Here is a 115,343-nt window from a genome sequence, read left to right as displayed (position 1 = left end):
GTACCTTGGGCAATGCCATGAATTTCCAGTGGTTCAGCGATTATATCTCCCACAGTCATGCGTGGGTTTAAGGAAGCGTATGGGTCCTGGAAAATCATTTGTACCCGCCGCCGGAAAGCCTGCAGCTTATTCCCGCGGTATTTTAAAACATTTTCGCCCTGAAATTTGAACTCCCCTGCTGTGGCTTGATAAAGACCTATTAGGGTTCGGCCCACAGTAGTTTTGCCGCAGCCGCTTTCACCAACTAACCCTAGAGTTTCACCCCGCCCAATGCTGAAGCTAACCCCGTCTACCGCCTTTAAAAATGTTTTTCCGCCCCAGAAGCCTGTCCGGACGGGAAAGTATTTTTTTAAATTTGTTACCTCTACCAGCGGCTCAATTACTGACATCTTACCTCACCCCTCTCAGCAAAACTTTGGGAGCGTGAGTATGAATCAACCAGCAGGATACACGACGCTTATCGCCGGTAATCACTTCCTGGGGAGGCTGCTCCAGGCAAATCTGCATAGCATACTCGCACCGGGGAGCAAAGCTACAGCCCTTGGGTGGTTGAATTAAGTCCGGAGGTTGTCCCGGGATAGAAACAAGTCTGGTTTTTTCTTTCGCATCAAGGCGGGGCACCGCTTTAAGCAAACTCCACGTATAGGGGTGTTGAGGCTGGTAGAAAATATCCCTTACATCTCCTGCTTCAACTATCTGGCCCGCATACATGACCAAAATCCGGGTGCACAAGCCCGCAACAACACCTAAATCATGAGTAATCAATATAATGGAAGTTCTGATCTTTTCTTTCAAGCTCTTCATTAACTCTATAATTTGGGCCTGAATAGTAACGTCAAGGGCCGTTGTAGGCTCATCGGCAATTAAAAGGCGCGGCTCACAGGCTAACGCCATGGCAATCATTACCCTTTGCCGCATCCCGCCGCTGAACTCATGAGGATATTGTTTAACCCTGCGGTCAGGTTGCGGTATCCCTACGAGCCTTAGCATTTCAACAGCTTTCAGCATGGCTTCGGTAGCTGATAAACGCTGGTGTTTAATGATGCCTTCAATCAGTTGGCGTCCTACGGTCATGGTAGGGTTCAGCGAAGTCATGGGGTCCTGAAAAATCATGCCAATCTGCTTACCACGAATATTTTCCATATCCCGTTGACTTTTCAATACCAAATTCTCGTTGTTAAAGATAATAGAACCGCTGACCACTTTTCCGGGAGGGTTGGGAATCAATCCCATAATAGCTTGTGCCGTCACACTTTTGCCGCAACCCGATTCTCCCACTAGGGCTACTGCTTCCCCTTCTTCCACAGCAAAAGTGGCACCTCGGACAGCCTTCACTTCCCCAGCGTGGGTAAAAAATGATACTTCCAAATTTCTTACTTCCAATAGCGTATTCACCGTCACACCTCCTATTTCCGGGTGCGCGGGTCCAGAGCATCTCTTAGACCATCACCAAATAAGTTAAATGCTAGAATCGTCAAACTAATAAAAACTGCTGGAAAAAGGAGCTGCCAAGGATAAGAGCGCAAGCCCTTTACGCCGTCACTGGCCAAAGTTCCCCAGCTGGCAAAAGGAGCTGAAACACCCAGCCCTAAAAAGCTTAACCAAGCTTCCGTAAAAATAGCCTCCGGAATAGCCATAGTCATATAGACGAGAATTGGCCCCATCGTGTTTGGGATAAGGTGTTTCAGGAGAATTCTTAAAGGACTGGCACCTAAAGTGCGAGCCGCCAGTACATACTCCTGCTCTTTCAACCATAAAATCTGTCCCCGTACCAGCCTGGCCATAGGAATCCAATAAATAATACTCAAAGCAAAAAGGATAGTAAAAAAATTATTATCATTTAGAATTACCATAATCAAAATTACATACAGCACAAAGGGGATACCTGAGAGGATTTCTACAATCCGCATCATAATCTCGTCAACCCAACCGCCTGCCAGTCCGGAAATCCCCCCGTAGATCACACCGATAATCAACACCACAAAAGCGATGGTAAAACCTACGGCTAAAGACATACGGGCACCAAACCAAACCCGTGTAAAAAGGTCCCTGCCAAGGGAGTCACTGCCAAACCAATATTGACTATTAGGGGGCAAATTCTTAAGTTCCAGAGCTTGGTCTGAATAAGAAAAGCCGTTTAAGTATGGTCCAACAAGAGCCATAATCACCAAAAAGCCAATCAAACACAAACTGCCCATAGCTACTTTGTTTGCTTTTAAACGTCTCCACACATCCTGCCAGTAGGTAGTGCTGGGGCGAGCAATTATTTCCGCATCTCTTCTGTCTTGATCAACTGGCTTAAACATTTCAGAGGATAAATTCAAATTTATACTCATTCATCGCTCACTCCTTTCCACCCGTTAATTTCACCCTTGGGTCGATTATGGCGTAGCTAAGGTCAACAATCAAGTTCATGGCCATCAGAAAAACACTATAAAATATCGTTAAGCCCATTATTAAAGTATAGTCGCGGTTGAATACACTGGTAACAAAGTACCTGCCTAACCCTGGTATAGCAAAAATAAATTCAACTACAAAACTGCCGGTAAAGGTCGCTGCAATTAAAGGACCGAGATAAGTAATAATCGGCATTACAGCATTTCTGACAGCATGACGATAGATAATTACCCTATCTTTTAATCCTTTGGCTTTGGCAGTACGGATATAGTCCTGCTGCAATACCTCCAACATGCTGGACCGCATTAAACGGGCAATAGTTGCCGAAGGAAGTGCTGCCAAGGAAATAGACGGCAAAATAGTTTGCTGCCATGTGCCCCACATGGCAGGAACAACCCAATTAAGTTTGTAAGAAAAAACAAATTGCAATAAAGCAGCCAACACAAAACTTGGGACCGAAAAACCAATTGTAGCGAGAATCATAGCTACGTGGTCCTGCCAGTGATTTTGTTTCAAAGCGGAAATTATTCCTGCCGAAAGACCAACTGACAAAGCCAATAAAACTGATATGGCTCCCAGAATAGCCGATACCGGAAAACCGTCTTTGATAATATCGTTAACTGTACGGTCGGGATATTTGAAAGAAGGCCCCAGATCTCCTTTAGCCAAACCAAACATATAGTCTTTATACTGTTTTAGCAGCGGATCATTTAAATGATATTTCTTATTTAAATTTTCTTCCACTTTGGGCGGTAGCTTTTTTTCTGAAGCAAAAGGGCCGCCGGGAATGGCTTTCATCCCAAAAAAAGTAAAGGTACTAATAAACACCAAAGCTAAAAATATGGCTACAAATCTTCGCAGCAAGTATCGTACCAGTTTAATAGCCTCCTTTCTGTAAAATATTTCATGTTAAGGCTTCAAGCAGCAAGAGGTATACATGGCCGATCTCGCCATATATACCTCTTTTAAGATTATAAACTAAGGCTTCTAAGCATATAGCTTATTTTTCAATATAAGCCCAACGAAATTCTTGATAACCGCCAACCATAGGAACTATAACACCTTTTACCCAGGGCTTATACATATTGACGTTGGTATAGAAATAAATCGGCATGATAGGCATTTCATCCATCAGGATTTTTTCAGCATCGTGCATTGCTTTAATCCTTACAGCCGGGTCAGGGTTGGACTTAGCTTCTTTAATCAACCTGTCATACTCCGGGTTGCCCCAGTTAGTCTGGTTGTTGCCGTTACCGGTCATCCACATATCCAGGAAAGTCATGGCGTCAGTATAGTCAGCACCCCAACCGGCACGGGCAACCTGATAATCTCCGGCTGCTCGGGTGTTCAAGTAAACTTGCCACTCCTGGTTAGTTAAAGTTACATTGGCACCCAAGTTCTTCTTCCACATCTCCATGATGGCTTCTGCGATCTTTTGATGACCTTCATTGGTATTATAAAGAATCTTGATTTCAGGTAATCCCTTTCCATCTGGGTATCCCGCTTCAGCTAAGAGCTCTTTTGCCTTGGCAACGTCTTCAGTGAAATAATTATTGCCGCCTTTTTCACGGAAGTCTTCACCGGGTACCGCATCAGGTATGCCGTATGGTACTACTGCAAAGGCCGGCTTTTGGAAAGCCTGGGTCACGTTATCAATAATCGCCTGACGGTTAATAGCCATAGCAAAAGCTTTTCTCACCCGTGGATCATCAAAAGGCTCCTGTTTGACGTTAAACATATAATAGTAAATACCTAAATCTGGATACATAGTGGCTATTTTTTCATCTAACAGACGGCGAACTTCCTGGGTCGGCGGGTTCTCAGCTATATCAATTTGCCCCGACTCAAACATACTTAACTCCGTATCTTCGGATTCTACCATAGTCATGATGATTTTATCTATTTTCACATCATCAGCAGCCCAATAATCCGGGTTTTTAACTAACTCAATTTTTTGCTGGTGTTCCCAGTTTATGATTTTAAAAGGACCGTTCCCGACTAAAGTTTCAACTTTAGTGTTCCAGTCAGGATTAGCTTCTACAACTTTTTTATTAACAGGATAAAGGTTAGGAAAAGCAGTCAAGCTCAGAAAGTAAGGAGTCGGTGTTTCCAGTGTTACTTGCAATGTCTTTGCGTCTAAAGCTTTCACCCCTACCTCGTCAGCGGAAACTTCACCGGCGTTGTATTTTTCGCCATTTTTAATGTAAAATGCCTGGTATGAATATTCAGCCGCAGTATCGGGATTTAATAAACGCTTCCAAGCAAATTCGAAATCCTCTGCAGTTACCGGATCACCGTTTGTCCATTTGGCATCCCGCAAGTGAAAGGTATAAACTAATCCGTCAGGAGAAATATCCCATTTTTCTGCCATGCCTGGTACAGGCTGGTTATTGGCATCCAAGCGGGTCAGACCTTCAAACATGGCCATTTGAACGGTAGCTTCCGGTTTTCCGGTAGCAGTAGCAACGTCTAAGGTTTCAGGTTCGGTACCAAGATTGTAAGTAATGACTTTCTCTTCTGTTTTATTTCCCTCATTGGCTGCTTTATTCCCACCTCCGCAGGCGGTAAGAACAAAGCTGAACATTAAGACTACCGCTAGGACAACAAACATTTTACGGTTTCTCCACATCAAACTTTAACCTCCTTAAATTTTTCTTCTCTACATAATATTTGTTATCAGAATTATTAATTCCCCCAATAGACACCCCCTTTGCCTACTTGTTCAAGCTTGCAGTCATTCGCTTCTGATAAATTTTAGTTTAACGATAAAATAAATTTTATCGTTAAATCATTTAAAAACGAACTTCCCAGCCTGAATCAGCTGTCGTCCGTCCACTGTAACATCGACTTTATCAAGAACCATGGGCCAGTTAAGAGCGGCCTTGTTCCTGCCTCCGAACATGCGGTTTTCACCAAAAGATAGATGCACACGGGCAAAAGCCTTACTGTCGTAAACCGGATACCCTAGAGGCTGCTCGATTATAGGATTTAAACCAATTCCCAATTCCCCTATCCGGTCGCGGTCATCGTTTCCTTCCAAAAGAATTTGCCGCAGCAATTCTTCGTTTTCCTCAGCCTGCAGCTTCACTAAACGGCCTTCGGCAAATTCCATGAGAATGCCTGTAATTCTCTGCCCGTTGTAATATGTAAAATCACAAACTGCTGTTCCTTGGGCTGAAGTCTCTATGGGAGCTATACTAACCTCTCCACAGGGAAAATTTATAAACGGTTTACCCTGGGCAATATCTTCAGCACCTATAATTCCATCTTCTATAAAGCTCTTACGCCCGGCTATATTTAACTTTAAACTTGTACCACTGCTTGATTTTAACTGTACTTCCTGTCCACTTTCCAAAAACCGGGCTACTTTTTGACCTAAGAGGCCTACTTTTTCGTAATTTATATCCATACTTCGCCAAAAAATATCGTGAAAGCGAACAAAATTTACTCCAATTGCTTGGGCCTGCTTTTCAGTGGGGTAACCTACAAAGGCCCATTTGATGCCCCGTTCAGTCCTTTTATTTCTGACTTGAGCCCAGGCTTGCCTGAACAGTTCAACCCGCTTTGGCTCCACCTCTTTAACTTCCAAAGGATCTACTATATGTTCCAGCATGATCATTGTTGTCACTTCGTCCATCCAGTTAGCCAGATAACTCAGGCTATGTGGCAGTTGCTCCAAGGGGGTTTTTTGCAGCAACTGTAATTTCAGTTCAGGAGAAATTAAATGGAGATGAGGGTAGGCACCAGCCTGATAAAGTTGCGAACATAACGCCTCCGCCAAATCCGTTTCATCGGTACTGCCCTGAATATAAACAACTTCTCCTGGCTGGATCCTTAAACAAGTGTTAACTAAGGTATCGGCTACCCGGTTAATATCAACTTTCAAAAATTTAAGCCTTCGCCAGGACAAAATATCCTTGGTTACAACTTCTAAAGCCGCTGCTTCATTATCCTCAAAATATTCACCTAAAGCCTGGTCAATGTAAAAATTACGTGCAACCGCCCTGTAGTATTTTTCTAAAATACCCTTCTTTTCTACAGTTTCAACAAGTTCAATCATGCCATGCTTCAAAAGTTCCCTTACATGATAATGAATTTTTGCCGGCGTCTCTTCTAGCATGGTCGCCACCTGCTGAACCGTAGCCTTTTGGCGAATAAAAATTTCCAAAATTCTGAGTCGTTGTGGATCAGCTATAGCCTTTACTGCTGCCAAATCACTAAGAAAAAAAATGTCCCGCAAAGTTCCTCCTACCACTTTCTTATCAGTGTAATTTAGTTCACCCCATATAAAAACATATCCTTTGCCGATTTAAGCCACGAAGTAGCTTGAGCATAGGCTAATACTATAATTAAATTCGCTTTATTTCTGAAAAATCCTGCTGTACAAAAATGCTAAATAACCCAATCCGTAGCAGTGTGGTTAGACAAGCTTTAATTAAAAGCATTTTTCCGCTATCACCTGCAAGAAGCCTGCTATAATGCCTAGGGCAATATATACGGCGAAATCTTCAGCTAAAGGGATTTGCAAAATAACTCACAAATGGGATAATTAAGATACGATTTATCTACTAATTTGTGTAGGAGGTAGTAACAATGAAAAGGTTATTTTCCGAGCCTAAGCTGGCGGTAGTTTGGACTATCCTGCGCATTTGGCTCGGGGCACAGTGGATCGAAGCAGCCCTGAGCAAAATCGGCAACCCGGTCTGGACCGGAGACAAAGCTGGCGTAGCCATAAGCGGATTTCTAGGCAATGCTGTTAAATTAGCCAGCGGCGAGCACCCTGCTGTTCAAGGTTGGTATGCTGCTTTTATCCAAAATTTTGCTCTACCTAACGCTAAATTATTTAGCTATATCATACCTTTTGGGGAATTAGCCGTAGGGCTTGGTCTTGTCTTAGGCTGCTTAACTACGCTGGCCTTACTGGGCGGGGCTTTAATGAATTTAAACTTTATGCTGGCCGGAACAACCAGCACAAACCCGATTCTTTATACAGCAGCAATTTTGCTCTTGGCTGCAGGGATAAACTCTTATAGAATAGGACTTGATTACTTTATATTTAAAAAACATTTCCGGCAAGGAAAAAATCCGACTTGGGAAGGAAAAGGTTCCACTGCCAGGGTTGCTTAAAATATAAAAATGCCATAGGCAGAAAGTCACTCTGCCTATGGCATTTTACGATCGCTATCATTTATTAATAATTCTCAAGCTCACTTTATCTGTAATATATCTGTTTTTAGTTAAATTCCTTTTTTGGCTGCATATGCAGCTGCCTGCGCTCTGTTGCTAAACCCCATCTTGCTCAAGATATTGCTAACGTAATTACGTACCGTTTTTTCACTTAAAAATATCTGCTGGGCGATCTGCTTATTGGTTAGGCCCTGTCCAAGGCTGCCGTATTTGAATTTGTCGGGAGAGGAAAACCCTTTGCCATTATCACTGATACTGAGTTCCAGGTACTCTGGCCTAAAAATAAACTGTACTTTAACTTGATTTGCATTGGCATGCTTGGCAATATTATTCAGGGCCTCGTTGACGATAAAATAAATATGGCTCAAACTTCCCTGCGGCAGGCGCGCGTCCGTTTGACGAATCACGCTGAAATCGGTAGAAATCCCCGTGTTTCGTTTAAATTCCGTAATTAAACTGATTATCGATTTTTGAAACTCGCTGTCAGTAAGTTGTACAGGGCGCAAATTTAAAATACATTGGCGTAAATCAACAATAATATTATTCAATTTCTCCATAATAGACGTTATTTCCTGTTCTGCCTGAACAGGATTTTCCTGCAAAAGGTAGCGGGTGTTCTCTAAATTTAAACCAACGGCATAAATGGACTGAATTATTCCGTCATGCAAATCTCGGGCTATTCTTTCCCGGTCAAGCAGAACAGCTTGGTTTTTTTCCGCTGCTTCCAAACGGATGCTGTATTCTTGATCAAAAATTTCTAATACCCGAATAATAAAATAAGCTCCTACCAAACCGCATGCCGTACGCAACACAGCAATTGGTATACCTGTTACCTGAAAAAAAAACTCTGAATTGAACTTATTAGCGGGAAAAAAGTTGTATCCCGGCACAAAAAATCCACCAACTATAGAATAAATATAAAACGCCAGAGCCGCCCCCAGCAGGTTATTAACTAACCGACCGTTCATAAACTGTACTTGCTCTTTTTGCTTTATTAAACCAATACCGGTAAGAATTGCTCCCGGCAAAGCCAAAAAGTATCGGGCTAGAGTTTCGCAAAAGAGTAGATGCTCGTTGTTTGAATTATGGCTAGACAGGACATAAAATAAAAACACGCCGAACCAGGCTGTAAATAGCAGCGCAGGTAGCAATTTTAGCCGTTTTAGTGAATCCTTTATCACAAGATTCATACCAAATTGCAGAAGAAAAAAGAAAGAAAGGGCAATGATAAAACGTAGTAGAATAACCGAGCTTTCGTATAACTTTTCATCCTGAATAGGTATAAAGACAAAACCCCATTCTGATAAACCATGTATAATCCCGAACCATGCCAAAAGCCAAAGGTGTTTGGCCAAAGGTATCTTGCTCATTCTTCTGTTTTGCAGAAAAATTGCAAAACCCATCAGAAAAAAAACCAATCCATATATAAAATAAACAACGGACAGATTTGTACTGAAAAATTCATATAAGGCTGACATGCTACCATCCTTAGATTATGGTATTACAATTTTACATTACATTATCCCTGCAATTTGTTCAAGCGTGATAAAAGGAAAAGCCGAACAATGTCGGCTTTTCCTTTTATTGGATATGCTTTTCAAACTCAGCCAGGTTACTGTTTGCTCTATCCAGCAGCTCTTGGGCAAAGGCCGGGTTATGGTAACCGGCTCCCGGATCTTTGTGCAGGTACCAATAGTTTGCACCGGCGCCGTCAAGAAGCTCTTTTGCTTTAGCATAGTGCTCACTATTCTTGTCTAAAGCAGCAAATTTTCCTTCAGCTTCTTTAAGCTTAGCTTCTAACTCATGAACTTTAACCTGAAGTTCCCTATTTTTCTCAACTCCGGCTTGTTCAACATAGACTGCTGTAGCAGGCATACCTAGCTTAGCAGCTTCTTCCTTAGTGATCGGCCTGAACATATGACTGCTTAAGTCACCGTCTACACCGCTCTTTGCCACCTTAGGCATATGGCAGTCTACACAAGTAAGGGTAGTGTCGCTGGGGATGCTGGTAGCCACCACTGACTTGCCTTTCATCTTGGCAGCTACATCGCCCTTGAACATCAGGCCAGACTCAACGTGGCACTGAGTACAGGTTTCCTCCCTGGACTTGCGCAGGTTAGCAGAACCGATTGGCTTGGCAGTCTTGGTAGCGTGGGAAGTGTGGCAAACCACGCAAGTGACGCCGGCCCGGTCATTTTCAAACTTACCGCCGGCTTTGAAGTCGGCCAGAGTGACCTTTTCAGCCTTCTCTGCAGCTATATAAGCTGTTGCAGAGTGGCACTTCAGGCAGGAATCGCCGAAATTAGGCAGCTGGATGTTCCGCTCAAAGATAGTAGCATGTCCCGAACGTCTCCAATCCAGATACTGCTGGTGGTGTTTCTTGGAGGGACCGTTGACCGGCTCATTACCCCAGAAAGCATCCAATTCGTTGCCATTTTCGCCGGCATGGGTATACTTATCGGCTACCTTTGCCGGGTCATCCCAAGGCATAAGGTTGGGAATAAACTCAAACTCCTTGGTTGTGTAATCGTTATAACCTCTGGTATGGCAGGCACCGCAGGAGTAAGCCTGGGCTCCGGAATAGATCTTGGTCTTATCCCCGCCGGAAGCTACGTGCTGTTTGCCGGGGCCGTGACAAGCTTCACAGCCGATGTTAAATTCGGCTACTTGTACCTTGTTGGCTTTCACATCGGCTTTAACCCCAGTGAAATGGCAGCCGGCGCATTCCTTCCAGTTTTTCCATTTCTTAGAACTATAGTCTTGCCATTTGTCTCCTTGGCCGTTGGCAGGGCGAATCCATTCCTGGGGCATAATCTTCAAGTCGTTGACATCGATTACACTGGCGTCACCATCGGCATTGGTGTCAAAAACAAAACGCTGCTTATGGACACTTCCTATTGTAAAGATGGGTTTTGTATTCTGAGCATAACCCAAACCCGAAACCTTAACTCCATTCAAATCAAACTGAGGGATGGTACTCAACTGGGCGTCCCATTTAATTTCTTGGAGTACTGAGCCATCAGCGATTTTCTGCCCCATTTTACTGTGGGCAGTATCCTTCCAGGATTTATAAGCATCGCCGTGACACTTGCCGCATGTATCGGAGCCAACGTAGCCTTCTACACCTAATTTAACGTTTAAACCTTTGACAACAGGTTTAGCAGGCGCGGCTGCTTGTTTTTGTTTGGACATCATTCTCCAAACCAGCGCCTCAGCTGTCTTTTTGTCCACACCGCCTTGCGGGACAAAGGTCTTGTTGCCATAGCCGAAGAGCAACTTTTCATTTACTGCAGCAGCAACATAACCTTTGTAAGTTGAGCCGATTTTACTGCTATCCTTGAAAGCTTTTAAGACAGAAGTATCTGCTGCGGGTTTTAAGCCTAGAGTCTTGACCATAAACTCCGCGGCAGCCTCCCTGGTTAAGACCGCTTCACCATTAACAACGGAAACGGTAAAACCAGCTTTTTTCAGCATCTCCGCAAATTCGCCTGCTTTAATGCCGGATACCTTGACAGGTGCAGGGGCTGTTTTAGCAGGAGCTGGCTTAACTGCGCTTGCTTTAGCAGGTGCCGGCGCCGGTTTAGCGGTAGCAGCAGCTTTAGCTTTTCTGCCGTCCGTGTGGCAAGGAGTACAATTCCCATCTTTACTCAGGTTTTCAAAAGCATTGGCTTCTTGAGGGATGACCAGGAAAAATACGCCAGCCAAAAAAGCAAGCACTATTAGCGCTGAAAATATTTTTTTGACCACACAGTTCTCCTCCTTTTTCACCATATTCAGTTTGCTGTTTAACTGCACCGTCTCACCTCCTTATTTTAAATTCAGCAAATAGTACTTGTTGTCACAAGCACTACATCTCTATTTTGCAATATTTTCCTGACTGGGTCAGGAGATTAAAGTACTAAAAATGTCCGGGACAAATGTCACTTTTCGAGGTAAGTTTGGATATAAAAAACCCTTGCCACAAGAGCAAGGGTACAAAGCCAATATGCTAATTGTTCCTACGAAAAATTAGATGTTCCAGCACTAATGTCAACACAGTCCCGATGAATAAACCGTTACTCAAAACGTTTTGCAAAGCAACAGGCAAAGAGGCATAAGCTGGCTACACCGGACCCTATAATCAATTTAATTTCTTAATTAACACAGCCACATTCTGTGCAAACCTTCTCACCGTATTTATACCTTCTGCATCATTTAGCGCCTCTCCGGGCTGCTTGCCAAAAATGATGTTCCAGTAGGTTGAACCAGGTACAATCATTTCATTGATAAAGAAAAACATTAACATTTCCTGATAGGAACTTGATACCCCGCCTCTTCTTGCCACTGCAACAGGTCCGCCCACTTTCCAGGAGAGAAATTTATCATTGTTATATGAGACCATCCCTATGCGCTGCAGAGCAGACATCAAATCTCCCCTGGCTGTACCGAAATATACAGGGGCTGCCACAATGAGCCCCTCCGCCGGCCTTACTTTGGCAATAATTTCATTAAGGCCGTCATCCAAAGAGCATTTACCGCTTCCTACACACTTATAACATGCTATACAGGATCGAATGCTCTTATCATGTAGTGAAATCAGATCCACTTCCAGCCCCGCTTTTTCCACTTCCTCCTTGCAAACGCCAAGTACCTGCATTGTGTTTCCATTTTTGCGAGGGCTTCCTGAAATTAACACAACCTTTGCCATGCAATCCACCCTTTTTTCGAAACTTAACCGTACTTAAATTTGCAACCTAATTATAACAGATATTCAGCAAATTCCCAATAAAATTTGTTTTCTTAGTTTCCTTTAATTTTTTAGTTTTAATTTTTTATTCCTCTAAAACTGAACAAAATAAAATACCGGCTTTGCTGCCGGCAACTTAAATGGTAGCGGTGGTTGGATTTGAACCAACGACACTACGGGTATGAACCGTATGCTCTGACCAGCTGAGCTACACCGCCATATTTTTCACTCTGGAATCACGATAAGCCTGGTTCTGTCGTGGATGATCATCTTTCTCACGGCTTTTGCCGCGCTTTCCTCCGGTTCAATTCCCATTGGAAAGTTCCCCTCTCAGAGGGTTTCTGGCAAGGCGGGGTTTACGTCGTCTCACTCTACCTGTCGCCAGGTAGCATCGTCACTATAGCACTTTATGGGTAGTCATACCTCAAAGAGATATTTTCCCCGCCGTTAGGTTGCCCTACCTTGACTTGCGTCAAGCACCTTCCCTGCAAGCAGGCTCCACACCTTGCGTAAATCGCATCGCAGCTTGCGCCAGCCAGGACTTTCCTCACAAAGCGTTAGCTTTGCGCGATCATCTTGTGATTCCAAAGCCCTATTGTATTAAAATTGCTTCCGGAATTAGAATTATAAAGCCTGCAATTGAAGTTGTCAACTAGGGTTCCGTGGAAATTTCTGTTGGCTTTTGAAAAAATATTATTGACAAACTCCGGGCATTTTTGCTATTCTCTCAAAGGAATCTAATAAAAATGTACCCTTTAAATTAGTTCGGAGAAACTAATAAGGGAGAAATACAGATTTTTACCGTTATTTACTCCTTGTTAGTCTTCCGCAAGGAGTTTTATTTTTTCTCCGGGGTACACTATTATAAGGAGGAAATCACAATGAGTCACATCGGGATTACTGAAAAACCATCTTTTAGCAGGGCTTTGCCATTAGCTGTTCAACACGTTTTTGCCATGTTCGGCGCAACAGTGTTAGTTCCTTTTTTGACCGGACTAAGTCCTTCCGTCGCTCTTTTGACTTCAGGTATCGGCACCCTACTTTTCCATTTTTTCACCAAAAATAAAGTACCTGCTTACCTAGGCTCCTCGTTCGCCTTTATTGCTCCCTTGGCCTTGTTCGTCAAAGAACAGCACAACTTTTCCGCCGCTATGGGGGGAGCTATCATTGCCGGCTTGGTTTATGTGCTAGTTTATTTCATTATCAAAGCCTTTGGAACTGATTTTATCCATAAATATGTTCCCAACATAGTGGTTGGCCCGGTTGTAATGATTATCGGACTTAGCTTGGCAGGTGTGGCGGTCAATGACATGGCTTCCAAAAACTGGCCAATCGCCATTTTTACATTGATTGCCGCAATTATCTTCACAATTTTTGGACGCGGGTTGATTAAAGTCATCCCAATTTTATTGGGCATTATTGCCGGTTACGTTTTTGCTATCGTCTTGCAATTGCTTGGCTATGTTGAAAACCTCATCGACTTGAACGCAATTGCATCTGCCTCGCTATTGCAAAACCCTACTGCCGTATATGCAAAAGACTTCGCCGGTCAGGTTTGGTCTATCTTTGGGTTTAACCTGCCGGTGCCGATTTTCTCCGTAGCTGCCATTTTAACAATTGCACCTATAGCTTTCGTTACCATTATTGAAGATCTGGGACATATTTTTGTAATTGGAAATGTAACTGAGCAGGATATGATCAAGGATCCCGGTTTTGACAGGGTGCTTCTGGGCAACGGCTTGGCAACAGCCGCAGCCGCTTTGTTCGGCGGTCCTCCCAGCACCACTTACGGTGAAAATATCGGCGTACTGGCTATTACCAAAGTGTATAGCTCGTGGGTCATCAGAATTGCTGCAGTCATTGCCATTCTTTTGAGCTTCAGCGGCGTATTGAATGCACTGCTGCTTTCCATACCAGTGGCAGTGATGGGAGGCATCTCCATCCTGCTCTTCGGGATGATCGCTGCTGCAGGAATGCGTACCATGATCGAAGCCAAGACTGATTTGTCAAAAACCAAAAACCTGATTATTGTAGCCATCATCCTGATTATAGGTATAGGGAGCGGTAAAGTAGGCTACGCTACTTTGGCGGGAATCCTGCTTAACTTAATTTTGCCTAACGAATAACAAAAAGAGAATTTTCAGTTGCCCCCCTCAAAGGGGGTTTTTAATTGTTCAGCTCTTTTGACGGGCCGGAGGGAAAAAGACGCACTTGGAGCGCTGGCATTGTTTATTGCGCTGAAAATGGGTACAATTCCCTTCGGTTGCTGTTTTATCAAAATGCACGCCCCGCTTTTCTTCCAAAAAATTCATAGCCGCTGTCAGCGCCGTCCAGGTACAGCGTTTACAACAACGGGGGCCGCCCTTTTCCCCAATGCTCTTAAGGACGTGGGCTGTCATCAAGTTTGCTTCACCCCAACTGCCTGTGGACAGAGGAGTCGCACCGGCAATAACACTCATTGCCACCCCCGCACCTATTCCGGCACCGCAGGCCCCAAAATTGCCGCACATGCCTCCGGGTATAGTTGCTCCCCGCGCAATAGCTTCTAAAATGTGGGACTCGCCTGTTTCGCCCGTGATATTTCCATAAGCAGTTACCAAAACAGCGGGAACTAAGGCATGATGTTCTGGTCCGTGCATTTTAAAAGAGGGATGGGCCATTAATTTGTTGGCGAGGGCAACAGGGTCCTTGCTGTTTGAGTCCAAGCAGACCCGCTTCAAAACTTCTATTGCCTCCTGGCGGTGGCAATTATCACAAATAAAATGCCCGTTAGGGCAGTAAATTGTGGAATGCTGCGTTCGTCCACAATACAAACAGGTATTTAGGCGCCATGCTGAGCCATAGACCAGTTCTTCGCCGCAAATCAAACAGCCTTCAGTATTATTCATGTTTTCAACTCCTGTCTTTACTCATTTCTTGCATCTGGAAATTCCTGTTCCCGGTAGTATTTACCTCTTACCGTGCTGAAAAACAATCCTGCCAGCGCAAATACTGCCGCAGCCCTGAAAACAGTTGCCTGGCTGCTCATAAAAGCTGCCTGGTAAGGTAACCCGTTGCGCTGGTAAAATCCCAAAAGCGCTACAAACAGTGATACCGAAAAAGCTATACCGGTTACCATCCCCACATTCCTGACCAGGGAATTGACTCCTCCTGCTACGCCCAGCTTTGTTCTTGGGACTGCTCCCATGACACTGCTGTTATTGGGGGATTGAAACAACCCCATACCCACGCCTAGAAGGAACATACGCCAAAAGATCGTAAAATAGCTGGCGTTAGGAGTTAAAAATGATAATAATACTAAACCTAAACTATTAATGCCCATCCCCAAAGTTGTCAATATAACCGGACCAATGCGGTCTGACAAGCGCCCGCTTAATGGGGCTATAACGGCCATGGCCAAGGGAAATGGAGTCATCATCAAACCGATTTCCCGGGGTTCAAAGTGCAAAATCTTATCCATGTAAAAGGGCATCAGTAAAGTAGTGGCAAACATAGAAACAAAAGAAATCAAGCCTGCCAAATTGCCAAAAAGAAAAATTTTATTCTGAAACAACTTGAGGTCCAGCATAGGGTATACCGCCTTTTTTTCGTGATAAAAGAAAACGCTCAAACCCACACCGCCGCAAATCAGGGAAAGCCAGATTACCGGGGATGACCAACCAAATCTTTCCCCACTGGAGAGCCCGAACAAAGTGAGAAACATCCCCAAAGTGAAAAATACTGCGCCCAAATAGTCAAAGGGCTCGCGCTCCTGGCCGGCATAATCCCGCGGCAGTACTGACCTGGACAACAAAAAACCAGCCAACCCTATAGGCAGGTTAACCAGAAATATTGACGGCCAGCCAAAAGCAGCGACAAGGAAACCTCCGATGCTTGGGCCGGTAAGGCTTCCGGCAGCCACTACCGTTCCCGAAATACCCAAAGCCTGTCCCCGTTCCTCAGGCGGAAAAACCGAAGTTATAATTGCCATACCATTGGCCATCAGCATTGCTGCCCCTATGGCTTGCAGCACTCTGGAGACCACCAGTGCCCAAATAGCTGTACTGAAACCGCAGAACACCGACCCTGCCACAAAAACCAGAAAGCCGGCAGCATAAACCCTGCTTCTTCCCAAAATATCCGCCAAACGGCCAAAGACCGGCAGCAAACTGGAAATCGTCAAAAGATAAGCTGTGACAACCCACTGGAGCACATCAATATTTACTTCGAAGCTTTTAGCCATTGCAGGGAGAGCTACATTGACAATACTTCCGTCTAAAGTGGACATAAAAGTTCCTACTGCAACATTGGCAAGCACCAGCCAGTGGGATACATGTTTCGCAGTCATTATCGTCTCCCCTTCACCCTGCCGCAAAATACCATAACATGATTATAACACTAATTTATTTTGGGAGAAAAAGAAATTACGCAGTTGCTTACAATTCCTGGCCATAATGCAAAAAGCTACTCAAACAACATCTGAGTAGCTTTTTTCTCTTCCGGCAATTTTCGCAGCAACTTGATCCAAAAACACCAAGACTTTCGGATGCGCCTTGATTTAAGGAAGTTATATCTACATATTCCTGGGGGTAGAAATTGATAAAGCCATTCTTTTCGTATTGAATTGCTTCAAATTTGTGCACTGATTAAAAATAATATTAGTAATTAAGCTAAATATTAAACCGGAAGTTAATTATGTCCCCGTCCTGGACGATATAATCCTTCCCTTCCAACCGGGCTAATCCTTTCTCTTTAACCTTTGCCATGGAGCCCAGTTCTTTCAGATCATTAAAGGCAACTACCTCTGCCCGGATAAATCCCCTTTCGATGTCGGAATGAATTTTCCCGGCGGCTTGCTTAGCGTTGAGACCCTTTTTAATAGTCCAGGCCCTGACCTCATCTTCTCCGGCGGTGAGGAAGGAGATTAAACCCAGCCGGTCATACACCACTTGGGCCAAACGTTTAATGCCTGGCTCGGTAATTCCCAGTTCTTCCATGAAGACAGCCTGATCCTCCGGGCCCAATTCATTTAACTCAGCTTCCACTTTAGCACAGATAGCAAGCATTGGTATTTCCCGTTCCCGCGCATAGGCTTCTACCTCTCTCTGCTGGGGAAACTCTCGCTCTGCCAGTTGCTCTTCATCCAAATTTACTACAATGATCATGGGCTTTTCCGTCAAAAATGTAATATGGCGAAGCACTTGCCGTTCATCTTCTGATAAATCTACCTGATAGATATGTTTTTCGCTTTCCAAGGTATCCTTGCATTTCAACATGGCTGCCAATTCCAGTTCATGCTCCTTGGTCTTCTTTTTGGCAGTGTTGATTCTTTCAATTCTCTTTTCAATGAGCTGCAGGTCCGCAAACAAAAGTTCCAAATTAACTGTTTCCAAATCCCGCAGGAGATCGATAGACCCATCCACATGGAGCACATTTTCATTTCTGAATGCCCGTACAATGTGAATAAGGGCATCAACCTCTCTGATGGCAGTTAAAAATTCATTGCCTGCCCCCTGCCCCTGACTGGAGCCTCTGACCAGACCCGGAACATCTGTAACTTCCAAAGTAGCATAAGTAGTTTTCTTTGGCTTGTACATGCCAGCTAAAAAATCAATTCGATCATCAGGGATAGTCGCCAGGTGAAAATTGGTACTGGTTTTGCCGCTGAAAAACTGGCTGGTCTCTACTTGTGCATTTGTCAATAAATTAAAAAAAGTTGTCTTGCCTACTACAGGCAGACCGATAATTCCACAGGATAAAGCCATTTCCTTCACCTCTGGTTTAAGATTCAACGTTTCTCATTATACAATAATTTTCTTGTAAAAGGAAAGTTAACCTAAAATTATATGGGGTGCCCTTGGCGGGATACGCAAATAAACAAGATCCCCGGTTTGCAAATTTATGTTAAATAATTTACTTTGGGGCAGGGAAGCAACTAGCTTTAGACCGCAGTCCACCTCCACCTTTAAATGCTCACCATATGGCAGGATGCGCAGGACCCGGCCCCGGAAGATATTATCCGGTTCTTTAAATTCCGATTTGTCTTTAGCCAGGTGGACTTCCCTACCTCGCAGGCAGACGTTAACCTTTTGTCCCACTGCTCCCCTGCCCGCAACTTTCAGCAAGCTTTTCCCCAAGTTTACCACCAGGTCACCGGAATCAATTTCCTGGATGATGCCTGTGAGCAAATTTTCATAACCTAGCAGGGCAGCAATCTCCGTTCGCCTCGGGCGGTCAAAAACTTCCTTAATCCCCCCCGTCTGAACCACCTTGCCCTGCAACATAACTGCCACGTGATCTGCCAAAAAAGGGACCTCATTATAATCATGGGTTACAAATACCACTGATAACCTTTTTTGCCTGATGATTTTACGCAGGTCTTCCATTAAAATTGCTTTACCCGGTGTGTCCAAAGCGGTAAAGGGCTCATCCATAAATAAGATTTCCGGTTCAGTAATTAAAGCCCGGGCCAGGTTTACGCGCTGGGCTTCACCCCCGGAAAGAGTTCTGGCGTTTTGTTTGCGCAAGTGGTTGATCCCAAGTATACCCGACCATTCCTCCACCTTCCTCTTTATTTCCGTTCCTTTCGTACTCCGGTATTTTAAACCTAACGCCAGGTTGTATTCTACAGTAGCATTTACAAGCAAAGGTTGCTGAAAAACAACAGCCATTCTTCTCCGGGCCAGGAGCTGATCTTTACTGCTTACAACCAGGCTACCTCTAAACCTGATGGTTCCCGAGTCCGGCTTAAGCAAAAAGCTCATCACTTGTAACAGGCTGCTTTTACCTGCACCATTCGGGCCAATTAAAGCCAGGGTTTGTCCGGCCTGAATATCCAGAGAGGCCCCTGCTAAAATCCTTTTGTCACCTTTTTGCCAACAGATATTTGAACAACTAAGAATGGTATTCATCTGAGTGTCCCCTTTGTTGCACTGAAGTCAAAAAGAAAGTCACAGCAAACGCCAGCCCCAAAAGAACAAAACCCAAAACCAGGGCCAAATTGAAATCACCCCTGGAAACTGCCAGGGCAATGGTGGTTGTTAAAACTCTGGTCTGTCCTTTGATATTGCCGCCAACCATCATGGCAGCCCCCACTTCGGAAATGGCTGCACCAAAACCGGCGATCACAGCAGCCAAAAGAGACAGGCGGGCTTCCCGCAGCAGTGTCATCACCAATTGCCATGGGGAGGCCCCCAATGCAAGAAGCTGCAGCCGCAATTTGGGATTTACCTGTTGAAGGGCTGTGACCGTCAAAGCTGTGATGAGGGGAAAAGCAATGACTGCCTGTGCAATGATGATAGCCCAAGGGGTATACATCAGATGCAAATAACCTAAAGGACCTGATCTCCAAAGCAGCAGGCTTATTACCAGCCCGATCAGCACAGGCGGCATTCCCATGCCAGTATTGACAATGCTAATGATGATTTTCCGTCCGGGAAAATTTTTAAGGGCCAAAGTAATCCCTAAAGGCAGACCTAATAGTAAACTTAGCAACGTAGCAACCCCGCTGATTTGCAGGCTAAGGGACGTTACCTGCCATACTTCGGAATGTAAAGCTTGTGTTATACCTTGCCAGAATAGCTCCAAGATCTTCACCCATTTCCGGTTTTTTGACTTTATCAATTTACCATTTACGCATATTGTACCAAACTGTTTCAACTGTTAGTAGACCGGAAGTTATGGCGAAACAAGCTATTTAAAAAGAGCAGCACATAGCTGCTCATAATTACAGGTTGAGACTAGTTATATCCAGACGATTGTTACACGTTTAAACGATCCTCAAAGCTTCTTTGCCCTTTGGAAAGTTTTTTTCAGCTTCACTACTATTGCGTCAACCAATTCCTCTGTATTCTTTAAAAGTATCACAATGTCTTCTTTGGTTGCGTCCTCAACATGTATCCCGGCAGTTACAACCACCACTTGGTTGATGTTTTTCGCAATCTTTTCCGCTGCAGGTCTGGCTACCTCATCATCCTTATGCCCTACTAGATTGTAAACAGAAGTAGTGGCGCTTAAAACTTCCGGATCGGCTAAACTTAGGCGTGGAACGGCAATAGCCACCGAACCGATGTGGCTGCGCTCACCTCCGTAAAGTGTCACACTGACACCTTCATCCAGTACATGCACTTTAGCTGTAACAGCATATTTCCCGGAACCGGCGCTAAAAAGATACATCTCAACACCACCACTTAATTATTTAAAGATTTTCTTTCCCCTGTTACCAAATATATTACGCCTTCGCCAAGATTAGTGGCATGGTCTGCAATTCGCTCCAAATAGCGGCTGATAAACAATAAATAAGTTCCCTGCTTAATGTTTTTTGCATCTTTAGTCATTAAAGCCAGCACGTCATCGAACACCCTTTTATGCAGACGGTCCACCTCATCGTCATCTGCACACATCTTGGCAGCCAGTTCCACATCTTCTTTTACATAGGCATCCAACGCATCTTTCACCATGAGCTGGGTTAACTCAGCCATCTTGGGTATGTCGACCAGTGGCTTGATCAAGGGTTCCCCGGCAATAACGGTAGTGATATCAGCTATATCAGAGGCGTAATCAGCCATTCTTTCCAAATCCACAATAATTTTAAATCCTACACCGATACGCCGCAGATCCTTGGCCATGGGCTGCTGGGTGGCAATTAGGCGCATGCATTTAGCTTCAATTTCCAGTTCCAGTTGATCGATTAAATCGTCCTTGGCCTTAACCTGTTCAGCTAAAGTCACATCCTGTTTTGTTAAGGCAAGTATAGCATTTTTAATGGCTTCTTCCACCAGGCTGCCCATACGTAAAATGTCTTGCTGCAGCTCAGCAAGCGCGTTTTCAAAAGAAGTTCTGTTGGAATGCAATTTATTTGCCCCCCTAGCAAATTCTTCTTAACCAAATCTTCCGGTAACATAATCCTCTGTCCTCTGGTCTCGTGGTTTGGTGAAAATCAGCTCCGTATCGTCGTACTCCACCACTTCACCGTTTAAAAAGAAGGCAGTAGCGTCAGATACCCTGGCCGCTTGTTGCATGTTATGGGTTACAATAATTATCGTGTATTTTTCCTTGAGCATCTGGATCAATTCTTCAACCTTCAAGGTGGAAATGGGATCCAGGGCGGAAGTAGGTTCATCCATCAAAAGAACTTCCGGTTCCACAGCCAGCAGCCTGGCAATGCAGAGACGCTGCTGCTGCCCTCCCGATAAGCCCAAAGCCGACTTATGCAGCCTGTCCCGCACTTCTTCCCATAAGGCGGCGTTTTTAAGGCTTTTTTCCACAATCTCATCTAATTGCCACTTGGCTTTGATCCCATGCACCCTGGGACCATAGGCAACATTATCGTACACTGACATAGGAAAAGGGTTTGGCCTTTGAAACACCATGCCCACTTTTTTCCTTAAGCTTACTACGTCCATGGCATCGCTGTAAATGTCTTCGCCATCCAACAGGATCTTACCGGTGATCTGAACGTTTGGAATTAAATCGTTCATCCGGTTTAAGGTCCTTAAAAATGTAGATTTACCACAGCCCGAAGGCCCGATTAAAGCCGTAATGGCATTCTTTTTGATATCTACAGATATATTCTTAAGAGCTTGAAACTCCCCGTAGTATAAATTTAAATTTTCCGTAGTAACTTTACTATCGCCAGGCATTTTTTCTTCCCCCTATGAGAGTTTGGCAATGAAACGGTTCATCAGCCAAGTTGCTGTAAAATTTATGCCTAAAATTATCATAATTAAAATAGCTGCGGTGCCAAAAGCCATGTCAAAGGCTCCAACCTCCATGGCAACTAAATATAAATGCATGGATAATGTCCGGGCCGGATCGAAAATAGTTGTAGGCAAACGCAGTGACCCCCCCAAAGTTAATAACAACGCAGCGGTTTCACCGATGGCCCTGCCCACCCCTAAAATCACACCGGTAATAATACCCGGAATGGCGCTGGGCAAAATAACCCTGGTGATAGTCTGCCACTTAGTTGCCCCCAAAGCCAAACTGCCTTCGCGGTAAGACCTTGGTACAGTTTTTAAAGCTTCTTCCGACGTCCTGATTAAAGTTGGTAGGATCATGGTGGCAGCAGTCAGCGAACCCGATAAAATAGACCACCCACCGGTAAAAGGCTTCAATAAAACAGCAAAAAAAGCGTAGCCAAATAAACCGAACACTATGGAGGGAACTCCGGCCAAAGCCTCAGTACCGAACCTAATCAACCTGGTCACAGCATTATCACGGGTATATTCATTCAAGTAAATAGCGGCTCCCACACCAATTGGAGTTGCTATAGCCAGCGTAACCACAATAAAATAAATAGTGCCCACAATTGTAGGAAAGATTCCACCCTTGCGGCCCATCCTTTTAGGTGAATCCAGCAAGAATTCTAAATTTAGCTTACCTACTCCTTTGTAAAAAACATAGCCAATGATCAGAATTAAAGCCAGCACGGTAAAAATAGCGGCAACCCACAGCAGTGTTTTGGCAATTTTTTCGGCAAGTTTAGGGCTAATCATTGGCATTCACCCCTCTGCGGACAATAAAACTGGCCATTAAATTGATTATCATAATAAAAATGAACAAAATGATGCCGGTGGCGAACAAGGCGTTAGTATGCAGCCCTTGTGAATAACTCATTTCTATAGCGATGTTGCCGGTCAGGGTGCGCACTTTGGAAAAGATGGTAGCGGGAATAACGGCGCTGTTGCCTGCAACCATGATTACTGCCATGGTTTCGCCCACAGCCCGTCCCATACCCAGCACAATTCCGGCAACTATACCGGAGCGGGCAGCAGGTACAATGACCCGGCTGATAGTCTGCCAGTGAGTTGCCCCCAAGGCCAAACTTCCTTCCTTGTACTCTCTTGGCACAGCCCGAATAGCGTCTTCGGCTATATTGATTATAGTAGGCAAAATCATGATTGCCAGAATAATAGAAGCTGCCAAGACGCTAAAGCCCGATTGCACATCAGGGTTAAGATTGCCTCGGTAGTAAAGAGCGGCCAACTTCCGGATAAAAGGGACTACAATAGTCAGGCCGAATAAACCATAAATTACGGAAGGTATGCCAGCCAAAAGTTCGATGGCAGGTCTAATCATTTTCGCAACTTTGGGAGGAGCTACTTCTGCCAGGAAAAGAGCTGTGGCTAACCCAGTGGGTACCCCTAAAATCAAAGAGCCGACAGTTACCACTACAGTACCGACAATCATGGGTAAAACTCCAAACACCCCTTGGGTTCCCAACCACTCCCTGCCGGTAATAAACTGCCAAAAACCTACCTTTTGCAATACAGGAAAACCTTCTTTAAAAACAAAAACACCGATCAACAGGATAACAATGACCGCAATTATGGCATTGAGAAATAAAATTTGTTCGTAAGCCTTCTCTTTTGCTTTATAATGCATCCGGTGTCCTCCTCTAAAAAAGCCTAAACAGAACAGGGTGAAAGAGGGCGGACTCCACCCTCTTTCCTTAAAGACTTATTTTACATGTTTTACAGGAATATATTCTTCACCGACGATCGCTTGTCCTTCGTCACTTAATACCCAGTCGATAAAAGCTTTAACCACCCCGGTAGGCTCTTCTTTCGTCAGGTAAAGGAACGGGCGGCTTATTTTATATTTTCCGGCCAATACGTTTTCTTCAGTAGCCTCTACCCCGTCAATCATAATTGGCTTAACATCCTCACTCAATGCCCCAATAGAAACATAGCCTATGGAATTTGGATCGCTGGCTACTGCGGTTCTGACAGCTCCTGTTGAATTCTGGATTGCCGCCCCGGAAAAGATTTGTTTATCTTTTCCTAAAACAATTTCCTCAAATGCGCCCCTGGTACCGGAACCATCTTCCCGGGTCACCACAGTAATCGGGGCATCCTTCCCTCCTACTTGACTCCAATTGTTGATTTCACCTAAAAAGATCTTGGCTACCTGATCCAAAGTTAAGTTATCCAATTCATTTGCAGGGTTTACAACCACCGCAATCCCGTCTTTAGCTATTTCAAATATTTTAACATTTTTTTCCCCTTCTTCAAGTTCACGGGATGAAGCGCCTATGTCTGCTGTTCCTTCCTGAGCTGCTTTAATCCCGGCGCTGGAACCGCCGCCCACAACGTTAATTTTTACATCAGGATTTTCATCCATAAAAGCCTGCGCCAGCTCATCGGAAAGAGGCTGTACGGAAGTGGATCCGGCAATGTTAATGGAACCGCTAAGACCATCCCCTTGTGAGTCTGACTTGGCTTTGCCGCATCCAACCAATAAACCAAGCATAAGTACCAGAGCTGTTAGGAAAACTATTGCTTTAAAAGTTGTACGTCTTGACACAGTAAAACCTCCTCAAATTATCTTTCGCTTTAATTATATTTTGCTGTTGTTAAGCCCAGATTGTTGTTGTGTTAAGATTGTATTAATTTTTGAATCTTGCTTTAATTATTTTTCAAATTTAAGATTTGCCTTTAAATAACAGTTTATGCCGACTTCCAGCCGCCCTTATGGGGAAATTAGTTTTGCCAGCTATTTATCCTGTTGAAACTGCCAACTCAGCTGCAACTTTAATTCTTCAACTTGGCTTGTGCGTTCAACTCCTTGTTCTTTCAAAAACGCCAAGATCTTTTCCTGCGATAAACCGCTTAAGCTTAGGCCTTCAGATTGGAAGCGACCCTTGGTGATCAAGGAGATTTGCAACTGCTGTTCCTTTTTCTTTTCCGCTTCCTTTTCCTCATCTTTGCTTAAAGGAATTAATTTATTCCACCCGTCCCTGCCAGCTATGAAAAGCTCACGACCATCTTTACGGATGGAAGCATACATCACTTTCTGCAGGTCAGTAATACCGTGGTCAGATAATATGGTCTTAAGCCATTGCTCATCCTTATGCACCAGTTGCAAGTTATTTCTTTGTATCTTTGTATCAATCACAAGGGCTATAGGCAAACCTTCGTAAGTTACAGGGATTTGTAGATCTTTAATTGTTACGGGACTAGCTTCCTGCTTAGGTATAACGCTAATAGCACCTATAGGCTCCAAGATAGCGTAATCTACATCTGCCAGATCAGGATACCCTGCACTGCGGATAGATGCCAGAAGCTGCATCAATGAAATGTGAGACTTTTCCAGCTTCTTGGCGTCTATCTTGCCATGCTTGATCAGAATAGTCGGCTCTCCCAGAAAAAACTTGTTAGCTGCCTGATTTAAGGTTAATTTCGAAAACAAGATGTGGAGGCCCACAACCACTGCCGTACCGTAGACCGCTTTAATAAAATCGGTAGTAACCAGTGGTTCAGCCACTATGGTTCCGACAATAATGATGGATACCAGATCATATGGTGTCAATTGCACAATTGTCGACTTGCCCATCAAGCGCATTGCAGCAATGGTAATAAGCAAAACAAGCAGAATTTTTATGACGTATGGCACGAAACCACCTCAATTGCATAAAGTTATTGCTTAGCTTCTCACCATTGTTTTTTTGCTATTCTTTTCAGCGCTTTAATTGCACTAAAAAGCAAATTACCGGCTGTCCAATCCAGCCGGTAATTTGCTTTTTTATATAGTTTATATAGCACCAATCCTGCGATATCTATTAAACCTTTCCTGTAAAAGCTGCTCCGTTGGTAAATTGACTATCTCTCCCAGGTGTTTGAGGATAGTAGCTTTAACCCTTTGTATAGTGGTTTCCGGGTCGTAATGGGCTCCGCCCGGAGGCTCTGGTACAACTTCATCAGCTATACCAAAACCAACCAGGTCTTTGGCTGTAAGCTTCAATGCTTCAGCAGCCTCTTTAGCCCTTCCGGCATCTTTAAATAAAATACTGGCACACCCCTCTGCGGTAATTACGCTGAACACTGCGTTCTCAAGCATGATAAACCTGTCAGAAACCTGCAATGCCAAGGCTCCACCGCTGCCACCCTCTCCAATTAGCACAGCGATTATGGGCACCTCTAAAGCGGAAATCTCTGCCAGATTGCGAGCTATAGCTTCTCCTTGACCCCGCTCTTCAGCGCCTATGCCGGGATAAGCGCCCGGAGTATCAATGAAAGTAATTATGGGACGTTTAAATTTCTCCGCCTGCTTCATCAGGCGCAATGCTTTGCGGTAACCTTCCGGATGGGGCATTCCGAAATTAAATTTCAAATTGTCCTTGGTATCTCTGCCTTTGCGATGTCCAATCACGGTCACAGGCAGACCTTCCAAACGGGCTAAGCCTCCCACTATGCTGAGGTCATCCCGGAAAGCCCTGTCTCCATGAAGCTCAATAAAGTTTGTAAAGATATGTTTAATATAATCCATTGCATTAGGACGTTCGCTCATCCGTGCCAGCTGGACCCGCTCATAAGGACTGAGATCACTGTATATTTTCCTGCGAATTTCCTGCTCCTTGGCTTTTAAAGCACTGATTTCCTGTTCCAAGTCGATGTTATATTTGGCAGAAAAATCCTCCAGGTCTTTTATTTTAGCCAGTAACGCTTCCAGTTCCTGTTCAAAAGGTAACATCTTTCGCCGCCTTCCTTAATGCATCGCTATAAGTTCTGCCAATTTGGATTTCAACTCTTTTCTGTGTACAATCAGATCAATAAATCCCTTTTCCAAAAGGAATTCAGACTTTTGAAACCCTTCCGGCAGCTTTTGCCCAATAGTCTGTTCAATTACCCGGGGACCCGTAAAACCGATCAAAGCATTGGGCTCAGCAATAATAATATCACCCAGGGAAGCAAAACTGGCCGTAACTCCCCCCGTTGTGGGGTCAGTAAGTACGGCGATATACAGCAACTTTTCCCGGTCCATTTTTTTAATCAAAGCTGAGGTTTTAGCCATCTGCATCAAAGACAAAATTCCTTCCTGCATCCTGGCTCCACCGGAGGCGGTAAAAATGATCAAAGGTATGCGCAGTTCTATGGCACGCTCGACAGCTTGTGAAATTTTTTCTCCCACCACTGTGCCCATACTGCCCATCATAAAATTGCTGTCCATGACACAGATTATAACCTTCTTGCCATAAATACAACCCTCGCCGGTTACAACAGCTTCATTTAACTTGCTGTTTTGCATTGCTTCCGCCAACTTTTCCTCATACATAGGAAAATTGAGGAGATTAGTGGATACCCAGTCCCCATTTAATTCTACAAAAGTATTTTCGTCTACGATTTGTTCGATTCTTTCCCAAGCGCTTAAACGAAAATGATACCCGCATTTCGGGCAAACCTTGGCATTGTTAATCAGTTCTTTTTTAATCAAAATCTCTTTGCATGCCGGACACTTTTCAAAAGGCCTTTCACTTACAGTATTGGCCAAGTTGACTTCTACATATTGTGTTTTCTTAAATGGATTAAACACCTTTTCCTCCTAAAATAACAGTTAGTCTTAGGACCTAGCAGTAATTTTAACATAAATAGGTAAAAATTAAAAGAGCACCCTGAAGAACCTCAGAGTGCAAAAACAAGCAATTACTCTTATAGTCTTTTTGCCCCGGCCATCATTAGGCCAATTTCATTCACATCAGCTTCTTCCTGCCTGATAATGCCCATCATTACACCTTCGTAAATGACACCAATCCGGTCACTTAAAGATAAAATCTCATCTAGCTCTGTGGATACCAACAAAACGGCACATCCTTTATCCCGTTCTGCTATAATCCGCTTATGGATATATTCTGAAGCCCCCACATCCAGTCCTCTGGTAGGATGGACCAGGATAAGTAGGTTGGGAGAACGTTGTAACATCCTGGCCAAGACAACCTTTTGTTGGTTTCCACCCGACAGGTTGCCCACCGGAAGTTCATTGGAGGTAGTGCGAATATCATATTCCTCAATTAAAGAATTACTGAAGTCGGCGATAACATGTTGCTGCAAAATATGGTGCTTGCTGAAAGGCTCCTGGTAAAAAGTCTCCATGATCATATTTTCTTTTATGGACATATTCAGTATAATTCCCCTTAAATGCCGGTCTTCCGGAATATGAGCCATGCCTTTCTCTATCAAATACCGCGGGGGTTTATTAGTTACGTTTTCCCCGGCGTAATACACCTGACCCGAGACAGCCTGTCTTAAACCCGTTAAAGCCTCGATCAGTTCCGATTGCCCATTGCCATCCACTCCGGCGAGGCCAAAAATTTCACCAGCTTTAATCTCAAAGGATACTCCCTTGACAGCTGATATGTTCTTGTCGTTTTTTACTTCCAGATCCTTGACCTCCAAGACCTTGTCACCCGGCTTGGCGGGGGCCTTTTCCGCTTTTAAAAGCACCTCCCTGCCAACCATCATCCGGGCTAATTCCTGCTGATCCGTGTCTTTAGTATTAACGGTTTTAACCACTCTTCCCCGCTGCAAAATGGTTACCCGGTCACTGATCGCTTTAACTTCATTCAGCTTATGGCTAATAAAAATGATTGTTAAACCTTGCTGGGTCAAAGAGCGTAAAATAGCAAACAGCTCATCGGTTTCCTGGGGAGTCAATACTGCGGTAGGTTCATCCAAGATTAAAATTTCTGCTCCCCGGTACAGCGCTTTCAGAATTTCCACCCGCTGCTGTTCCCCCACTGAAAGCTGCCAAACTACTGCCGTGGGATCAACCACCAAACCGAATTTTTTTCCTAATTCCCGGATGCGCTTTTCAGCTTCTTTGAGATTGAGCAGAGGGTTTTTTCCCTCCTGCATGCCTAGAATCATATTTTCGGCAACGGTAAGCGCCGGAATAAGCATAAAGTGCTGGTGTACCATTCCTATACCCATTTCAATTGCTTTCCTTGGGCTGGAAACCTCTACCTGCTGCCCTTTATACAGGATCTGGCCTGCATCAGCCTGATAAAGGCCGTAGAGGATATTCATCAAGGTTGACTTGCCAGCACCGTTTTCTCCGAGCAGGGCATGGATCTCTCCCTTTTTTACCTGCAAATTGACATTGTCATTAGCCACCAAACCAGGGAACTCCTTGCGCACACCTTTCATTTCCAAGATAAACTCAGACACTAGGGGTTCACCTCCCGCTTGAGCAGCTTTAATTTAGACTGTCTCACCTTGGATTTGGAACCGCCTTTAACATAAGCCTGGCCACTGGCGACCGGACCTTTGGAGGGACCCATAAAGAAGACTAGGACAAGCAGTGTCAACACATAAGGAAGCATGAGGAAGAACTGGTAGGGCAGCTTGAATCCCAGGGCCTGTAAACGCAGTTGAAAAGCATCCCCCGCTCCGAATAACAGAGTCGCCAATGCGGTTCCAACCGGATTCCACTTTCCAAAAACAATAGCGGCAAAGGCTATAAAACCCCGGCCAGCGGTAATATTGTCATAAAAGGTGTTTATTCCGGTCAAGGTAACTGCAGCGCCGCCTAGCCCGGCCAGTAACCCGCTAATGATTACAGACCAGTAGCGAACTGTGTAAACACTAGTCCCGACAGTATCCACAGCCTTAGGATGTTCGCCTGTTGCGCGGATTTTTAGTCCCCAGTGGGTGTGAAACAGGATAAAATGTACAACCGGGATTAAAAGGAAAGCAAAATAAACAATAGACATCTGGTTAAAAAGAATGGGACCCACAAAAGGCAATTCACTTAGCGGCCCAAAGTTCACGGTTCTTAATCCGGGGCTTTCAATCTGCTGCAAGTCATTGCCAAAAATCACCCTGAAAGCAGTACTAGTGATGCCTAAAGCCAGCATATTGATGCCCACAGCAGTTACAATTTGGTCTACCTTCACAGTGACGCTCATAATGGCGTGGATTAAAGCCAAAACCATTCCTGCAAGAGCTGCAATTACCAAACCCACTACCACATTCTGGGTGTAAAGCGCCCCAAGATAACCAAAAAAAGCACCCATTAGCATCATGCCTTCTAAGCCAAGATTGAGCACTCCCGATCTTTCGCTGAACAAACCTCCCAAGGCAGCTAGAAGCAGAGGAGTTGTTAAGCGTATAGCCGCAGCCAGGAAATCAGGCTCGATTAACATTTTTAACACTGTGGAGAGCAACTTTATTCCCCCTTTCGAGCAGGAAACCCAGCTTAATTTTACACGTGGAGAAACCTAAAACACTTAAGATAATCACTGCCTGAATTATATAGACAATGGTTACCGGAACTCCCGTCATAATCTGCATGATGTTGGCTCCATTGCGAAGAGCTCCGAAAAAAATTGCAGCCAGGACCACACCCATCGGATTTAACCTGCCCAGTAAAGCGACGGCAATAGCATCGTAACCTGTATTGGGTGAAAAATTCTCCAGCAGTAGATTTTGATAACCAAGAATTTCTGCAGTGCCAGCTAAACCTGCAAAAGCGCCGCTTACCAGCATAGCTATAATCAGCGTTAGTTTAGCATTCATTCCTGAGGTCCGGGCTGCTTCGGGGTTAGAGCCCACACAGCGCAGTTGATACCCAAAATCGGTTTTTTGTAAAAGGATGTAAAGAACCACCGCTCCTACTAACCCGACCAGCAACCCGGCATGAAGTTCAGTATTTGCCACCAATTTGGGCAACCGGGCAGTTTCAACTATCGGAGCCGACTGGGGCAAATACCCGCCCGGTTCTTGTAAAAATCCATGTACGCTGTAGTTGACAAAATAAACTCCAATATAGTTCATTAAAATAGTAGTGATCACTTCATTAAAACCTTTGGCCACTTTTAAATAGCTCGGTATGAACGCCCAAAATGCTCCGGCTGCCATACCTGCTAAAAGGGCTAAGGGAAGATGGACAACTTTTGGTAAACCTAATGGCAAAGTAGCTACCCAGGTAGCCAGCATGGCTCCAAGGTATAGCTGTCCTTCAGCTCCGATATTAAAAATTCCCGCACGGAAAGCAAACGCAATCCCCAGCCCGGCCAGCATGAGAGGAGTAGCGCTGACCAAGCTGGCGCTAAAACCACCTATATCCCCAAAAGCGCCTTGAAATAAATAAGTAAAAGCGCTAATAGGGTCGGTACCCTGTGCTAAAAGCACACCAGCGGAAATCACCAGGGAAACCACTATTGATATAACTGAGGAGATCACGTATCCGAGAACTACTTCAAACTTTTTTATGTCCAACCGCGCTTTCACCCTGCCCCTCCTAACTTCGGCAATTAATCGTCTTGAGCACAGAGCCGTTTATATACTTAGAAGTGAGGAGCAACCTCATGAAGAGGTTACTCCTCATTCAACCGCACATGCCTAATATTTCAAATTTAAGACAAGCTTGCCATCCTTGTAATCCTGAATGGCTTGCTGTACTTGGTCTTGTACCTCTTTGGGAACCTTGCTGCTAAAAGGAGCTAACGACTGGGCATTATTATCCTTCATGCCGAATGTATAAGTTTTACCTGGCTCTAACTTCCCATCTTTGGCCAGCTGGGCCATTTGCAGGTATAAACTGGAGACATCCTGCATTCCGCTGGTGATTACAGTATCAGGAGCCATAGAGCTCTGGTCATCAACCCAGCCTATTGCATAGGCACCGGCATCCTGGGCTGCCTGGAAAACACCAATGCTGAAAGCATTCCCGATTACTAAGACCACATCTACATTTTTGGACAGCTGAGCCCTGGCAGCTTCTTTAGCTTTAGGTATATCCTCCCAACTGCCAACATAAGATACAATTACTTCTGCCTGTTCATTGACTTTTTTAACGCCTTCTTTAAAGGTATCAATGTCAGCATTAACAGTTGGGGCATCCATAGCTGCCACAACGCCAATTTTATTGGATTTAGTCATCAGCCCGGCAGTCATTCCTGTAAAATATCCCAACTCACCAAACTTGAAATTGGTGGAAAATAAGTTGTCACCGTTTACGTAGCCATTAACAGGGATAAATATTACTTCCGGGAATTCTTTAGCTACTGTTTGCATTGGCTCGCTGAACTGGAACCCATGACCAAAAATTACATTAAAACCTTGACGGGCGTAAGTCCGCAGAACTTGTTCCTGCTGCGCCCGGGGAACCTTTTCGGTATAGGCTATTTCTGCACCTAACTGTTCTTCAATCATTTTCAGGCTCTTTAAAGCGCCAGCATTCCAACCGCCATCGTTCACGGCACCTTCCGTTAACAGAGCAACTTTAAATTTAGTTTCCTGACCGGTTGCTGTGCCCTCGTTTTTCTGACCAGTCTCAGCCTTACTTCCACAGCCAACAACCAAGCCCATTGTGAACACCACAACCACCATGACAGCCAACACTTTGTGCCAAGTTCGCATTTTAAGGTCCTCCTTTAAATGGGTTTGTAAAGATACTCTTGGTTTTTAACCGGGATTCCTGTCTGCCATCACCTCCAGATCTTATTTAAGGTTCTCTAACTATTGAACAACCGGCATAATCAACAATACCGCCAATCGCCACCGAGGGTTTTTTAACTGTAACCCTGATCTGCTTAATGGGGTAAGCGGCAATTACTTCATCAGCAATGCGCTGGGCAATTCTTTGCACCAGCTTATGCTCTTCTGTCGTGACAACTTTTTTCACAATTTCATAGACTGTTACGTAACTTAGTCCAGTGGAGAGGTCATCGGTTTCACACATCTTTTGCATATCAACGGAAACTTCTACATCTACCACAAATCTCTGCCCCAACTTGTTTTCCTCAGGCCAATGCCCGTGGGTTCCCCAAAACTGCATATTTTTTATTAACAGCAAATCCTCTTTAATCATGTTTTTCCCTCCATTTATGGTAATGTAATTAACTCTTGCTCTGTTTCAGCCCGCTTAACCAAGCTATCCAGCCCGGTTAGTTTCACTTTGCAGGGCCATAACCCCGGCTTTAACCATAACTGCTGTTTCTGCCACTCTCTTGCCGATAAAGCGCACATTTTTAATGCCCAACAGATCTTCTTCCGCCCCTTGGGCCTTTCTATCCTGACTCCAAACGCAAGCCCCGTGGTATACTCCCATTCCGCCGCTGACCGCCAGTATGCCGTTAGTGTAGTAAAAACCCAAGATGTTGTTTAAGGTGCATTCCTGGCCCCCGTTACGAGTCCCTCCCACAGCAATGGCGCCGCCAACTTTGGAACTAAAATACCTGGGATTTTGTTTTAACAAGGTGTAAACCGGACGAAAGCGATTAAAATACGTTGCTAACTGGCCGGTAATGCCCATGTCGTAAACAGGAGATGCAAAAATATAACCATCCGCGTCATAAAAAGGCTGGTATAAATTGCTCATATCATCCTTATGAATTACGCAAGAGATAGCCCCTTCCTTGATGCAACGGTCACAGTGAATACAAAAGTTAATTTTTTTGCCCCCTAAAGAAATAAATTCCGTAGTTACCCCCGGCACTTCTTCCGCTGCTTCCAGGGCTTGTTTTAAGGCGTATTCTGTAGCGGCTTTTCTGGGGCTGCCGCTTACGCCAAGAATTTTTACCATTGACTGCCCTCCCTAATGCTGCTTGTAAACCTTTACAAATTAAAGAAAAAAATAAAATCAGCTTAGTAAAAGTTCCCGTAGCCTTGCTTTGTCCACGGAGCCTTTAACCAAAGTCTTGGCATCACTTAAACTGTGGATACGAATTTCACCATAAGGTACTGCTTTATCTAACGTTTCCCTAATCCTCCACTCCTCAGCTCTAACCCAAAAACTGGTGACTGCTCCATATTGCAGTGCTGCACTTTTCCGAATTGCCATAACGTTTAAGTCATCGGTGATAGGGGGGAGGGGACTGGTCCCCCAGGCCCACATAATTTCCTCTCTTTTCAGACCGTTGCCCAAGAGCTCTTCCAAAACCAGCGGCACCGCCCGGGCAGCGCTGTAAACAGCAGCTACCAAGCAAGTCGGTTTTGTTATTACTAAAAAGGACTGCTGTCCTCCTGCCTGCGCAAATTCCACCATTTTCTCTAGCAGATCCTTATCCGGCAGCTGATTCACTTCAGCATAACTAAAATTGCTATTTTTAAAGGTAAACAGGACTTGCCCCTCCAACTGGCAGGTCAAGGGCAATCCTGTCAAAGTTGGATTATCATAATATACATCCACCGTTGGTAAGGCAAAACCATTTAAATAAAATTCGCCGTAGTTTACATAGCCTAACCCTTCAATGCCGGCTTCGACTAAAACTTTACCGGCAGACCAACCCCCCTGCGCCTCTACCCCCATATCAAGCACCTTAAAATCTTGCGCAAAATGAATAACGTTAAAACCTTGACAATGAGACTGCTCTAAAGCTTTAAGCAAAATCGTCGACATTCTACCACCTCCTAATTGCCCAAGAAGGATTTTTCCAAAACTTCATAGCCGATTTTACCGGTGCTAAAGGTGTTTCCCGTAACCAAGTTATAGAAATTTACCTTGCATGGTGCATCCCAATCCCTGGGCACTTGCGCCCAGTCCTTGTTACATAAAGCAAATAATTCCTGGAACTGTGTTCCGTAGACATCTTCATTTTTGCTGAAAGGTATATCTTTCAACATCCGGATAATCTCTTCATCGCTGCAGCGCACAAAAACATTGGTCTCCTGGCCATAAATTAAGCAGTCGTTAACGCGACCATATGCAATCTCTTCGTCATCTACAACAGAGACAACCGGAGCTACCGCATTTGCCTGCACCACATATTCCATGGGGAAACCCCGGTCATACAAAGTTGGCAAAGTTTGCTCCACATTGCGGGCACAAACCTGAATGGCCCCAACAATGGTAGCTGTTTTAGCCGCCAAAATGTATAAGTTTTCAGGCAAAATTCCCGCTTCTTTAGCCAAATAATCAGCTAACCCTTCATCCGGGAGTTCTGTAGTCTGCAATAAGGCCACTGCCTCCCCGGCAGCGGTATCCCTGTAGTCTACCGCCCGGGCGAAAATATCAGTCCCCGTAATGGAACGAATTGGCCCTGAAATAACTACGTTTTGCCCTTTGTAGCGTATTTTCCAATAAGCCACATGGGCTGCCATTTCGGCAACAGCAGGATAAGTAACCTGTACCCGCACTGAAGGTACCATATAGTTTTTAAGCTGCATTTTACCAAATGAGAGCTGTCCTAATCCCCCCAGTCCTACCTCGACAAAATACTTGCCTGCCAGCCAACCTCCGGGGAAATTAATCCCCATATCCAAAACAGTAGAACCATTGGCCAGCTTAATTACTCCCACGTCCAACGCCTGAGCATGGGGTATAACTTTCTCTTTAAGCAGCCGTACCGCATTTCTATTCAAACTGAAATTGTAACTGGCGGTTTTCAAGTCCCACTCCCCTTTTGCTAACATGTAAACCTTTTCATTTTGTTTGCTATAGGTATTCTCCGTTATTCAAAAAAAACCTCCTATTCGCCTAAATTTTTTAAAAATATTTATTTTTATGCCTCAATTTAACGCCGTAACGAACTGCGACTATGAAAACGTATTCGCTCCTGGTATAATTTGAACTGAAGACAAGCGACGGGAAGTGATTTTGTGGACATTAAGCAGATAGCGGAAAAGGCAGGGGTATCTATCGCTACGGTCTCCAGGGCTATCAATCAACCCCACCTGGTTCGCCCGTCTACCCGCGAAAAAGTGCTAAAAATAGTACGGGAAATGAATTATGCCCCAAACCCCATTGCCCAAGGCTTACTCACAGGAAGGACAAATACCATCGCTTTGGTAGTTCCTACTCTGCGCAACCCCTATTTCGGCCAATTGGCTGAAGGTGCCGAAAGCGTTTTAGCCGGAAACGGTTACAATCTAACTATTTCCAGCTCTTACGAAAGTATTTCCCGCCAGGAAAGCATTATTGAAAACATACTGAAAAGGCGGGTTGATGGATTGATCCTTGCCGGCTCCGGCGCCTTCCAGGAAGGTTATGAAAAAGCATTAAACAAAATTAAAATACCTATCGCTGCTATAGAATACATTCCGGGGCAGGATACTTTCAACTGTATTTACGTGGACGACATCACCGGAGTCAGGATGGCCATCGAACATCTTATTCATCAAGGTCATAAGCGCATCGGGGTAATTCCGGGAAACCCCAAAATGCTGGTTACAATCAGGCGCTTAAAAGCAATCAAAAATATTTTGGCTGAATATGATTTAGAGCTGGATAAAAAATTGATCTGCCACGGTTCTTACGATTCACTGGAAAGCGGGCGCTTGGCTATGACAGAAATATTAGCTGCAGAAAAAGTGCCTACAGCAGTATTTGCCTTTAATGATATCATGGCCATCGGCGCCATGAAGTGCGCGCAGGACAGGGGCTTGAAGATCCCGGAAGATGTGGCTATTGTCGGCTTCGATGATATTCCTATGAGCGAATATACTACCCCCGGACTAACTACCCTGCGGGCGCCAAATTTCCAGATCGGTAAAACTGCAGCTACCATACTTCTGGAGCAAATCAACAATCCAACTGCACCAATTCGGAAAGTCCTTCTCCCGGTAGAGCTGGTGCTGCGTGGTTCCTGCTAATAAGTCAAAACAAAAGCATTTTATGCCAACAACACCACGCCCAGGATATTTATCTAATATTTAGGCGAGTATAATTTTCTAGACAAGCAGTAAAACATACCTGTTCAGACTACCCTGTCGACAAACTATTAACAGCCAGCATGTATTATGGAGCGGGACTGGTTTCCACAGCAGTCGGCAGCTATGCTGCCGGTTACGGCGTAGGAGCTTATTAATTGGGGACATTCCTCAGCTAACGCGAACAACATGCATAAGAGGTGTGTCCCCTGACCGCTGCTCGAAATAATACATGCTGGCTTTGTCCAAAAGCTGAATAGGTAACAGCAACTACCTGTTTTCCGATCTTTGCTGTATAAATAATCATTTTTATTTAATAATTCCCTAGCTATTCCTCTATATTTTTAGCCAAAAATCTAGCCGCCGTATCAGCTAATTTGATTTCAGTCTCATTAACGGTTGTCCCTTCCTGGGAAATGAGAATTACCGTACCCATTACATCGCCCTGGGCAATAATGGGTGCAATCACTTTTGTCTTATTATCAGCGACGGTAGTGGTTCTCCGGTTGGTGGTGACGTCCTCCACATCGGCTTTAATAGGATCTCCCAAGCTGTATTCTTTGGACGTACCCGCCATGGCAATTACAAAATCCCTGTCTGTAATAATTACTGTGTGTTTAGTGGTTGCATGCAAAACGTCGGCATATTCTTGGGAAAATTGCCTTAACTGCTCAATGGGCGAATATTTTTTTAAAATAACTTCTCCTTGCCGATCCACAAAGATTTCTACCGGCTCTCCTTCCCGGAGGCGCAAATTATTTCTTACTTCCTTGGGAATCACAATTCTTCCTAGATCATCTATTCTTCGCACTATGCCAGCGGCTTTCATCAAAGGTGCCTCCTTTTTTGTCTGTTGTATTTTTTAATATGGCTAGGTTTTATAGTTTTCATGTATTGTCAAAAGGAATATAAAAAGGTAATTATTGGTAACAAGAGAGGTGAAAAAAAACTTCCACATTACATGGAAGCTTTTTTGAGACGCTTTATTTTCTCCTTTTCACTAACTTATTTGCTATGATAGCAATAGCAGTAATTGCCGCTATCGCCAGGGCCCACTGGAAACCAGGCCAAGTCAGGTAAGCAACAAAGGCGAAAAGGAGTATTGCAAAAATTAAATTTACCATATTAGACCAATGCTTTCCTCTGTTCCAACCTTGGTAGGCGTATACTCCCTCTACAGCAGTTGAAATACTGGCCAAAAAACTGCCTATGATCAGCATGGCAGTACCTAAGATTTGATCCAGCCCGTCCCCCATGGTTTCAGCCACAACCCCTAAGGTTGGTTCAGAGGCTAACGGGAATTGGCGATAACCACCGTAGGCCAAAACTAAACCAAATGCAAAACAAATGAATCTTACCCACCTGGTATTAAGCCGAATGAGCCGCATAATTTGACCCCCTTACTGTTTTTACTATTTTATATTGCTAATACTTTGACAATATTCCATCACTTGTTAAATTTTCAAACTGGCGCATAGCACCCGATTAGCGGATTGCAATAAAAAAACCCCGGTTAAACTCGGGGGAATATTAGCTCTTTACATTGACCTAATAAGGTCTTGCCAAAACCCTCCCCAAACTGTTTAAATTAAACTATAGGTTTTTTATGACGTAATATAGAGAATAACACAAGGACAAGGAGAGACTGCAGTGAAAACAGCCAACAACGCCGTCAATTACCGGCAAATTACCACACCGGGTGAATTTGCCAGTTTCATTGCCGACTTTATTCCGGAAGACGATTATTACATTATCAAGCCTAACTGGTTTGATGCCAGACCCGGAAGTTTCACCGATGCCGAAACCCTCGACATAGTCTTATCGTCGCTAAAAGGAAAAAAAATTGTAGTAGAAGGCCATTCCCATTCCCGCAATGACTTATCAATTAAAATTACGCCTGACAATATGGACGCAAAGCGGGACTGGATTCGGGAACATGAAAAGCTGTACTTTGAAAAACTGGGCATCCGTCAAGTTCTGGAGAAGCACGACGCAGAATATTTGAACGTTACCGAAGAATGGTGGGCCGGTCGTACCGTACCCGCAGAAACTATTCAAGGCATTGTGGAAAGCAAATTTACTCCCGTCAATCACCGGGAGTTCTACGGATTCATACCGGAAAAACTGTTTGCGCTGAAAGGGAAGACTTTAATTGATCTGGCTAAAGTAAAAATGTCTTCCCCTTCATGCCGTGATTTCAGCTTGACGATGAAAAACCTTTTCGGACTACTGCCACAGCCTTCCAGAATGAAATACCATGATAACCTGCCGCAAAGCATTGTGGATATTAATAAGGTTTACAGGGCCCTTTTCAACGTAGTTGGCCTCTGCGAAGGCATTAAACAAGCGGTTATTTTCTGGGAAGGCGGGCAGTACTCTACCCCGTGGAGCCGTTTTGATGTGATTGATAATTTAGGCATAGCGGTTTGCGGTAAGGAACTGGTAGACGTGGATGTATTTTTAGGCCGGATGTTCAATGAAGATCTCACCAAGCGCACCTTAGTGAATCTCGCCCAGGAAGCATTTGGAAACGTGGACCAATCCCAGTTAGCCAAAGCGCCGCTGCTTATGGATTTGGCAAACAAATTCCCTTCTCGCAGCTAATTTCAAAGGGAACTGTCTTCAGCTGCCTTTGATCAGTTTGGCTATACCCACAACCAGCACAACAGCAGTGGAAATATGGCCTAAAAATACCTCTACCAGAACTAAAAATCTGGCAAACAAGCCAATGGGCAAAAAGTCCCCGTAGCCTATGGTCAGGTAAGAAATAGTTGAAAAATAGAACATATTGAACATGCGATTTTCTTGTTGTAAATCCATCAAAATTGCCTGACCCTGTTTGTTATTTAGACTTAAAGCAATCTCAGAACTCTGCTTCTCAGAAATGAATCCGTAGCGGTTAAAATATTCAGCTAAAAACTGCTCATCAGCAGCCACGGCAGCCGATAATGCTTGTTGCAAATGCTTTTCAGCGGCTGCATTCAGACTGCTGTAGTTCCAAGCAAAGCAAGTGATTATTACCAGAGTATAAATGATATATTCCAGCGCATATTCTTTTAAACTTCGGGCCAGCATTGACTGATAATAAAAGATAACAAGAGTGCGTAATAACCCCCATACTGTCAAACCCATTAAACTATAGTAGAGTAAATCGTCCCAAAAACTACCCTGGTTTTGCGGGGTCAAAACTTGCAGGTACATGCTGATTAACCAGCAAATGCCAAAACTCAGGGGAATATATAATAACCAATTTTTCTTAATTGTCCTCTCCCCTTGAAAAAGATTTATTATCACATTTCTATGATCATGGGACGAAAAAAATTAATAAGAAAAAAGCCAACCTTTGACGGCTGGCCTGCAAAATTGACCTTTTATTCCTCTTTTTCTGGCATGGGGTTATCCTTCATGCCGCGGGGTTCTACATAGGTTTCAGAATAAGTTAGTTGGTAGTCCCTGGCTTTATGCACCTGTTCCTTAGTAAACTTTTTTTCTTTTTTCATTTTGCCTTTCCTCCTTTTGAATGCTATTGGTAGTATGTCTTTTTAAAACTGTATCAATGTACAGGATGATTCCGGGCGAGCAGCGTAAAAGCCATGAACTCTGTCTATTTTTGATATTAATAAAAATTTTTGACAAAACTCCAACTTCAGTTTAAGCTAAAAATTAGGATTAATCTACATTTACAGACGGGGGGAAAAACTATGCTGGATTTAATTATTCGACAGGCAAAACTACCCGATCGGTCGGAACTAGTGGACATTGCCATTCAAGGGGGCAACATCAGCGAGGTTAAACCCTGTATTAACGCTGAAGCTGCGCAAGTAATCGAAGCCAACGGCAGGTTGGTATCTCCGGGCTTTGTAGATGCCCATACCCACCTGGAAAAGGTTTTGACTCTGGAAGGTACTGAAGTTTGTACTTTGGAAGAAGCCATCATGACTTTTAAAAGCCGTTATTCCCGCATTACGAAAGATGATATTAAAAACAGAGCAAAAAAAGTAGTGGAAATGGCTGTGCAAAATGGAACCACTGCTATTCGCACTCATATTTCCGTGGATGATAAAATTGGCTTGATGGCAATTGAAGCGCTAGGTGAGCTTAAAAAAGAGGTAGCACATTTAGTTGACCTGCAAATCGTTGCTATGGCTACAATCGAAGGCCAAGCGCTAGATGAAACAAACCTCAAACTGTTGGAACAAGCCCCTCTGCATGGCGCTAGCCTATACGGAGGCGCTCCTACCTTGTGTGAAAACTCAAAAGGAATGGTGGACAGCATCTTCGCCTTAGCAAAACAGAACAATCTGCTGATCGACCTGCATGTGGATGAAACAGACGAACCTACCGTAGCCACACTTGAATATGTGGCAGAGAAAACTATGCGGGAAGGCATGGAAGGCAAAGTGACCGCCGGCCATTGTTGCTCATTATCCGCTGTTTCCGATGAAATAGCGGCCCGGGTTATAGCCAAGGTTAGAGATGCCGGCATGCATATCATCACCCTTCCCTCCTGCAATCTATACCTGATGGGCCGTTCCGATAAGCAACCTATTCGCCGTGGCGTCACCCGCGTCCGGGAACTGTTAACGGCAGGTGTAAACGTAGCTTACGCTTCCGACAATATCAGAGATCCTTTCCGTCCTTTCGGCAACGCTGATATGCTGGAGGAAGCCCTGATTACCGCCCAGGTATTGCAAATGGGTACTACTTCTGAGCTTAACAAAGTTTTTGAAATGGGTACTTATAACCCTGCAAAGGCTTTGAGATTGGAAAGGTACGGCATCGAAGCGGGCTGTAAAGCTGACTTAGTTATCTTTGATGCCGCATCTCCCAGCGAAGCCATTGTCACCCAGGCAACTAAAGCTTTCGTGATTAAAAACGGTAAAATATTGGTTCAAACCAAAAAAGAAGTATTGGCACACTTCTAGCCATCATTAAAGCCCTGCCTGTTAAAGGCAGGGCTTAAGTTTTATATGTTTTTTGCTCGAGCCAAGAGTAATCGCCAAAGCCGGCACATCTCCTGTTCTTGGTTAGTTTAAGCTCCCAAAATTCAGGCAGAAAAAGTACCAATACTGTAAAAAGTTCTAACCTGCCAAGCAGCATCAAAAATGTCAAAACTACTTTGCCTGGGGCCGCAACGCCGGCGTAGTTTCCTGCCGGGCCAATAGCCCCGAAACCAGGCCCAACATTGCCTAAAGTAGCTGCTACAGAGCTCATGGCCTCTACCAGGTTTAAACCCAACGAACTCATATAAATGGTGGCTACTACAAAAATAAAGATATAGAAAAAGAAAAATTGCAACACTGTATTGCTGATTTTGCTGGAAAAAGGCTGCCCGTTTAAGCGGATGCTGTAGACTGCTTTAGGATGTAAAATTTGTTTTAAAGCCAGAATTGAGTTTTTAAATAAAATTAGTATTCTTGCTATCTTTATACCGCCGGCAGTTGAACCGGCACTGCCTCCTATGAACATCAGCACAAAGAGGAGGTATTTGGAAAAATCAGGCCATTTGTCAAAATCAGCTGTGGCAAAACCTGTAGTAGTCATAATTGACGCAACCTGAAAAAGAGCGTAACGAAAAGCAGCTTCCAGCCCATACTGTTGTTGCGTGTATAAATTTGAGGTTATCAAAAGGGTAAATACAGCTAAAATGGTAAGGTATAATTTAAATTCCGAGTCTTTCAAAAAATGCTTCCAACCATTTTTCAACACGAAATAATACAGGGCAAAGTTAACACCTGCCAAAATCATAAATAAAGCTATTGTATATTGTACAGCTGGATTAGTATAATGACCTACACTGGCGTTTTTAGTTGAAAAACCGCCTGTGGCCAGTGTAGCAAAAGCGTGGTTAACAGCTTCCAATAGAGGTAAGCCAAAAATAACCAGCAAAACTATTTCAGCTGCTGTAATAGCTACATAAGTCAGCCAAAGTATCCTGGCTGTATCTTGGATTCTTGGTTTAACCCTTTCAGCAACCGGACCCGGCACTTCCGCTTTAAATAGTTGAAAAGAAGTGTTGCCTGTACTGGGCAGTACAGCGATAAAAAGCACAATGATGCCCATGCCGCCTAACCAATGGGTCAAACTGCGCCAAAACAAAATACTTTGGGGCAAATTATGTAAATCCGTAAAAATACTGGCCCCAGTAGTAGTAAAACCAGACATGGTCTCAAAGAAAGCATCCAAAAAAGAGGAGGTTACGCCTGAAAAAATATAGGGAAGGGAGCCAAAAAACGCCGCACATAACCAACCTAGCGTAACAACCGCACAACTTTCTTTAAAACCGAAACTCCCTCCCTTGCCCATTACCAGGAGCAAGATCAAACCTGCAGCTAAAGTTAAAAATATAGAACCTGTAAAAGCCCATATAACTTGCTCCTGATAATATACTGCCAGAACAAGAGGAATAAGCATCGTACCGGCAATAACAATTAACAACCTACCCAGCATGTTGCCTATAATTTGCCAGCTCACCGTTTTTTCCTCCGCTTTGCTTTCTGAGCAAAAAAACTTTCAATTTTGCTTACCTGTTGGGGTAAACTAAAGACAACAATCTTGTCCCCCAATTTGAACACATCCCTGCCGTTTGGTATAATCACTTTTCCTTCCCTGACAATAGCCCCGACCAGAGTACCCGCCGGAAAATTGGCTTTTTGCAAGGGAACATCCAAAAAAGGCCCGGGTGTAGTCAATTCCATTTCTATAACTTCCGCTTTATCTCCCTCCAGCAAAGAAATTGAAACGATTTCCCCGCGGCGGACCAAACGGAGGATAACGCCCGCTGTAATTATCCTTGGAGATATGGCTACATCAATTCCCACATGTTCCATAATGGGAATATAGTCGGAGCGCTTCACTTGAACTACAGTTTTTTGCGCCCCTAACTGCTTTGCAAGCTGCGCAATCAGAAAATTAGTTTTATCGTCGCTGGTCAAAGCAATAAAAGCGTCCACATCGCCGGCGCCTTCTTCTTTCAGCAAATCCAAATCGGTTCCGTCTCCATGTAAAACCAGCGTGCTTTTTAATTGGGTTGCCAGGTATTCACATTGCTCACGGTTGTTTTCAATAAGCTTTACATCCATATTATAACTTTCAAGAATTTTTGCCAAATATAACCCTATCCTGCCGCCGCCCAGAATCATTACTTTTTGAACCGGGGGACGGACAGTGCCAATAATAATTTCTGCCTCTTCCATGCTTTCCGTTTGTCCCACAATGAAAACGATATCATCCTTCTTGATAGTATCGTGTCCCCTGGGGATAATAATTTTATCGTCCCTTAAAATAGCCGCTATTAAAACTGCCGGCGGTAAAACAGCTTCCTTTAGTGTCCTGCCAATGACAGGTGAACCTGGGTCTACTCTTAATTCAACCAGTTGGACCTTTCCCTCGGCATAGTCTTCAACATCCAGCGCTGCCGGTGTTTTTAACACTTTGCTGATTTCAATGGCAGTAACCAGCTCCGGGTTTATTATTAGATCAATCCCTGCCAACTGTTTAAAAAAGCTTTTGCTATACTCCGCATACTCAGGGTCCCTAACCCTGGCTATGGTTTTCCGTGCCCCGAAATGTTTTGCGGTCATGCAAGCTATCATATTTACTTCATCAATATCAGTAACAGCAATAACCAAATCGCTGTTCTTAACCCCTGCTGCTTCCAGGACCCGCGGGCTGGCTCCATGTCCGACAATAGTCATTACATCAAGGTAATTATCAACAATTTCGCGGCGTTCCCTGTCCCTTTCTATTAAAACTATATCGTGTTTTTCCTCAGAGAGGCGCTGCGCCAAACTGAAACCAACCTTTCCGGCGCCGATAATGATTATTTTCATTTTTATCCCCTGACATAAAGATAATAAAAAATTACAATGCTTCATTGGTAATTTTTGTTTATATTATAACTTGCAGAATAAAGAAGATGGTATAAATTTTTTAGTTTCTTTGTGCTATTACCTAAAAAGAAAAAACCGGCATTTGTATCCGGCTTTTGCTAGCTTACCGTCAAGGCATAGTATTTATCCAGTACTAAACGAATATAATCAGGAATAAACTGAGCAAGTAAATCTTTGATAAACAATTCGATTTCTTGCCTGGTCCCAAAAATAATTACGCTGTCTGAATTTTTGTATTCTATGGAAAGGGCATATAAATCGTTACGACCGTAATAGAAAGTTACAACATAATCTGAAGATTTATGCAGTTCCTCAAAAGTATGAAAAGAAATAGCCAAGGCCCCCCTCCTAATCAGCAGTTGAGCAGCCTCACCTTTAATTATCTGCAACAGGCTCGCCCTCCTTTTTTTCTGAAAATTTTTTCTTTTTAGATATTTTAACTAATATTCTATAATATATTTTCCAGCCTGACAAGATAATTTTTCCTCTGAATTAGGCAACTTTTTAGTAAAATTAATGCTAAAATTATATTATTAAATTCAGATTCTAAAGGAGAAACACCATGGCATTTATCACCAACCGATCCCTGGCAATAATTCGAGAGTTATTAGGAAATAATAAGGATTTGCACCACAGCATTGAAGCCATTGTTTCCGGAAGGAATACTGTGCGTGACATAGATCTGATTTTCGAAGAGTTGAATTATATGCTGGAAAAGAAAAAATACGAACTGTCGTATACCGCTTTGGAAGACGCGAGGGAAGCTTTGCAAGAACTTAGAAATATCGGCTAGATAAACATAATGCCTTTTTCAAGAAGATTATGATATCATATAGCCAAGAACACTTTAAACCTCAGCATAAATAATAAAACTCTGATAAGGATGGCAGCAAAATGTACCCATTAACTCATCTTTATGTAACGGAACAAGTATTGGGATCCCTCAACCCAGCTCTTGCTTTAGGCAGTATCTTACCGGATATTCTTGTGGGTGCAGGCCTTACTTGGAAAGAAGCCCACAACCACAGCTTTAAAAAACTCCCTGACACCAACCGGGACTTAATCCTGGGGGACCTAATCCACGGTTCATTTCTTCCTGGTTTGGATTATTATAGTGACTGCGCTTACGAAGACAAGGAAGGATACGCTTTCCAAAACGCCGTCCACTTATGTACTGATTTAGTAAGGTTGGGTATCCCGCAAGAGCACGCCTTATGGCGTGGTCACAACTTTATTGAAATGGCCATCGAAACAATGCTGAATGAAACTAACAGTTATCTCTGGTGCGAACTTGAAAAAGCCTTTCATCAACAGGAGCTCAAATCGGAAGTTTATAGTATCATTGCCGGTTGCAATTTGCACAAGCCTGGGATAGTAGATTTGATCTTACAGAGGTTTTTGGAAATCCGCGGCAAAAAGGAATGCCTGGCAGCTGACTATGCCAGGAAGCTGAATAATATTTACCGCTTAGGACTTTCTGCCGAAAAGTGTTTGGCTTTGATTGCAAAATCCCAGGAGCTCATCACCCCTCATTTCCGGAAATTTTTAAATAATTGTGTGGACTGGATTGCCAAAGACCTTAAAAACGGCTCAGCTTAGTGCATAAATACCAAACGACCTCCATCAGGGTTTCATGATGGAGGTCCTTCTTATTTAGCCTGTTTCAGCAGAATTAAATCAGCTATAAGGCCTTTGAATTCAAACCAGTTCTTGACCCGGAAAAAATTGTCCAGGTGCCGGTTTAAAGGCCAATCAAAAACCACAGGTATGCCGTAACCTGCAGCAGCAAAGTTAACTATATTATCCGGTCGATCATCCAGTAATATATCCAACATCACTTTTTCTTTTTTACCTGTGATGAATATATTCTTTTTGGCCATGAATCGGAAGCACTCTTCGGGAAAAACCCGTTGGATCTGGCTAATACGGTTGGAAAGACCAATAAAGGGAGTATCGGTTATCAGAAAAATATTATGCTGCTCATCCAGCTCCCTCAAAACCTCCACCGCCCCCTCTGCCACCGGTAAATCGCGGTAAAATTCGGGATCTTGAAAATACTTGTAAATCCGCTGGTCCCCATTTATCCAGTTATGAGTATCCCAGCCTTTGATTTGCTCCACTGTAATATTTTGGTTAAACTCCAGGTTATATCTCCTTACAACCTCGTCCAGAGTGCGAAAAACAACCCCATCTAAATCGATGCCGATATCCAATGCCTTGTGCATTAGCATCACTCCTTTACCAGTTGTACTCTATTGTACTATTAAACCAATTATTAGCTCAAGCAATTTACATAATGGAAATAAAAAAATTGGCGTGCCAACCTTAAGGTGACCGAGGAATCCGAGTTGCCTTATGGCGCTGCAATTTATACATCCTGCGGAACCTAACAAATACTGTATGGCTGTTTAAACTGTGCTGCTGCACCTTTTAAAAAAAATCCTATAAAATTTATGTTGTCAGCCTTCTTGCGTGTGGTATACAATTATCGAAGGGCTATTAACTTTAATTACTGAGTTGAGTTTAGGAGGTTATGAGATGAGTCTAGCGGCAAAAGAGTTAGACAAAGGTTATTTTGGAGAATTCGGGGGTAGTTTCGTACCGGAAAATCTTCAACCGGTCTTACAACAGTTGGAACAGGCTTTTTTAACCTATAAAGACGACCCTGATTTCAACGCGGAACTGGAGTATTATTTCAAGGATTATGTAGGTCGCCCCAGTCCTCTCTACTACGCCGAGCGCCTTACCCAACATCTGGGGGGTGCCAAGATCTATTTAAAGCGGGAAGAGCTTAACCACACCGGTTCCCATAAGATCAATAACGTTTTGGGCCAGGCACTGCTGGCTAAAAGAATGGGGGCCCGCCGAGTAATTGCTGAAACCGGAGCCGGCCAGCATGGAGTTGCCACGGCTACAGCCTGTGCACTTTTCGGCATGGATTGCGTAATTTACATGGGCGAAGAGGATACTAAGCGCCAGGCTTTAAACGTTTTCCGCATGGAGCTTCTGGGGGCCAAAGTAGTTCCGGTTACCAGCGGCACCCGAACTTTAAAAGATGCGGTTGATGAGGCTTTAAACGACCTGATGGAAAACTATGATCATACCTACTATATGCTTGGTTCAGCAGTGGGTCCGCATCCTTTCCCTTCCATTGTAAAGCATTTTCAATCTGTTGTGGGCCGGGAAGCAAGAGCCCAGATTTTAGAGAAAGAAGGTCGGTTACCCGATTTAATTACCGCCTGTGTAGGCGGCGGCAGCAACGCTATCGGCTTGTTCGCACCCTTTATTGCTGACCAGGAAGTTAAAATCGTAGGCGTAGAGCCGGGAGGGGACGGCATTGAAACAGGTCGTCACGCTGCCCCTTTAACCGCCGGCAAACCAGGCATAATTCACGGCTTTAAATGCTACGTAGTTGCCGATGCAAACGGAGAAGTGCTACCCACCCATTCCATAGCGGCTGGCTTAGATTATCCCGGCGTAGGTCCCGAACACAGCTATCTGAAAGATATTGGCCGTGCAGAATATGTGGCAGTTACCGATGCCGAGGCCCTGGAGGCATTTAAGCTTCTGTCCAAGATCGAAGGCATCATTCCCGCTTTGGAAAGTTCCCATGCAGTTGCTTATGCGGCAAAAGTCGCCCCCGCTATGTCCAAAGATGAGATCATCATTGTCAACCTTTCTGGGAGAGGCGATAAAGACGTACAGCAGGTTTTCGAAATGCTTAATAAATAAAGTAATTTGCAAAATGAGCCCCAGGTATTTGCCCGGGGCTCATTTTTTGGCGATGCTCTCAATTTCAAATTCCATTTACCTCTTTAACTCACGCATTAAATTGTACAATTTACCGGCTCTTTCCGAGGTTTTCTCCACATCTCTACTTACTTCAATCCGCAGCACATCCCCTTCCTTACTTCCCGGCGGCAAAAGCTCACTGGGCAAATTAAAGGTGCCGCCTTCGAAACTTACCACCGCAAATTCACCTTCAAACCGGTCTACAACGTACATTATCTCCCTCCTAGTCGCGCTTTTTGTGTTGTGACGCTAATTTTTGCACCGTCGCTGGTAAATACTATATGGCCGACTTCATCGGTACGCAGAATTCTCGCACCTACTTTTTTCAACCTTGACAGGGTCTGACGATGGGGGTGCCCGTACTCATTGTCCTTGCCGACTGTTATCACCGCGTAACGGGGTTTTACAGCCCGCAGAAAATCCAATGAACTGGAGCTATTCGAGCCATGATGCCCTACCTTTAAAACATCTGCTTGGAGATCGTATCCTTTGGCCAACATTTCTGACTCGGATAAACTTTCCGCATCCCCGGTCAGCAAAAAAGAAGTATTCCCATAACTAATCTTCAAAACAACGCTGTAATTATTCAATTCTTCATACTCCGTCCTATTAGGGGCAAGCACCTCCACCTTCAGCCACGGATCAATTGATAGGTTAAGTCCGGCTTTAGCCTGGTTAATTTTCAGTTTTTTCTTTTTGATAGCATTAAGTAAATCTTCAAAACTTTGCGAGGTATGAACTGCGTCAGGCAGGTATATTTTTTGCACAGGGATATGCAAAAGGACGACATCCAAAGCTCCTATATGGTCCTCGTGGGGATGGGTGCCTATGACTGCATCAAGTTTCTTAACGCCCGCTTGGCGCAAATAATTCAGCAAAATGGTACTGTCACTGTTATTTCCTGCATCAACCAGCATGTTTTTACCCGCCGGTGTTTGTACTAAAATTGCATCTGCCTGACCGACATCGATAAAATGAACTTTTAAATTTCCCGCTTTTAGCTCTGAAGGGTGCCCGGTCTTTTGTGTTCCATCATACCCTTCCGCCACCGGGCTATTTGCAGGATGCTCAACATGGTAAGGTGCATCGGGAGTTATGCTGCAACCCAAGGATACCAGGAATAAAAACAATATTACTAACAGAGCCGGCAGCTGCCTTTTTTGAAGCAATATAATTCCTCCTTCTGTCTGTTACTCTGGCACAATACTTATAATGTGCTGGAAAGCAAAAATAAAGCCGGCATAACCGGCTTCAGACCGTCGATAAACTATTATCAGCCTGCATGTATTATGGAGTGGGACTGGTTTCCTCTAGGCTGGCGGCTTTGTCAAAGGTCAACGGCGTTGGAGCTTAATAATTGGGGACATTCCTCAGCAAAAGTGAACAACATGCATAAGAGGCGTGTCCCCTGACCGCTGCACAAAATAATACATGCGGGCTTTGTCTACAAACTGAAGCCGGCATAACCGGCTTGTGAAGCATTTAGAAACTTTTTTTTGCGCTGTACATGTTCACCCTCTATAAGAAAATGGCTCTCTCCCCTGCTTTGCTTGGCTTGAAAACCATTGGTTGCCGGCGATGCCTCCTATAATGAAAGATAAACCTGCCAAATGACCGGAAGTTACAGTTTCATCTAAAAAGGCCGCCGATAAAATCACTGCAAACACCGGGATTAAGTTAAAGAAAATGGAGGCCCTGGCAGGCCCCAGGCGGCCAATGCCGGAATTCCAAAAATAAAATCCCAAGCTGGTAGTCACCAGGGCCATGTAGAGAATTAAGACCCAAACTTTAAAAGGCAGGTTCAACGTCTGACCTTGTCCTATCTCCTGCAACGCAAAGGGCAGCATTAACAAAGACCCGAAAAAAAGCGACCCGGCAGTGATAAACAGGGGCGTAAAATACTTTAAAGCAACTTTTACCAGGATATAATTCAAGGCTCCGCACAACATGGCCAGTAAAAACAACCAATCGCCCAAATTCAGTTTCAAATGGCCCAAGTCCTGGCCTTGGAGCAAAACCAGGACTACCCCGCTAAAGCTTACAATTATGCTCAAAATATTGCCAAGCCTTAAAGGTTCCCGGAGCAGAACAAATGCCATTAAAGCAGTGGCGGCGGGAATCAGGGCCATTATCAAAGAACCGTTGATCGCAGTCGAGTACTGCAAAGCGGGAAAAACCAGGCCATTAGCCAGAAAGGTCCCGACCAGCCCCAGAACGGCTAACAATAAGAGGGGTTTAACCCCTAAATTCCGGGGCCACCCCTGTTTAACCACAGCGTAAACAGCCAAACACAACGACGCAATGCTAAAGCGCAAAACAGCTATTGTAAATGGCTGAACTAAGCCTACCAGATATTTGCCAGCCACAAAATTACTGCCCCAAAAAAATGCTGTTGCTACCATCATCGTATAAGTACCGTATAATTTCCGCATTCTGTCCTGCCTTCCTGATTGGGACATAATTCAAAGGTCTAGCCGACCAAATATACTACAGCCCTAAAAACTCCCTGACGGCCCCAAGCATTTCATCCCGGGCACAGCTTTTAGTATGTCTAACCTCTTTTTCGGCTAAGTTGTTCAAACCTTCGGGAACAACAAGCCCCGTTTCACTTGCCAGTAAATCAAGCAGTTCAAATTCAGTTTTGCCTTCTAAAGCCGCTGCGCCTAAAATAGCCTGGACTACGCTGGCGTTAAATTTGAAGGGACTGGCTGTGGATACAATAACGCTGAGAGTTTGATCGCCTGTTACCTGTACATATTTTTGGTAAACATTCCATGCCACAGCCGTATGGGGATCAAGCACGTAACCATAGGACTGGTAAACTTGCTTGATGGTATCCATGGTTTCGTTATCTTGACAAAAATCAGACCAAAACAGCTCTTGAACCTTTTCTTTAGTCTCCCTATCCACCTGGTATTTCCCCTCTTCCTGCAAAGCGCGCATCCAGGAAGAAACTCTAACGGCATCACGGTCGGACAAATGATAGAGCAAACGTTCCAGGTTACTGGAAATTAAAATATCCATCGAAGGTGAAATAGTCTTATTAAAGGGCCTGTTACGGTCATAAACCCCTGTTTGGATAAAATCAGTCAAAACATTGTTCCGGTTTGAAGCGCAGATTAGCTTGCGTACGGGTAAACCGAGTGTTTTGGCGTAATATCCCGCCAGAATATTACCGAAGTTGCCGGTAGGCACCACAAAATTAATTTGATCACCCAGCCTAATCTTGCCGGTAGTAACTAAATCAGCATAGGCAGAAAAATAATAGACTACCTGAGGAACAAGACGTCCCCAGTTAATAGAGTTGGCAGAAGATAGTTTGAAACTAGCCTGGGACAGCTGTAACTTAAATTCCTGATCATTAAAAATAGTTTTGACGCCGTTTTGGGTATCGTCAAAGTTGCCCTCTACAGCTACTACTCCCACGTTGCTGCCTTCCTGAGTCACCATTTGCAGTCTTTGAATTTCACTGACTCCATGTTTGGGGTAGAAAACAAGAATTCTGGTTTTTGTCACATCCTTAAACCCTTCTAAGGCCGCTTTGCCGGTATCGCCGGAAGTGGCTACCAGAATTGCATAATCCGACCCGTCACCCTCTTTCCTGGCGCTGGTTACCAAAAGCCGGGGCAACATTTGCAATGCCATATCTTTAAATGCAGATGTGGGGCCATGCCACAACTCCAGTACGGCCAGTCGCTCAGATATTACTTTTAGTGGAGCGATAGCGGGCGAAGCAAACTTGGGAACATGATAAGCCTGCTCCACACAGGCAGCAATTTCCTCAGCGCTGAAGTCGGCTAAAAAACGCTTCAAGATGAAAGCGGCTCTTTGCTGGTACGACATCTTTAATAAAGAGTTTATCTCCGCTTCTCCCAAACAGTCTTCATGAGTAGGCACAAATAAGCCTCCGTCAGGTGCAATACCTGCTAATATTGCTTGGGCGGATGTAACAGTGGCACACCCGCCCCTGGTGCTTGCGTACAGCATATCTACTTCCTCCTTGCGCATGCGGCCTGGAACATGCTTGTCTTACCTAAAAACAATTGTTTTATCTTTTAACCAGACATTTTATTCTATTCTAACACCAGTCCGGGCAAAAGCAAAGTATGCAGCTAGCAGATTTAGCAGTCTTGCCGAATGAGGGGTAAGCAAACAAAAAACCACAGCAGTTACAAGCAGTGGTTTCTTTGGTATAGCATTTAGAATAATATTTTACTTTACAGGATATTTTTTCTTGGTAACTTCCAGAGCTTCATAAATTGCGTTCAAAGCATATTCTAAATCTTCATCAGTGTGGCGATAGCAAATGTAGTAATGATGATATGGCTGAATAAACAACTTCCGCCGGATGGTCTCAGTGTAAAAACACTGGCGGCGTTCTTTATACAGATCATCCACCTTATCAAATGTAAAGAACGGCATAGGGGGAATCCCGGAAACAGTGGCAGGGACACCTGAATCGGCAAAAATTTGCTCTGCCCTGTTCAAAAAAATTTCGCCGCGCTGCCAGATATCCTCCAACACCCGCTCCCGTTCCAGTATATCTATGCACTTCATGGCAGCTGCCATTTCCAGGCTGTTAGGGAAAAAGGTAGAACTGATAAACACTTTCTTCTCAGCCACTTGCATAATCTCCGCCTTGCCTACACAGGCGCTGATAGCGTAGCCGTTGGCCATTGCCTTACCAAAGGTGGAAAGATCAGGCGTTACGCCGTACCGTTCTTGAGCGCCGCCCAATGCGACTCGGAATCCCGTCCTGATTTCATCAAAGATCAGCACTGCCCCGTATGTGTCCGCCAAATTCCTGACTCCCTGTAAATACCCTGGAGGAGGGGCCATAACTGGCTGGGCCAACGGATGGCCTACGGGCGTAATGATAATGGCAGCCACCTGACCTTTATTCCTTTCCAGTGACTGCTCTAAGGCATCCAAATCGCCGTAAGGAAATTCTTCCGTTAATTCCTGGACTGCCTCGGGTACACCACCGTGAACTTCCACGCACCAATCATGCCAGCCATGATAGCCGCAGCGCAGAATTTTGTCTTTTTCGGTATAACCCCGGGCAATACGGACAGCAACTCCCGTGGCGTCAGAACCGGTCTTGACAAGAATAGCCATTTCGGCAGAAGGTATAAGCTCAAGCAATCTCTTTTCCAGTTGGTTTTGAATAGGTTGTACCAGTGAAAAGCAAAAACCCGATTCCATTTGTTCAATTACTGCCCGATTAATTTCCGGCTCATTATAGCCTAAGATAATAGGGCCGTAACCACAGAGCATGTCGATGTAATCGTTGCCATCCACATCGACAATATGACCGCCATATCCTTTCGTAATAAAAATTGGATATTCTCCGGGAACAAAGTTATACGGTCGGCGGATGCCCATCATACCTCCCGGTGAAAGTTTTTGTGCTTCCGTGTACAATTCCATTGATTTTTGTAAGTTAAGTTTGGGCGCACTGTCCAATCATTTTTCCCCCTTCCTGATTCCCCATTCCCGCTCGGTTTCTTCAATGCTTTCCCTTATTTTTTTAGCTACTTCAATCGGTAGAGGCTGCGGCTCATGATTTTCCAAAATATACCTAGCTGTTTCATTAGCTCTGGCTGCTAAGTCTTTTCCCCCTTTAGCAATCCAATTTTGCCTGGTTTGGCGGTCAAACAGGGTGCTTTGGGACTGTACTGTTTTCATGTGTTTTAAAGTATGTTCCTCCATCAGGAAGTGTCCGCCGGTACCTACCCTGCGGATTACATCCACTGCCAGAGTCTCATCGTTTACAGGAATCCCCGCAAGCACCTTTCGCACCATCCGGGCAATCTCATTGTCAACCACCAACTGCCCAAAATCCAGGGTCATCCCCAACTCAATCATGCCTAGGCCGTAAATCATATTAGCGCCTGCTAACGCGGCCAAGAGCATAGTCAGCGTTTTTTCGTGACCCGCCTGCTCATCGCCTAATTTACTGTCAGTCTAGGTTCCCGCTACATAACTGGGGATTTTATAGTATTGCGCCAGCTTACAAACGGCAGCACTGATCATCCCTAACTCAGGGCATCCAATAGAAGCAGAAGCCAATTTCAAATCCATAATGGTGGTGGAACTGCCATACATATTGGGAGTCCCCCTGTTTGTCAATTGAGCTAGAACAATGCCGCTCAGTACTTCCGCATTATGGGTGACCAAAGTACCGGCTAAAGTAACCGGTGAGGTGCCGCCAGCCATAGCCATGGACAGCACATTCATCGGTATGCCGTTTCTCGCGTAAGCGATAATAGGTTCGCATGTTTCCTCCGCCAGAGACAAAGGGCTTTGAGGGCAAACAGTGGCAGAAGTGATCGGTCTTTGCCTAAGCTTTTCCCTGCCACCAGCCACAATAGCAGCCAATTGGATGAGCTTTTCTGCCTCCGCTATACTGTGGGGTGATTGGGTGCAGTGCTTCGTCGAATTGGAAACCATTGCTTCGTAACATTCCAGGTTAGCAGTTTTGGGGTCTGTATCCCTGGCTTCAACAGCCACATCCAAAACATCATACTGGTCTAAATAATCTACCAGTACGGCTACATTTGCTTCATCCTGCTTGGTAGATTTCCTTATTTCACCGGTATACGGGTCAACTACCATAACGCCTTTGCTAAAGTTACAAAAATTTACCCTGGTACCATCCAAAACTACATCGTTGGCTGGATCCCTGGCAGCTAAAAGCACGGTGGAAGGGGCTGAGCGAATGCAGTCCTCCACCACGTGGGGCGGTATGAACACTTTTTGCTTTGTTTTGTCTACCGTACATCCCCCGCCGTGATAGATTTCCAAGGCCAAGTCGCTGTATACTTTTATCCCTTCGTACCACAAAACCTCCAGCGTAGCACAGTGAATTCTGTCTAACGCATCCGTGGAGAAGATACTCAAACCAAATCCATCACATATGCCGTTTCCCGCTGATACGTTCCTTCTGCTCAATACTAGCACCTCTCCTTCCGAAAAAAACGCCGGATGTATACCGTAACCTATACTAGATTGTGAAGAGCTAAATATTAACTGGCATCCAGCAGAGCCAATGCTTTTTTGACTGCCTCAGCAGCATCTTCCGCATAAGCGTCCGCCCCGATCCTGTCAGCCCAGCGCTGGGTACAAGGGGCTCCGCCTACCATAGTTTTAAACCTGTCACGCAGACCATGCCTGCGGAGTTCCTCTTCCAGCTTTTTCTGTTCCATAATTGTTGTAGTGAGCAAAGCGCTGGTGCCGATAATATCTACATCATTTTCCACTGCTTTCTCAATGATGGTGTGCGCCGGCACCTCCCGCCCCAAATCAATAACCTCAATACCTTGGGTTTTGACCAGTGAAACCACTATGCCTTTTCCGATGTCGTGCACATCACCTTCCACGGTAGCAATGAGCATTTTTCCCTTCTTTTTGGTATCTTTAGTTTCAATAGCTGCCTCCAAGATAGCAGTAGCTTCTTTCATCACCTGTGAAGAGAGTATTAGCTCCGGCAAAAAAACCTCTCCTCTGCCGAAAAGGTCCCCTATAATCCTGATGCCTACGCTAAAGCCGTTACTTAAGACTTCCACCGGGTCCATTCCTATGGAGAGGGCCTCCCTGGCAACAGCCACAGCTTTTTGAGCATCACATTTTAGGATAGCTTCTTTCGCTTCTTCCAAAATCCGGTCTTTATTCACCTGGCACGACCTCCCTGTCAATTTTTCATAGGCCCGACTTATTTTAGACCTGCTTTTACTAAAAAACGCTCGACGGAATTAATCTTGATATTAAGGACGTGGGCAATGCGACATTTCGCTTCTATACCTTTAGCAGCGCCATCAGGGGGCATAGGACGCCCAAGATTAAGATCCTCCCTTATCTCTCTCATGATGGCGCAGTCGCTTAAGTCCATAGGGGTCACACCCAATTTTTCAGCCACATATTTTTTAGCCTCATGAATCTTCATGCCTTTAGACAGTTGCATACGCAATACCAGATCTCCGGCAGTGCGAATTCCGCCCATGCCTGCGGCAAGCTCATGAGCAACTTCTAAACCGAAAGGATCGCCTACGCCAATCTACAACCCGTCCGCTTTGCCTATTTCCACCAGAGCTTTATCCGCTCTGGTAACTGCATCTACAGGAGGTACTTCATTCATTGGGATTGCGCCTACACCCATGCCCACATTTACATGAACGGGTATGCTGGCCGCTTCCGTACAAGCTTTGATAAAAGTCACCGTCCTGGCCAGGTTCCAAGGGAATGACATATTGCTGTTGGTATTAATTACAGCTCCGAAAATATTAGCGCCTGCCTTTTCAGCAAGCTTAACCTGCATATGGGGATATAAACCGGCTAAACGCACACCGTCGTACTCCAGTTGACCATGCATACCGATGATAAATTCTCCGGCCATGCCCATTTCAATTCCCAAGTCAGGATATTTTTGTTTAATAATTTCTATGGCCTTTAAGGCTGCCAGCACATCAGCGTCCCCCGAAGCACCGCATGTATCAATATTCATGCCGTCAGCGCCCGCTGCGTGCATCCCACCGGCTACATAGACTATATCCTTGACTGCATATTCCACGGCCTCCTCCTGTGCAGCCCTGGCCTCAGCAATTTTTCCCATAGGCAAGAGCTCGGACCAGTTATCTACAGGTCCGTCAGGCTTGGTGTATAACCCCAAATTGGGCATGGAACCATATAGCACAGGCATAACGGAATTGAGCTGAGTGAGCTCCATTAGCGCAGCTTCATCATGAAGAACCGGTTTAACAGCTTTGTAGCTGTAATCGATATGCCCCAGATCAAGGGAATCTGCCCCCAACACTTTTTCATGAATCAGAACTGCAGCGGATCTGTCGATGGCAATATTAGCGTGGTATGTAATTTTACAGCCTCCCGAATCGGAAGTGGTTACCACTTCATTACCTCTTTCCACACCCACCACATTTCCGGGCATAGTAATAATTTCAAACAAATGGTCTAATTCTTCTTTAGTCAGTTCAGGTATTTTACCTCGTTCCGCAGCGTCTCTGGTTCCTTCCTCCAAATCAAACCTTATATCTTCGGCGCTTAAATAAACGCCGGAACCGTCACCCATCCGGGTAAAATATTTGCTCACGCTGTTCCCTCCTAACATGCACCGAACGTTATAGATATTAAAAATACTGACGCACTGTTGCTCTCGGACATAAGCATTATAATTTCTTCAACCTGCCCAATTTAATTAAAAAGTGGGAATTGTCCCCTGCGGCAGGATTAAGGGCGCACCTGTGGCAGCCAAAACAGCCTTTAAAGTTGTACTTTCCGCTATTTCCAAGAGATGCAAACCGTCAAATCCTACCTTAATAACTGCCCAGTCGGTCACTATTAGATCCACTTCTCCGATGGCCGTAAGAGGTAAAGAACACTGTTTAACGATTTTGGGGGAACCGTCCTTGCTGACATGCTCCATGGCGATAATCACTTTTTTGGCACCTACGACCAGGTCCATAGCTCCCCCCATCCCGGGGACCATTTTGCCCGGCACCATCCAGTTTGCCAGGTTGCCCTGCGCATCTACTTGCAATGCACCTAACACTGTTACATCTAAATGTCCTCCGCGAATGATGGCAAATGAGGTAGCGATGTCGAAACAAGATCCGCCGGGTAAAATTGTTACCGGTTTTCCTCCGGCATTTACCAAATCCCTATCTTCTTGGCCCGCTGCCGGTTCAGGCCCTATACCCAAAAAACCATTTTCGGAGTGAAGTACAATTGAAACACCTTGGGGAAGATAATTGGCAACCAGGGTTGGCAAACCAATCCCCAGGTTCACAACGTCACCGTCCCGCAGCTCCCTTGCCACCCTTTGCGCTATTCGCGCCCGATGATCGACAGTCATCCTCGTTCCCCTCCTTCACCAGAATATCTACAAAAATTCCAGGGGTAACAACCTGATCAGGATCAAAGGTTCCTACGGGAACCACTTCCTCCACTTCTGCAATTACAATTGTTGCTGCCATAGCCATCAAAGGATTAAAATTACGGGCTGACAAACGATAGAGCAAATTGCCGTCGGTATCCGCTTTATATGCTTTAACCAATGCTACATCGGCAGTTAAGGGATACTCCAGCAGGTACGTCTTACCATGAATGGTATACTCTTGCTTTCCTTTGGCAACCACCGTCCCTACCCCAGTGGGAGTCAAAAAGCCGCCAAGTCCCGCACCTCCCGCCCGGATCTGCTCGGCCAGCGTCCCTTGCGGAGTCAATACAACCTCCAGTTCTCCTGTCTCCATTAGTTTGCCGGTATCAGGGTGGCCTCCAATCCAAGAAGCAATTAATTTTGAAAACTGTCTCCTGTCCTGAAGCTTCCCCACCCCTTGCCCCGGATAAGCCATAGTACAGCTTATCAGTGTCAAGTCTTTGCTGCCTTGCTCTGCCAACGCATCAACCAATGTTAGCGGAGTTCCGATATTTAAAAAGCCTCCAATCATCACCGACATTCCATCTGTAATTATTTTTACTGCTTCTTTGGATGTCAGCACAGGTTTCATCCTATTCCCCCTTCCTTAAGATGCCCAAAAATGCGAGCCGGTTCAGCCAGTTTGTTGCCATACTAATTGGCATTGCAATTTTTATGCCAACATTGGCAAGGAATTCCTGGCAAATATTTCAGCAAGGCATCATAAAGAAAGCATGGCTCTGCATAGCGCAACTAAACGATAGCTGCATGGTAACACTTTGCACAAATCTAAATAGTCAAAAACGCGTGCCTAATTTTGGGCATAATCTATTTTCAAAAATATTCTTAATATATTTAGCGCAAGAATATACTATTGCTGAATTTTAAGCTGCACTTTTGCCAAAATTCAGGCAGTATTTTATTTCGCCTCAGGCAAAGCCATGCTAAATTCACCAGTAGAATGTGCTTCATGGTTTACAGGCTCAAGGGACAGTGTCTGGCCGCTGAGCAAGGAAGTAAGCCCAACTTTTGTCCGGTGGTGGTACCCTCCGCAGATACTGCAAGGAGACTCGGGATCAATGACATGTTTTGGCTCAGTATAACTGGTAAAAACCCCTTCGTAATTGCGCAGCACAACTTTCCCGGGACCTTGCGAAATGAGATACTGTGGCGCTACAGGAATTTTCCCTCCACCGCCGGGAGCATCAACTACATAGGTTGGCACTGCCAATCCGGAAGTATGTCCCCGCAAGTATTCAATAATTTGAATACCTGCACTTACCGGCGTTCTAAAATGCTCAATTCCTTGGGACAAATCGCACTGGTAGACATAGTATGGACGTACTCTTATTTTTAGCAGTTCCTGAACAAGTTTCTTAAACAACTCGGGACAATCATTTACTCCTTTTAGTAGAACTGACTGATTACCAAGTGGAATACCTGCTTCCGCCAGGCGGGCGCAAGCTTCGGCTGCCTGAGGAGTAATCTCCCGGGGATGGTTAAAATGAGTATTTATATAAACGGGGTGATATTTTTTAAGCATGGTACACAGAGCAGCGGTTATGCGCTGGGGTAAAACCACCGGCGTGCGGGTTCCGATGCGAATAATTTCCACATGTTTGATTTTACGCAGTTCTTGCAAGACGTATTCGAGCATACCGTCGCTAACTAAAAGGGGATCACCACCCGAAAGCACTACGTCTCTAACAATGGGAGTTTCCCTGACATAATGCAGACAGCGCTCTAATTCTTCTTTTGTGCGGGCATGATCATACACACCGGCTAAACGTCTCCTGGTGCAATGACGGCAATAAGTGGAACATTGATCAGTCAGAAGCAGCAATACCCTGTCCGGATATCTGTGGGTCAACCCCTCAACCGGTGCATCTGCGTCTTCATGTAATGGATCTGCCAAGTCAAAACGACTTTTATGGAGTTCTGCGGAAGTAGGCACCGCCTGTTTGCGGATGGGACATATAGGGTTTTCAGGATCTATTAAAGTAGCGTAATAGGGTGTTATAGCCATCCGCAAGCTTTTTAAACAATTTTTAACCCCGTCCTCCTCTTCAGCTGTTAAAGGCAATACGTGCTTCAATGCTTCCAATGAAGTGATCCTGTTTGCAACCTGCCAATGCCAATCCTGCCACTCTTCTTCTTTGACCCCCGCCCATAAGGGTATATCACGGTAATCACGCATTTGACCAGCTCCTTAACTGAATATTTGCTAAAAATATCAATGCAAAACTTATGCCACAGTTTTCATCCAGCACCGGTCAAATGAGATGTTTGCAGTAGCTTTAATGAAAGCCACTGCCCAGCGTGTGCGGCAAGCTATATGTCCTTCTGCGTAAAAATTGGGCGCTAAAATTCGGCGAAAATGCCCATTTTTGGGCCTTTCCTCAACCTGTAAAAAGAGATATAAGGTATCAAGTATTTCTACCGGCTTCCGGAAGTGCAAAATTTTAGGCGCTGCCTTATAGTGACAACGCCCGTTCTCGTAATTACAGATCCGCTTTTTCAATATGCCGATCAAGTTCCAAAATCGTGTCTTTATTTAAGCGGTGCAGTACATACATGGCCCCAATCAATAAACCTAAAGCCACCAGAAACGGCAGAATGAATCCTTCACCAGTGAATCCCCAGCCGGCAATTAAAAATCCTACAAAGGCACAGGCGGCCACTGTTAAAGCGTAGGGCAACTGAGTGCGCACGTGGTCAACGTGGGGACAACCGGCGCCGGTAGAGGACAGGATGGTGGTATCAGACAGCGGCGAACAGTGATCCCCGAAAATAGCTCCGCTGAAAAGGGCTGCCAAGCACATAGTCATACTGGCACCGGAGGCTAAAGCCAGGGGAACTGCAATAGGGATCATGATGGCAAAAGTTCCCCAGGATGTCCCTGTGGAAAAAGCCATAAAACATGCCACGATAAAAATCGTTGCTGGAATTATGTCTACGGGAAGATTTTTGCTTACTACTTCTGCTACATATGCCCCGGTACCCAGTTCGCTGGTAACCCCACCTATTGTCCAAGCAAGGGCCAGAATCACCAAACCGCCCATCATAGCCTTCATGCCCTGTATAACCCCTTCCATGGAGTCAATAATGCTTACAACGCCTCTAACCTGGTAAAAAAGAACGGTAAGCACCAAGGTTGCAAAAGTTCCATATACCAGGGCTGTAACCGAATCCGTCTGCTGAAAAGCTTGCCCAATTGTAATACCACCATCGAAATATTTGCCAGTATAAAGCATAAAAATTGCTACTGTCGCTACCAAAGCGATTATTGGGAAAAACATGTCTACAGCTTTGCCTTTGGATGAAACCTTGATGTTGTTGAAATCATCACCCGGCGGGGCAGTAGAAGTTTCCTCATACATTTTACCGGTGACAATGGCCCTTTTCTCAGCTTTAGCCATTGGTCCATATTCCAAATTGGTAAAGATGATGACCCCTACCATAATCAATGTCAGCCAAGCATATAAGTTATAAGGAATGGTATAGACAAATTGCATAAAAGGTGTAACCGAAGTTATGTTTAACTGCTTGAATTGATCTCCTAAAAGACCGATAATGTATGCAACCCACGAAGAAATCGGCATTAAAATTACTACAGGCGCGGCGGTGGAGTCGGTTATATAGGCCAGCTTTTCCCTTGAAATCTTAAAGCGGTCGCAAACAGGGCGCAAAACGGAACCGACAATTAAACAGTTGAAATAATCGTCTAAAAAGATAATTATACCCGACAAAAATGTTACAGCCTGGCCGCTGCGGCGGGATTTAATCTTGTTACCGGCCCACCTGGCGAATGCCTCCGAGCCTCCCGATTTAACAGCTAGACCAATTATGCTCCCAAGCATCAAGGTATAAATGATAGTTCTAATGTTCCAAACAGGATCTCCCACTTTTTCAAACATTATATCGAAAGCCTTGGTAAACATTAAAAGAATATTTCCCTCATTTAAGATAAAGGTCCCGACTAAAATCCCCAACAACAAAGACAAATACACTTCTCTGGTAACAATAGCAAGAACAATTGCAACCAGCGGCGGTAAAACAGACACTAACCCGTAGTTTTCCATAAAAGTATTCCTCACCTCCATTTTTTATAGATCTATAAACCAGCTAAAAATTCCGCCAATCCATCTCACCTCCTCTGCTCTCTAATAGATCTTTATGCAAGTCTCATGCCTTAATATTTAGAAATTTATTGCTAATTTAAAAGATTTTGCATTTTGTTTACCTTTTTTAAGAAATGGAAGTTATACATTATGCATATTATATATAACTATACATCCGCCGTAGCCAAATTTTCAGCACCGGACCTGCTGAATATACTGAAAATTTGTAAAAAACTCCTTGCCGGAAATCCAGCATTTTGCCCAATCTCCGGCATTAGCATGATAGTCACCTGCGGCAAAGCTTTTGCAAAGATACTGCTCTATAGTTTAGGTCCTATAGGCAAACTTGTAACGTTTAATTCCTGCATTATTTTGACCAACCTTTGATCCAGCAGTTCGCCCTTATCAGCAGCCAGCGGCTGCCCATCACGCTTTTCCAAAATATCCTTAACCAGCTTTTTCGCTCTGACAAAAGCATCTTCAGCTCCTTGTCCCTCCCAGTTAGTCCGGCTTCTACGGTCTATAACCGCTGAAGGTATATAGGGTTCTCTTTTAAACCAATTAAAAGTGTGTTCTGTAGAGAGATAGTCGCCGCCCGGTCCCAGACGGCACATTAGTTCCATGGCCAATGCCTCCTCCGAACAGTCAATGCCCTTTGCCAACCGGAGGGCCATTCCGCAGATCTCATTATCAATAACCAGTTTCTCCAGGCTAAAGGTATTGCAAAAATCGAGCATCCCAGGCCCGGAAATCACATTAATGCCGGCTAAAAGGGCCACTATACCGCTGGCGCTGCTTTCCAGACCAGCTTGGCTGTCAACCAGTTTCGAATCGCTTAAACATGCATAAGTATGAGTTGGCAAGCCATAGTACTTGCCCAACTGGGCATAAGCTGCACTGATCATTGTGGCTTCCATGGCATTGAGAGAAGTCGTACTGTAGCGCATATCAAAATACATAGGAGCTCCCCCGTAAACCATGGGTGTTCCAGGGCTCACACATTGAGCCAGTGTAATTCCGCTTAGCGTTTCCGCTGTGTGTAAAAGGATTGAACCGGCCAGGGTAGCGGGTGAAGCTGCTCCCAGCATCGGCACTGAAATAGTTTCTATGGGGAGCCCGTACCTGGCACAGTCTATAATGTTTCGGCAACTGATTTCGGTCCATTTTAAAGCCGGAGACGAACAGACGTCAAACACGGCCCTGGGTTTTTCCCTCAGTTCATCATATCCTCCGGCAACGGCTGCCAACAGTTCATGCATATGGGTAATGCCATGGATTGAAAATGCTCCGGTAATTATCGGTTTTCGGCAATTTTTCAACAAAAGGTATACTCGGTAAGAGTCACCGATTAATTTGGGTACGTCGCTGAGCGTTAAGGCAGTAGACTGCAACGCTAAATTGTCCAGTACAGCCGTTACTCTGGCCACATTTTGCAGATCTTCAGCCCTGCTGGGATGAACTGTTAATCCATCCGAAGCCAGAAAATTTAGCGCCGCTGAACCGGGATCAAAATGTACGTTATTTCCTCCCAGCAAAGCCGCCGGCTGACCGTCTGTATCATAAAGCTGTATTGAACCCGGAACTTGCTTGAGAGCATCTAAAACCATTTCGGGAGGAAGTTTGGCAATTTTTTGTTCAAAGTTTACTTTTGCCCCGTGATCTTTTAATATCTGTAATGCATCCTCGGAATCAAAGAACACGCCAGTTGTTTCCAATATTTGCAGAGCCTTCTCATGCATCTCCTCTATTTGCTCATTGGTTAGCAGCCTTAACCCCGGTTGTCCTTCGAAAGTAAACATGGCCATTCTTTTTCACCCCCATTATCATGCTTGCAGCAAGTACTTTCTGGCTGGCCTTGCCTGGCAGATCTTATTTTTTGCAAGCCCAGGATTTGTCGTGCCTCATCAGGCGTAGCCACTTGCCTGCCCAATTCTCCGGCTACTCTGGCAATACGTTCCACTAATTGGGCGTTGCTGTCGGCCAAAACACCCTTAGAGTAATAAATGTTATCCTCAAAGCCAACCCGGACATGGCCCCCTAAAAGAATAGCCATGACAGCCAAGGGAAGTTCATTGCGACCAATCCCGGCAACACTCCAGGTACATCCACCAGGTATAGATTCTACCAGGTGTAATAGATGGCGTGGTTCTCCCGGGATTCCCCCAGGCACTCCCATCACAAAATCAAAATGCAAAGGCAATTGCAAAATTTCTTTCTTTACTAAGCTAAGTGCGTTACTAACCATCCCTACATCAAATATTTCAATTTCCGGCTTGACGCCATAGGCTCTCATTTCCCTGGCAAACCGTTCAACCATCGGCATGGGGTTAGAAAAAATCTCATCCCCGAAGTTCACCGTCCCCGTTGTCAAGGTTGCCATTTCCGGCCGTAAAGCAACGGGCTGTAAACGTTCTTCCGGCTCCATCCAGGAAGCTCCCCCGGTAGAAACCTGGATTATAAGGTTACATCTTTCTTGAATCAGAGCAATGGTTTCTGCAAAAACATCCCTGGATTGGGTTGCATTGCCCTGTTCATCCCTTACATGCAGGTGTACCATGGAAGCTCCTTTTTCCGCACAACGCGCTGTTTCCTCGGCTATTTCTAAAGGTGTCAGAGGCAGGTTGGGGTTATCTTTTCTAGTAGTTTCAGCTCCCACCGGAGCAACAGTAATTATCAATTTATCCAATCTTGACACCTCTTTGCCGTTCTTTGGGAACAACACAAGTCCCCCTTGCTTTGCCCACAATCACTGGCTCTTCCAAAACTTTAGCAGCAGATGGAAGAGCATGGTTCTTATCCAAGGCAATTACTTTAGTGGCTATAAATTCCATTTGCCGGGATGTATCACCAATCCTGGTAATTCTACCTCTGGCCTCTATATAATCACCGGCGTAGACAGGAGCTTTAAATTCCACTTGATCATAAGCGACAAAAAGGCCCTCATCGCCGTCTAAACGAATTAAAAGCTCGGTCGCCACGTCACCAAACAAGTCCAAAATTTTTGCACCATTAACCAATCCTCCGGCATAATGGGCATCGCAGCTGCTCATCCGGACCCGAATCAGTGCTTCCTCCACAGTCATCCCTCCCTACCTTACCGACTCACGAAACTTTATCCCAGGGGTTTTCCTTTCCAACTCTTGAACCATAAAAGAAGCAACATGTTCAGCATAAGTGTTAGGACCAAACCCTGCATCATAACCCAGTTCCTTTGCCAGTTCGTGGGTTATTCTCGGCCCCCCGACTATTAAAATTAATTTCTCCCGTAAGCCTTCCGCTTCCAGCATGTCTACCAACTTGGTAAGATTAGTGATATGAATGTTTTTCTGTGTCACCACCTGGGATACCAAAATAGCATCAGCCTGGGTCTCGTAAGCTTTACGGATTACTTCCTCACAATTGACCTGTGCTCCAAGGTTTAACGCATTTATTTCATGATAACTTTCCAAACCTTTATGCCCGTTAAAACCTTTAAGATTCATAATAGCATCGATTCCTACCGTGTGTGCATCACTTTCAATGCAGGCCCCCAGCACATTCAATTTACGGCCAAGTATTTGCCTAATGCGTTCATTAATATGTTTTTTATCCAGCAGCTGCACTTGCACTTCGGGCACAAAAATTTTTGTTAAATCAACAGTCTTTGTGCATTTTGCATAAATAATGTAGAAACTGAATTTATCACTTAAACTCTCAGCACAAACAACAGCCGGTTCTTCCAATCCCATGGAAAGTACCAATTGCCTAGCCCCCTCTTTAGCCACGTTGGACAGAGGGACAGGCAAGGTAAAGGATAACTGCACCATACCATCATCTAAAGTATCCCCGTAGGGCCTCACATTTGAAAGCTTATCCATTTCGCTGGCCTCCTTGCAACATCAGCGCAATAAAAGGGTTAAGGTAGTCAGCTTCACGTATAATAACCCCGTCAAGACCTTTCCCGCCTTCGGGTGAACGGGCTATATCGGCAAACCAACCTTGAGCCAGGGCTTGCATCAACCCCGTTTTTGCTACTTTTTCCAAGAATTCCACTGCTTTATGCAGTACTTCTCCGGCTCGTTGCCTGATAAAACCGTCGGTACGAAAGCTGATTTCTTCATTTAATCCATGCATATTGGAGAAAATGTACTTTGCTGCTTGGATACTAAGGTAACGGTCCTGGATAAAAGGCGTATGGATTGCTTCGGTCAGCATCCCCAGCAGATGAATGCTTTGACCGGTTAGAATAGAGCAGACGTCAAATAAGGCGTCCTGGACATGTCCCTGAAAGATGTTTCCTGTCATGAATTTGGTAGGAGGCATGTATTTGATGGGTGAGTTCGGAAATACTTCTCTTACCAGCTGAGCATGGGCAAGCTCATACAAAAAGCCGTTTGACTGCTGCGGGTCAATTTCAAAAGCGTGGCCCAGACCCAACTGTTCGGGAAGCATTCCCGAGCGAAATGCGAATTGCTCATTGATTAGCTGGGAGGCTAAAACAGTATGGGCACTTTCTATGGCATCGGCAGTTGTCAAGTAGTTATCTTCACCGGTATTAATGATGATCCCTGCGTAACCGTTAATCAAGCGGGAAAAAAACTGGTCGACAAAGGTACGCTGCATGTTAATGTCCCTGAAAATAATACCGTACATGGAATCGTTAAGCATTACATCCAACCGTTCCAAAGCTCCCATAACCGCAATTTCGGGCATACAAAGTCCTGAACAATAGTTGGTCAGGTAAATGTACCTTTTGACTTCACGGCTAACTTCGTCCAAAGCCTGCCGCAAAATCCGAAAATTTGCCTGGGTGGCATAAGTTCCGCCGAAACCGGTAGTAGTAGGCCCGTAAGGTACATAATCCAAAAGGCTTTGTCCTGTAGTCCGAATAACGGCAATAATATCAGCACCCTGTCTGGCTGCAGCCTGGGCTTGAAGGGCATCCTCATAGACGTTGCCTGTAGCTACAATAACATAAAGCAATGGTTCTTGACCTTTTCCCAAAAGCTCTTGTAATTCATCCCTTTCCCGACGCCGGGCTTGGATTTGGGCTAAAGCGTTTTCTGCCAGTTCTACGGCTAAATTCTCGATCTCATTTCTATGTTTCAATGGTAGATCCGTTAGCCTTAACTTACCGTACACAACCTCTTCCGCAACTTGTTGGGGGGTTAAATGCAAATTCAGCATAGCATTAACTACCCAGTACATAACTCCTTTACCCAACACGCCGGCTTCCCGCAAACCTTCTACAACCACATTGACCAGTGGCACTTCAAACTCGTTTACTCCGTCTACACCGAGCAGGCGCAACACAGCCCTTTCCATGCTTGTCGTAGTACGCTCATCTATATATGTTTGCACCTGCTCCACGATTTGCGCCGCCAATTCCCTGCCCCGGGCGATCAAATCATGATCCAGATCCAACTTATTCAAATTAATGCCCTCCCCATTAGGAGTTATATTTCTGTAATAAACCTAAAATTTTTAACCTGTACTGTAGAGTTTGGCGGGGAATACCCAGTTGAACAGCTGCTTTAGATATATTGCCCCCGGATTTTTGTAGTGCCTCTAGCAAGCACCTCTTTTCCACGTTTTTTAAAATCTCAGGTAAACTGTGCTCGCCCTTAACCACCATTGATTCCGAATCTGTACCGGAATTATTCAACTGACGTAAATGAGCTGGTAAATGCTCCAATTCAATAACCTGTCCAGAGGTAACATTCATGGCATGCTCAATAGCATGCTGCAGTTCCCTAACATTACCAGGCCAGGAATAAGCAAAAAATAGCATGCCGGTTTCTTCGCTTACATGAGTAACGCGGCGGCCTAATTTCCGGTTGTACATATTAATAAAATGGCTGGTAAGAGCGGGAATATCACTTTTGCGCTCCCGCAGAGGGGGGACCCGTAAAGACACAACGTTTAACCGGTAGTATAAATCCACTCGCAGCTCTTTTTTGCGCACCGCCTCTTCGGGGTCCACATTTGTACAGGCAATCACTCTGGTATCCACTTTCCGCAGCTTAGTATCGCCAACCCGAAGCAAAACTCCTTCCTGTAATACCCTCAGGAGCTTACTTTGCAGTTCCAGTGGCATAGAATTAATTTCATCTAAGAATAAAGTACCACCATCTGCCAGTTCAAAAAGCCCCGGCCTGTCTTCTGCTCCCGTAAAGCTTCCTTTGACGGTACCAAACAAAATACTTTCCAGGAGTGTAGCGGGAAAAGCCGCACAGTTTTGGGCTACAAAAGGGCCATGCTTACGTGGCGAAGCATTATGAATGGACTGTACTACCAATTCTTTCCCAGTGCCCGTTTCTCCCACCACTAAAACCGGTGAAGAACTGGCAGCTACTCTTTGGCCTAAAACCTTAAGCTTTACCATCAGTTCATGGCTGCCAATCAGATCATTGAATGTATATCTGGTAAAATTGCCCATTTCCTGATTTTTTGTTTTTTTTCTGCCGCTTGTTTTGCTGTCCAATAGTTCGGCTTGTAGCTCCATTACCCGTTCTGATAATTCTTTTATCTTAGTTATATCCCGGGAAATATCACACGCACCGATTAAAACTCCGTTGCGGTATAGCGGAAAAGTGGAATACAAAATAGTTACTGTTTTCCCGGTGCTAGTCACGATAGTCTGCTGCTGATTCAACACCGGCTTACCTGTTTCTAAAACCCGCATCAGGCTGCTGGTTTCCAGTGTCAAAGAAGGATATACCTGCAAAATATGTTTTCCCAGCACCTCATCCTGGCTTAAACCATCCATATCAGCTGCCACTTGGTTATAATAAACTGTTATCCCTTCTCGGTTAACTACTTGAACTGCTTCTTCCACATGGTTTAAAACCAAATCAAGACAAGTATCCCCTTCTTGTAACCGGCTAAGCAAACCTATTCCCCCTCAATTGGTCTGTTCATACTGCACTTCACGCATTATATCCACAACAGGTAATGGGTATAAAGCTTTACCCATCCCGGCAAGCAGTTCATCAGGATCCAAGCTTTTGCCGCCGGGTAAAACCGGGTTAACTGTTACTCCTAATAAATTAATTGGCTGTTCAACTTGAAAAATAATTTTTTTACTTTTAAGCTCTCGCCATAATCCACAATTGATAAATATTTTGCTGCCGTCTTGAACTATAACCGCCGGAGGATGATTAGTACAGAGCAGTGCTTCACCCAACCCGTCCCCTACCGCTCCTTTCACCAGTAATACCTCCGCCTTTTGGGTAATCAACTGTAACCATTCGGTTTTACCAAGCAGAGTAGTAGCAACGGGAACCTCCCGTAAAACCGCATCAACTAAAAACGACAGCTTGGAAGTGTTGCTCCGCATAATTTGGCGATAAAAGCTCTGGCATGCAGGCAGTTGTAGCTGTTCAACCCGGCACTTGGTTACACTGATCAACTGCTGCAAATCAGTGCTATAGGATGCTCCGGTAGCCAGAATAACCTGCTTGCAAATAAGCGGATCGGCGGAAGATTGCCGGTCAAAGGCACCGTCTATTAATATGCATTCCGCTCCCCAGGCGGCAAGTAAACTCAGCACTACTTTTAATTGCCGGTTTGTGCCGGGCCCGGCTGCAACAACTGAGGTTATAGCCTTTGCCCGGACAATTAACACCTCTCCCAAAGGAGTTAAAATTTCAGTATGTTGCAATTTTTCCCAGCATTCCATATTTTCTAACGCACGTTCGGCTGTCGCAACTAAAGTCCCCGGATGGACAATAATAGAAGGTTTTGGCAATTTAGTTAAAACATCGTAACGTTCACCGTCAAGACCAATGGATGTTAAACCTACACGCCGCCCCTGCTGTTGTAAAATTTTCAAGAGGAAGTTTAATGTAACTGTTTTACCTGTATTTTTGGCCATTCCAATAACAGCAATGCTTCCTCCCCTGGAAAATTCGAGAGGTTCAAACATTTTAAGCGTACATTTCCTGGAATATTTGTCTGAGGGCCGCACACTCCCGTACGGTTTGCAAAGCAACTTCGGCATGATCCTTGCAATACCCGTTGCCAATCAACATAGTTACATCCTTGCCTATCCCTTCAGCTCCCAGGGCTGCTGCAGTAAAGCTTGTTGCCATACTAAAGAAATAAACTGTTCCTCCGTCTTTGGTTGCCATAATTGAACCCATTTCCGTACCGGGGATGTTGACACAGTTGATTGTAACATCTGCCATCTGACCACCGGTCAGCTCTGCAACCGCTCTCATGACTTTCAGCGGATCAGTGGCATCTGCTTGGATTACAGCATCCGCCAACCCTAAGCTCCGCATGCGGGCACAACTTGCTTCACCTGAACCCATACCGATAACTTTTCCGGTAATTCCTGCCCTTTTCCTTGCTTCGTACAGGCAAAGCATTCCAGACTTTCCTCCGCCGCCTATTATCAGGACTGTTTGACCAGGCTTTACCAGATGGGCTGTTTGGGCCGGCGCTCCCGCAACATCTAAGATAGCCAGTGCCAGGTTAGGAGACATGTCCTGGGGTAAAACGGCGTAAATTCCGCTGGAGAACAGAATCGCCTGTGCATCTACTTCTACCTGTTCTTTCTCCAGATGAATTGCTTTTATTTTTTCGATTTTCAATGGGGTTAAAGACAGGGAAACCAAAGTAGCTATTCTGTCCCCTACCTTAACTGGAGTTTTTCCTGCCCAAGCGGTTCCGATTTGGCGTACAGTCCCCATCAACATTCCTCCGGAGCCTGTTACAGGGTTATGGTGTTTTCCCCGCCTTGCTACAATGTCCAACATCATCTGTGCCATTACTTCCGGTTTGCTGTTAGCTTGCTTTTTAATTTGCGTGAAACTGGCCGCATCTATGTTAAGTGTATCAACATCAATGAGCAGTTCATTATCGTAAATTTCCATGTTATTATCTATTTTCCATGCTTGCTGCGGTAAAACCCCTTTAGGTTCCAAGACCCGGTGTGTTCCATAAGGGCATCCGTTTTTTGCCACTTCCCCAACCTCCTAAGATATTACACATTTTCCCATAATAATCCTGCCTTGCTATAAAATTCATGCCTAATAGCTGAAAAAACCTTGCCCGCTCTTCTGCCCGAGATACCCGGCGTTAACCATGCGTTTAAGGAGGGGACAAGGCCGGTATTTGGGATCCCCAAAGCCGTTGTACAATGTCTCAAGAATTGCCAGGCAAGTATCCAACCCGATTAAATCGGCCAGCGCCAGAGGCCCCATAGGGTGCCTTGCCCCGAGTTTCATCACCCGATCAATATCTTCTGCCGCAGCAACTCCTTCCATCAGTCCATATACGGCTTCATTGATCATTAAAAGCAAAAGTCTGTTTAAGACGAAGCCGGGATAATCCTGCACAGTTACCGGTTCTTTGCCCAGCTCCCGTACAAATTGTACAGCCCGTTCATAAACCCAATCGGCAGTCCTTTCACCTTTAATCACTTCTACAAGTTCCATTACCGGAACAGGGTTCATAAAGTGCAGCCCGATCAAATTGCAACTGTGCTTATAAGCTGCTGCCAAACAGGTGATGGAAAATGAAGATGTGTTACTGGCCATAATTGTTTTCTCTGAACAAATCCCCCCTAATTCTTGAAAAATTTGCCTTTTCAACTGCTGATCTTCGTTGACTGCTTCAATTACCAGAAAAGCAGAAGCCGCGTTGACCGGGGTATCACTGAACTGTATATTTTGGGCAAATTGTTCTGCCTGCCGTATGGTTATTTTTTCTTTGGCAAGCAGTTTCCCCCAGCTCTGCTCTATCTTGGCCCGGGCTTTCTCTAAAGCCTTTTGCGAAACATCATAAAGCGTAACGTAATACCCAGCCTGAACGGTAACCTGAGCGATGCCGCTGCCCATCTGTCCCGCACCTGCTATAAAAACGCTCTCTGCCAACTTTTTCACCTCTCCACCAGTAAAGCCATCCCTTGTCCGCCGCCTACACAAAGTGTTGCCAGACCACGGCTGCCTCCTTTAATCTTAAGGATACTGAGCAGAGTTACCAGGATACGGGCCCCACTTGCGCCTATAGGATGCCCTAGGGCAATTGCGCCCCCCCACACGTTAACTTTTTGCCAGTCCCATCCTAATTCCATGCCAACTGCTATGCTTTGCGCAGCAAAGGCCTCGTTAGCCTCTATATAGTCCACATCTTCCAGCGTCCAGCCTGCTTTGGCCAGGCATTTTGTGACAGCCGGCACAGGCCCCACTCCCATCACCTCCGGCTCGACCCCGCTGGATGCATAAGCGACTATGCTGGCCAAAGGTGTTAAACCCAACTGCCGGGCCCGTTCTTCAGACATGACGACTAATGCTGCAGCCCCGTCATTAATACCGGAAGCATTCCCTGCAGTTACCGTACCTCCATTAAGAAAAGCGGGTTTCAGACTTGCCAGCTTTTCTAACGATGAATCCGGTCTGGGATATTCATCTTGCGAAAATATAACCGGCTCCCCTTTCTTCTGGGGAATGGAAACAGGCACAATTTCTCCGGCAAAAAAACCTTTTTGCCGGGCCATTTTAGCCTTACGCTGGCTTTCCAAAGCAAATGCGTCCTGTTCTTCCCGGGAAATGTTATAGCGCTCTGCCACCTTTTCTGCCGTCATCCCCATATGATAGTCACCAAAGGCGCACCACAATCCGTCTTTAATCATGCCGTCAACCAGCCATCCATCGCCCATTCGCTGTCCCCAACGGGCAGTGTGCAGCAAATACGGAGCCCGGCTCATATTTTCAGTGCCTCCGGCAACCACTATTTCCGCTTCTTCCGCTTGCACAGCTTGAGCTGCTAAAGCCACCGCTTTCAGTCCTGAAGCGCACACCTTATTGACCGTCATGGCAGGGACTTCCACAGGCAGTTTAGCCTTTATGGCCGCTTGACGAGCTGCGTTTTGCCCCAGTCCTGCCTGCAGTACATTGCCCAAAATGACCTCATCAACCATTTCCGGCAACAGATTAGCCCTCGCACAGGCTTCAGCAATAACTGTTGCCCCCAAATCAACAGCGTCAATGTCTTTGAGGCTGCCTCCGTACCCGCCAATTGCCGTACGCACTGCACTAACAATAACCGGCTTGGCCATACCCATTCCCCCATTCTCTTAATTTTTTAAAAAATCTTAACCAATTTCCATGCAAGATTCATACCATACGGCATCTCCCCAAGGTACTCGGCTATATTTAAATTGCTATCACAAAATTTCTTAATACTGACAAAAATTCAGCAGCAGTTCGCTGCCGCAAATTTGCAAAGGCATATCGGAACCACGCCGAATAATGAGCAGTATAATGCCAAATATTAGGCAATTAATCATGGCAAAACAATTTACCGGGGGAATTGACCTGATAGTTTTTTCCAGTTATATTTAAAAACAAAGCACAATACCATTTAATGGATAAGCTGAAAGCGGGGGGAAAGAAATGGCCTATATCTTAGTGAAAAAAGAAGAACAGGTTACAACTTTAACCTTTAACAGGCCTGAGGCACTAAATGCCATAAATACGGAAATGCTGCTGGAGTTGGAAAACGTTTTAGATACTATAGCCACAGATCCAAATACGCGGGTTGTAATTGTAACAGGTGCAGGAGAAAAAGCTTTTATTGCCGGCGCCGATATTAAAGAAATGCTGCCCTTAAGTCCCGAAGAAGCTTTTAAGTTTTCCTGTTACGGTCAACATGTACTGCAAAAGTTAACAGATTTGCCTCAGCCGGTGATTGCCGCTATCAACGGGTATGCTTTAGGAGGTGGGTGTGAGTTAGCACTGGCTTGTGATTTGCGCATAGCCTCAGCCAACGCGGTCTTCAGCCAACCTGAAGTTTCCCTTGGCGTTATTCCCGGTTTTGGCGGAACTCAACGCCTAACTCAGCTTTTAGGTATAGCTAAAGCTAAAGAACTAATTCTTACAGGCAAAAAAATAACAGCCGATGAAGCTTACTCATTAGGTCTGGTTCATAAGGTTGTAGCCTACGGACTAGCCCAGAGTGCCGCCTATGAATGGGCCGTGAATCTTGCTAACCTGGCGCCTTTCGCCTTAACCCAAGCCAAACAAGCTATTAATTACAACGCACAACTTCTACTGGAACAGGGCTTGCAGGCCGAAGCATCATATTTTTCAGCTTGTTTTGCTACCGCGGATCAAAAGGAAGGCATGGAATCTTTTTTAGCCAAACGCAAGCCCGTTTTTACCGGAAAATAGCTTATTGCTGTTTCAACTAAGCAGTTTTTGTGCCAGCCAGTAGTAGCCTAAAGCAGCTTGCTCCATCTGATCGATTTCTATGTATTCATCCACTACATGGGCCAGTTCCTCCCTGGAAGGGCCGAAACCAACGGTGGGTATGTTTCGGATCCCTGCGCTTTGACTGCCGTCGGTGCAAAAAGAGTATTTGGATATTTCCGGGTTTAATCCTGCGGATCGCAACGCTTGGAGCGACTTCTGCACAATTTCGCTATGCTCCTCCATGAGCCATGCGGGGAAAAACCTGGTGCTTTCAATGATACTACCGGTATAAGTAGTTCCTCGACCCCGGGTGTATTCCACCTTTGCCTTAAATTGAATATCCTCCCGGCGCAGTTCATCCATTATTGCCTCAATTTGCGCCAACACTCCCTCAGGCTTTTCCCCAACCAATAACCTGCGGTCAAAGGTTGCTTTACAGAAATCAGGGACAACAGAGGCCCCCGGGAAAGGATAGGAGATGATATCGGTTAATTCGATTATTGCTTCACCTAAAAATTGATGCTTTGGAAGCTTGAGTTCCATTATCTTTTGCACAGCCTTCAGCATAGCATAGACCGCATTATATCCTACTTTAGGATTAGCCGAGTGGGCATTTTTCCCAAAAGCAGTCAAGGAAATTTCCGCTCTGCCCCTTTGCCCGATTTTCAAATTGAGCTCGGAAGCCTCACCAATAATTACATAGTCTGGATTCACCTGGTCCAGCACGTTGCCAAAAGCTACTCCTTCAAAAATCTCCTCGTAGACAATGCCCGCTATATACACATCGCCGCTTAATTTATGCTTATCTTTAATTAGCTCCTTGGCGGCATAAATCATTGCCGCCAGGGCTCCTTTCATGTCTGATGCTCCCCGTCCATAAATCCTGCCTTGTTCAATCACACCGCCAAAGGGAGGGTAAGACCACTGCTCCTGGTTTGAAACATCTACAGTATCCATGTGGGCATTAAAAAGCACTTTTTTATTCCCGTTACCTGAGACTTTTCCGATAACATTACCCCAAGAGTCAATCCAAACCACGTCAAAACCCAACTGCCGCATTTCCGTCTGCACCCTCAGGGCCACTTCTTGTTCCTGCCCGGATACGCTTGGACGCTGAATCAATTCACTGCAAAAGCGAACTAAATTATCCCTGTCAATCTTAGTCATAACTGCCTCCTCCATGAAGAAAACTTGGCTTGCGCCAAGCTTAATTTATAACCTATATAGTACATTCTTGAAAAATCATTTTGATCCTGCTCAAGCTAAACCGCCTTATTTAAGCGCTATTGCCCCAAAGGCTAACGCCAGAATAACCACAATTACATCATGGACATTAAAAATTTTAATTAATATAAAGCTGATGATTCCAATGACCGCACTTACCCATGGACTGGTAATTGATATGGATTTAAAAAAAGTTTCATAGACCAAAATGGCCAGCATGACACCTACAACCGGTAAAATAGCCTTGGTCATCCCGGTTATGGCGGGCAGGTTTTTATATTTGACCCAAAATTTAAAAATTAGCAGCAACGCTAGTAATGAAGGCATAATAGTACCGGATAAGGCTACGATCAAGCCGGATATACCGGCTACTTTATAGCCAATGTAACCGGCCAACTTAGTGGCGATTGGACCTGGTAACGCATTGGCCAGAGCAAGAAGTTCAGAGAATTCAGTTGGCGACATCCACTGAAAATTATCTACAACTTCCATTTTAACTAGTGGGATGGAAGACGGTCCCCCTCCAAATCCTAAAATACCTACTCGGAAAAAAGCAACAAACAACTGCCATAACTTCAGCATAGGCACCTTCCTCCGCGCCTTCCTCTAACTATCAAATGCTAAATATTTTATTTATTATTGTTGCACTGTTCGACCAAAAATCAAGAGTTTTTTCTGGTTGCCAATTATTTACTAAATTTTGAGTTGCCGTGCTTTCTATTAGGGATATAATAAAGACAGGTTGTTGCTGTAACTTCTGCAGCTTCGTTAAATAATAAATGAGGTGAAAATAAATGCTGCAGCTGAACGAAATATGCAATGCTTTTTCTGTAATCCTTGACATGGCAGGTGAAAGGACCTTTGAACATTCCAAAAGGACTGCTTATATAGCCACCCGACTTGGTGAAACAGTAGGCTTTCCAAAACATCTCTGCTTCTACGGCGGACTATTACACGATATTGGCGCCAGTGGGGAACTTAACGCTTATAGTCTGAAAGAAGTACACACGCAGCGGCATTTGATCTACGATCATGCCAAATTGGGGGCCGAAATAGTTAAAGATCTACCCTTTTTAGGGGAAATCTCCCCCCTGATTAAATACCATCATGAACACTATAACGGTTCCGGCGCATTTAAACTTTCCGGCAATGAAATTCCTTTAGGTGCCCGAATTTTGTACCTGGCAGACCAAATTGACTTGCAGTTAGGCGAAAATCTGGGGGAATCAATAAACAGGGAGAAAATTATTGGCTGGGTGCAAGAATTTTCCGGCAAAACAGTTTTCCCCGAGCTTAAAGACGCATTCCTAGTATTAGCCGCCACGGAGAGGTTTTGGCTGGATTTGGAGAACCGCAACCTGGACTACAGCTTATCCAAAATACAACCTCAGCCTCTTTATATTTCTTTTGAAGAATTTGAGGTTATAGCTCACGCTTTCAGCCGTATTATTGACAATAAGAGCAAATTCACCCACAACCATTCACTGGGGCTTTTTAAAGTAGCACAAAAACTGGCAGCGGGGTTGGGGTATGACGGATTAATGCTGAAAAAAATCGGCATAGCCGCCTACCTGCATGATTTAGGGAAGCTCATCGTTCCTAGAGAAATTCTGGAAAAGCCAGGCAAGCTTTCATCCGAAGAATTTGCTATCATAAAACAGCATACTTACTACACTAAAAAAATTTTATTGCAGGTCAAAGGCTTGGAAGATATTGCAAACTGGGCTGGCAACCACCATGAAAAATTAAACGGCACAGGGTACCCCGAAGGTTTGACTGTCCTTAGCCAGGAAGATCAGATCATCGCATTTGCCGACATCTATACAGCTTTAACAGAAGATCGACCTTACCGCGCTGGTTTAAGTCATGAGGAAGCAATAAAGATCATAGAAAAAATGGTTGAGAATAATGATTTAAGCCAAGAATTATTTCTTAAATTTCAAGCCATTATTACAGAAAAAGTGGCTTAAAATTATCAAACCGGGTTTTACAACCCGGTTGTCCCCTAACCAAAATAATATGCTATTGCTGTTGCCCCAAGCATCACAGCCATCCCGCCGGCCATTAGGGCGGAATTTCCATTAATCAATCCCAAATAAATCACTATAAAATCTAGCCACATTAAAATCACAGAAGTAACCAAACCCTGGAGTTTATATTTCTTTTTAAATGATTCAGCCATGTACCCACCCCCAGTTTTTGTTGTTACTTGATACCCGGGAAGAAGACATAAAGCATTAGCCACGCCAAAATACCCACAACCAGGCACTGCACAATAGTATATAGCGTAGTGGCTTTTAAGCAATCACCTTCCCGACCGGCTTGACCAGTAACCCCGGTCCCCAAAGCAACGTTCATCGGGCAAAACATATTGCCAATTGCCCCGCCGGTCGTCTGCAAGCCAAGGATCACAAAGGGACTAATGCCTAGCAAGGTAGCCACTTCGCGCTGCAGACCGGTAAATAGGATATTGGAGTTAGTATTGCTGCCGGTCATAAAAGCTCCTAGCACACCGATGAACGGGGAAATAACGGCATAAAGAGCGCCGGTATATTTAGCCATGCCATGGGCCAAATAAGTTGTCATTCCTGTTTCCATCATCACTACGGCCATCATGCTCATAGTGAGCACAGTCACAGTTGCCCCAATGGCCTGTTTTACCACTCTATTGCCAACCATCCCCCTACCTCCAGCGGGCCAGAGCTTTTTAGTACGATAAAAGAGGTAGGCAAGAAAAGCTGACAAAAAGATTAAAGTTCCTGGTGCTGTGAACATTTTAATTGAAGAGTATTTTTTAGCCGCTTCGTTGGTAAAACCGAAAGCTGTTTGTGTTTCGGGAAACGGCAAACCCAGTGACCAGAGATCACCCAGAAAATCTTTCAATGGCTTAATTAAATAGATAACAAAAACTACAAAAATTAAAATAACCACCCATGCCTGGAAGGCACAACCAATCATGAAAATTAGCTAAGTTATTGCAAAGGTTGGATTTTTTGCTACATTGAAATTATCAGGGACAAAGGTTGATTTTATTTTGATGGTATAACCTCGTTAAATAACCTAACTTGATTGCTTTTGAGCACAGCCAATTGTCGCCCCTTGTTCTTAAGGACTTGGGAACAGCACGGGTACTAAAATCTTTATTTCTCGAGCAATCATCCCTGAAATTCTTTGGAGCAGGAGTGAGTTACATGCAAGACATCCTGGAAATATGTTGTGGTCTTGATGTCCACAAAGAAACGGTTGTAGCCTGCCTATTAAAAGGCAATGTTGACGGGGAACCGGTTAAAACCATCCGCACCTTTTCCACCCTTCTTGCCGGGCTAGATGAAATGAAAGTTTGGCTAGAAAATGAGAACTGTCGGCATGTTGCAATGGAAAGCACCGGCATCTATTGGCAGCCTGTATATAACGTGTTGGAAGAAGCCTTTGACGGCAGTATGGTTTTGATTGTTGCCAATGCCCGGCATATGAAAAATGTACCCGGTAAAAAGACCGACATGAAGGACGCCGAATGGATAGCTACCCTTTTGCGTGCCGGATTATTAGAAGGAAGTTTTGTTCCCTCCAAACCAATCCGGGAACTCCGTAATCTGACCCGGTACCGCAAAAGTATCATCGAGGAAATTACGTCACAGAAAAACCGGATCGAAAAACACTTACAAAGCTGCGGCTTTAAGCTCTCTACCTTCCTGACCGATATCTTCGGCGTATCGGGCCGGGCGATTATGGATCATCTTAGCCACCATGGGAAAATATCCGCCCGGGAAGTAGAGAATTTTGTAAAGGGGCGTGCTAAGAATAAGCTCCATGAGATCAAACAGGCTGTCAATGGCAAAATGGATGTTCATCAAAGAGAGTTTCTAAAGCTATTGTTAGGTTGGCTAGATCAGCATTACGAGCATCTCCGTCAAGTAGAGCAAAACTTAGAAGAAAAACTGGCTCAGTATCAAAGACAACTAGAGCAACTAGACGGCATACCGGGCATTGATAAAACTGCAGCAGCAGCCATTTTGGCGGAAATCGGAATTGATATGAGTCGTTTTAAAACCGCTGAACATATCTGTTCCTGGGCGGGCTTAAGCCCCGGTAACAATGAAAGTGCAGGAAAAAAAAAGTCCACTCGTACCACCAACGGTAACACCTATTTAAAACGGATCCTATGTGAAGTTGCTTGGTGCATCACCCGAATACGTCAAAGCTACTTATCATCCTGGTATTGGAAAATCAAACAACGCCGTGGCGCCAAAAAAGCTCTTGTTGCATTAGCCAGAAAAGTTCTCGTAATAATATACAACCTGTTAAAAAATGATGCTGATTACGATGAAACATCCTTTGAAAAAGCCAAACAAAAACAGGAAAAGTTCCGAGTTAAAAGGATTATTGCTGAAGCTAAGAAACTAGGTCTGGAGGTGATAGAACCCCACGAGGTTGCTTAACAGCTACAATGGTTTTTCCAAAAGAATTAATTTCACTGATGCAAGATCTGCATTGGCTAGTTAATTATTACCTTTTTACGGGTTATCCTGGTTGCCATATGCAGTTGTTAAAGAATATTTCAAATTTATTTTCGTACTAAAATAAGCGGAAAAAGCAGTAGTAAATTTAAAAGGTTCATTGCCCTGCTCAAGTAGTAATCCTTCCTTAGGTTTATAAACTTCAAGTTTTGTTACCACAAGTCCCCCAACTAATAAGCCTGCGATTCCGGCTGTAAAAGAAGCTACATAGGGAGTAACGAAATTTGCCATAATGTTTAGTATGACAGCCATAGTTATTCCAATTATAAGAACAGCCGGTGTACCCTCTTTAATTCCTTTCCAACCGCCATAGTAATGAGAGATGCTCCACCCTACCATTAAACAGCAAATCCCTAAGAATAGAGCTCCAAAGGTAGCCAGTCTAGTAGGATCGAGATCGGTCAAACGAACTAATACTGAGTAGGAAGAACCTAAAGAACCGAATGTCACAGCCCAAGAGTGCCCGATTAACGCTGTAACTACGGCCAAGATTGGATCAAAACCTAACCCTACTAATAATGGAGAACTTACTGCTACAGGAACTCCAAATCCACAAACGCCTTGAATAAAAGAAGGAAAAGCCCAGCCTAAAACTAATAGCTGCAACAGTTTGTTACCATGAGTTAGCCGGGTAAATGTAGAAGCTATAACTTTAAAACTGCCCGTAACATCTACCACATTATATAAAGTCATTGCACCCCAAATGATGTACAATACCCACACCGTAGTCCACAATCCCTTAATAGTCCCTGAAGCTAAAATATCCAAGTCACCACCGAAGAAGAAATAGCCGATTATGATCGATGCCACCCAGGAAACAGCACCTGATTTACCACCGCTCCAGCGAAAACCCATCATTAAAATCAGCACAACCAGAATAGGGATCCAAGCAATTAGCCACCTACCCACAGTCAATTCAGGTAAACCTTGCACTTTGATGCCTCCCCTCTAAATTAGGTTGCCGACTATAATCATTCAAAACGCTTACACCACTGCCACCCCCCTTTGCAATTTACTAATTATATATGTTATCGCCATATAAAAAATATCCGGATAGGATGGTACTTATATGGTTTTTTTCAAACAAAAAACCTTGGGAATTCCCAAGGTTTAGCTTGTAGCCAAAGCTCGAATGTATTATTTCGCTCTGGACAAGCTCGCACGCCGTTAGCGGCGGCAGAGCAGCCAGCCTAGAGCGAAACCAGTCCCCCTCCATAATACTTTCGACTCCTATTAAAGTGTGTTGACAATCTGAACCCCGGTAATTCCCCAAGGTATTACGTAATTACACAAGGTTTTCAGCACAGCGCTTAATTGCCTGCCTCAACAAGTTTTTATATTCCTCCGGCGCTAATTTCTCTTTAAAGCCAAGCTCCGTTTGGGCCTTACCTGTTGCCAGCTCCCACCTGTCCGCCAGGAAGGTACTTCCTTGCCATGACTCTCGCGGCACCGCTATTACTTCAATCTTCCGGCCAACTATCTCCCTGATCATGGCGGCAATTTCTTCCCAGGTTACATAAAACGAAGCTAAGTTATAAACGCCGTCCAGTTTGGTACCCCCATGGAGCATCCCACTTAGAACAGCAGCCAAATCCATAAAATGTAAAAAACTACCGCCGGCGCCTGCCGGAACTTCTAAATTCTGTCCCTCTCGCGCTGCCTTAATCATTTCCCTTAAATGTTTTCCGCCAATTTCTTCCGCAAACCCCCACCAAAAACGAATGCTGAAACAGGAGAAGCTGTTAGCTTGGGCGTAGATGGCACATAATTTTTCAGAAGCGAGCTTCCCTAAGGCATAAACCGGTTTTCTTGCTCTCTCAACCAAGCAAGGATGCTCCTCTGCTATGGTTTCTGTTACAGGCAACCCGTAAACTATGGCGGAACTAAGGTTGCAAAATGTTTTTACTCCTTCTTCTGCAGTTACTGTTAACAAATTGATTAATCCACCGATGTCCCTTTGAAACACATCTTCCGGACTGTCGGAAAAAGACCAAGCACAGTGGATAACTGCGTCAACACCGGTCACGATTTTTGTCAAAACAGCTCTTTCCAAGGTACTGGCTTTAATTATTTCTAAACTTTTGCTATTTAATGACTGTAGTTTCTCCGGTTGTGGATCCAGCACCCGAATGTTATGACCTTCTGCAAGAAAATGGCTGGTCAGGTAAGTTCCTACCGAACCCCCGCCTCCGGTTATTAAGATATTCATTCTATACACTCCTTGAAAAACATGGCTTGCACCATAGCAATTCCAATCCTCTTTAGGACCGGCGGAAGCCGTCTGCTAAAACAAACCCGGTTAGCCGCTATGAACTTTTCCCAGATAGGGATGATAGTGTCTGAGATCCATGCCCATTTTTGCCAACTTAAAGGTGTAGATAGACTCAGTTTCAATAGCAGCGCTGACATAAGTTGCAATTATCGAAGTCAAAATCACAGGCATTATTAAATGGTAATTTCTAGTAAGTTCAAAAGTCATCAAAATGGCAGTTACGGGAGCTTTAAAAACCGCGGCAAAAACTGCCGCCATACCGACAACAGCAAATCCCCCAACTAGATCTGCGCCGGTAGCCATTTTAATACCAGCCCCAAAAACTCCTCCCAGCATTATCCCAAGAAATAAAGTAGGTGCAAAAATTCCGCCGACTGCTCCCGAACCCAAACTGAGAGAGGTGGTGACTGCTTTACCAAGAGTCAGGACAAAAAGTGTTAATGTGGATAAACCGCCAAGCAATGCCAACTGCATTACTTCGTGCCCCTCCCCTAAGGCTTCTGGCAAAAATAAACCTATTATACCTACCGCTATACCACCAGCTGCTGGCTTTAACCATGACTGGATTGGACAACGCCCGTGCCACAATTGCCCTACATAATGAAAGAACCTTATAAAAAAAGCCCCATATATTCCTGCTAAAATACCGAGGATAGGGAAAAGATAAAGGTGCGAAAACTGCAGCAATAAATTTGAAGGTAGATCAAAAACCGGTTCGGTAGTGTAAAATAAGTGGGCAATATAAGTTGCAGTCACCGAACTTAACGCACATGCTAAAAAACTTTTTCTCCGAAAGTCACCTAAGATAACTTCTTGAGCAAATATTGCGCCCGCTAAAGGCGCATTGAAACTGGCCGCAATACCTCCTGCCGCACCTGCGGCAATCAGGCTCTGCTGTTCTTGGGAAGAACAACTGATTCTGCTTGCAAAAACCGAGCCAATGGCACAACCCATTAAAATCGCAGGACCTTCCGGACCAACCGATCCCCCGGAGCCCATAGTAATGGAAGCAGCCAAGAGCTGCCACCAAACTACCTCTGGGGGAATGAAATTCTTGCCTTCGGCCAGTCCGGCAATTAACCCCGATACGCTAACGTTTTTGAAATCACCAACAAGAATTTTTTTAGCTATCCCAATGATTAATCCGCCTGTTGCCGGCAATAAAACGATAGCGTAAGAGCTTAAAAACAAAACGGCATTGTAAAGATGCTGAAAAAACAGCTGTGAAAAAAACTTAATCAGGAGCTTAAATAGAACTGCCGCGAGTCCTGTGAAGATCCCCAACAAAATTATACTCATTATGACCCAAAAGGAGTTTTTGAGGGAGGTACCATGCTTAAGTATACCTGCCACCTCCCTTTGGAATTAGTAACCGCTGACTACCTTTTTTAACCGGAAGGTTGATATATCTAAAAGCAGTCCATGGATAGACAAATCTTTCGGCAACCATTTAGAACTCTGCAACTGTTGCACTGCCTCTTTAATATTTGTTTCTTCATCTTGTATTTTGCCGAGCCATTCTTCAATCTCAGCAGGTTTTAAACCAGTTACCACCCCCCGTTTAACCATCTGCTGCAATATCGCAGTGCCTTCAATATTTTTCATGCCACACTTAGTATGACCAACAACAATTATCTCATCAACTCCTAATTCATATACGGCAGCTGCCAGACTACGAACAACATCTTCGTTATTTAGCACCCGGTTACCGGCATTTTTTAGAAAAATCGCATCACCGGTATCTAACCCCATTGCAGCTTCCAGTATTCCGCTTAACCTGCAATCCATACAGGTTAAGACTGCTAGCCTCCTTCTAGGATTGGGCGATAATTGTTGCGGAATATATTGGGCACAAAATTTGACATTTGCTGCCAGGATTTGCTCTAAAAGCATTAGCTACCTCCTGTAAAAAGATAGTCGTGTCCTGTCTAACCGCGCTTGCTTGCCTGCAAAATGCGGATCATTGGTTAAGCGAAATAGTATGCAATGGCCGCTGCTACAAACATGATAAACATCCCAAAAGACATTAAGGAGGAATTACCGTTGGTCAAGCCAAGATAAATCACAATAAAATCAAGCCACATGATTATAACTGAAGCTACCATGCCTTGCAGCTTATATTTCTTTTTAAACGGCTCACTTTTTTGAACCTGCGATGTACCGGTTTGCGCATGAGTTTGACTCATTACCTTCACCCCCACTTACTTAATCCCCGGGAAGAATACGTAGAGCATTAACCAAGCCAAAACACCAACGACCAAACACTGAATAATAGTATAAACTGTTGTAGCTTTCAAGCACTCCCCTTCACGGCCCACAGTATTGGTTACCCCGGTACCAAGTGCCACGTTCATCGGGCAGAACATATTGCCAATAGCACCGCCGGTAGTTTGTAAGCCCAAGATTACAAAGGGGCTAATTGCCAGCAAAGTAGCTACTTCTCTCTGTAAACCGGTAAATAATATGTTGGAGTTGGTATTGCTTCCGGTCATAAATGCCCCCAATACTCCAATAAAGGGGGAGATTACGGCGTAAGCAGCACCGGTATATTTGGCCATACCATGAGCCAGGTAAGTTGTCATTCCTGTCTCCATCATTACTACGGCCATCATACTCATAGTGAGCACAGTAACTGTAGCTCCAATAGCTTGTTTTACGGCCCTGTTCAGCACCATTTTTCCTCCGCCCTCAGGCCAAAGCTTCCTGGAGCGATAGTACAAATACGCCAAAAAAGCAGATGTAAAGATCAACGTCCCTGGAGCGGTAAACATTTTGATAGATGAATATTTTTTTGCCGATTCGTTTGTAAAACCAAATACTGTTTGGGTTTCGGGAAATGGCAAGCCTAAAACCCATAAGTCACTTAAATAATCCTTCACAGGTTTGATTAGGTAAATTGCAAAAACTACGGCTATGAGGATAAAATAAGCAGAAAATGCTGTAGCAAAACTAAACGGTTCTTTCTCATACTCAATTGTTGCCTCTTCTTTTGGTTTATAAGCTTTTAACTTGGTGACTACAAGCCCTCCTACCAATAACCCGCAAATACCGGCGGTAAACGATGCAACGTACGGGGTGACGAAATTGGCCATTATGTTTAGCACAATTGCCATGGTACCACCAATTAGTAAAACAGCTGGCAAACCGTCTTTAATTCCCTTCCAACCGTTATAGTAGTGAGCGATGCAAAAGCCGACCATTAAACAGGCAATTCCTAAGAACAATGCGCCAAAAGTGGCTAGCCTGGTGGGGTCAAGATCTGTCAAACGTACCAAAACTGAATAAGAGGAACCAAGCGATCCAAAGGTAACTGACCATGAGTGCCCAATTAAAGCTGTAACAACTGCTACAATCGGGTCAAATCCTAAACCGACTAATAGTGGCGATCCTACAGCAACAGGTACACCAAAACCGCAGACACCTTGAACAAAAGACGGAAAAGCCCAGCCCAGCACCAAAAGCTGCAGTAACTTATTGCCGTGGGTAAGTCGGGTAAATGTTGATGCTATCACTTTAAAACTACCGGTCACGTCAACTACGTTATATAACGTCATGGCTCCCCAGATTAAGTACAATACAAATACTGTTGTCCATAATCCTTTAATAGTTCCTGAAGCTAAAATATCCATGTCTCCACCGAAAAATAAAGCACCTACAATTAAGGACGCTACCCAGGCTACAGCGCCGGATTTTCCGCCACTCCAGCGAAATCCCATCATCAGAACCAGCACTAACACGATGGGTATCCAGGCGATGAGCCATCTCCCTATTGTCAAGTCCGGTAAACCTTGCATTTGTTATCCTCCTCCATAAAAACTCAGGTTGAAGCGCAACCTTTTGCCGTCTTTTTTGCCGTACAAGCTGTCATATGTTTAGGCTAGTCAATACTCCTAATCACAAACTATTATTACGGCTTGGTATTCTCTGTAGACGGGTATGATGAGGAAGTAACGCTAGTCTTTCTAGAAATTTCTCTCGCCTAAATATAGTAACAACACAAAAGCATATAATAAATCGAAATTTTTAGATAATTGTCTGCGCTGTTGGTATTATCAATAATTAATTACCTTGGGTTGGCTATATTAAAGTTATGGACACGACAAAATCCCCAAGCGTCTCCTTAGAGACGCCCGGGGTGTTGTTTTACTGATTTTACTATAACTATTCAGCCATTGGCGGCACGGGAGCAGCTTTAATTCCGACTTCGGCACACCGTGCATCCACAAAGGCCTGCATTTTTTCAATATGCTCAGGCTGCAGGTGAGCAAAACGCTTCTGGAGCTTGAGGTATTCGGAAACCGGCTTCCTCTTCTCCAATTTAACAGAAAGTTTGTACTCACCCGTTGCTCTATCAAATTCGTAAAGTTGGTACATGCCGGTTTCAACCGCTAATTTGCCCATTTTAACGGTTTGCTCAGCCGGGAAGGACCAACCTTTCGGACATGGAGCATGGATGTATAAGAAAGCAGGTCCGTCAGCATTTAAGCCTTTTCTTACTTTGTTCATCAAGTCAACAGGGTAAGAAACTGAGGCTGTGGCCAGGTATTTTAATTCCGGATGTCCATGGGCCATTATCTTCGGAAGGTCTTTCGGGAACAATTTCTTTCCTTCCGGAATTTCCGGTCCGGCAGGAGTAAATGTTGTCCAAGCACCGTAAGGAGTAGTCGGCGAAGTCTGAATACCGGTATTGGCATAGGATTCGTTGTCATAACAAATGAAAAGGATGTTATGACCACGGTAGAAAGCAGCTGACAATGCTTGAATACCGATATCAGCGGCACCGCCGTCACCGGCCATTACGATAATGCCAGGGAACTCACCGTCATACTTTTTCTTACGGATCATGGCTTTATAAGCAGCTTCGATACCGGATGCAACAGCTCCACCGTTGGTGATTTGAGCATGGATCCAGGGAACAGCCCAGGGACCACAGCCATAACTGGTATTAGCAACGTACATACAACCAGTTGGACCTATAAAAATTGTATTCGGACCGGCTGCTTTCGCAACCAATCTGTAACTCAGCGCAGGGCCACACCCAGCACAGGTTCTGTGACCAGGAACATAATATTCTTCCTTAGGAGCCTTTTTCAAAGATTTAATTTCTTCTAACATCAATATTCCCTCCTTTCGCAAGGTTGGTCTATAGTTCAAATGGAATCCAGTAAGCAGACTGTTCTACTTTGCCTGTTTTGGCAATTTCTAACAGCTTATTGAATATGCGGTAGAATTCTTGGTGTGTAATAACTTCTCCGCCAAGACCGCCAACAAAACCTACTGTCTTAACTTTGTCGCCCAAATCATAGAGAGCAGTTCTTGCCTCAGTCAGCAGCACGCCGCTGCCACCGGCAATACCAAAGTTAACGGAGTTATCAACTACACCGACAACTTTGAACTGAGATAGGAATTCGCGAATTTCTTCAGTCGGGAATGGTCTGAAAGTCCGTAGTCTTACCACACCAACCTTATCTCCCAGGTTGCTCATACGCTTAGCCACTGTCTTGGCTGTTTCAGCATGAGCTCCTTGCATAAAGATTACAACATCAGCTCCCTCGGTGTTATAAGCTTCAAACCAAGGATGGTAGTTACGACCGAAGATTTCATTGTACTGGGCTACTACTTCCGGAATTACTTTTTTGGCTTCTCTCATAGCCAGAACACGCTGGTACTGCAGGGGAGGCCCCATTGCAGGCTCAATTTGCGGACCAATAATTTGTGGGTTCCTTGGATCTAATACATGGTGGTTTTTGTACGGAGGCAAAAATTCTTTAACTTGAGCTGCGTCGGGAATATCAACCTCTCCTAAAATGTGGGACACATAGTAACCGTCTTGACAGGCGTATTGCGGAAGCAATACCCTCGGATCTTCACCGATGCGGTAAAACATTAAAGTGTTGTCAAGTGCTTCTTGCGGCGTGGAAGCCCAGCCCTGGATCCAGCACTGGTCGCGGCACTGCAAAGCATCAGTATGCTCAGAACCAAAATCTCCCGGGGGATCCAGAGTCCTGTCAGCAATAGCCATTTGCAACGGTAACCTTTCACCGGAAATCGGAGAATAAACTTCCATCGCGTAGGTTACACCCACGCCTGAACTACCAGTAAACGCCCTGGCTCCGGCAGCAGACGCCCCATAAACTACGGACAGCTGAGCATGTTCGCCTTCACCATGGATAAACTCTGCATCCAACTCTCCGTCAGCAACCATTCTGGCCAACTCGGACATAATACCGGTGTACGGACGAATCGGATAGGAACAAATAACATCCACATCTGCCAATTTCACAGCATTTGCAACTGCTACACAACCTGAAATACGTTTTTTAATACCCATGAAATTCACCTCCCCATTATACTGTTAATCATTAAATTCCAGTTCTGGAACGTTTGTGATTGCCCCTACGGGACAATTTTCTGTACACAGGCCACATCCCTTACAGTATTTAAAATTCCAGACCAGACCGTCGTCAGTTTGTGCAATACAAGCGTCGGGGCAGCTAATCCAACAGGTTAAGCACTCGGTGCACTTATCCCTGTCGATGATCGGCCGTCTTACGCGCCAGTGGCCGGTTATCATCCCTTCATTTTCGGTTTTAGGTGAGGGTACAGTTCCGGCAAATGGTACATCGGCAACAGTAAAATGCTTAGCAGACATTCTCTTGGCACCTCCTCTATTTTATCTCGCTTTAATTACGCAGAAGCTTTCAATGAAGCTACAGAAGCTATAACCACATTATTGTAGCCGGCTTGGCAAGCTGCTTTGTTTTTAACAACTTCCAAAAGATTGTTGAAATCAACGATACCGCTGGCTTTTACAGCGGCGCCAGCCAGAGCAGCTCCTAGTCCTGCACCGATACCGGAAGCGTCGGTGGCACCCTCGGCGCCGGACAGCGTAATAATGTTGGTTGCTAAGGAAGAGGCATCAACAGTGGCAATTGTTTCGCAGTTGCCAAAGTCCTTGATAAATTTAGCAATTTCTTGAGGACTTCTCTTGGTATTTACTACCAAAACACCACCTGGCTTCATGCCCTCGAGAATAGGGTTACCTTTAACTAAAGTTTCCTCAGTCAAGACTACCAGGTTGGGAGCATCATTTTCATAAACGTACTTGCTTTCAATGGGGTCCGTACTAATTCTGGCATAAGCCCTCACCGGTACATAAATGCGGTCAGGTAAATCTACATAGTTTTCGAATGCTTGAACATACTTGCCTTCTTTTCTAGCAGCCTCCGTCAGAGCGACAACTACGTCACGGGCGTCCTTGTTTTCATAGACACCTCTTGCCCAGGTGGTAACTTGCTTTAACCCAGGCTCTTCAAACAATTTGTCAACATCTGTCATGCTGTTTTAAATCCTCCTTTCTTAATGTACATTTAGCTTAAATTTTAAGCTTCTAAGATTGTGGCTTTATTAACCACCTCCTTAAAAGAGTATTTTTGTTTATGTCAACCTTAATTTAAGCCCTATGCTAGCAGGCTGCCTTAATGGATTTCGTTAAATTCACCTCATGGATGGCTTTATCAAAATGTTCTTTTCGTAAAATAAGGTTTGCCTCCATTGCTTCTTCGTGCAAGGCATATCCCCCGGCAATATAGTCGCCGATAGCCAGATAAGAGGCCTTTTTGCAGATACCATCTATATCTGAACCGACCATTCCTTGTGTCATCTCAGCCAGTAAATGTAAGTTGACATCCCTGGCCAAGGGTTTATTTTTTAGATGCACTTCAAAAATTTTTAACCTTTGTTCAAAATCAGGGATTGGAAAGTCTACGATATAATCAAATCTTCCAGGTCGAAGTAAGGCAGGATCTAATGCATCAATGCGGTTGGTAGCAGCTAGTACGATTACTCCTTTTAATTCTTCCAAGCCGTCCAGCTCAGTTAAAAACTGACTAACCATCCGTTCGGAGACATTGGAAGTAGAGCTTGTTCCGCTGCGGTGTGGTGTTAAAGCATCTATTTCATCGAAGAATAGAATACACGGAGAAGCTTGTTTTGCCTTTTTGAAAACTTCATGCAACGCTTTTTCCGATTCACCAATCCAACGGGAAAATAGCGTTGCGCTGGCTACGGAAATAAAATTAACTTCGCTTTCCCTTGCCAAAGCTTTTGCCACTAGAGTTTTGCCGGTGCCGGTAGGACCACTCAACAGGATTCCTTTAGCTGCGGTCATCTTAAGCCGGTTGAATAAATCACCGTATTTCAAGGGCCACTCCACCAGCGTTATCAATTTTTCTTTAATATGGTCCAGGCCCCCAACGTCCTCCCAGCTCACTTCGGGAATGTCAGTAAAAAACTCCCGTGTAGCCGAAGGATCGGCTTCAGCTAGAGCCTGCTGAAAGTCTTCCATTGTAACTTCTACTTGCAGTTCCTGCTCTTTGTCACCTCCAAACTCAATTTGCGGCAGGATCCGCCTGACAGCGTACATACCGGCTTCCTTACACAGGTTAGCCAAATCCGCTCCCACAAAACCATGGGTTACTTGGGCCAATCTCTCCAGGGAAACATCTTCGGCTAAAGTCATCCCTCGCGTATGAATCTTTAAAATGTGCAACCTTCCGTTTTTATCCGGCGCATTAATAGCTATTTCCCGATCAAAACGACCTGGTCGCCGCAACGCACCGTCAACCATGTCGGGAATGTTCGTAGCACCAATTACTACGACTTCGCCCCTTGATTCCAAACCATCCATTAGGGCCAGCAACTGGGCTACTACCCTTTTTTCAACATCACCGTGCACTTCTTGCCTTTTAGGAGCTAAGGCATCAATCTCATCAAGAAACAGTATACTGGGGGCATGCTTACGGGCTTCATCAAATACTTCCCTGAGTTTGGCTTCACTCTCGCCGTAATATTTATGCATAATCTCCGGCCCATTGACATGGATAAAATACGCTTCTGTCTCGCTGGCAACTGCCCTGGCTATTAAGGTTTTTCCGGTGCCTGGTGGGCCATGCAACAGGACTCCCTTGGGAGCCTCAATCCCCAGCTGTCGGAATACGTCAGGGTATTTCAAAGGAAGCTCAATTATCTCTCTTACTTTTTGTACTTCCTTGTCAAGCCCGCCTATATCCTCGTAAGATACTTTATAACTTTGTTCCTCAAGCACATCAGGTGTTTTCACCCTAACAGTGGTTTCCTTAGTTACAATTACCGGACCTTTGGGCGCGGTACCTTCAACTCTAAAGCCCTCTTCCCTGGTGCCAAACAACTTCAGCATAATTTTATCGCCGACAATTACCGGCAACCCTGTAATTAAACTTCTAATAAATTTAAGCTGTTGTTCTTTATCATAGCTTCTGCCCGATTCCAAGGGGCTCAAAACTACAGTACGGGCTTGTTTTGTCGAAACTTTCCGAACAATAACAGTTTCATCAATACCTACCCTGGCATTATCTCTAATTATGCCGTCCATTTGAATAATCTCTTTGCGGCTATGTTCGGCAAATGCTGGCATAACTTTAGCTACTGTAGTCCGTCCGCCTTGAATCTCTATAATATCGCCCATTTTGGCGCCAATTTTCTCCAGGTCATAGCTATCAATGCGAACGATGCCCTTACGAACATCTTCAATTAAACCTTCTGCCACCCTTAGCATCATTTCCGACGCATCCTGGACTGTCACACCATTACCTCCTTCCGCAATGTTCTCTGTAAGAACGTAAGGCGCGTTCTCCCTTAACAGCATAATTTCCTATACAACCAGCAAAACGCCAAAAGCATGTGGTATCCGGTATACCAAATGCACCAGAAAAAATTACGCTTAAGGCGTTTGTATTTTTATGGCTTCTTTTACAATTTTTGGTTTCTTCTTTTGGTTAATTTATTCTCTGTTAATTTAAAGATTCCTGCTGCAAAAATAAAAAATAGAAAAATTTTTTTTGTAAATGTTCAACCTTACTGCGACATTTTCAGGTACGCCTGTTTCGAGTTTTCGATATGCTCCTTGGCCAATTTTTCAGCCAAAATGCTATTGCCGCTTGTGATAGCTTCTACAATGGTACGGTGCTCCCTGGCAGCTTCCTGCATCCTGCCGGGGTGACTATATCCCTTTTGAGTATAGCTGGCAATATATTCGACAAAAGTCTGAATCATTTGATATAACCTTGGACTGTTAGCAGCTTTGTAAATAATATCATTAAATTTCAAATGCAAGTCTCTGAATTTCTCCTGTTCACCCTCTTCTATAGCCTTATCCATTTGATCCACCAACATCTTCAACTTCGAAGCTATTTTAGGAGTAATGTTCTCGGAAGCTAATCTGGCAGCTACGCCTTCTAAAGCTGCCCGTATTGTAAAAATCTCAATTACCTCATTGAGAGAGACTTTGGTTACAATCACACCTTTGCGCGGGATATGGGTGACAAGCCCTTCAAGTTCCAATTTCCGTATGGCTTCCCGAATAGGTGTCCTGCTAATGCCCAATTGATTGGCTAATTCCCTTTCTACCAGTCTTTGTCCGGGCTCAAGCTTGCCGCTTAAGATTGCATGGCGCAAAATTTCGAAAGCTGTTTCCCGGATTGGTGTCAGCTGTTCAAGTTTAATTGGTTCAAATGCTTGCTTCATTTGCACTCTTGCCCCCATCTTCCAACGAGGTATACGGTATACCACCATTCCATGAAAAATTTTTCTTTGACAATTATTTTATATGATTCATTCGCGATGTTTTTGAAAATTCCTTCTCTTTGAAACCCAACTTGATAAATTTTTTACTGTTTTTTTTATACTTTTGTGTATAATTCGGGTGAAAATACTGATAATATCAAAAACGTTTCAGAAGTCATTTAATATATGTTATACGCCAAGGACAAGTTCCAAGCGGACGACCGGTGGAGGAAAAATGAACAACAGTAGAGTTGAAAGAAACAGAAGAAAATTTTACTTCAAGCATGGTTTTGACATAGCTAAGTATGCTGATGCCCAGGCTGCGGGGATGTCCAGGCAAGAAACTGCTGAATTTTTAGGTGTTAAGCCCGAAGTGATTGAAGCTTTTGAAAACAAAGGTTTTAAGTAACTGTTAACTATAAGGGCATGTGTTATTTTCTTTACCATCTACTTCCATCTTGCTGTTTAACTTGGTACAATAATGCCAAAATTTTGGTATACCAAACAATACAGGGGGATTAAGCATGCTAGAACAAAATACAGTTCTCAAACCGCAAAATTCCGACTGAAAGTTTCTATTTTCTGAATACTTGGTCAAAATAAAGGGTGGTAAGCATTGCCTCATTCTGCGCTTCCGCAGTGCTTATCCACGGAGTTCCAGACGTTCCATTGGCCCAATCATTGGCGGCCATATTATTTCAGCTGTAACTGGCGTAATTACATATACTCTCTTTGGTCTTAGCTGGTGGTCTGCAGTCCTTGGCTGTGCTTTTAGCATAGTTGCCATGCTTTTAACTAAAACAACCCATCCTCCTGGCGGCGCTACAGGCTTAATCGCTGTTTGGACTCAACAATCCCTGTCTTTTATAGTTGCACCGGTAGCTATAGGGGCAGTCATTTTAGTTATTGTAGGCATAATTACCAACAACCTTTCTCCGCGCAGGAATTACCCCAAATACTGGATATAACCTTGAAAAGTCAGAATAGATGACAATAAATATATATTTTGATTGCTTATAAAAAAATTTGCTGCTCCTTTAGAAGCAGCTTTTTATTGGGCATTTATCTTTATTGCAGATTTAACAAGTTTATTATTTCAAGTTGTTTAAAAAAGCCACTACCTCGCCGAAACTTTGGAATGGTATTGCCCTGAGTCCTTTTTGCCGGCAATAGTCCAGGAGTTTCCCTTTAGCAAAAAGGATATCAGCTTCACCGGCCACGCAGATATCAGAAGTCCCGTCACCTATATAGACAACAACTTTTCCCTGTTTATTCAGCTTTTTTAGAAGTGATTTTTTACATGTTCCACAGCGTTTACAACGCTGCTCTTGGTGGGGACAACTTATGGTGAACTTGTTCCCTTTTATCACCAGTTGGTTACTGAAATACGGAATATCTTCCAGGCCAAACCTTGATAAAATTTGCGCAATGTTTAAATCATAGCCGTCACTTAAAATATAAAGTTCCTCTTGTCTTGACCTGCAGTACACTAAAAAATCCTGAAATGTCTCATCTATCTCCATGGCGCTCATCAATTCCCGCCAGTCTTCCTCTGAAGCTTGAAACAGATCAAAAATCGCCTTTGCACATTCTTCAGTACTGATTTCACCCCTCTCCCAGCGGGCTTCAATCTCTTGTCCTCCTTCGCCGGCAAAAGCCTGGACCATGGCTGCACAAGTATCTTGCTTGGTTATTGTCCCATCAAAATCCACAAAATAGATCCTAGCCGCGTCTAATAAATGTTTCATTGTAATAACTCCCGTAATTCTTTCACCTTAGCTCTGATATCAGGGGCTTCCAAAATTTCTGTAACCAGGGCAATGCAACGGGCGCCCCTTTGGCGCACCTCCCTGATATTGTGCGCCTTAATTCCCCCAATGGCAACGAAGGGAATTGAAACGTTTTTTGCGGCATATTCCAAATATTCCAAACCAACCGGGGCACAAACATCTTTTTTGGTAGCAGTCCGGTAGATAGGGCCTACCCCGATATAGTCAGCACCTCTTTTCATAGCAGCCTGGGCTTGCTCCGGGGAGTGAGTGGACAAACCTATTAACATCTCGGCACCAACCAGTTCCCTCACCTTCTCAATGGGAAGATCCTCTTGCCCGATATGCACTCCGTCGGCCTTAACCAACATGGCTATATCGATATCATCGTTGACAATAAATGTGACTCCGGCAGCCTTGGTCAACTCCCTGATTTTTAAACACTCCTGATATTTGTATAAAGCTTTCTTCTCTTTTTCCCTGTACTGTATTACTTTTATTCCCGCAGCAATTAACTCCCTTACTACTTCCAAGTTACCCCTGCCTCGAGAGAATTCTTCCCCGGTAATAGCATACAAATCAGTATCAAAAATTTTCTGCACAGTTTCCGCCCGCATTTTCTTCCCCCTTAATTACATCCTCGGTGAGAGGATGCCAATCTTTGAACACCGGATCATACCCGTTTTGCAAAAGCATTACCCGTATTTCCTCCACACTCCGGGTATCGGAAACGGCAAATTGCTCCTCTCCTGCCTCCTCCAAAGTATGCCCCCCCACCTTGGTGCAAGAACCAGCCGACATTTTGGTAACTCCAAGCCTCAGGATATTATCCCTGAACTCAGCTCTTTCCCGGGTCGAAACCGTGATCCCAAGCCTGGGCATAAACAAACGCAAAGCCAACATGTATTGCACCACATTTTTGTCGGTTACTTTTGCGTTCGGTTGGAAACTGCCTGCATGGGGTCTGAGCCTTGGTACTGATACACTGATCTCCGTGTCCAGGTATCTATCCTGTAGATATTTGGCATGCAATCCTGTAAAGAACGCTTCTTTCCTCCAGTCGTTAAGTCCCAGTAAAGCGCCGATATTAACTGAACGCATTTTGGCCTCACAAGCTCTTTCCGGAGCTTCCAATCGGAAACGGTAATTCTTTTTAGGCCCGCTTAAATGAATATCGTCATACACCCCTTCATCGTAAACTTCCTGATAAATAGTCAGCCCATCCACACCTGCGGCAATTACTTGCCGGTATTCTTCGGTATCTAAGGGGTAAATCTCAATGCTGATAGAGGAGAAATATTTTCTTAAAACATGTATACAGTCCATTATATAGTCCAGCGGTGCATGGTATTTAGACTCACCGGTCAGAATTAAAATATGCCTTAAACCTTGACTGGAAATGGCCTGGGCTTCCTGTTCAACCTCTTGGATGGTAAGGGTTTTACGCCGAATCTTATTTGCGGCATTATAACCGCAGTAACTGCAGCGGTTAACACAGTAGTTAGAAAGATACAAAGGGGTGTAGAGTAGGATGGTGGGACCAAAATGCTGCCTAGTCAGCTTGTGGGCCTTTTTAGCCATATCCTCCAGCAAACTCTCAGCAGTCTCCGATAGGAGTGCCAAGTATTCCCAAACTGATATGTTGTCTTTTGTCAGAATACCGGCAATGTCTTGAGGGGTTAATTCCCGCCAAAACTTGTTGAAGTCAAAATCCTTGTATGCATTATAACATTCATAAAAGCTCATTTTTCTCACCAAAAATCCCTTTAAATTGCCTCTTCATATGTCAAAAAACCGGTCAAAGGTGAAGAAGCTTCAGCATAATACTTTGTTCTCCCTGTTTTAGCAAGATAAGCTTTTCTGCCGGCCTGTACTGCTAGATTAAATGCTCCCGCCATCAAAACCGGATCCCCGGCCGTTGCTATGGCCGTATTGACAAGCACGGCAGCAGCCCCCATTTCCATGGCTTCCGCTGCTTCAGAGGGCTTGCCAATGCCGGCATCTACCACTATAGGGACCTCAATTTCTTCGATCAAAATTCGGATTAACTCTTTAGTTTTAAGTCCCCGGTTAGTGCCAATAGGAGCCCCCAGAGGCATAACAGCAGCAGCTCCTACATCCTGCAGTTTTTTTGCCACCATTAAATCAGGACTCATGTAAGGCAAAACAACAAATCCTTCTTTAACCAGGATTTCCGTAGCTTTAATTGTTTCGTAGTTATCCGGCAGCAAATATTTGTTATCAGAAATAACTTCAATCTTAATCCAGTTACCGCAGCCCGCGGCTCTGGCTATCCGTGCAATTCGCACCGCTTCATCGGCGTTGCGGGCTCCGGAGGTGTTAGGTAATAAAATACAGCTCTTGGGTATATAATTTAAAACATTTTCCTGTTCCGAGTCAAAATCCACTCTCCGAAGGGCCATGGTTACCACTTGGCTCTGAGACTCCTTAATAACTTCGGGAATAATAGTTTTATTTGGAAACTTGCCCGTACCGATAAACAGCCGGTTATTCAAAGCCCGTCCACCGATTAACAAAGAGTCTTCCATATTTTAACCTCCTCCAACGAAACGCAAAACTTCCAACTGATCATTTTCTTTTAAAACCGTTAAACCATAATCCTCATGTTTTAAATGGCTGCCGTTGTAGAGCAGGATATAGGAACCAGTGTTTAAACCTTTAGTCTGTAAAAATTCCAAAACAGTAATTTCCCGCTCCAGTTTTTCTTTTTTCCCATTGACTGTAATGAACATCAGTTCCCTCCTTTCCTAAAATATAAATGCCAATTAATTTTTTTGAACAACTGCTTAAACTTGTAAAATAAAAAGCCCCATCCAGCGAGATTTGGATGCGGCTTTAACTTAACAAGTATGTCACTTCCCTACGCTGGTATGATCCAGATCAGGTTCAAGGGTTAAAAGGCTTCATCGCGCCTTTCTCTCAGCCGGGCTACCGACACCCCTAGCGGTATACTATTCAGTTGCTTATCTATATTTTATTTTGCCTTCTTAGAAAATGCAAGCTATTTTTTTCCTAAAATTGGTTTTTACCGTTCTTCCCGATCATATGCTAAACCCAATGCTCCCGGTGCTCCAACGTGCTTTTTCATAGTTTGCCTGGTTGTAATGATTAAGACAACAATCGTCAGTATATAAGGCAGCATTTTCAGGAAAAAAGCGGAAACGGATACACCTACAGCTTGCAGGCGGTATCCCATAGCATCGACACCCCCGAATATATAAGCTCCAACAAGGGCCTTAGCAGGGTCCCAGGAGGCAAAAATCACCAGGGCTACTGCAATCCAACCGCGCCCGGCTGTCATATTCTCCAACCAAGTGGGAGCATAAGCCAGGGACAAATATGCTCCGCCCAACCCGGCCAGCATGCCACCAACAATAACATATAGGTACCTTAAGAAAAACACATTTACACCCAGGGCATCGGAGGCTGCCGGATTTTCCCCGATGGCTCTTAAATTCAAGCCCGAGCGGGTTTTATAAAGATAAACCCAAAGTAGTGGCACCAAGAGATAAGTGATGTACACCAGATAATCATGACGGAAAAAAATCTCGCCTAAAACAGGGATGTTGCCTAAAAAAGGCACAATTACAGGCTTAAAAGTAGCTGGCGCAGGTACGCCAACCAGGGACTTGCCTATATAACCGCTAAACCCGGTGCCAAACAGTGTCAGCGCCAAACCGCTAACCACCTGATTAGCCCGCAAGGTGATTGATAAAAAGGCATGAACTAAAGCTAGCGCACCTCCGCTGAGAGCGGCAGCCCCTACCCCCAGCCAAGGGTTAGAAGTAGCCACAGTAGTCATGAAGCCGGTAACGGCTCCAACCAACATCATGCCCTCCACACCTAGATTAAGGACCCCTGCTCGCTCGGTCAAGATCTCTCCAAGAGCAGCAAACAAAATAGGGGTGCCAGATACAATTGCCGAAGCAAGGATTGCAATAATTATTGACTGTTCCATTTTTCTCCCCCTTATTTACCCAACTTGATCTTGTAGCGAGTAAGGACTTCTCCCCCAAGGACAAAGAACAAAATCGCGCCTTGCAACATGGAAACGGTGGCGGCAGGAAGTCCACTGCTCTGAATGGTATATCCTCCCACCAGCAATCCCCCAAATAAAAAAGAAACAACGATTACTGCCAAAGGATTCAAACGGGATAACCAGGCAATAATGATTGCAGTATAACCATACCCTGAAGAAAACCCATGTTGCAGGCGATGAGTAATTCCAGCAGTTTCAGCCATGCCTGCAAGACCCGCCAGGCTTCCGCTCAAAAACATCACCAGCAGGATGTTACGGGCGATATTCATCCCGGCATACTTGGCCACTTTGGTGCTTTCTCCGATAACACGGATCTCATAACCCCATCTGGTTTTCTGCAGAACTACATAGAGGATTGCTGCGGCCACCAGGCCAAAAACCAAACCAAAGTGCACACGAGTGGTGCCCCAGGAAGGTAAAGTAGCTGCGTCAACAAAAGGAGCGGTCAAGGGGAAATTAAAACCATTGGGGTCTTTCCATGGGCCGTACACCAGATAATCCACCCACAGGATAGCCACGTAGTTAAGCATTAGAGTTGTGATTACTTCATTAACACCCCATACCGCTTTCGGAATAGCAGGGAGTAACCCCCACAGTCCGCCGGCCAGCATACCGGCGATAACCATAGCCGGCAGCATGATGTAAGCAGGGAGGTTTGGAAAGGTTAATGCCACCCAACTGGCAGCAAAGGCACCCATATACAGCTGGCCTTCAGCCCCAATATTCCAAAGCAGCATCTTAAAAGCAATGGCCACACCCAGGCTGGTTAAAATAAGAGGTATGGCTTTGACCACGGTCTCTGACAAGCCGTACCATGAACCGAAGGCACCTTCCAGCATAACCCGGTAAATTTCTATAGGACTATGTCCGGTTAAGGACAAAAAAATGCCGCTAAAAACTAAAGCAAGTATGACAGAAACAACAGGAACTATAAGACCCAAGAGAGGTGGGGTCTGCAACCTTTTCTCAAAGCTTAGGCTGAAATTTCTTTGTTCCTTAACTGGTACTATTGAACTCAAGCGCTTACACCCCCAAGCCTTTTTGCTCCAGCCATCATCAGACCGATTTCTTCTAAATCAGCTTCTTCTATGGGCAAAACACCCATAAATTCTCCTTCGTACATCACAGCTACCCGGTCAGCTAATTTGTAGATTTCCTCCAGATCTTCAGAAATCATTAGTACGGCCGCACCCTTGTTTTTCTCCGCAATTAATAAGTCATGAATTGCATCAGTAGCGCCGATATCCAGGCCGCGCACCGGGTAAACGGCTACTACCAGTTTAGGCTGCAATGAAGTTTCCCTGGCCAAGAGCAGCTTCTGTAAATTTCCTCCCGACATCAGCTTTACAGGGCAATCAATATTTGGTATTTTAACAGCAAAATCATTAACCAACTGCTGTGCCCTATGACGAATTGCCTTGCTGTCCAGAAGCCAGCCCTTACCCAAATTCTGGCTGCGATACTCTTTTAGAATAATATTATCTACTACGGGCAAATTCGGAATAAGCCCTGTTCCGGTGCGATCTTCGGGAATAAATGCAACACCGGCATCAATAATATCCCGAACCGGCTTATTGGTTATATCTTGGCCTAATAATTTAATAGAACCTGAAGTAACATTTCTCAAACCTGTAATAACCTCGGATAATTCCCTCTGACCGTTTCCGGCAACACCGGCTATACCAAGGATTTCTCCGCTTCTTAGCTCTAGGCAAAGGTTGCTCAGCGCCTGCCGTCCCTTGTCGTTTAGTGCACAAACTCCTTGTAGTTCCAAAACCACATCTTGGCCACACGTTTTACTGACATTTTTGCGGGCTGTATTTAACTCCCTGCCTACCATTAATCTGGCCAGTTCCTGAGAGTTAGTTTCCTTTTTCAATAAACTGGCGGTAGACTTTCCTCCCCTAAGAACTGTGATCCGGTCCGCAAATTCCATAACTTCATGCATTTTGTGAGTAATAAAGATAACTGCGCAACCACTGTCGGCCATATTGCGAAGCGTCTTAAACAGTTCCCTTACTTCCTGGGGAGTAAGCACAGCAGTGGGTTCATCCAGGATTAAAATATCCGTACCCCTGTAAAGCATTTTAATGATCTCAACCCGCTGCTGCTCGCCAACGGAAAGCTGCCAGACCTTAGCTTGAGGCTCTACCCCTAATCCGAACTTCTGGGAGATAGCAGTAATGCTTTGTTCGATTTCTTTCACATTTAAGAATAGTGCACCTTTTAAACCTAAAATAACGTTTTCAGCTACTGTAAAAGGCTTAACCAAGCGAAAATGCTGGTGTACCATACCAATACCTGCGTTAATGGCATCTTTCGGCGAACGGAAAACAACTTCCTGTCCCTTAACAAAAACTTGGCCGCTGTCCGGCCTGTATAATCCGGTTAAGATACTCATCAGGGTACTTTTGCCTGCACCGTTTTCGCCCAGCAAAGCATGAATTTCACCGGGATAAGCCGTAAAATCAACCCTGTCGTTAGCTAAAGTCCCCGGAAAGGATTTGGTAATCTGCCGCATTTCAACTAAAGGACGTGTCATTTTTGCCCTCCTCAGGAAAGTGAAAGTCAGGCTGGCGGCCTAACCGCCAGCCCTGAAATAATAAGTTTACTTCGGAATAGTACCGTCTACACCTTCCACAAACCAGTCAAAGCTGAGCATTTCTGCATCAGTCATCTTCTGTCCTTCAGCAACTTTTACCTGACCGCTCTGGTCTTTAATCGGACCCCAGAATACATCAAACTCTCCATTGATGATGGCTTGTTTCTTTTCTTCAACCAATTTCTTAACATCTTCAGGGACAACGGAGTTGATTGGGGCTAAATCAACCACATTATCCGCCATACCGCCCCAGTATTGCTCATTAGTCCAGGTGCCATTTTTCACAGCTTCAACCACCTTGACGTAATATGGGCCCCAGTTCCAAATGGGTGAAGTCAAATTAGCCTTAGGAGCAAAGCTGCTCATATCGGTATTATAACCGATGGCGTATACTCCTTTTTCCTCGGCTGCCTGCTGTGGGCCAGGGGTGTCCTGATGCTGGGCAATTACATCCACACCGGCATCCAGGAGCCCTTTAGCAGCTTCTTTCTCGGCAGCAGGGTCATACCAGGTATTGGTCCAGACCACTTTAACGGTAGCGTTGGGGTTAACTGAACGCACTCCTAAAGTAAATGCGTTAATTCCCCTGATTACTTCCGGAATGGGGTGAGCGGCAACATAACCTATTTTATTAACTTTGGTCATTTTCCCGGCTATGATTCCGGAAAGATATCTGGGCTGATACATCCGGCCAAAATATGTGCCCATGTTTTCAGCGGTTTTAAAGCCGGAATTGTGCATAAATATTACATCGGGGAATTTCTTGGCTACATTGAGCATATAATCCATATAACCAAAACTGGTGGCAAAAATTATTTTGTATCCTTTTTGGGCAAGTTCAGTCATAACGCGTTCTGCATCAGCAGATTCGGGCACGTTTTCAATGTAAGTCGTCTCCACATACGGCAATTTCTCTTCCAAATACTTCCTGCCCAAATCATGGGCATAGGTCCACCCGGCATCACCAACCGGGCCGATATAAATAAAACCTACTTTAATTTTTTCTTCAGCCTTCTGCTCTGTGCCCTTGGAAGTTTTTTCAGCAGGTTTACCGGAACTGCAGCCAACCACCGTAAAAAGCAACACTACCATCAAGGCAATAAACAGCGAGTTTTTTCTAAACCAACGCATTAAGATAACCTCCCTGAAATTAGTAAATATCTTACAGAAAACCTAGATCATTTTCAGTGAGTTACCCCCCCTTTTTTTTAATTATGGCAGCTTTAAGTTTATAAGCAAAAACTTTAGGTTTCACCTCCTTAAAACAACAAACCCCATGAAAAACCATAAGTTTCACTGGGGTTTGTTGCAATTTAGGCTGAGTTTACCCTTAATATTTATTTTTTGCTTTTTTCAATAACAATAAAACCGGGAGCCGCAAAATCCAACTACAAGAATAGTCTTGCTGTCGAAATGAGCAAAAAATATCAACAGCAAAACATTCTTGTAGTCGGGCAATTTACGGTTACCTGGTAGAGACTCTCGGACCATATTACCGAGATTATACAAGATAAGTTTTCCCTGTTTTCTGCTTTTACAATTAAGTGCAATGTAGTATAAACTTCACACTTTAATTTTTTGATGTTCCAAAAGCAATCAAACTTTAACTTAACCAATTAATTGTTTTAACAACCTGCAAATCTTCTTACCTTACTTAGAAAAATTTATTCCACATTTTTTGAAAAATTCCTGCAAACACAGCAAAATATTCATAGACAATTAAAACTTATTTATCAATGTTCCCTAATCGGGTAAGCAATATTTTTAAAATGTTATATTATAATCTTAAGAAAAAAAGTCGAAAGATAACGTAAGAAAATGCTTTCATTTAAGTAAAATTCACGGTATAATTGGCTTAATATTCTTAATTTTCTAATTGGAGGTATGATTCTAAAAATGAATATTATTAGCCCCGCCGTTACAAATTGCAACTTAACCGATTTCGAAGCTTTATACAAAACATTCTCTTGGGACAGTGTATACCAAAATTTTTCCTGGCAGCAAACAGGTAAAATTAATATAGTTTATGAGGCTGTGGACCGTCACCTTCCTGCTCTCGCCAATAAGACCGCTTTTATATTTCAAGGGGAAAAAGAAAGCCAAAGCTTGACCTATCTGGATCTGAGCATGCAGACCAACCGATTTGGCAATGTCCTCAAAAAACATGGGCTAAAAAAACAAGACCGGGTATTTGTCTTTATGCCCAGACGTCTGGAAACATATATTGCTCTCCTTGGCGCTATCAAAGCCGGAGCAATTGTAGGGCCGTTGTTTGAAGCTTTTATGACGGAGGCGGTTAAAGACAGGCTTTTAGACAGCCAGGCCAAGTTCCTGGTAACCACCCCTGAGCTGCTTCCCAGAGTGCCTTTAGCAGAACTGCCTGATTTGGGCAAAATAATTGTGGTAGGCGATGATGTTATTCCTGGCACATTGAACTATTTTGCGGAAATGGCTAATGTTGAAGACACCATGGATATTGAATGGGCTGATTTTGAGGACGGTTATATCTTGCATTATACCTCCGGGTCCACGGGTAAACCAAAAGGAGTGCTGCACGCCCATCGAGCCATGGTTGGCCATTACCAAACAGGGAAATGGGTGCTGGATTTACGACCTGACGACATCTACTGGTGTACAGCAGATCCAGGTTGGGTAACAGGAACTGCTTACGGTATTTTTGCCCCCTTACTAAATGGAGTGACTTGTCTCATTCTCGGAGGCAGGTTTAATGCGCAAAGATGGTATAGTGCCATAGAACAACATAAAGTAACAGTTTGGTACAGTGCCCCTACAGCATTTAGGATGTTAATGAGCGCTGGTGAGGACGTAGCAAAGAGTTTTGATTTGAGCAGCCTACGGCATGTGCTAAGCGTTGGGGAACCCCTCAATCCTGAAGTAGTTTATTGGGGACTTCACGCCCTTGGCCAAAGGATTCACGACACATGGTGGATGACAGAAACAGGCATGCAACTCATCTGTAATCTGCCTTCCTTGCCAATTAAGCCGGGCTCTATGGGCAAGCCACTGCCTGGCATCTATGCGGCCATAATCGATGAGCATGGAAATGAACTCCCCCCAAATACCATAGGAAACCTTGCCATCAAAACACCCTGGATATCAATGATGAGTGCTATCTGGAATAATGAGCAAAAATACCAAGAGTACTTTCGAATAAAACCCTGGTATCTTTCCGGTGATGTTGCTTACAAGGATGAGGACGGGTATTTCTGGTTCCAAGGCCGCAATGACGACATTATTAACACTTCCGGAGAACGGGTGGGTCCTTTTGAAATAGAAAGCAAACTAATCGAGCATCCGGCTGTGGCGGAGGCCGGGGTTATTGGTAAACCTGATTCATTAAGGGGTGAAATAATCAAAGCTTTTATCGCCCTGCGTAAAGGCTTTATTCCTTCAGAAGAGCTGCATGAGGAAATAAAGAACTTTATTAAAACCAGCCTAGCTGCCCATATGGTTCCTAAAGAAATACAGTTTATTGAAAAACTACCCAAAACCAGAAGCGGGAAAATAATGCGCAGGGTGCTAAAAGCCATGGAGTTAGGGCTACCATTGGGCGATTTGTCAACAGCAGAAGATTGATGCATTTGATAAACAGCCCGCCTTGGATAAAAGGCGGGTCTTACTTACTTCAAATCATCCAACAGTTTTTTAAACGCAGTTGATCAAAGGCGGCAATGTCTTCTGGAGCTACTTTTTTCCCATACTTTACCATCAGCAAGTTTGCTGGGTGAGCCAGGATATCCGGGTCATCAGTGTTCACAGGATAAAAACCGCCCAGGGCAAAAAGCTTTTCTAACAGCTTTCTGTACTCCCAAATGTTCAGTTTAGTATTTTTGACATCCCAGTGCCAAAAATATTCGGTTGCAATAGCGATAAAGTACTCTAATTCAGGGTCCTCCTTGATGGCTAAAAACAGTTGCTCGGCTATCCCCTGCTTCCGGTAGGCAGGCGCTACCTCAACAGCTCCCAGTTCAATCACTTTTTTCCCTTGATAATATGAAGAAGATTCAGGCTGTTGAAAAGCAACATAACCAATTATTTTATTCTGTTCAACAGCGGCATAAAGAAAACCGGCCCCTGCTGCAAGGAGTTCTTGCAATGCTTCAAATTGTTCTTCCGAAGGTCGGAAGTTGGCTAACCCCGGATCAAATACAAAAACCCGGAATTCCTCTAAAGCGGACACCTTGGTAATTACGGGAAACACCCCCACTCTACAAGTGTCCTGGTATCTTATTATTTCGTGATTGTAAGTAAAAATCCTGTCATGTTTATGCCAATCTATTGCTGTAATGTATATTTATTTTTACTTTAGGAAAGCTAAGTTATAAAAAAACCAGGAGGCTTACCATGACTAAACAAACTGTGGACAACTTAAAAGCTGCCTTTGCAGGAGAAAGCCAGGCGCGTAATTTCTATACTTTTTGGGCTGGAATGGCACGAAAAGAAGGTTGGATCAAAATAGCAGAAGTATTTGAGGAAACAGCAAAAAATGAAAAAGAACATGCCGAAATAATTCTTAAACTTTTGAACGGTATTAATACCAGCGGCGAAAATTTAAAGGTCGCTATTGATAAGGAAAGCTACGAGTATGCCGATATGTATCCGGAATTTGAAAGAATTGCCAGGGAAGAAGGTTTTACTGAGGCCGCCAATTTTTTTAAATTGGTAGCAGAGGTCGAGAAACATCATGCTGAAAGGTTTAGACGTGTGTTAGGGCTGTTAAACGAGGAAAAACTCTTAAAAAAAGAAGCTTCGATTAAATGGAAATGCCGGGAATGCGGTTATATTGCAGAGGGCAACGAACCGCCCCATAAATGCCCACTGTGCGGTCATGATAAATCCTACTACGAACCGCTCATCGAAGAATACTAAACAATAGATACTATACATATTTAAGCAGCCAAATAAGGCTGCTTCAGCTTGTAGACGAAGCCCGCATGTATTATTTCGCTCAGGACACGCTCGCACGCCGTTAACCTTCAGCTCCGCTGCCGACGGCTGGGCGAAACAAGTCCCGCTCCATAATACATGCGGGCCGCCTCAATCAGTCTCTATAGCTTACTTATATAGCTGGCAACATAACTGAATATTAATCCAAAGCCCGCGAGACGAAGGGCTTTTCGTGGAAAATGTCTTACAAATAATGCTTTGTCGCTTATCATCTGTTTAATTAAAGCGTATCCCGCCCAAATTCCGAAAAATATGCTAGCCGACTTCAACATAGTGATTAGTAAAACCAGATTTATCCCTCCTTTATTTTCGCATAATAAAAGGCTCCCGGCAGCAAACCCGGGCCGGAAGGCTAATAAACTTAGGGACATTGCAAACATAATAAAAATCTTTTATTGAGCGGTCCATCCTCCATCTATGGTAAGTTCCGAACCTGTAACAAATAAAGATTCATCCGATGCAAGGTAAAGATCTGCATAAGCAATATCCATTGGTTTGCCTATATAACCTATAGGGTGCAGTTTTCCAACTTTGGCAAAATACTCCTCCGGAGTTAAACCTGAATCTGCAGCTTCTTTTTCAGTCAAAGCAGTGTGAACATATCCGGGATGTACGGAGTTGACACGAATTTTATAACCTTTTTCCCCGCAGTGCAATGCAGCTGATTTAGTGAGAAGTGTTACTGCGCCTTTGGAAGCACAGTATGCAAACAAACCCGCTTCCGCTACTTGACCGTCAATTGAGGATCTGTTGATTATGGAACAATTTTCTCCATTGTTTTTCATTGCTGCAATAGCATATTTGGTTCCCAAGAAAACCCCCGTTGCGTTAATTCCCATAAGCCAATTCCAATCCTCCAAAGTAGTTTCTTCTATATTTTTACCCAAAGAAATGCCCGCATTGTTTACCATAATATTTAATTTACCATATACTTACTGCAGAATACAAAAAACCAAGCACACTTGTACCAATCGGGAAAAGCACTCCGACTACTCCTAAAAAGAGTGCATACGCTTTCCAATTTGGGTAAGTATGCAGTATTGTTTTTATGGATACAAACGGAGCACCACTTCCTCCATCTGTTAATTCAGCCCAGGGTGCCATACCTGCTAAAGCAAAATAGAAAATTATATAGATGGCTCCGCAGGTCAACACCTACCCTAGAATAGCTTTTGACTGATCCTTAATGGGGAATGTGCCCTCTTCAACCATCTGGGGAACGGTTTCAAAACCAAAGTACGGGGTGATAATAAGAGCCGCTCCTATAAACCATCCGTACATGGAGCCTCCTTGCAATCCTGTCTGAAAGAATGGGGTAAAGTTTCCCCAGCTCCAGTCATGAGAGAAAACATACAATATTGCAGTAAGGAGAACACCTGGCAAGCCGGCGAACAACATAAATGTTTTAAGCACATAATATATATTCACAACGCCTTCAGGGAAAGATAAGTATATAAAGTTTTGCTGGAATAAAAGCATTATAAACAGGGATGGAGGTAAAGTGCTTGAAAAGAGTCTTGACCATTGCCGCTGCTTCAGTAATTGTTATCGTAATTATATCCTTTATAGGATGTTCAAAGCCTGCTAAAAAACCAGCTGATTACTTTCCCCTTACAAAGGGGAGCAGTTGGGAATATGAAGGAGCAGGAAATGAATTTGCTTCTTTTAAGAGAGAAGTAATCTTTACGGATCAGAAACGGGCTCAAATCAGGGAAAACAACGGTGGAACGGTAAGCACTGCAATTTTTGAGACTACGGGGAATGCAGTAAGTCGTATCTTTTTCCAAGCGGAAACTTATGACAAAGTAAATCTGCTGGACAGGCAACCTAACGATAATACAATCATCTTGCAGGCCCCTTTAAAGGAGGGTAACAAATGGGGTGAATCTGACCGCCAAAGGGAAATCGTGGATACTAATGCAGTGGTGGAAACTCCGGCAGGAAAATTTGAGAAGTGCATTAAAGTCAAAATTTCTGGTAAAAACTCCACCGTCTTCGAATATTTCAAAGAAGGAATTGGAATGGTAAAAAGAGAGTTCCATTCGGGCAATGAGCAAGTAATTTCAACATTGAGCAAATATACTATTAAATAGCATGTGAATACCGGACTATAACATTTCGTAAGTAGAATCAGGGACAGGATCACGTAAACACCTGCTGTTAACATCGTTACCAACAAATCTGTTGGTATAGAACTGAGACTGGAAACTTCTAAATGAAAAACTGGGCTGATATTGGGCTGATATAAACAATAAAGACATTGCAAAGCCATAGCGCTTAAGTATATAGGGAAAGTTATAGTAACAAAAAATGACGTTGAAATAACAACGTCACTAATGAATATCATGGTGTCGGAGGCGGGACTTGAACCCGCACGGGAAACCCATACGCCCCTCAAACGTACGCGTCTGCCAGTTCCGCCACTCCGACAATTTATCGGGTTGCTCCAGAGGGAACGAGGTAATTATAGCACAGGAAATCAGCACAATGCAAGGTTTTCTCAAAAAATTTCATGAACCCAGCTCTTCCAAATGCTCCCTTAATTCTACCAGGTGCATTTTTTCCGCTCTCAGCAGTTCATGAATAACTTTTTTTAATTCTGGGTTTTGGATTTCCTCCAGCAGCTCATGGTAAAGCAAAATAGAATCCTTTTCCGCTTGAATCCCAATAGCCAATGCCTGTTTAGTATCCTTAACTGCAAAAGAATGCTCCGCTGCGTTGGGAAAAGCAATCCTTGAGGTAAGAGCAGCAATAAAATCTCCCTGCCCTACATCAAATATAAAATCAGAGTTATCCTCTTCCAACATGCGTTTAAAAAATTTATAATGTTCTTTTTCCTCTTCCGCCAATTTGGTAAACATCTGCTTAGTTTCAGCATCTGCCGTACCGTCAGCCATAGTTAAATAAAAATTCCTGCCAAGTTCTTCCATCCGCATGGCCGCGCGTATAATATCTTTGCTACTAATCCTCGCTTTGTTCATTAAAATCACTCCCCACCATAATATTTTCTAAAGGAGGTATCAAATCGTCTGCTGTGGACTTAACACCATAATTGCCCGGCAAACCATTAAGGGCAAAAACCAGGGCTACCTGTCCCGGTGCCATGTCGATATTATCAACCGTAATTATTTTTTTTGACTGGTACAAACCCATATAGGAAGTAGTAACGTGGGTAAATTCCGTGCCGGCCACTTTCAAGCCTTTCGCCAAAAAGTAGTCGATCATCGGTAAATCCGGAAGATTAACCGAATTCTGCCGTTCTTCCTGACTCCCGCCCAGCATGATTACTATATCAAGGGAGCCACTGAAAGAACCCTGTAGACTGGCCAGCCCAGTTTCTTCCAAGAACTGTACCGTTTCAGGATCTATACCTTCTACTATAGCTTGTGCCAGAAACCCAGCCACTCTTGCGGAAAATTCACTGCTGGTGCGTGCCGGTTTTATTCCCAGTTTACTGCAAATCAGGTACCTGGAGTTGGAATCATTGAAATTGTAACTGCTGTTAATCCTAGAAACAGATACTATATTAGCGCCTGCTAATTTCAAACCATGTTCTAACCCTTCCGTGGCTGCATAGCCGTTTGTCACTACTATAGCTATATCCTGCCCTATCAACCTGTCTTTTAACACAATCGGTAAAATCTCTTGAGCAAACCGCTGATAATTATCGTTGGAGTTCTTAAAAACTGCTATTTCCTTTTGGGAAAGGCGGTTTTGTTCTCTCAGCAGTTCAAAGTCCTGTTCCAATCGGTCCACAATCAGCTTCTGTTCTTTAACAAGCACATCGTCACCAACCAAAGTTGTGCCTATTAAAATGCCTATACCTAAGGCCAAAAAAATTGCTACCAGGGAAGAAACATGAAATCGAAAATCTACCAACTATGCATCCCGCCTTTGGTTTTTATGGGTGCTAGTGATAGTATGGTACAGGAAAAGTTTGCTATGCATTTTTTTAGAATTCTGTTGATCAATCTTGAGCAAAAGCGGGGTTTTTAATGTTGACCTTTTCCAACCGGATTACTTTATATGGATCTAACTCCTGTGAAGCGAGTAAGTCGCTAAAAATAGCGTAGTTGGCAGCAACTAAAACAGTGATTATCGGCGCCTCCAACATTATAATCCTTTCCGCCTGTAGGAACGCCTCCCTTCGTTCCCTGCTTTGCAATTTTTGTGTTTGGGCAAAAAGCAGCTGTTCATCCACTGCTAAGTTACTATAGCGGGATACATTAGCAGGGCTTTCACTCATAAACATGCTGCCCAGAAACGTACCGGGATCAGGCGATTTTGCCATCCATTTCGCTAAATAAAAACCGATAGTCCCAGCTTTTAAGCCATAGTCAAGTTCCTGGTAAGAAGCCAGCGGCTGAATCCTGAGTTCAATGCCTATTTGTTTATTAAGCTGAGCTTGAATGGCCTCGGCCAGCTGTTTGTTTTTACCTTCGTTTACGTAATAGAGAACTACGGGCTTAGCCTGCTTTCCGGCCTCATCCAAGGTGTAGCCGTAAAGCCTTTTAGCCGCTTCCGGATCAAACTTGTAAGCTTGTAATGATTGACTATTGCTCAGTAACATCCGGGGTAAAAGCCCCTGGGCTGCAACAAAATTGCCCAGTTCCCCGGCCAGTTTATCCCGGTTAAGAGCGTAGCTGATGGCTTGCCGCAGACTGGAATTATTAAAGGGCGGTTTTTCTACGTTAAAACCGAGATAGACAATCTCCGCCCTTTGTTCTGTTTGCTGCAGCTTTTTTAAGGCAGGGTCTTTGCTCAGTAAAAGCTCAGGAAGCTTCTCCTCCGCTTGCAGAACATCCAAATTGCCCCGCTGCATTTCCGCCAAAGCAATGTCGCTTTCCGGCTCTATCTGAAACTCCACCCTTTTTACTGCAACCTTTTGATAGTATTGCGGAAATGCCTCCAAGACAACACTTTGCCCCACAGTCCACTCCACCAAACCATAGGGCCCTGACCCCACAATTTTAGCCGGCTGATCACTAGTCCCTGGCTTACCATAGTCCGGCCCGGTTAGATTAACTGCTTCCTGTTGCAAAACACTTGCAGCGGGAGCAGTGAGTTTAAGCAGAAATCCTTCATCAGGACCCGTTAAGGTTACCTCTAAAGTTTTATCATCAAGAGCCTGAATCCCTGATACCTCCGCAGACTTTCCTTGGAGGAATTCCTTCGCCCCTGCTATGTTGGTAAAAATTTGCTGCACCTCGGAGTCCCCCAGCCGGATGGCCCTTTCCCAGGATAATTTGAAATCGGCGGCTGTCACTTTATTCCCCGAATGGAAATAGGCCCCATCCCTAATAAAAAATCTATACTGCTTTCCGTCATCGGAAACAGTCCATTTTTCGGCCATGGCCGGCAGCAAAGTTTGAGTTTCGCTATCGTACTTGACAAGTCCTTCGTAGAGGGCGCTGCCAATCTCTATTTCCCATGGTGTTGAGAATTTAATAGGGTCCAGTGTTTTTAAATCATGGGGCAAACTTAAGGCCAGTGTTTCTTTGGCCATTACCTCTTTGTTCTTGATAATCTGATCTTCAGCCGCTTTTTTCCCGGTGCAACCTGAAGCTATGCTGAGGATAAAAACAATAATCAAAAACAGGGGTAGCAATCTCCTGAGCTTCTTCATTCATATCACCCGTTTTCCAAAACACTACTGCAATTATACCATATACAAAGTTAGGCAAAAAATAAGCCAAGATTACAAGTACATTGTAAACTCAGCTCACTGCTTTTAAACTGCCAGCAGTTATTTGATCTTTTGCAAGCGGTCCGTAGGCGTTATCCCTGGCAGCCGTCCCCGTTTGGCAATTGCCTTGCCGCCCACTTCTTTTAAATCCATGGTCATATCAATTGGCGCAGCGGCAGAAATAAAACTGCCCACCCCGAAAGCATCGGCTCCGGCTTTCACCAATAGCTCAATCTTTTCCGGGTACAGCCCTCCTGAGACAAATATCTTCACATGAGGATAACCAGCCTGATCCAAGCGGAAGCGAACTTCTCTTACCAGCTCGGGAGTGACTCCTCCACGCTCGCTGGGCGTATCAAGCCTGATGCCATCCAATGCAGGCCCTAATTTTTCCGCCAAGCGCAAAGTTTCTTCTACTTCATCTTTAAAAGTATCAACCAGCATCAGCCGCTTGGCATCCCTGGGCATAAATTTATGGTAAGCCTGGGCGACCTCCAAGGTATCACCCACAATCAAAAAGATGGCGTGGGGGACTGTCCCCGAAGGTTCTTTACCAGCCAGTTTAGCTGCCAAAATACAACTGGCTCCGTCGGCCCCCCCTACCAGGGCGGCCCTTTCCATTACCGGCGCTACGGCCGGATGGACATGTCTTGCACCAAAGCAATACATAGGCTTGTCCCCGCAAGCTGCCTTGGCAATCCTGGCGGCGGTGGCCCAACCGCTGGAGCTGGCCAACATCCCCAACAGAACTGTTTCATATAATCCGAATTGATTGTACGGGCCGCTAATGCGCATTACCACTTCTTTGGCAGTAAAACTGTCGCCTTCCTGCAAAGACCAGATCTCCACATCTTTGTCCCGTAAGAGATTCCTTACTTCGTCTACCCCGGCCAAAATCCCATCTTTCCTGGCAAATATTTCCGCTACCACTTTGGTATCAGCTTTATTTAACTTCTCCAGAATTTCGTAGGTACGAACAAAATAAATATCTGTAGTTGCTCCCTCGAGAATCTCCTGATGTTCTGCAGAATAAAACCTGCGCGCGGGATCAATTTGAAAAGTGTTTACTCTTTCTAAGCTGCTAAATTCAGGCACTCATTCCACCTCTTCTGACTATGGTGAAAACAAAATAACTTACATGATACGACATCATCTATTCGTTATTTTTTCCAGAAAACCTTTTTTTAGCTAAAAAGAAAGTAGGGAACTTTACTAATTCGCCTACTTTTTGTACAGCGCAGAGTAAACCCGGTAATCGTGCAAGACCCGGAATACAAAGTCCCTGGTCTCTTTGAAAGGTATTCGCTCTATTTCTTCCAAGCTTCCCTGCCAAATGCCTTGCGCCAGCCAATCACGAACATTGCCCCTACCGGCGTTATAAGCTGCCAGGGCTGCCGGCAAATTTCCTTTAAACTCGTGCAGCAAGTTAGCCAGATACCAGCATCCAACTGTGATGTTATAGTCAGGATCGAACAAGTCTCCCTCGCTGTACTCAATCCCCATCTGTTCAGCAGCCCACCGGGCAGTATCCGGCATAAGCTGCATCAACCCCTTGGCCCCCCTAGGTGATTCGGCAGTAATGCGAAATTTGCTTTCCACCCTAATAACGGCAACAACCAAGTTAGGATCCAGGTCAAACTCCCTGGAATGACGCAAAATGCTGTCCCGGTAAGGAAAAGGATAAAACAGCCTCCAAAACCAGGGGATAGCAATTAGAATCATGGCCACAACAATGGCCACAGTAGTCATCCAAAACATCTTTTTTATTTTGCCAGGACCTGCCATCAAACCACTCCAAATTTTCGCTACCATTTCATTCTATGTGCGTTGCTATAATTCCATAACTATAAAGCATATTTTAACCATAGTTTTTCTACCTGCTCCAATGTCTGAGCTTTAGTACCTTCCGTGTTAATCACTTCATCAGCGTAGCGCAGCTTTTCCTCCAACGGCATCTGGGCCTTGATCCTGGCCAAAGCTTGTCCACGTGATAAATTGTCCCTGGCCATTAATCTCCTAACTTGAGTCTCCAAGCTGCAAAATACAACCCAAATTTGCTCCACCAGCCGATGAGCTCCCGACTCAATCAAAAGAGGGGCATCCAGTACAATTAATTTTGTGCCCCTGTCCTGCCTATATTCCTCAATTAATTCAGCTGAGCGGTTAAGGATGCGGGGATGGGTAACATGCATAAGAAAGGCTCTAGCCTCAGAATTATTAAAAACGATTTCGGCCAGAGTCTTTCTGTTGATTTCCCCTGATTCTAAAAGTATGTTTTGACCAAAATGAGATGTGATTTCTTGCCAGGCGGGTTGACCTTGCCTGACCACTTCTCTGGCAATTTGATCTGCGTCTACGAGCTTTGCCCCTAAACTCACCAGTTTTTTGGAAACTGTGCTCTTGCCGCTGGCAATACCGCCGGTTAACCCAACTACCAGCATCCAACCACGCTCCTCTTAGATCCGCATTAAACCTAAAACAATTAAAATTATTCCCGGCAAAACAGCACCTTTTTCGCCCATTGCTTTTAGGCCCCATCTTTGACCTAGGTATAAGCCGGAAGAAACAAAAATCAATTTAAAAATACCTACAAATAAAGGAACAAGCAAAAATTTCAACCCGGCTACCGCTGCTCCAAACCCTGCACCCAGGGCATCCATGGCTAAAGCCAAACCCAGTGCCAACGACTCCTTTACACTGATAATTCCGGAGCAATCAAAATCTGCTCGGATAGGCTCCCGCAGAATTTGGACCACAATTCCCAAGGGCTGAATTTTTAAATTTAGAATAGGCTTATTCTCCGTTGCAGTGGCCTTTTCCCAACCTGTAAGCTTGTTTTTTTCCCGGCGAAGGTTAGCCAGGGACTGCAGCAAAATCCAGGTACCCACGGCAACCATGATAACCGAACCAATTTTCTCTGCGAACGCTGGTGAAATTATCCCGGCAACCAGGCTGCCAAACAACATGGAAAGTGTAATAGCCAGTGTAGAGGTCAGACAAATAATCAGTAAAGATAAACCAGGAACCTGGACTTTGCGGATACCATAGGCCAAACCCACGCCAAACCCATC

The 115,343-nt window shown here is 44.4% G+C and carries 109 protein-coding genes, 2 tRNA genes, 1 other RNA gene, 3 pseudogenes and 2 riboswitches (2 of these 117 cut by a window edge); of the genes and pseudogenes, 16 read left to right on the top strand and 99 right to left on the bottom strand.

Going from position 1 to position 115,343, the window contains the following annotated elements; all coding sequences use genetic code 11:
- From EYS13_RS02285 to EYS13_RS02260, 6 genes are all read right to left on the bottom strand, one after another.
- Window positions 1-389, bottom strand: partial view of an ABC transporter ATP-binding protein gene (locus EYS13_RS02285; protein WP_227765539.1) — the 5' end (the start) only. It extends 586 nt beyond the left edge of the window; only the first 389 of its 975 coding nucleotides appear in the window; its start codon is at window positions 387-389; its stop codon lies off the left edge, out of view.
- A gap of 1 nt (window position 390) precedes the next feature.
- Window positions 391-1,395: an ABC transporter ATP-binding protein gene (locus EYS13_RS02280; protein ID WP_227765538.1), complete on the bottom strand. Its 1,005-nt coding sequence runs from the start codon at window positions 1,393-1,395 to the stop codon at window positions 391-393.
- An 11-nt stretch (window positions 1,396-1,406) separates the two neighbouring features.
- The gene (locus EYS13_RS02275) at window positions 1,407-2,336 is read right to left on the bottom strand and encodes an ABC transporter permease (RefSeq protein ID WP_227765536.1); all 930 of its coding nucleotides are present in this window, start codon (window positions 2,334-2,336) and stop codon (window positions 1,407-1,409) included.
- A 7-nt stretch (window positions 2,337-2,343) separates the two neighbouring features.
- Window positions 2,344-3,273: an ABC transporter permease gene (locus tag EYS13_RS02270; RefSeq protein ID WP_227767771.1), complete on the bottom strand. Its 930-nt coding sequence runs from the start codon at window positions 3,271-3,273 to the stop codon at window positions 2,344-2,346.
- A 124-nt stretch (window positions 3,274-3,397) separates the two neighbouring features.
- The gene (locus tag EYS13_RS02265) at window positions 3,398-5,026 is read right to left on the bottom strand and encodes a peptide ABC transporter substrate-binding protein (protein ID WP_227765534.1); all 1,629 of its coding nucleotides are present in this window, start codon (window positions 5,024-5,026) and stop codon (window positions 3,398-3,400) included.
- A 159-nt stretch (window positions 5,027-5,185) separates the two neighbouring features.
- Complete coding sequence (locus EYS13_RS02260; protein WP_227765532.1) at window positions 5,186-6,637, bottom strand: aminopeptidase; 1,452 nt, start codon at window positions 6,635-6,637, stop codon at window positions 5,186-5,188.
- Window positions 6,638-6,990: 353 nt separating this feature from the next.
- Here EYS13_RS02260 and EYS13_RS02255 point away from each other — a divergent pair, with 353 nt between their 5' ends.
- Complete coding sequence (locus EYS13_RS02255; RefSeq protein WP_227765530.1) at window positions 6,991-7,524, top strand: DoxX family membrane protein; 534 nt, start codon at window positions 6,991-6,993, stop codon at window positions 7,522-7,524.
- A gap of 110 nt (window positions 7,525-7,634) precedes the next feature.
- On the opposite strand, the gene EYS13_RS16350 is transcribed toward EYS13_RS02255, so the two are convergent.
- The 5 genes from EYS13_RS16350 to rnpB form a co-directional block, all read right to left on the bottom strand.
- Window positions 7,635-8,987, bottom strand: a complete 1,353-nt coding sequence (locus EYS13_RS16350) for a histidine kinase (RefSeq protein WP_277998241.1) — start codon at window positions 8,985-8,987, stop codon at window positions 7,635-7,637.
- A gap of 178 nt (window positions 8,988-9,165) precedes the next feature.
- Window positions 9,166-11,379 carry a cytochrome c3 family protein gene (locus tag EYS13_RS02240; RefSeq protein WP_227765529.1) on the bottom strand — a complete coding sequence of 738 codons (2,214 nt, stop codon included), beginning with the start codon at window positions 11,377-11,379 and terminating at the stop codon, window positions 9,166-9,168.
- A 325-nt stretch (window positions 11,380-11,704) separates the two neighbouring features.
- Window positions 11,705-12,271, bottom strand: coding sequence for a flavodoxin family protein (locus EYS13_RS02235; RefSeq protein WP_227765527.1), 567 nt, complete (start codon window positions 12,269-12,271; stop codon window positions 11,705-11,707).
- A 180-nt stretch (window positions 12,272-12,451) separates the two neighbouring features.
- Window positions 12,452-12,528 (bottom strand) — tRNA-Met (locus EYS13_RS02230).
- A gap of 19 nt (window positions 12,529-12,547) precedes the next feature.
- Window positions 12,548-12,894, bottom strand: an RNA gene (gene rnpB / locus EYS13_RS02225) — RNase P RNA component class B.
- A gap of 297 nt (window positions 12,895-13,191) precedes the next feature.
- Between rnpB and EYS13_RS02220 the strand changes: the two genes are divergently transcribed.
- Complete coding sequence (locus tag EYS13_RS02220) at window positions 13,192-14,436, top strand: solute carrier family 23 protein (RefSeq protein WP_227765525.1); 1,245 nt, start codon at window positions 13,192-13,194, stop codon at window positions 14,434-14,436.
- Between the two features lie 48 nt (window positions 14,437-14,484).
- Here EYS13_RS02220 and EYS13_RS02215 read toward each other — a convergent pair whose 3' ends face one another.
- The 22 genes from EYS13_RS02215 to mch all read right to left on the bottom strand — a co-directional run bounded on the left by EYS13_RS02215 (window position 14,485) and on the right by mch (window position 35,397).
- A complete protein-coding gene (locus tag EYS13_RS02215) occupies window positions 14,485-15,198 on the bottom strand; it encodes a DUF5714 domain-containing protein (protein WP_227765523.1) in 714 nt (237 codons plus the stop codon).
- 17 nt (window positions 15,199-15,215) lie between these two features.
- The gene (locus tag EYS13_RS02210; protein ID WP_227765521.1) at window positions 15,216-16,637 is read right to left on the bottom strand and encodes an MFS transporter; all 1,422 of its coding nucleotides are present in this window, start codon (window positions 16,635-16,637) and stop codon (window positions 15,216-15,218) included.
- A gap of 322 nt (window positions 16,638-16,959) precedes the next feature.
- Window positions 16,960-18,054 (bottom strand): redox-regulated ATPase YchF, encoded by a 1,095-nt coding sequence (ychF, locus tag EYS13_RS02205; RefSeq protein ID WP_423055312.1) that lies wholly within the window; start codon window positions 18,052-18,054, stop codon window positions 16,960-16,962.
- 66 nt (window positions 18,055-18,120) lie between these two features.
- Window positions 18,121-19,200, bottom strand: coding sequence for an ABC transporter ATP-binding protein (locus EYS13_RS02200; RefSeq protein WP_227765517.1), 1,080 nt, complete (start codon window positions 19,198-19,200; stop codon window positions 18,121-18,123).
- Window positions 19,184-19,876, bottom strand: coding sequence for an ABC transporter permease (locus tag EYS13_RS02195; protein ID WP_423055294.1), 693 nt, complete (start codon window positions 19,874-19,876; stop codon window positions 19,184-19,186). The genes EYS13_RS02200 and EYS13_RS02195 overlap by 17 nt, the downstream gene beginning before the upstream one ends.
- Window positions 19,877-20,068: 192 nt before the next feature.
- Complete coding sequence (gene lpdD / locus EYS13_RS02190; RefSeq protein ID WP_227765514.1) at window positions 20,069-20,464, bottom strand: prenylated flavin chaperone LpdD; 396 nt, start codon at window positions 20,462-20,464, stop codon at window positions 20,069-20,071.
- 14 nt (window positions 20,465-20,478) lie between these two features.
- Entirely contained in the window at window positions 20,479-21,141 is a 663-nt protein-coding gene (gene phoU / locus EYS13_RS02185; RefSeq protein WP_227765512.1) for a phosphate signaling complex protein PhoU, read from the bottom strand.
- 27 nt (window positions 21,142-21,168) lie between these two features.
- A complete protein-coding gene (gene pstB, locus EYS13_RS02180; RefSeq protein ID WP_227765510.1) occupies window positions 21,169-21,930 on the bottom strand; it encodes a phosphate ABC transporter ATP-binding protein PstB in 762 nt (253 codons plus the stop codon).
- Between the two features lie 12 nt (window positions 21,931-21,942).
- On the bottom strand, window positions 21,943-22,785 hold the full coding sequence (gene pstA, locus EYS13_RS02175; RefSeq protein WP_227765508.1) for a phosphate ABC transporter permease PstA: 843 nt from the start codon (window positions 22,783-22,785) through the stop codon (window positions 21,943-21,945).
- Window positions 22,778-23,674 (bottom strand): phosphate ABC transporter permease subunit PstC, encoded by an 897-nt coding sequence (gene pstC / locus EYS13_RS02170; RefSeq protein ID WP_227765507.1) that lies wholly within the window; start codon window positions 23,672-23,674, stop codon window positions 22,778-22,780. Before pstC ends, pstA begins: the two co-directional genes overlap by 8 nt.
- A 75-nt stretch (window positions 23,675-23,749) precedes the next feature.
- Window positions 23,750-24,595 (bottom strand): phosphate ABC transporter substrate-binding protein, encoded by an 846-nt coding sequence (locus EYS13_RS02165; protein ID WP_227765506.1) that lies wholly within the window; start codon window positions 24,593-24,595, stop codon window positions 23,750-23,752.
- Between the two features lie 189 nt (window positions 24,596-24,784).
- Window positions 24,785-25,684: a DUF421 domain-containing protein gene (locus tag EYS13_RS02160; protein WP_227765504.1), complete on the bottom strand. Its 900-nt coding sequence runs from the start codon at window positions 25,682-25,684 to the stop codon at window positions 24,785-24,787.
- Between the two features lie 138 nt (window positions 25,685-25,822).
- The gene (locus EYS13_RS02155) at window positions 25,823-26,761 is read right to left on the bottom strand and encodes an acetyl-CoA carboxylase carboxyltransferase subunit alpha (RefSeq protein ID WP_227765502.1); all 939 of its coding nucleotides are present in this window, start codon (window positions 26,759-26,761) and stop codon (window positions 25,823-25,825) included.
- 15 nt (window positions 26,762-26,776) lie between these two features.
- Window positions 26,777-27,601, bottom strand: a complete 825-nt coding sequence (accD, locus tag EYS13_RS02150) for an acetyl-CoA carboxylase, carboxyltransferase subunit beta (protein ID WP_227765499.1) — start codon at window positions 27,599-27,601, stop codon at window positions 26,777-26,779.
- Window positions 27,602-27,717: 116 nt separating this feature from the next.
- Window positions 27,718-29,211, bottom strand: a complete 1,494-nt coding sequence (locus EYS13_RS02145; RefSeq protein ID WP_227767769.1) for an ABC transporter ATP-binding protein — start codon at window positions 29,209-29,211, stop codon at window positions 27,718-27,720.
- A 20-nt stretch (window positions 29,212-29,231) separates the two neighbouring features.
- On the bottom strand, window positions 29,232-30,230 hold the full coding sequence (locus EYS13_RS02140) for an ABC transporter permease (RefSeq protein ID WP_227765497.1): 999 nt from the start codon (window positions 30,228-30,230) through the stop codon (window positions 29,232-29,234).
- Window positions 30,193-31,296 (bottom strand): ABC transporter permease, encoded by a 1,104-nt coding sequence (locus tag EYS13_RS02135; protein WP_227765495.1) that lies wholly within the window; start codon window positions 31,294-31,296, stop codon window positions 30,193-30,195. Before EYS13_RS02135 ends, EYS13_RS02140 begins: the two co-directional genes overlap by 38 nt.
- Before the next feature lie 111 nt (window positions 31,297-31,407).
- Window positions 31,408-32,427, bottom strand: coding sequence for a BMP family protein (locus EYS13_RS02130; protein ID WP_227765493.1), 1,020 nt, complete (start codon window positions 32,425-32,427; stop codon window positions 31,408-31,410).
- An 85-nt stretch (window positions 32,428-32,512) separates the two neighbouring features.
- The gene (gene folB, locus EYS13_RS02125) at window positions 32,513-32,878 is read right to left on the bottom strand and encodes a dihydroneopterin aldolase (RefSeq protein WP_227765489.1); all 366 of its coding nucleotides are present in this window, start codon (window positions 32,876-32,878) and stop codon (window positions 32,513-32,515) included.
- Window positions 32,879-32,941: 63 nt separating this feature from the next.
- Window positions 32,942-33,592 carry a flavodoxin family protein gene (locus EYS13_RS02120; protein ID WP_227765487.1) on the bottom strand — a complete coding sequence of 217 codons (651 nt, stop codon included), beginning with the start codon at window positions 33,590-33,592 and terminating at the stop codon, window positions 32,942-32,944.
- Window positions 33,593-33,649: 57 nt separating this feature from the next.
- On the bottom strand, window positions 33,650-34,408 hold the full coding sequence (locus EYS13_RS02115) for a methenyltetrahydromethanopterin cyclohydrolase (protein WP_227765485.1): 759 nt from the start codon (window positions 34,406-34,408) through the stop codon (window positions 33,650-33,652).
- A gap of 11 nt (window positions 34,409-34,419) precedes the next feature.
- Window positions 34,420-35,397, bottom strand: coding sequence for a methenyltetrahydromethanopterin cyclohydrolase (mch, locus tag EYS13_RS02110; protein ID WP_227765483.1), 978 nt, complete (start codon window positions 35,395-35,397; stop codon window positions 34,420-34,422).
- 210 nt (window positions 35,398-35,607) lie between these two features.
- Here mch and EYS13_RS02105 point away from each other — a divergent pair, with 210 nt between their 5' ends.
- A complete protein-coding gene (locus tag EYS13_RS02105; RefSeq protein WP_227765482.1) occupies window positions 35,608-36,600 on the top strand; it encodes a LacI family DNA-binding transcriptional regulator in 993 nt (330 codons plus the stop codon).
- Between the two features lie 385 nt (window positions 36,601-36,985).
- On the opposite strand, the gene EYS13_RS02100 is transcribed toward EYS13_RS02105, so the two are convergent.
- Together EYS13_RS02100 and EYS13_RS02095 are read right to left on the bottom strand one after the other, a co-directional pair.
- The gene (locus EYS13_RS02100) at window positions 36,986-37,486 is read right to left on the bottom strand and encodes a stage V sporulation T C-terminal domain-containing protein (RefSeq protein ID WP_227765480.1); all 501 of its coding nucleotides are present in this window, start codon (window positions 37,484-37,486) and stop codon (window positions 36,986-36,988) included.
- A 154-nt stretch (window positions 37,487-37,640) separates the two neighbouring features.
- Window positions 37,641-38,045, bottom strand: coding sequence for a hypothetical protein (locus EYS13_RS02095; RefSeq protein WP_227765479.1), 405 nt, complete (start codon window positions 38,043-38,045; stop codon window positions 37,641-37,643).
- Between the two features lie 262 nt (window positions 38,046-38,307).
- On the opposite strand from EYS13_RS02095, the gene EYS13_RS02090 reads away from it, so the two are divergent.
- On the top strand, window positions 38,308-39,261 hold the full coding sequence (locus EYS13_RS02090; RefSeq protein ID WP_227765477.1) for a DUF362 domain-containing protein: 954 nt from the start codon (window positions 38,308-38,310) through the stop codon (window positions 39,259-39,261).
- An 18-nt stretch (window positions 39,262-39,279) separates the two neighbouring features.
- Here the strand turns inward: EYS13_RS02090 and EYS13_RS02085 are convergent, their stop codons facing one another.
- Window positions 39,280-39,858 carry a potassium channel family protein gene (locus tag EYS13_RS02085; protein ID WP_227765475.1) on the bottom strand — a complete coding sequence of 193 codons (579 nt, stop codon included), beginning with the start codon at window positions 39,856-39,858 and terminating at the stop codon, window positions 39,280-39,282.
- A 170-nt stretch (window positions 39,859-40,028) separates the two neighbouring features.
- On the bottom strand, window positions 40,029-40,157 hold the full coding sequence (locus EYS13_RS16185) for a hypothetical protein (RefSeq protein ID WP_265332406.1): 129 nt from the start codon (window positions 40,155-40,157) through the stop codon (window positions 40,029-40,031).
- A gap of 201 nt (window positions 40,158-40,358) precedes the next feature.
- On the opposite strand from EYS13_RS16185, the gene EYS13_RS02080 reads away from it, so the two are divergent.
- Window positions 40,359-41,582 (top strand): amidohydrolase family protein, encoded by a 1,224-nt coding sequence (locus tag EYS13_RS02080; RefSeq protein ID WP_227765474.1) that lies wholly within the window; start codon window positions 40,359-40,361, stop codon window positions 41,580-41,582.
- Between the two features lie 34 nt (window positions 41,583-41,616).
- Here the strand turns inward: EYS13_RS02080 and EYS13_RS02075 are convergent, their stop codons facing one another.
- The 3 genes from EYS13_RS02075 to EYS13_RS02065 form a co-directional block, all read right to left on the bottom strand.
- On the bottom strand, window positions 41,617-43,131 hold the full coding sequence (locus tag EYS13_RS02075; RefSeq protein WP_227765473.1) for a TrkH family potassium uptake protein: 1,515 nt from the start codon (window positions 43,129-43,131) through the stop codon (window positions 41,617-41,619).
- On the bottom strand, window positions 43,128-44,489 hold the full coding sequence (trkA, locus tag EYS13_RS02070; protein ID WP_227765472.1) for a Trk system potassium transporter TrkA: 1,362 nt from the start codon (window positions 44,487-44,489) through the stop codon (window positions 43,128-43,130). Before trkA ends, EYS13_RS02075 begins: the two co-directional genes overlap by 4 nt.
- Before the next feature lie 158 nt (window positions 44,490-44,647).
- Entirely contained in the window at window positions 44,648-44,938 is a 291-nt protein-coding gene (locus tag EYS13_RS02065; RefSeq protein ID WP_227765470.1) for a hypothetical protein, read from the bottom strand.
- Window positions 44,939-45,111: 173 nt separating this feature from the next.
- Between EYS13_RS02065 and EYS13_RS02060 the strand changes: the two genes are divergently transcribed.
- Complete coding sequence (locus EYS13_RS02060) at window positions 45,112-45,342, top strand: hypothetical protein (RefSeq protein WP_227765468.1); 231 nt, start codon at window positions 45,112-45,114, stop codon at window positions 45,340-45,342.
- 101 nt (window positions 45,343-45,443) lie between these two features.
- Window positions 45,444-46,148 (top strand): hypothetical protein, encoded by a 705-nt coding sequence (locus tag EYS13_RS02055; protein ID WP_227765466.1) that lies wholly within the window; start codon window positions 45,444-45,446, stop codon window positions 46,146-46,148.
- 50 nt (window positions 46,149-46,198) lie between these two features.
- Here the strand turns inward: EYS13_RS02055 and EYS13_RS02050 are convergent, their stop codons facing one another.
- On the bottom strand, window positions 46,199-46,774 hold the full coding sequence (locus tag EYS13_RS02050; protein WP_227765464.1) for a 5' nucleotidase, NT5C type: 576 nt from the start codon (window positions 46,772-46,774) through the stop codon (window positions 46,199-46,201).
- A gap of 313 nt (window positions 46,775-47,087) precedes the next feature.
- Between EYS13_RS02050 and trpB the strand changes: the two genes are divergently transcribed.
- A complete protein-coding gene (trpB, locus tag EYS13_RS02045) occupies window positions 47,088-48,281 on the top strand; it encodes a tryptophan synthase subunit beta (RefSeq protein WP_227765462.1) in 1,194 nt (397 codons plus the stop codon).
- 75 nt (window positions 48,282-48,356) lie between these two features.
- Here the strand turns inward: trpB and EYS13_RS02040 are convergent, their stop codons facing one another.
- The 22 genes and pseudogenes from EYS13_RS02040 to EYS13_RS01935 form a co-directional block, all read right to left on the bottom strand.
- Window positions 48,357-48,554: a DUF3006 domain-containing protein gene (locus tag EYS13_RS02040; protein WP_227765460.1), complete on the bottom strand. Its 198-nt coding sequence runs from the start codon at window positions 48,552-48,554 to the stop codon at window positions 48,357-48,359.
- Window positions 48,554-49,510, bottom strand: coding sequence for a ComEC/Rec2 family competence protein (locus EYS13_RS02035; protein WP_227765458.1), 957 nt, complete (start codon window positions 49,508-49,510; stop codon window positions 48,554-48,556). Before EYS13_RS02035 ends, EYS13_RS02040 begins: the two co-directional genes overlap by 1 nt.
- 342 nt (window positions 49,511-49,852) lie before the next feature.
- Window positions 49,853-50,773, bottom strand: a complete 921-nt coding sequence (locus EYS13_RS02030) for a DMT family transporter (RefSeq protein WP_227765456.1) — start codon at window positions 50,771-50,773, stop codon at window positions 49,853-49,855.
- Between the two features lie 55 nt (window positions 50,774-50,828).
- The gene (gene thrC, locus EYS13_RS02025) at window positions 50,829-52,328 is read right to left on the bottom strand and encodes a threonine synthase (protein ID WP_227765454.1); all 1,500 of its coding nucleotides are present in this window, start codon (window positions 52,326-52,328) and stop codon (window positions 50,829-50,831) included.
- Between the two features lie 225 nt (window positions 52,329-52,553).
- Entirely contained in the window at window positions 52,554-53,807 is a 1,254-nt protein-coding gene (locus tag EYS13_RS02020; protein ID WP_227765452.1) for an aspartate aminotransferase family protein, read from the bottom strand.
- Window positions 53,808-55,244: pseudogene (gene mttB, locus EYS13_RS02015) on the bottom strand ([trimethylamine--corrinoid protein] Co-methyltransferase).
- A gap of 125 nt (window positions 55,245-55,369) precedes the next feature.
- Complete coding sequence (locus tag EYS13_RS02010; RefSeq protein WP_227765448.1) at window positions 55,370-56,017, bottom strand: methyltransferase cognate corrinoid protein; 648 nt, start codon at window positions 56,015-56,017, stop codon at window positions 55,370-55,372.
- 38 nt (window positions 56,018-56,055) lie between these two features.
- Window positions 56,056-57,447, bottom strand: a pseudogene (gene mtbB, locus EYS13_RS02005) ([dimethylamine--corrinoid protein] Co-methyltransferase).
- 105 nt (window positions 57,448-57,552) lie between these two features.
- The gene (locus EYS13_RS02000; RefSeq protein WP_227765446.1) at window positions 57,553-58,209 is read right to left on the bottom strand and encodes a 3-oxoacid CoA-transferase subunit B; all 657 of its coding nucleotides are present in this window, start codon (window positions 58,207-58,209) and stop codon (window positions 57,553-57,555) included.
- On the bottom strand, window positions 58,148-58,864 hold the full coding sequence (locus EYS13_RS01995; protein WP_227765444.1) for a CoA transferase subunit A: 717 nt from the start codon (window positions 58,862-58,864) through the stop codon (window positions 58,148-58,150). Before EYS13_RS01995 ends, EYS13_RS02000 begins: the two co-directional genes overlap by 62 nt.
- Window positions 58,865-59,191: 327 nt before the next feature.
- The gene (gene kamA, locus EYS13_RS01990; RefSeq protein ID WP_227765441.1) at window positions 59,192-60,469 is read right to left on the bottom strand and encodes a lysine 2,3-aminomutase; all 1,278 of its coding nucleotides are present in this window, start codon (window positions 60,467-60,469) and stop codon (window positions 59,192-59,194) included.
- Between the two features lie 304 nt (window positions 60,470-60,773).
- A complete protein-coding gene (locus tag EYS13_RS01985; protein ID WP_227765439.1) occupies window positions 60,774-62,354 on the bottom strand; it encodes a Na+/H+ antiporter NhaC family protein in 1,581 nt (526 codons plus the stop codon).
- A 359-nt stretch (window positions 62,355-62,713) separates the two neighbouring features.
- Window positions 62,714-64,198, bottom strand: coding sequence for a trimethylamine methyltransferase family protein (locus tag EYS13_RS01980; protein WP_227765438.1), 1,485 nt, complete (start codon window positions 64,196-64,198; stop codon window positions 62,714-62,716).
- Window positions 64,162-65,079 carry a 3-keto-5-aminohexanoate cleavage enzyme gene (kce, locus tag EYS13_RS01975; RefSeq protein WP_227765436.1) on the bottom strand — a complete coding sequence of 306 codons (918 nt, stop codon included), beginning with the start codon at window positions 65,077-65,079 and terminating at the stop codon, window positions 64,162-64,164. The genes EYS13_RS01980 and kce overlap by 37 nt, the downstream gene beginning before the upstream one ends.
- A complete protein-coding gene (kal, locus tag EYS13_RS01970) occupies window positions 65,072-65,470 on the bottom strand; it encodes a 3-aminobutyryl-CoA ammonia lyase (RefSeq protein WP_277998239.1) in 399 nt (132 codons plus the stop codon). Before kal ends, kce begins: the two co-directional genes overlap by 8 nt.
- 12 nt (window positions 65,471-65,482) lie before the next feature.
- Complete coding sequence (gene kamE / locus EYS13_RS01965) at window positions 65,483-66,250, bottom strand: lysine 5,6-aminomutase subunit beta (RefSeq protein ID WP_227765431.1); 768 nt, start codon at window positions 66,248-66,250, stop codon at window positions 65,483-65,485.
- Window positions 66,243-67,805, bottom strand: a complete 1,563-nt coding sequence (gene kamD, locus EYS13_RS01960) for a lysine 5,6-aminomutase subunit alpha (RefSeq protein WP_227765429.1) — start codon at window positions 67,803-67,805, stop codon at window positions 66,243-66,245. Before kamD ends, kamE begins: the two co-directional genes overlap by 8 nt.
- A 16-nt stretch (window positions 67,806-67,821) precedes the next feature.
- Entirely contained in the window at window positions 67,822-69,264 is a 1,443-nt protein-coding gene (locus tag EYS13_RS01955; RefSeq protein WP_227765427.1) for a sigma-54 interaction domain-containing protein, read from the bottom strand.
- A 12-nt stretch (window positions 69,265-69,276) separates the two neighbouring features.
- Window positions 69,277-70,299 (bottom strand): lysine 5,6-aminomutase reactivase subunit KamB, encoded by a 1,023-nt coding sequence (gene kamB, locus EYS13_RS01950; protein WP_227765424.1) that lies wholly within the window; start codon window positions 70,297-70,299, stop codon window positions 69,277-69,279.
- Window position 70,300: 1 nt separating this feature from the next.
- On the bottom strand, window positions 70,301-71,341 hold the full coding sequence (gene kdd / locus EYS13_RS01945) for an L-erythro-3,5-diaminohexanoate dehydrogenase (protein ID WP_227765422.1): 1,041 nt from the start codon (window positions 71,339-71,341) through the stop codon (window positions 70,301-70,303).
- 66 nt (window positions 71,342-71,407) lie between these two features.
- Window positions 71,408-72,262 carry a 3-hydroxyacyl-CoA dehydrogenase family protein gene (locus tag EYS13_RS01940; protein ID WP_227765420.1) on the bottom strand — a complete coding sequence of 285 codons (855 nt, stop codon included), beginning with the start codon at window positions 72,260-72,262 and terminating at the stop codon, window positions 71,408-71,410.
- The gene (locus EYS13_RS01935; protein ID WP_227765418.1) at window positions 72,259-73,437 is read right to left on the bottom strand and encodes an acetyl-CoA C-acetyltransferase; all 1,179 of its coding nucleotides are present in this window, start codon (window positions 73,435-73,437) and stop codon (window positions 72,259-72,261) included. The genes EYS13_RS01940 and EYS13_RS01935 overlap by 4 nt, the downstream gene beginning before the upstream one ends.
- A 337-nt stretch (window positions 73,438-73,774) precedes the next feature.
- Between EYS13_RS01935 and EYS13_RS01930 the strand changes: the two genes are divergently transcribed.
- Window positions 73,775-74,551, top strand: a complete 777-nt coding sequence (locus tag EYS13_RS01930; RefSeq protein ID WP_227765416.1) for an enoyl-CoA hydratase/isomerase family protein — start codon at window positions 73,775-73,777, stop codon at window positions 74,549-74,551.
- A 12-nt stretch (window positions 74,552-74,563) separates the two neighbouring features.
- Here EYS13_RS01930 and EYS13_RS01925 read toward each other — a convergent pair whose 3' ends face one another.
- Together EYS13_RS01925 and EYS13_RS01920 are read right to left on the bottom strand one after the other, a co-directional pair.
- Window positions 74,564-75,739 (bottom strand): YgeY family selenium metabolism-linked hydrolase, encoded by a 1,176-nt coding sequence (locus tag EYS13_RS01925; RefSeq protein WP_227765414.1) that lies wholly within the window; start codon window positions 75,737-75,739, stop codon window positions 74,564-74,566.
- Between the two features lie 105 nt (window positions 75,740-75,844).
- Window positions 75,845-76,378 carry a chromate transporter gene (locus EYS13_RS01920; protein WP_227765411.1) on the bottom strand — a complete coding sequence of 178 codons (534 nt, stop codon included), beginning with the start codon at window positions 76,376-76,378 and terminating at the stop codon, window positions 75,845-75,847.
- 212 nt (window positions 76,379-76,590) lie between these two features.
- Here EYS13_RS01920 and EYS13_RS01915 point away from each other — a divergent pair, with 212 nt between their 5' ends.
- Window positions 76,591-77,766, top strand: a complete 1,176-nt coding sequence (locus EYS13_RS01915; protein WP_227765408.1) for an HD-GYP domain-containing protein — start codon at window positions 76,591-76,593, stop codon at window positions 77,764-77,766.
- A gap of 35 nt (window positions 77,767-77,801) precedes the next feature.
- Here EYS13_RS01915 and EYS13_RS01910 read toward each other — a convergent pair whose 3' ends face one another.
- Window positions 77,802-77,978, bottom strand: a complete 177-nt coding sequence (locus tag EYS13_RS01910) for a hypothetical protein (RefSeq protein WP_227765406.1) — start codon at window positions 77,976-77,978, stop codon at window positions 77,802-77,804.
- 23 nt (window positions 77,979-78,001) lie between these two features.
- A complete protein-coding gene (locus EYS13_RS01905; RefSeq protein WP_227765405.1) occupies window positions 78,002-78,754 on the bottom strand; it encodes an L-lactate permease in 753 nt (250 codons plus the stop codon).
- Window positions 78,755-78,987: 233 nt separating this feature from the next.
- On the opposite strand from EYS13_RS01905, the gene EYS13_RS01900 reads away from it, so the two are divergent.
- Window positions 78,988-80,235: an IS110 family RNA-guided transposase gene (locus tag EYS13_RS01900; protein ID WP_227764392.1), complete on the top strand. Its 1,248-nt coding sequence runs from the start codon at window positions 78,988-78,990 to the stop codon at window positions 80,233-80,235.
- Window positions 80,236-80,310: 75 nt separating this feature from the next.
- Here EYS13_RS01900 and EYS13_RS01895 read toward each other — a convergent pair whose 3' ends face one another.
- From EYS13_RS01895 to EYS13_RS01840, 12 genes are all read right to left on the bottom strand, one after another.
- Window positions 80,311-81,246: an L-lactate permease gene (locus EYS13_RS01895; RefSeq protein WP_227765403.1), complete on the bottom strand. Its 936-nt coding sequence runs from the start codon at window positions 81,244-81,246 to the stop codon at window positions 80,311-80,313.
- 352 nt (window positions 81,247-81,598) lie between these two features.
- On the bottom strand, window positions 81,599-82,522 hold the full coding sequence (locus EYS13_RS01890; protein ID WP_227765401.1) for an NAD-dependent epimerase/dehydratase family protein: 924 nt from the start codon (window positions 82,520-82,522) through the stop codon (window positions 81,599-81,601).
- Between the two features lie 90 nt (window positions 82,523-82,612).
- Window positions 82,613-83,884, bottom strand: coding sequence for a chloride channel protein (locus EYS13_RS01885; protein ID WP_227765400.1), 1,272 nt, complete (start codon window positions 83,882-83,884; stop codon window positions 82,613-82,615).
- A 66-nt stretch (window positions 83,885-83,950) separates the two neighbouring features.
- Window positions 83,951-84,478, bottom strand: a complete 528-nt coding sequence (locus EYS13_RS01880) for a beta-class carbonic anhydrase (protein WP_227765398.1) — start codon at window positions 84,476-84,478, stop codon at window positions 83,951-83,953.
- Window positions 84,479-84,552: 74 nt separating this feature from the next.
- Window positions 84,553-84,771 (bottom strand): hypothetical protein, encoded by a 219-nt coding sequence (locus EYS13_RS01875; RefSeq protein WP_227765396.1) that lies wholly within the window; start codon window positions 84,769-84,771, stop codon window positions 84,553-84,555.
- Window positions 84,772-84,786: 15 nt separating this feature from the next.
- Complete coding sequence (locus EYS13_RS01870; RefSeq protein WP_227765394.1) at window positions 84,787-86,379, bottom strand: L-lactate permease; 1,593 nt, start codon at window positions 86,377-86,379, stop codon at window positions 84,787-84,789.
- 367 nt (window positions 86,380-86,746) lie between these two features.
- On the bottom strand, window positions 86,747-87,700 hold the full coding sequence (locus EYS13_RS01865; RefSeq protein WP_227765392.1) for an oxalate oxidoreductase subunit beta: 954 nt from the start codon (window positions 87,698-87,700) through the stop codon (window positions 86,747-86,749).
- A gap of 28 nt (window positions 87,701-87,728) precedes the next feature.
- Window positions 87,729-88,916 (bottom strand): oxalate oxidoreductase subunit alpha, encoded by a 1,188-nt coding sequence (locus EYS13_RS01860; protein WP_227765390.1) that lies wholly within the window; start codon window positions 88,914-88,916, stop codon window positions 87,729-87,731.
- Between the two features lie 24 nt (window positions 88,917-88,940).
- Window positions 88,941-89,237: a 4Fe-4S binding protein gene (locus EYS13_RS01855; protein ID WP_227765389.1), complete on the bottom strand. Its 297-nt coding sequence runs from the start codon at window positions 89,235-89,237 to the stop codon at window positions 88,941-88,943.
- 35 nt (window positions 89,238-89,272) lie between these two features.
- Entirely contained in the window at window positions 89,273-89,923 is a 651-nt protein-coding gene (locus tag EYS13_RS01850; RefSeq protein ID WP_227765388.1) for an oxalate oxidoreductase subunit delta, read from the bottom strand.
- Window positions 89,924-90,050: 127 nt separating this feature from the next.
- Window positions 90,051-92,183, bottom strand: coding sequence for a CDC48 family AAA ATPase (locus EYS13_RS01845; RefSeq protein WP_423055311.1), 2,133 nt, complete (start codon window positions 92,181-92,183; stop codon window positions 90,051-90,053).
- Between the two features lie 296 nt (window positions 92,184-92,479).
- A complete protein-coding gene (locus EYS13_RS01840) occupies window positions 92,480-93,148 on the bottom strand; it encodes a GntR family transcriptional regulator (protein ID WP_227765385.1) in 669 nt (222 codons plus the stop codon).
- Between the two features lie 274 nt (window positions 93,149-93,422).
- Between EYS13_RS01840 and EYS13_RS01835 the strand changes: the two genes are divergently transcribed.
- The gene (locus EYS13_RS01835) at window positions 93,423-93,596 is read left to right on the top strand and encodes a helix-turn-helix domain-containing protein (RefSeq protein ID WP_227765383.1); all 174 of its coding nucleotides are present in this window, start codon (window positions 93,423-93,425) and stop codon (window positions 93,594-93,596) included.
- Between the two features lie 181 nt (window positions 93,597-93,777).
- Window positions 93,778-94,155 carry an HPP family protein gene (locus EYS13_RS01830; RefSeq protein WP_227765381.1) on the top strand — a complete coding sequence of 126 codons (378 nt, stop codon included), beginning with the start codon at window positions 93,778-93,780 and terminating at the stop codon, window positions 94,153-94,155.
- 123 nt (window positions 94,156-94,278) lie between these two features.
- Here the strand turns inward: EYS13_RS01830 and EYS13_RS01825 are convergent, their stop codons facing one another.
- The 9 genes from EYS13_RS01825 to EYS13_RS01785 form a co-directional block, all read right to left on the bottom strand.
- On the bottom strand, window positions 94,279-94,935 hold the full coding sequence (locus EYS13_RS01825) for an MtnX-like HAD-IB family phosphatase (protein ID WP_227765379.1): 657 nt from the start codon (window positions 94,933-94,935) through the stop codon (window positions 94,279-94,281).
- Window positions 94,932-95,573, bottom strand: a complete 642-nt coding sequence (gene thiE / locus EYS13_RS01820) for a thiamine phosphate synthase (RefSeq protein WP_227765377.1) — start codon at window positions 95,571-95,573, stop codon at window positions 94,932-94,934. The genes EYS13_RS01825 and thiE overlap by 4 nt, the downstream gene beginning before the upstream one ends.
- Entirely contained in the window at window positions 95,542-96,702 is a 1,161-nt protein-coding gene (gene thiH, locus EYS13_RS01815; protein WP_227765375.1) for a 2-iminoacetate synthase ThiH, read from the bottom strand. Before thiH ends, thiE begins: the two co-directional genes overlap by 32 nt.
- Before the next feature lie 20 nt (window positions 96,703-96,722).
- Window positions 96,723-97,505, bottom strand: a complete 783-nt coding sequence (locus EYS13_RS01810) for a thiazole synthase (RefSeq protein ID WP_227765373.1) — start codon at window positions 97,503-97,505, stop codon at window positions 96,723-96,725.
- 3 nt (window positions 97,506-97,508) lie between these two features.
- Window positions 97,509-97,709 carry a sulfur carrier protein ThiS gene (gene thiS, locus EYS13_RS01805; RefSeq protein ID WP_227765372.1) on the bottom strand — a complete coding sequence of 67 codons (201 nt, stop codon included), beginning with the start codon at window positions 97,707-97,709 and terminating at the stop codon, window positions 97,509-97,511.
- A gap of 108 nt (window positions 97,710-97,817) precedes the next feature.
- Window positions 97,818-97,929, bottom strand: a riboswitch (TPP riboswitch).
- Window positions 97,930-98,002: 73 nt separating this feature from the next.
- Complete coding sequence (locus tag EYS13_RS01800; RefSeq protein WP_227765370.1) at window positions 98,003-98,935, bottom strand: ABC transporter permease; 933 nt, start codon at window positions 98,933-98,935, stop codon at window positions 98,003-98,005.
- 11 nt (window positions 98,936-98,946) lie between these two features.
- The gene (locus tag EYS13_RS01795) at window positions 98,947-100,035 is read right to left on the bottom strand and encodes an ABC transporter permease (RefSeq protein WP_227765368.1); all 1,089 of its coding nucleotides are present in this window, start codon (window positions 100,033-100,035) and stop codon (window positions 98,947-98,949) included.
- Window positions 100,032-101,558: an ABC transporter ATP-binding protein gene (locus EYS13_RS01790; RefSeq protein WP_227765366.1), complete on the bottom strand. Its 1,527-nt coding sequence runs from the start codon at window positions 101,556-101,558 to the stop codon at window positions 100,032-100,034. Before EYS13_RS01790 ends, EYS13_RS01795 begins: the two co-directional genes overlap by 4 nt.
- Window positions 101,559-101,624: 66 nt before the next feature.
- A complete protein-coding gene (locus EYS13_RS01785) occupies window positions 101,625-102,749 on the bottom strand; it encodes a BMP family ABC transporter substrate-binding protein (protein WP_227765364.1) in 1,125 nt (374 codons plus the stop codon).
- Window positions 102,750-103,045: 296 nt separating this feature from the next.
- A riboswitch (purine riboswitch) is annotated at window positions 103,046-103,147 on the bottom strand.
- A 367-nt stretch (window positions 103,148-103,514) separates the two neighbouring features.
- Here EYS13_RS01785 and acsA point away from each other — a divergent pair.
- On the top strand, window positions 103,515-105,215 hold the full coding sequence (gene acsA, locus EYS13_RS01780) for an acetate--CoA ligase (protein ID WP_227765362.1): 1,701 nt from the start codon (window positions 103,515-103,517) through the stop codon (window positions 105,213-105,215).
- Between the two features lie 49 nt (window positions 105,216-105,264).
- Here the strand turns inward: acsA and EYS13_RS01775 are convergent, their stop codons facing one another.
- On the bottom strand, window positions 105,265-105,846 hold the full coding sequence (locus EYS13_RS01775; RefSeq protein WP_227765360.1) for a GNAT family N-acetyltransferase: 582 nt from the start codon (window positions 105,844-105,846) through the stop codon (window positions 105,265-105,267).
- 137 nt (window positions 105,847-105,983) lie between these two features.
- Here EYS13_RS01775 and EYS13_RS01770 point away from each other — a divergent pair, with 137 nt between their 5' ends.
- The gene (locus EYS13_RS01770) at window positions 105,984-106,508 is read left to right on the top strand and encodes a rubrerythrin family protein (protein WP_227765358.1); all 525 of its coding nucleotides are present in this window, start codon (window positions 105,984-105,986) and stop codon (window positions 106,506-106,508) included.
- A gap of 470 nt (window positions 106,509-106,978) precedes the next feature.
- Here the strand turns inward: EYS13_RS01770 and EYS13_RS01765 are convergent.
- Both EYS13_RS01765 and EYS13_RS16180 read right to left on the bottom strand, forming a co-directional pair.
- Window positions 106,979-107,503, bottom strand: a pseudogene (locus EYS13_RS01765) (SDR family oxidoreductase); the annotation flags it as partial.
- A 238-nt stretch (window positions 107,504-107,741) separates the two neighbouring features.
- Window positions 107,742-107,867, bottom strand: a complete 126-nt coding sequence (locus tag EYS13_RS16180) for a hypothetical protein (RefSeq protein ID WP_265332405.1) — start codon at window positions 107,865-107,867, stop codon at window positions 107,742-107,744.
- Between the two features lie 224 nt (window positions 107,868-108,091).
- Between EYS13_RS16180 and EYS13_RS01760 the strand changes: the two genes are divergently transcribed.
- Window positions 108,092-108,679, top strand: coding sequence for a TapB family protein (locus tag EYS13_RS01760; RefSeq protein WP_227765356.1), 588 nt, complete (start codon window positions 108,092-108,094; stop codon window positions 108,677-108,679).
- Between the two features lie 253 nt (window positions 108,680-108,932).
- Here the strand turns inward: EYS13_RS01760 and EYS13_RS01755 are convergent.
- From EYS13_RS01755 to ytaF, 8 genes are all read right to left on the bottom strand, one after another.
- Window positions 108,933-109,016: transfer RNA gene (locus EYS13_RS01755), tRNA-Leu, on the bottom strand.
- 80 nt (window positions 109,017-109,096) lie between these two features.
- Window positions 109,097-109,567 (bottom strand): ferritin family protein, encoded by a 471-nt coding sequence (locus EYS13_RS01750; RefSeq protein WP_227765354.1) that lies wholly within the window; start codon window positions 109,565-109,567, stop codon window positions 109,097-109,099.
- On the bottom strand, window positions 109,548-110,465 hold the full coding sequence (locus tag EYS13_RS01745) for a copper transporter (protein ID WP_227765352.1): 918 nt from the start codon (window positions 110,463-110,465) through the stop codon (window positions 109,548-109,550). The genes EYS13_RS01750 and EYS13_RS01745 overlap by 20 nt, the downstream gene beginning before the upstream one ends.
- An 88-nt stretch (window positions 110,466-110,553) precedes the next feature.
- Window positions 110,554-112,212, bottom strand: a complete 1,659-nt coding sequence (locus tag EYS13_RS01740; RefSeq protein WP_227765349.1) for an ABC transporter substrate-binding protein — start codon at window positions 112,210-112,212, stop codon at window positions 110,554-110,556.
- Window positions 112,213-112,332: 120 nt separating this feature from the next.
- Window positions 112,333-113,367 (bottom strand): nicotinate phosphoribosyltransferase, encoded by a 1,035-nt coding sequence (locus EYS13_RS01735; RefSeq protein WP_227765347.1) that lies wholly within the window; start codon window positions 113,365-113,367, stop codon window positions 112,333-112,335.
- A 126-nt stretch (window positions 113,368-113,493) separates the two neighbouring features.
- Window positions 113,494-114,057: a lytic transglycosylase domain-containing protein gene (locus EYS13_RS01730; protein WP_227765346.1), complete on the bottom strand. Its 564-nt coding sequence runs from the start codon at window positions 114,055-114,057 to the stop codon at window positions 113,494-113,496.
- A 59-nt stretch (window positions 114,058-114,116) separates the two neighbouring features.
- A complete protein-coding gene (gene coaE, locus EYS13_RS01725; RefSeq protein WP_227765343.1) occupies window positions 114,117-114,713 on the bottom strand; it encodes a dephospho-CoA kinase in 597 nt (198 codons plus the stop codon).
- Between the two features lie 15 nt (window positions 114,714-114,728).
- Window positions 114,729-115,343, bottom strand: the 3' portion of a protein-coding gene (gene ytaF, locus EYS13_RS01720; protein WP_227765341.1) for a sporulation membrane protein YtaF. Its footprint extends 45 nt past the window's final position; only the last 615 of its 660 coding nucleotides appear in the window; the start codon falls outside the window, past its right edge — the gene reads right to left on this strand; it ends in the stop codon at window positions 114,729-114,731.

The sequence above is a fragment of the Zhaonella formicivorans genome, assembly GCF_004353525.1.
Taxonomy (GTDB): Bacteria; Bacillota; DUOV01; order DUOV01; family Zhaonellaceae; genus Zhaonella; species Zhaonella formicivorans.
Note: the sequence above shows the minus strand (reverse complement) of the source record. Positions and strands in the feature narration are given on the sequence as shown.

Excerpts from the sequence above, each read along its gene's own strand:
- EYS13_RS02275 (WP_227765536.1), bottom strand. The coding sequence starts at position 2,336 with ATGAGTATAAATTTGAATTTATCCTCTGAAATGTTTAAGCCAGTTGAT.
- EYS13_RS02265 (WP_227765534.1), bottom strand. The coding sequence starts at position 5,026 with ATGTGGAGAAACCGTAAAATGTTTGTTGTCCTAGCGGTAGTCTTAATG.
- EYS13_RS02255 (WP_227765530.1), top strand. The coding sequence starts at position 6,991 with ATGAAAAGGTTATTTTCCGAGCCTAAGCTGGCGGTAGTTTGGACTATC.
- EYS13_RS16350 (WP_277998241.1), bottom strand. The coding sequence starts at position 8,987 with ATGGGTTTTGCAATTTTTCTGCAAAACAGAAGAATGAGCAAGATACCT.
- EYS13_RS02235 (WP_227765527.1), bottom strand. The coding sequence starts at position 12,271 with ATGGCAAAGGTTGTGTTAATTTCAGGAAGCCCTCGCAAAAATGGAAAC.
- EYS13_RS02220 (WP_227765525.1), top strand. The coding sequence starts at position 13,192 with ATGAGTCACATCGGGATTACTGAAAAACCATCTTTTAGCAGGGCTTTG.
- EYS13_RS02215 (WP_227765523.1), bottom strand. The coding sequence starts at position 15,198 with ATGAATAATACTGAAGGCTGTTTGATTTGCGGCGAAGAACTGGTCTAT.
- EYS13_RS02210 (WP_227765521.1), bottom strand. The coding sequence starts at position 16,637 with ATGACTGCGAAACATGTATCCCACTGGCTGGTGCTTGCCAATGTTGCA.
- ychF (WP_423055312.1), bottom strand. The coding sequence starts at position 18,054 with ATGGCTTTATCCTGTGGAATTATCGGTCTGCCTGTAGTAGGCAAGACA.
- EYS13_RS02200 (WP_227765517.1), bottom strand. The coding sequence starts at position 19,200 with ATGAATACCATTCTTAGTTGTTCAAATATCTGTTGGCAAAAAGGTGAC.
- lpdD (WP_227765514.1), bottom strand. The coding sequence starts at position 20,464 with ATGTATCTTTTTAGCGCCGGTTCCGGGAAATATGCTGTTACAGCTAAA.
- pstB (WP_227765510.1), bottom strand. The coding sequence starts at position 21,930 with ATGCCTGGCGATAGTAAAGTTACTACGGAAAATTTAAATTTATACTAC.
- pstA (WP_227765508.1), bottom strand. The coding sequence starts at position 22,785 with ATGATTAGCCCTAAACTTGCCGAAAAAATTGCCAAAACACTGCTGTGG.
- pstC (WP_227765507.1), bottom strand. The coding sequence starts at position 23,674 with ATGCATTATAAAGCAAAAGAGAAGGCTTACGAACAAATTTTATTTCTC.
- EYS13_RS02155 (WP_227765502.1), bottom strand. The coding sequence starts at position 26,761 with ATGTTACCTTTTGAACAGGAACTGGAAGCGTTACTGGCTAAAATAAAA.
- EYS13_RS02145 (WP_227767769.1), bottom strand. The coding sequence starts at position 29,211 with ATGAAAGGTGTGCGCAAGGAGTTCCCTGGTTTGGTGGCTAATGACAAT.
- EYS13_RS02130 (WP_227765493.1), bottom strand. The coding sequence starts at position 32,427 with ATGCGAACTTGGCACAAAGTGTTGGCTGTCATGGTGGTTGTGGTGTTC.
- folB (WP_227765489.1), bottom strand. The coding sequence starts at position 32,878 with ATGATTAAAGAGGATTTGCTGTTAATAAAAAATATGCAGTTTTGGGGA.
- EYS13_RS02120 (WP_227765487.1), bottom strand. The coding sequence starts at position 33,592 with ATGGTAAAAATTCTTGGCGTAAGCGGCAGCCCCAGAAAAGCCGCTACA.
- EYS13_RS02115 (WP_227765485.1), bottom strand. The coding sequence starts at position 34,408 with ATGTCGACGATTTTGCTTAAAGCTTTAGAGCAGTCTCATTGTCAAGGT.
- EYS13_RS02100 (WP_227765480.1), bottom strand. The coding sequence starts at position 37,486 with ATGAAAGCCGCTGGCATAGTGCGAAGAATAGATGATCTAGGAAGAATT.
- EYS13_RS02095 (WP_227765479.1), bottom strand. The coding sequence starts at position 38,045 with ATGCGGCTCATTCGGCTTAATACCAGGTGGGTAAGATTCATTTGTTTT.
- EYS13_RS02085 (WP_227765475.1), bottom strand. The coding sequence starts at position 39,858 with ATGTACCTGCAAGTTTTGACCCCGCAAAACCAGGGTAGTTTTTGGGAC.
- EYS13_RS16185 (WP_265332406.1), bottom strand. The coding sequence starts at position 40,157 with ATGAAAAAAGAAAAAAAGTTTACTAAGGAACAGGTGCATAAAGCCAGG.
- EYS13_RS02080 (WP_227765474.1), top strand. The coding sequence starts at position 40,359 with ATGCTGGATTTAATTATTCGACAGGCAAAACTACCCGATCGGTCGGAA.
- trkA (WP_227765472.1), bottom strand. The coding sequence starts at position 44,489 with ATGAAAATAATCATTATCGGCGCCGGAAAGGTTGGTTTCAGTTTGGCG.
- EYS13_RS02060 (WP_227765468.1), top strand. The coding sequence starts at position 45,112 with ATGGCATTTATCACCAACCGATCCCTGGCAATAATTCGAGAGTTATTA.
- EYS13_RS02055 (WP_227765466.1), top strand. The coding sequence starts at position 45,444 with ATGTACCCATTAACTCATCTTTATGTAACGGAACAAGTATTGGGATCC.
- EYS13_RS02050 (WP_227765464.1), bottom strand. The coding sequence starts at position 46,774 with ATGCACAAGGCATTGGATATCGGCATCGATTTAGATGGGGTTGTTTTT.
- trpB (WP_227765462.1), top strand. The coding sequence starts at position 47,088 with ATGAGTCTAGCGGCAAAAGAGTTAGACAAAGGTTATTTTGGAGAATTC.
- EYS13_RS02040 (WP_227765460.1), bottom strand. The coding sequence starts at position 48,554 with ATGTACGTTGTAGACCGGTTTGAAGGTGAATTTGCGGTGGTAAGTTTC.
- EYS13_RS02030 (WP_227765456.1), bottom strand. The coding sequence starts at position 50,773 with ATGCGGAAATTATACGGTACTTATACGATGATGGTAGCAACAGCATTT.
- thrC (WP_227765454.1), bottom strand. The coding sequence starts at position 52,328 with ATGCTGTACGCAAGCACCAGGGGCGGGTGTGCCACTGTTACATCCGCC.
- EYS13_RS02000 (WP_227765446.1), bottom strand. The coding sequence starts at position 58,209 with ATGACTGTCGATCATCGGGCGCGAATAGCGCAAAGGGTGGCAAGGGAG.
- EYS13_RS01995 (WP_227765444.1), bottom strand. The coding sequence starts at position 58,864 with ATGAAACCTGTGCTGACATCCAAAGAAGCAGTAAAAATAATTACAGAT.
- kamA (WP_227765441.1), bottom strand. The coding sequence starts at position 60,469 with ATGCGTGATTACCGTGATATACCCTTATGGGCGGGGGTCAAAGAAGAA.
- EYS13_RS01985 (WP_227765439.1), bottom strand. The coding sequence starts at position 62,354 with ATGGAAAACTACGGGTTAGTGTCTGTTTTACCGCCGCTGGTTGCAATT.
- EYS13_RS01980 (WP_227765438.1), bottom strand. The coding sequence starts at position 64,198 with ATGGCCATGTTTACTTTCGAAGGACAACCGGGGTTAAGGCTGCTAACC.
- kamE (WP_227765431.1), bottom strand. The coding sequence starts at position 66,250 with ATGGATAAGCTTTCAAATGTGAGGCCCTACGGGGATACTTTAGATGAT.
- kamB (WP_227765424.1), bottom strand. The coding sequence starts at position 70,299 with ATGTTTGAACCTCTCGAATTTTCCAGGGGAGGAAGCATTGCTGTTATT.
- EYS13_RS01935 (WP_227765418.1), bottom strand. The coding sequence starts at position 73,437 with ATGGCCAAGCCGGTTATTGTTAGTGCAGTGCGTACGGCAATTGGCGGG.
- EYS13_RS01930 (WP_227765416.1), top strand. The coding sequence starts at position 73,775 with ATGGCCTATATCTTAGTGAAAAAAGAAGAACAGGTTACAACTTTAACC.
- EYS13_RS01925 (WP_227765414.1), bottom strand. The coding sequence starts at position 75,739 with ATGACTAAGATTGACAGGGATAATTTAGTTCGCTTTTGCAGTGAATTG.
- EYS13_RS01920 (WP_227765411.1), bottom strand. The coding sequence starts at position 76,378 with ATGCTGAAGTTATGGCAGTTGTTTGTTGCTTTTTTCCGAGTAGGTATT.
- EYS13_RS01915 (WP_227765408.1), top strand. The coding sequence starts at position 76,591 with ATGCTGCAGCTGAACGAAATATGCAATGCTTTTTCTGTAATCCTTGAC.
- EYS13_RS01910 (WP_227765406.1), bottom strand. The coding sequence starts at position 77,978 with ATGGCTGAATCATTTAAAAAGAAATATAAACTCCAGGGTTTGGTTACT.
- EYS13_RS01905 (WP_227765405.1), bottom strand. The coding sequence starts at position 78,754 with ATGATTGGTTGTGCCTTCCAGGCATGGGTGGTTATTTTAATTTTTGTA.
- EYS13_RS01900 (WP_227764392.1), top strand. The coding sequence starts at position 78,988 with ATGCAAGACATCCTGGAAATATGTTGTGGTCTTGATGTCCACAAAGAA.
- EYS13_RS01890 (WP_227765401.1), bottom strand. The coding sequence starts at position 82,522 with ATGAATATCTTAATAACCGGAGGCGGGGGTTCGGTAGGAACTTACCTG.
- EYS13_RS01885 (WP_227765400.1), bottom strand. The coding sequence starts at position 83,884 with ATGAGTATAATTTTGTTGGGGATCTTCACAGGACTCGCGGCAGTTCTA.
- EYS13_RS01880 (WP_227765398.1), bottom strand. The coding sequence starts at position 84,478 with ATGCTTTTAGAGCAAATCCTGGCAGCAAATGTCAAATTTTGTGCCCAA.
- EYS13_RS01875 (WP_227765396.1), bottom strand. The coding sequence starts at position 84,771 with ATGAGTCAAACTCATGCGCAAACCGGTACATCGCAGGTTCAAAAAAGT.
- EYS13_RS01870 (WP_227765394.1), bottom strand. The coding sequence starts at position 86,379 with ATGCAAGGTTTACCGGACTTGACAATAGGGAGATGGCTCATCGCCTGG.
- EYS13_RS01865 (WP_227765392.1), bottom strand. The coding sequence starts at position 87,700 with ATGTTAGAAGAAATTAAATCTTTGAAAAAGGCTCCTAAGGAAGAATAT.
- EYS13_RS01860 (WP_227765390.1), bottom strand. The coding sequence starts at position 88,916 with ATGGGTATTAAAAAACGTATTTCAGGTTGTGTAGCAGTTGCAAATGCT.
- EYS13_RS01855 (WP_227765389.1), bottom strand. The coding sequence starts at position 89,237 with ATGTCTGCTAAGCATTTTACTGTTGCCGATGTACCATTTGCCGGAACT.
- EYS13_RS01850 (WP_227765388.1), bottom strand. The coding sequence starts at position 89,923 with ATGACAGATGTTGACAAATTGTTTGAAGAGCCTGGGTTAAAGCAAGTT.
- EYS13_RS01845 (WP_423055311.1), bottom strand. The coding sequence starts at position 92,183 with ATGATGCTAAGGGTGGCAGAAGGTTTAATTGAAGATGTTCGTAAGGGC.
- EYS13_RS01840 (WP_227765385.1), bottom strand. The coding sequence starts at position 93,148 with ATGAAGCAAGCATTTGAACCAATTAAACTTGAACAGCTGACACCAATC.
- EYS13_RS01835 (WP_227765383.1), top strand. The coding sequence starts at position 93,423 with ATGAACAACAGTAGAGTTGAAAGAAACAGAAGAAAATTTTACTTCAAG.
- EYS13_RS01825 (WP_227765379.1), bottom strand. The coding sequence starts at position 94,935 with ATGAAACATTTATTAGACGCGGCTAGGATCTATTTTGTGGATTTTGAT.
- thiE (WP_227765377.1), bottom strand. The coding sequence starts at position 95,573 with ATGCGGGCGGAAACTGTGCAGAAAATTTTTGATACTGATTTGTATGCT.
- thiH (WP_227765375.1), bottom strand. The coding sequence starts at position 96,702 with ATGAGCTTTTATGAATGTTATAATGCATACAAGGATTTTGACTTCAAC.
- EYS13_RS01810 (WP_227765373.1), bottom strand. The coding sequence starts at position 97,505 with ATGGAAGACTCTTTGTTAATCGGTGGACGGGCTTTGAATAACCGGCTG.
- thiS (WP_227765372.1), bottom strand. The coding sequence starts at position 97,709 with ATGTTCATTACAGTCAATGGGAAAAAAGAAAAACTGGAGCGGGAAATT.
- EYS13_RS01800 (WP_227765370.1), bottom strand. The coding sequence starts at position 98,935 with ATGGAACAGTCAATAATTATTGCAATCCTTGCTTCGGCAATTGTATCT.
- EYS13_RS01790 (WP_227765366.1), bottom strand. The coding sequence starts at position 101,558 with ATGACACGTCCTTTAGTTGAAATGCGGCAGATTACCAAATCCTTTCCG.
- EYS13_RS01785 (WP_227765364.1), bottom strand. The coding sequence starts at position 102,749 with ATGCGTTGGTTTAGAAAAAACTCGCTGTTTATTGCCTTGATGGTAGTG.
- acsA (WP_227765362.1), top strand. The coding sequence starts at position 103,515 with ATGAATATTATTAGCCCCGCCGTTACAAATTGCAACTTAACCGATTTC.
- EYS13_RS01770 (WP_227765358.1), top strand. The coding sequence starts at position 105,984 with ATGACTAAACAAACTGTGGACAACTTAAAAGCTGCCTTTGCAGGAGAA.
- EYS13_RS16180 (WP_265332405.1), bottom strand. The coding sequence starts at position 107,867 with ATGTACGGATGGTTTATAGGAGCGGCTCTTATTATCACCCCGTACTTT.
- EYS13_RS01750 (WP_227765354.1), bottom strand. The coding sequence starts at position 109,567 with ATGAACAAAGCGAGGATTAGTAGCAAAGATATTATACGCGCGGCCATG.
- EYS13_RS01740 (WP_227765349.1), bottom strand. The coding sequence starts at position 112,212 with ATGAAGAAGCTCAGGAGATTGCTACCCCTGTTTTTGATTATTGTTTTT.
- EYS13_RS01730 (WP_227765346.1), bottom strand. The coding sequence starts at position 114,057 with ATGGCAGGTCCTGGCAAAATAAAAAAGATGTTTTGGATGACTACTGTG.
- coaE (WP_227765343.1), bottom strand. The coding sequence starts at position 114,713 with ATGCTGGTAGTTGGGTTAACCGGCGGTATTGCCAGCGGCAAGAGCACA.